Origin of the sequence: Stakelama marina (genome assembly GCF_018122655.1) — a bacterium.
Taxonomy (GTDB): domain Bacteria; phylum Pseudomonadota; class Alphaproteobacteria; order Sphingomonadales; family Sphingomonadaceae; genus Sphingomonas; species Sphingomonas marina.
This window is the reverse complement of record NZ_JAGRQC010000001.1, coordinates 112,843-228,185: the sequence shown is the minus strand read 5'-3', so window position 1 is coordinate 228,185 and position 115,343 is coordinate 112,843. Positions and strand designations below refer to the sequence as shown.

The following is a 115,343-nucleotide window of genomic DNA, read 5'->3' as shown; positions in this document are numbered from 1 at the left end:
ACCTCGATGCCGAGGACACGGTCACCACGCTGCGCACCGAGGATATCCTCGCTGTCGTCAAGACGCTGGTCGACCTGAAGGACGGCAAGGGCGAAGTCGACGATATCGACAATCTCGGCAACCGCCGCGTGCGTTCGGTCGGCGAACTGCTCGAGAACCAGTACCGTGTCGGCCTGCTGCGCATGGAGCGTGCGGTCAAGGAGCGCATGTCGTCGGTCGATGTCTCGACCGTCATGCCGAACGACCTGATCAACGCGAAGCCCGCGGTCGCCGCGGTGCGCGAGTTCTTCGGCTCGTCGCAGCTTTCGCAGTTCATGGATCAGACCAACCCGCTGTCGGAAGTCACGCACAAGCGCCGCGTTTCGGCGCTTGGGCCGGGCGGTCTGACGCGTGAGCGCGCGGGCTTCGAAGTCCGCGACGTTCATCCGACCCACTATGGCCGTATCTGCCCGATCGAAACGCCCGAAGGCCCGAACATCGGTCTGATCAACAGCCTCGCCTCGTTCAGCCGCGTCAACAAATACGGCTTTATCGAGACGCCGTACCGCAAGGTCGTCGACGGCAAGGTGACGAAGGAAGTCGTCTACCTCTCGGCGATGGAAGAGCAGAAGCACACCATCGCGCAGGCGAACGCGGAACTCGACGAGGAAGGGCATTTCGTCGAGGAAATCGTGTCCTCGCGTGAGGCTGGCGAATTCCTGATGGCGATGCGTGACCAGATCACGCTGATGGACGTCAGCCCCAAGCAGCTCGTATCGGTCGCCGCGTCGCTCATTCCGTTCCTGGAAAACGATGACGCCAACCGCGCGCTGATGGGATCGAACATGCAGCGCCAGGCGGTGCCGCTGGTTCGTGCCGAGGCGCCGTTCGTCGGCACCGGCATGGAAGAGACCGTTGCCCGCGATTCGGGTGCCGCGATCGCTGCCAAGCGCGCCGGCATCGTCGACCAGGTCGATGCGACGCGTATCGTCATCCGCGCCACGGGTGAGGTCGATGCGACCGAGAGCGGCGTCGATATCTACACGCTGCAGAAGTTTCAGCGTTCGAACCAGTCGACCTGCATCAACCAGCGTCCGCTGGTGAAGGTGGGTGACGTCGTGAACGTGGGCGACACCATCGCCGACGGCCCGTCGACCGAGTTCGGCGAGCTGGCGCTGGGCCGCAACGCGCTCGTCGCGTTCATGCCCTGGAACGGCTACAACTACGAGGACTCGATCCTCATCTCCGAACGGATCGTGAAGGACGACGTGTTCACGTCGATCCATATCGACGAGTTCGAGGTGATGGCCCGCGACACCAAGCTCGGACCGGAAGACATCACCCGCGATATCCCGAATGTCGGCGAGGAGGCGCTGCGCAACCTCGACGAGGCGGGCATCGTCTATATCGGTGCCGAGGTCGAGCCGGGCGACATCCTGTGCGGCAAGATCACACCGAAGGGCGAAAGCCCGATGACGCCGGAGGAAAAGCTGCTCCGCGCCATTTTCGGTGAAAAGGCGTCCGACGTGCGCGACACGTCGCTGCGCCTGCCGCCGGGCGTTGCCGGCACCGTTGTCGACGTTCGCGTCTTCAACCGCCACGGCATCGACAAGGACGAGCGCGCGCTGGCGATCGAGCGTGAGGAAATCGAGCGCCTGAAGAAGGACTCGGACGACGAACGCGCGATCCTCAACCGTGCGACCTGGTCGCGTCTCAAGGAAATGCTGCTCGGCCAGACGGCCACGGCGGCGCCGAAGGGCGTGAAGAAGGGTTCGGAGATCACCGAGGAACTGCTCGAAAGCGTCGACAACCATGATTGGTGGAAGTTCGCGGTTGCGGACGACGCCATGCAGTCGAATCTCGAGGCGGTGAAGGCCCAGTATGACGAGGCCGCCAAGAAGATCACCGACAAGTTCCACGATCGTCGTGAGAAGCTGGAACGCGGCGACGAGCTGCCGCCGGGCGTGCTCAAGATGGTCAAGGTCTTCGTCGCGGTGAAGCGCAAGCTGCAGCCGGGCGACAAGATGGCCGGCCGCCACGGCAACAAGGGCGTCATCTCGCGCATCCTGCCGCAGGAAGACATGCCATTCCTCGAGGACGGCACGCCGGTCGACCTCGTGCTCAACCCGCTGGGCGTGCCCAGCCGCATGAACGTCGGGCAGATCTTCGAAACGCATCTCGGCATGGCCGCGCGCGGCCTTGGCCGTCAGGTTGCCGATGCGCTCGAGGAATGGCGTGAGAAGAACCCCGATGCGACGGCCGATGCCATGCCCGACGCGGTCAAGGATCGTCTCAAGACGATCTACGGTGACCGCTACACGGCAGAGATCGACGCCCGCGACGGCGGTCAGATCGTCGAACTGGCGGGCAACCTGCGCTCTGGCGTGCCGATGGCGACGCCGGTGTTCGACGGTGCGCGTGAAAGCGACGTGGCCGACATGCTCGAACTCGCCGGTCTCGACCGATCGGGTCAGGTGACGCTGTATGACGGTCGCACCGGCAACGCCTTCGATCGCAAGGTGACCGTCGGCTACATCTACATGCTGAAGCTGCACCACCTGGTCGACGACAAGATCCACGCGCGTTCGATCGGACCGTACAGCCTCGTCACCCAGCAGCCGCTGGGCGGTAAGGCGCAGTTCGGCGGTCAGCGCTTCGGTGAGATGGAGGTCTGGGCGCTTCAGGCCTACGGCGCCGCCTATACGCTGCAGGAGATGCTGACGGTGAAGTCCGACGACGTGGTCGGCCGCACCAAGGTCTACGAAGCGATCGTCAAGGGCGACGACACGTTCGAGGCGGGCATTCCGGAGAGCTTCAACGTGCTCGTCAAGGAAATGCGCTCGCTGGGCCTCAACGTCGAACTGACCAATGTCGAGGATCAGGACGGCGACGAGCCCCCGGCCATCGCCGCGGAGTAAACAGCCTCCCGACCGTCGCCAGAATATCCCTCCCCTAGCCCCTCCCGAAACGGGAGGGGAATTGGAGCCAAGAAATGAACGAACTGACCAATTTCGCGAACCCGGTCCAGAAGCCGGAGACCTTCGACCAGATCCAGATCGGCATCGCGTCGCCCGAGCGCATCCGTTCCTGGTCGTTCGGCGAGATCAAGAAGCCCGAGACGATCAACTATCGCACGTTCAAGCCCGAGCGTGACGGTCTGTTCTGCGCGCGTATCTTCGGTCCGATCAAGGATTACGAATGCCTGTGCGGCAAGTACAAGCGCATGAAGTACAAGGGCATCGTCTGCGAAAAGTGCGGTGTCGAGGTTACCGTGTCGAAGGTCCGCCGTGAGCGGATGGGCCATATCGAACTTGCAGCCCCCGTCGCGCACATCTGGTTCCTGAAGTCGCTGCCGTCGCGCATCGGCCTGCTGCTCGACATGCAGCTCAAGCAGCTCGAGCGCGTGCTCTATTTCGAGAGCTACATCGTCACAGAGCCCGGCCTGACCCCGCTCGAAAAGTTCCAGCTGCTCACCGAGGACGAACTGCTCGAGGCGCAGGACGAATATGGCGAGGACGCCTTCTCCGCCGGCATCGGCGCCGAGGCGGTCAAGAACATGCTCATGGACCTCGACCTCGAGGGCGAGCGTGACGACCTTCTGAAGGAACTGGCCGAGACCAAGTCCGAGCTGAAGCCCAAGAAGATCATCAAGCGGCTGAAGGTCGTCGAAAGCTTCATCGAATCGGGCAACCGCCCCGAATGGATGATTCTCGACGTCGTTCCGGTCATTCCGCCCGAACTGCGCCCGCTCGTGCCGCTCGACGGCGGTCGTTTCGCGACGTCGGATCTCAACGACCTGTATCGCCGCGTCATCAACCGCAACAACCGCCTGAAGCGGCTGATGGAGCTGCGCGCGCCCGACATCATCGTGCGCAACGAAAAGCGCATGCTTCAGGAATCGGTCGACGCGCTGTTCGACAACGGCCGCCGCGGCCGCACGATCACGGGCGCCAACAAGCGTCCGCTGAAGTCGCTGTCCGACATGCTGAAGGGCAAGCAGGGCCGCTTCCGTCAGAACCTGCTCGGTAAGCGCGTCGACTATTCGGGCCGTTCGGTCATCGTGACGGGTCCGGAGCTCAAGCTGCACCAGTGCGGCCTGCCGAAGAAGATGGCGCTCGAACTGTTCAAGCCGTTCATCTACGCCCGTCTCGACGCCAAGGGTCTGTCGATGACCCTCAAGCAGGCGAAAAAGTGGGTCGAGAAGGAGCGCAAGGAAGTCTGGGACATCCTCGACGAAGTCATTCGCGAGCACCCCGTTCTTCTCAACCGCGCGCCGACGCTCCACCGTCTGGGCATCCAGGCATTCGAGCCGGTGCTGATCGAGGGCAAGGCGATCCAGCTGCACCCGCTCGTCTGCTCGGCGTTCAACGCCGACTTCGATGGTGACCAGATGGCCGTTCACGTTCCGCTGAGCCTCGAGGCGCAGCTGGAAGCGCGCGTGTTGATGATGAGCACCAACAACATCCTGTCGCCCGCCAACGGCAAGCCGATCATCGTGCCGTCGCAGGACATGGTGCTGGGTCTGTATTACATCACCATGGAGAAGGAAGGTGAGCCCGGCGAGGGCATGGTCCTTTCCGACATCCAGGAAGTCCATCAGGCGCTCGATTCCGGCGCGGTGACGCTGCACTCGAAGATCACGGCACGCGTGCCGCAGACCGACGAGGACGGCAACACGTACATGAAGCGTTACGAGACCACGCCGGGCCGTATGCTTCTCGGCGAAAAGCTGCCCAAGACGCACAAGGTCCCCTACGAGATCATCAACCGCCTCCTCACCAAGAAGGATGTCGGCGACGTGATCGACGAGGTCTATCGCCACACCGGCCAGAAAGAGACCGTGCTGTTCGCCGACGGCATCATGTCGCTCGGCTTCCGCCACGCGTTCCAGGCAGGCATCTCGTTCGGCATGGATGACATGATCATCCCCGGCGCGAAGGAGAAGCTGGTCGACGAAACGCGTGAGCAGGTGAAGGATTACGAGCAGCAGTATCAGGACGGTCTGATCACGCAGCAGGAAAAGTACAACAAGGTGATCGACGCCTGGAGCCGCTGCGGCGATCAGGTCGCGAACGCCATGATGGACGAGATCAAGGCGGTCAAGAAGTACGAGGACGGCCCGATGAAGGGCCGCGAGAAGCCGATCAACTCGATCTACATGATGGCGCACTCGGGTGCGCGTGGTTCGCAGGCGCAGATCAAGCAGCTTGCGGGTATGCGCGGCCTGATGGCCAAGCCGTCGGGCGAGATCATCGAGACGCCGATCATCTCGAACTTCAAGGAAGGCCTGACCGTCCTTGAATACTTCAACTCGACCCACGGCGCACGTAAGGGTCTTGCCGACACCGCGCTCAAGACGGCGAACTCGGGTTACCTGACCCGTCGTCTCGTCGACGTCAGCCAGGACTGCGTGATCGTCGAGAAGGATTGCGGCACCGACCGTTCGCTGGAGATGAAGGCGATCGTTCAGGGCGGCAGCACCATCGCGTCGCTTGCCGAGCGTATCCTCGGCCGCACCACCGCGGAGGACATCGTCGATTCGAAATCGGGCGAAGTCGTCATTGCCGAAGGCACGCTGCTCGACGAGCCGATGGTCGCCAAGATCGACGAGATCGGCGTCCAGTCGGTCAAGATCCGCTCGCCGCTGGTGTGCGAATCGAAGATCGGCGTATGCGGCAAGTGCTATGGTCGTGATCTCGCCCGCGGTACACCGGTCAATATCGGCGAAGCGGTCGGCGTCATCGCAGCGCAGTCGATCGGTGAGCCGGGCACGCAGCTGACGATGCGGACCTTCCACATCGGCGGTGCGGCGCAGCTCAACGAGCAGTCGAACCTCGAAGCGCCGGTCGACGGCAAGATCGAGTATCGCGAGATGCGGATCATCGAGGACAAGCGTGGCCGCAAGGTGGTGCTCAGCCGCTCGGGCGAGCTGGCGATCCTCGACGACGAGGGTCGCGAGCGTGCGGTCCACCGCATCCCCTATGGCGCCTATGTGATGTTCGACGATGGCCACATCGTCACGCAGGGCGACCGGATGGCCGAATGGGATCCGTTCACCGCGCCGGTGATCACCGAAACCGGCGGTACGGTGAAGTATCAGGACCTCATCGAGAACAAGACGCTGACCGAGCAGGTCGACGAAGCGACGGGGATCACCCAGCGCGTCGTCACCGAATACCGCGCCCCGTCGCGGTCCAAGGAAGACCTGCGGCCGCGCATCACGCTGCTGGATGGCGATTCGGGCGAAACCGCCCGCTACATGCTGCAGCCGGGCGCGGTGATCTCCGTCGATGACGGTGCCGAGGTGAAGGCCGGCGACGTTGTCGCGCGTGTCGCTCGCGAATCCGCGAAGACCCGCGACATCACCGGCGGTCTGCCGCGCGTCGCCGAACTGTTCGAAGCGCGCAAGCCGAAGGAAAATGCGATCATCGCAAAGGTCTCCGGCCGTGTCGTGTTCGGCAAGGACTACAAGGCCAAGCGCAAGATCGGCATTCAGCCCGAGGACGGCGATCTGGTCGAATATCTGGTGCCGAAGTCGAAGGTGATCGACGTCCAGGAAGGCGACTATATCAAGCGTGGCGACAACCTGATCGGCGGTTCGCCCGATCCGCACGACATTCTGGAAGTCCTCGGCATCGAGGCGCTGGCCGAATATCTGGTCAGCGAAATCCAGGAAGTCTACCGGTTGCAGGGCGTTAAGATCAACGACAAGCACATCGAGGTGATCGTTCGCCAGATGCTGCAGAAGGTCGAGATCACCGATGGCGGCGACACCACGCTGCTCGCCGGTGAACAGGTCGATCGCGAGGAAATGGACGCGATCAACGCCAAGCTCGAAAAGAAGCAGCAGCCGGCACAGGGCAAGCCCGTCCTGCTCGGCATCACCAAGGCCAGCCTCCAGACGCGCAGCTTCATTTCGGCGGCGTCGTTCCAGGAGACCACCCGCGTGCTCACCCAGGCTTCGGTCGAGGGCAAGCAGGACACGCTCGTTGGCCTGAAGGAGAATGTGATCGTTGGTCGCCTGATCCCGGCGGGTACGGGTGCGGGCATGAACCGCATGCGCATCGCCGCCTCGTCGCGTGACGCCGCGCTCCGCGCCCAGCAGCGCAAGCTGCAGGAAGCGCTGATCGCCGCCGAAAGCGCCCAGGAAGAGCATGAGGCCGAACTGGCGCAGGATCCGGTGGACGCGATGGTGACGTCGGATGCGCTGGAAAAGGTGGAGACGTCGGGTGACGGTTCCGACGAAGCCGCCGGCGACTATCTGAACAAGGAGGACTGATCGCCCTCCGGCGTCAGACCTGCCGATAAAAGAAACCGCCGCCCGGCCATCCGGGCGGCGGTTTTTCTTTGCGGGTCGATAGCGTCAACTTCTCGATACTCAATCGGGCGGCAGGTTGGTCAGCCCCCTTTCCACGGCACGCTCCTCTCCCTCGTCGAGCTTGCGCAACGCGTCGGCCTGCTCTTCGCTTGCCGGCTGCCCGGTATCGCGGTCATCGTCCTTGCGGGCTTTGGAATCTCGCTCGGTCATTGCATTCTCCTTCGCGATTCCAACGTTCGACCAACAACATGGATGCTCGTCGGAACCCCGGCCGGGCATTCGCGCGTTCGTCGGACATCTTCGTGAACAAGGAACAGTCATGCGCGCATCGACGGCAGGAATAATCGGCGGCATCGTCGGCGGGGTCGGATTGACGGCCGCCCTGATCGCACGACAAAGGTCACACGGACAGGACGGCATCGTCGCGAAGAACGCTCGCGAACTGCTCGACCGCAGCGTCGATCGCGAAGCCATCGCCGACGATCGCAGCAACCATGCTATCGATCAGGCGAACAAGCTGCTCGCATCGGCGACCTTCAGCGCAGGCTATTCTGCCGTGCGGTATTTCTCGCCGCGCCTTCCGGCGACCGGCGTAGGCGCGGCCTATGGTATCGGCCTGTACGCAACGAATATCGCGCTCCCCTCCCCAATCATCACGATTGGCGAAACGGAGGAAACGGTTCCGCTGCGCGTATCGCTCGAACGCGCCGGCCTGCACGCATTGTTCGGCCTCGCCACCGCACTGATTGCCAGCGCGCTGAGCAGCAGGGACGATTAACCGGCCAGCGTAAAGCGCGCGCTGGCCGCAGCGTTCGAATCTCCGCCGACATAGATGTCATAGTCGCCGGGTTCGGTGCCCCAGCTCATGTCGCGCCGTGTGAACGCCAGGTCTTCGGGCCGTATCTCGAACGTCACATCGCGACTATCGCCCGGCTGCAATTCGACGCGCTCAAAGCCCTTCAAGCGGCGCACCGGGCGGCTTACACTCGCCAGCCGGTCGTGAACGTAAAGCTGCGCGACGGTCGCACCGGCCCGCTTGCCCGTATTGGTGACGCGCGTCGTGACGGTGATCGCGCCGCCGGGCTGCAACGTGTCGCCCGAAAGCCGCGGATCGCCGAATGAAAAGCTCGTATAGCTCAGCCCGTGGCCGAACGGATAAAGCGGCGCGTTGACCAGATCGACGTAGCGGCTGGTATAGACCTTGTCGATCGAGCCCGGCCGTCCCGTCGGCAGATGATCATAGGTGATCGGAACCTGACCCAGTGCGCGCGGGAAGGTAACCGGCAGCTTGCCCGAAAAATCGGCGTCGCCGAACAACAGGTCGGCCAGCGCATTGCCGCCCTGCTCGCCCGGCACCCAGATGTCGACGATCGCGCCGACATGTGCGTCGAGCCAGGATAGATCGAGCGCGCGACCGCTGGTGAAGACCACGACGACGGGCTTGCCGGTTTCGACAATCGCCTTGGCGAGGTCGAGCTGACGACCCGGCAGGCCAATGAAGGCGCGGCTGTCGCCCTCCCCGATCATGTCGTCGGTCTCGCCCAGCACGAGCACCGCCACATCCGCGCGCTGCGCCGCCGCGACGGCAGCGGGAATGTCCGCCCCCTCGTCCCCGCGCACCGGAACGCCGAGCGCATGTTCGATCGTCACCCTACGGCCCGCATTGGCCTTCAGCCCGGCGAGCACGGAGACGACATTCTTCTTGTCGCCGAGCGCAGGCATCGTGCCGAGCATATTGGCGGTATCGTCCGCGAGCGGCCCGATGACCGCGACCCGCCCCTGTCGGGCGAGCGGCAACACGCCGTCATTCTTCAGCAACACCATCGACTGCCGCGCAACCTCGCGTGCAAGCTTGCGATGCGCTGCCTTCCAGGGCTGAGCGCTCGACAGCCGCCGGTTGCCATAGCGGAAGGCGTCGTCGAGCAGGCCAAGCTTCGCCTTGGCCGTCAGCACGCGGCGTACCGCTGCATCGACCTCCGCCTCGGGCACCCGGCCGCTTCGTACCAGACCGGGCAGTTCCTTGGCATAGGTTCCGCTGTGCAGATCGACATCGACACCGGCATGAAGCGCCTGGCGCGCGGCATCGGCGGGGTCGGACGCAACGCCATGCGTCACGAGTTCGAGGATCGCGTCATAGTCGGACGTGATGACGCCGTCCCAGCCCCATTCCTCGCGCAGCACACCCGTCAGCAGTTCGCGGCTGGAGGTGATGGGGACGCCGTCAAGCGTATTGAACGCCGCCATCACCGACCCGATGCCCGCATCGCACAGCGCCTTGAACGGCGGCAGGTAGACGTCGCGGAACTCGCGTTCGGGGATGTTGACGCTGTTATAGTCGCGGCCCGCCTGTACGCCGCCATAGCCCGCGAAATGCTTGGCCGTCGCTAGCATGGTGTTGGGCGCGGACAGATCGTCGCCCTGAAATCCACGCATCTGCGCAACCGCCATGGCACTGCCGAGATAGGGGTCCTCGCCCGCCCCCTCGGTCATCCGTCCCCAGCGCGGATCGCGCGCGATGTCGACCATCGGGCTGAACGTCCAGGTGACGCCGTGCGCGGTCGCCTCCACCGTTGCCGCGCGCAGCGTCTGCTCGACGAGATCGGGGTTCCAGGTCGCTGCAAGCGCGAGCGGCACCGGAAACTCGGTGGTGAAGCCGTGCGCGACATCGCCGCAATACCAGATCGGAACCTTGTTCGGCGACTGCATGGCAAGCTGCTGCGTCTTGCGCGTGAAGCTTTCCAGATTGACGCCGGGGAGCGCCCCCTTGGTGATGACGCCGTTCGTGCCGCCCAGACCTTTGCGCACCAGCGCTTCGAAATCGGGGTGGTCGTCGCCGATCACGCAAAGCTGGAGCGCCTTTTCCTCCAGCGACATGCGGCCGATGATCGCGTCGATCTTCGCCTTTCGCCGCGCATCCTCCGCCTGCGCCCGCGCAATCGGCGGCATCACGGTAAAACTGGCGAGCAGCGCAAGCGACTGCGCAAAACGGCGGCGGGTCAGGGCCACGGCATCCTCCCATTGGAACCGGTTACATTATCTGCCCGATGCTTATACGGAAATTGTCCGCGTGCCCAGCCTGTTCGCTTCCTCGCTATCGTGCGTCACCATCAGGATCGGCAGGCCGAGCTCGTCGCGCATGCGCTCGATCAACACCATGATCTCTTCTCGCCGTGGCCGGTCGAGCGACGAAAGCGGCTCGTCGAGGAGTAGAAATGCCGGATCGCTGAGCAGCGCACGGCCGATCGCGACACGGCGCGCCTCGCCTCCCGACAGGGTGCGCGGCCAGCGTTCCATCAGATGGCCGATCCCGAGAATGTCGATGATCCGGTCGAACTCGCTCGTGTCGGCATTGTCGCGCCTGCCATAAAGCAGGTTGGCGGCGACCGTTTTATGCGGGAACAGGCGCGGATCCTGAAAGACATAGCCGACGCGGCGCTTCTCCACCGCGACATCGATCCCGGATGCGGAATCGAACAGGATATGACCGTCCACGACGATCCGTCCCCGGTCCGGCCGCAGCAGACCGGCGATCATGTTGAGCGTGGAGGTCTTCCCCGCGCCTGACGGACCGAACAACACGGTCAGCCCGCCCTCCGCCGAAAACCGACACGCTATGTCGGCATTGCCGATGCGCCGCTCGACATCGACGTCAAAGGACATGGAAGCCCCTTCCCGCACGGCGCGCCAGCAGCTCCGACACGACCAACGCCCCAAGCGAAAGCGCGACCGATACCAGCGCCAATTGCACAACGGCATGTTCGCTTCCCGGCACCTGGAGCTTCGAATAGATGGCGAGCGGCAAGGTCTGCGTTTCGCCGGGCACGTTGGAAACGAATGTGATCGTCGCGCCGAACTCGCCCAGCCCGCGCGCAAAGCCGAGCACGGCCCCGGCAAGGATACCCGGCACGCTCAACGGCAGCGTGATCGTGCGAAACACCCTGCCCGGCCCGGCGCCGAGCGTTCGGGCCGCCTGTTCGAGCCGGCGATCGACCGATTCGATCGACAGCCGCATCGCACGGACCATCAGCGGCAACGCCATGACTCCCGCCGCGATCGCAGCGCCGGTCCAGCGGAACAGCACTGTCCCGCCCGTCACCGCCTCGATCACATGCCCGACCGGCCCATCAGGCGCGAAGGCCAGCAACAGCAGCCAGCCGGTAACCACCGGCGGCAGGACAAGCGGCAGGTGCACGATGCCGTCGACCAGCACCTTGCCCGGAAACCGCCCACGCGCGAGCAGATAGGCCAGCGCGAAGGCAATCGGGATCGTCACGCCAATCGCAACGCCCGCAATCTTCAGCGACAGGGCGACCACGCCCCATTGCTCGGCCGACAGCATCAGCGCGTCGTGAAGCCGAAGCGGCGAAAGATGGCTGCAGCCTCTTTCGACAGCAGGAAGCGGCGGAAACCCTCCGCATCCGGATTGGTCGATGCCTTCAGACGCGCCACCGGATAGCGGATCGGCGCGTGACTGCTCGGCGGAAATATACCCGCCACGCGCACCTGTTCCGAGGCGGCCGCGTCGGTCGCATAGACGATACCGAAAGGCGTCGCGCCGCGTTCGACGAGCGCAAGCGCCGCGCGGACATTGTCGGCCTGCGCGACCTTGGGCCGGACCCGATCCCAGATGCCCAGATTGATGAGCGCCGCCTTGCCATATTTGCCTGCGGGCACCGAATTATAGCTCGCCATCGCCAGCCGGTTGCGGCCCAGAATGCCGGCAAGATCGACGCCCTTGCGCAGCGCTATCGACCCGTGCGTGCCAGCGCGCGCGATCAGCACGAGCTGGTTGCCGAGAAAGGTCGCGCGCGTCCCCGGCGCAAGACGCCCTCGCTTCTGGAGATAGTCCATCCAGCCCTCGTCGGCCGAAACGAACAGATCGGCAGGCGCACCCGCCGCCGCCTGCCGCGCGAGCGAGGAGCTGCCGGCAAAGGACAGCACCGGCCGCGGATGGCCATGCCGCGCCCATGCATCCGCAGCCGCGTTCATCGATTCCTGCAAGCTGGCAGCGGCGAGCACCAATGGCCCGCGCGCATGTGCTTGCGCCGGAGCGACGATGAGAAACAGGCTTGCGAGCAGCGCGCCGATCCATTGCAGCATGAACAATCTCCGAGAAGTGCGCAGCACTATATACGGCTATATATAGTGCCAGTCGAAAAGAAACCGCTGCCCGGCTGGCGGGCAACGGTCGAAGCTGGTCGGTTATTTCTTGCCCGTCATCTGCCCCACGGCGTTGCGGCCGAAACTGGCGATCATTTCGCCGATTTCGCGCGCCTGGCTGACCGACCGGCTGCCTTGTTCGCGCAGATAATCGGACTGGATACGCATCACCTCCGATACATCGCCGGCCTGTGCGGCGTCGCGCATCGCCTTGAACGCCGCATGCGTGTTCGCCTCTGCCTGGTCGAGCATCTTCATGCCCAGTTGCGAACCCGATTCCATCATCGACGATCCTGCCGCCTGCATCCGCTCCGACGCCTCGGTCGCCGGGTCGTTCTTCTTCTGTGCCATCTTGCTATCCTCCTGTCGGCGCACGGCAAATGGACGCGCGAATGGGCGCTAGGTTCCGTGTCGCTTGCACTCGCCGTCGGCGCAGCATAGCGAACCGCTATGACGAACCGCCCGCATCCGATGCTGCGCAGCATCGCCACGCTTATCTGCTGCCTTGCCCTCGCCGCGTGCGGCGGAGGCGGAGACGCATGGCACGGCACCGATGTCAGCGGCAGCACGCCCGACCTTTCCTTCCGCATGACGCGCGCCAGCGACGAGAAGCCGGTGACGGCCGCCGATTATCGCGGCAAGATCGTCCTGCTGTATTTCGGCTACACCTACTGCCCCGACGTCTGCCCGCTGACGCTCTCCCATCTCGGCCAGATGATGAAATCGATCGACGGCGCGAAGGACAATATCCGTGTGCTGTTCGTCACCGTCGATCCGCAACGCGACACGCTCGATACGCTCAAGCAATACACCTCCAGTTTCGGCCCCGAATTCGTCGGCCTGCGCGGAACCGACAATCAGCTGGCAAGCCTCGCAAAGCGGTACCGCGTCGCCTATTCGGCCGATCCCGACAACGATCCGGCCAAATATGTCGTGACGCACAGTTCGGCGGTGTATGTCTTCGACCGTCAGGGCAATGCGCGATTGCTTTTTACCGACCTTTCAACCGCGGATGCCGATCTGAAAGGCCCGACGGCCGATCTGCGGCGGCTGCTCTCGCAACCACGCTAGCGCCCCGTCCAGCCTCCGCTAGCAGTGCCGCCGTGGCCCGGCGCATTTGCACCTTCGCGCTCCTCGACGATACGCATGGCATTGAGCACCAGAATGACCGAAAGGACGCTCATCATCGCCGGCGGTATCCATACGATCAGGCCGCCGATCCGCTGGTCGGACAGCGCGTCGATCGACGGATAGATACGCCCGCACCAGGCATAGAATCCGTACAGATCGCTATCCGCAAAGGCGATGAGCGCGCCGATAGCGATCTGCGGAAACATCACGCCGACACCCAGAACAGCACGCACCGCGAAGCTGTTGTGCGCCAGTGCTTTGGGCCGTGGATCGAGCACCACCGACCAGAACAATATACCGTCGACGACCATCGACCAGTTCATGACCGAATAGAGCGCGGGGTCGATCATCGCGACGAAGTGCACCGGCGGATATAGCCACAATGCAATCAATCCCACGAACAACCCTGCCGCGATCTCGGGCTGCTGGGCGAAACGCATGAATGCGCCGAACCAACGACCGTCGACCAGCGCGCGCAGCCGCGACGGCAAGCCGCGGTAGAGCGTCGGCCAGGGCCAGGCGACCGCGATCAGGAACGGTCCGAGATGATGCATCACGACGTGCTGGATGCGGTTCATGAAAAACATGTGCTGGGCGACATATTCGAAGCGCGTCTGCAGCACCGCCCAGATCAGCAGCATCCCCATGGCAAAAAAGCCGATGCGCCAGCCCGGCTGAGGCGTGATCCGCAGACCGCGCACATATACCCAGCCGGTCAGTGCGAATCCCAGATACCAGAGCACCGAAAAGTCCCACGGTGCCCAGACGGGCAGATCGGCGGCGAAGAAACGGCTTGCGACCCACAGCAACAGGCCAAGCGCGGCAATGGCGCCGGCCACCGCCGCATTGCTGCCGCGCGGCACAGGCGCCTGCGCGTTCGCCTTGGTGGCGTCAGCGTTGGAGATGGAAACCATTCGCGAACAAGCGAGCCTCGCCCTGCCGCGACAAGAAACGCGGCCTTCAGGCTGCTCTATGCGTCGTGCGGCTTGCCTGGGTCAAGGCGGTGTCGCGCAGCGTCTCCCAATCGTCGAAGCCCCAATCGGCGGGATCTTCGGCGCACAGGATACGCTCGAACACCGCATCGACACGGCGCGTCTGAACGATGGTCCTACGTCGGTCGCTGACGCGGAAGAAACTGCTGACGACCGGACAGGTAAAGTCGTCGTCACGTTCCTCAACCACGATCGCGAGCAGGCCCGAGTTCAAACGTACCAGCGTACCGACCGGATAGATTCCGATGCTCTGGATGAACACCGACAGGATATCCTCGTCGAACTGACCCTCGCAAAGCCGCATCTGCGCCAGCGCTTCGGGCGGCTTCCAAGCGTTCTTGTAGGGCCTGTCGGATGTGGTCGCATCGTACACGTCGCAGATGGCGGCCATTCTGGAATAGATGCTGATGTCGTTGCCCTTCAGGCCGAAGGGATATCCGCTGCCATCCACCCGCTCGTGATGATGACGGCTTACATCGAGCGCGATATCGGGCACGCCGTTGCTACGCTGCAGCACCCGATACCCGCGCTCTGTGTGGCGCTTGACCACTTCGAACTCCGAATCGGTAAGCGGCCCCGCCTTTCTGAGGATCGTGTCGGGGACCGTCGTCTTTCCGACATCGTGGAGCATACCGGCCATGCCGATGTCTCGGATCAGCTTTTCATCGAGCTTGAGGTGGCGCGCCAGATTGATCATCAGCGCGCACACCGCCACCGAGTGCATATAGGTATATTCGTCTTTGGACTTCAGACGCGCGAGATTGATGAGTGCAGAAGGGTTTCGGACCACCGAATGCGCAATGTCATCGACCAGCGCACCCACCCTTTCGGCATCCACCGCCCTGCCGAGCCGCACCTCGGCGAACATGCGCTTCACCTCGCGCTTGGATCTCAGCACGAGCTGCGACGCGTGCTCATAATCCTGTTCCTGACCCGAAGGACGCTGCACAGCAGATGCGGGCTCCGCGGTTCGCGCTTTTGCAGGCATCGGAGGTGACGCAGGCTTTGCAGGAGCTTGCGACGAGTGCCCGCGCGGTGCCGAGCCCGTCTCCGGGCCGACATCAGCCCCCTTTTCAACGTCGATGACGACTGCCGTGACGCTGCTGTCCCTGATCTTGGCAAGATCGCGGTCGGCGGTAAGCAGGAAACCGGTGCGCCAGAAGGGATGGTCGAACCAGGACCCATCGAACGAGTCGATGTACATCCCGAGCGTTACCTGATCCGTTCGAATGTGTTTCAGCATCCCCTGCAAACCCGATCGAAGCCCGTGCGGAACCGGGCGCATTACGGCGATTCGCTATTCGTACTCGGGATACCGTTAAATAAGCGTAGCTTTGTCGACGCTCGCTAGCTGTCGTCGCCCATGCGCAGCGCGGCGATGAAAGCCTCCTGCGGGATGCTGACATTGCCATATTCGCGCATCCGCTTCTTGCCTTCCTTCTGCTTTTCCAGAAGCTTGCGCTTGCGCGTGATGTCGCCGCCATAGCATTTCGCGGTAACGTCCTTTCTGAGCGCCGCGATCGTCTCGCGCGCGATCACCTTGCCGCCGATCGCCGCCTGGATCGGCACCTTGAACATGTGGCGCGGGATCAGATCCTTCAGCCGCTCGCACATGTGCCGCCCGCGCGCTTCGGCCTGGCTGCGGTGGACGATCATCGACAGGGCGTCGACCGGCTCGTTGTTGACGAGGATGTTCATCTTGACGAGGTCGCCCTCGCGATACCCGATCTGCTCGTAATCGAAGCTTGCATAGCCGCGCGTGATCGATTTCAGCCGGTCGTAGAAGTCGAACACGACCTCGTTGAGCGGCAGTTCATAGGTCACCTGCGCGCGCCCTGCGACATAGGTCAGGTTCTGCTGGATGCCGCGCCGGTCCTGGCAAAGCTTGAGGATCGGGCCGAGATATTCGTCGGGAACGTAGATCACCGCCTTGATCCACGGCTCGGCGATCGTCTCGACCTTGTTGGGCTCGGGCATGTCGGCGGGGTTGTGGAGCTCGACATGCCCGGCGCCGTGGGTCAGCTCGATATGATAGACCACGCTCGGCGCGGTCGTGATCAGATCGAGGTCGTATTCGCGGGTCAGCCGTTCCTGGATGATCTCGAGGTGGAGCAGCCCGAGGAAGCCGCAGCGGAAGCCGAAACCCAGCGCCGCGCTGGTTTCCATTTCAAAAGTGAACGAGGCGTCGTTCAGCCGCAGCTTGCCGATCGAATCGCGCAGCTTTTCGAAATCGTTGGCGTCGACCGGGAACAGGCCGCAGAACACCACCGACTGCACTTCCTTGAACCCCGGCAGCGCCTTGTCGGCGGGCTTCCGGGCGTCGGTGATCGTGTCGCCGACCGCGGTCTGCGCGACTTCCTTAATCTGCGCGGTGATGAAGCCGATCTCGCCTGCGCCGAGCTCTTCGAGCTGGGTCAGCTTGGGTCGGAAACAGCCAACGCGGTCGACGAGATGCGTCGTACCAGCCTGCATGAACTTGATCTGCTGGCCCTTTTTCAGCGTCCCTTCCATCACGCGGACGAGAATGACGACCCCCAGATACGGGTCGTACCAGCTATCGACGAGCATTGCCTTCAGCGGCGCGTCGCGGTCGCCGGTCGGCGGCGGGATGCGGTCGACAATGGCGTCGAGCACTTCCTCGATACCGATTCCCGACTTGGCCGAGGTCAGAACCGCGTTCGACGCATCGAGGCCGATAATGTCCTCAATCTCTGCCTTCACCTTGTCGGTGTCCGCGGCCGGCAGGTCGATCTTGTTGATGACGGGCACGATCTCGTGGTCGTGCTCGATCGACTGATAGACGTTCGCCAGCGTCTGCGCCTCGACACCCTGCGCGGCATCGACGACAAGCAGCGCGCCTTCGCACGCCGCGAGGCTGCGCGAGACTTCATAGGCGAAGTCGACATGGCCCGGCGTGTCCATCAGGTTGAGCGTACAGCCCTTCCATTCGAGCCGCACGGTCTGCGCCTTGATGGTGATGCCGCGTTCGCGCTCGATATCCATATTGTCGAGCACCTGCTGCTGCATCTCACGCTCGGTCAGGCCACCGGTGCGCTGGATCAGACGGTCGGCGAGCGTCGACTTGCCGTGGTCGATATGCGCGATGATCGAGAAATTGCGGATTTTTGAGAGTTCGGTCACGTCAGACTGGCCATTTTGGGAATCCCGACCGCTTAGCAACGCGTGCGCAAAATTCCAGACAAGATTGCGCAGGTCGTCGGCTTCGTCGCCTGCCCCGGCGTCGCGGATGGGTGGTGTCGGCTATGTACCCCACCGGACCCAGCCGGCAACCATTTGTTATCGTTAACCACCATTTTACCGCTGTTCGGCAGATGGCAGCCATGGATTTGCCCGCCAAAGATCGATCCGACAATCGCATATTCTGGTCGCAGACCTTGCTTGTGCTGGGCGTGCTGGCGCTGGTTTCGTTGATGCCGCCACCGCGCGGCCCGATGCTGATCATATCGCTGCGCGGCCAGAGCGCGGATCAGATGGCGGGCTGGGCCGTCCATCAACGCGCGCTTCCCATCGACACCGGGCCGATCCCGGGCTCTCTCGTCGTCGATGGCGAGCGAAACAAACTTCTCGGCATCGCCGCCGAACAGGGTGCGATCATCATAACAGCTGCGGCCGCAGGCTGTGGGAGGCCCACTGCATGGTAGAAGACCATCCTTTGCTGCCACTGCGGAAATCGGGCCTGAAAGCGATCACCGCCTTTATCTGGGCCAATGTCGCTGCGATCGGTCCGGTAGGCTGGTACCTCGGGCATGGCGACGTACTGATCGGCGTGCTGATCGGCGCGATCGTCGCATTGCTGCCGACCTACTGCTACCTCAAGCAGCGGATCGACGCAGGCGTCCGGGCGATGCTCGGGCTTTCCGTCATCGCCTATCCGATCCTGTTCGTCTGGCTGTTCCACGGCGATCCCTGGCAGATCGACATGCACATGTATTTCTTCGTGTGCTTCTCGCTGCTGGTGCTGTTGTGCGACATTCGCTCGCTGATGGTCGCTGCGACGGTCACGCTTCTCCATCATCTGATCTTCTTCCTCGTCATGCCGGAATGGGTATTTCCCGGCTCCGGAAGCATCGCGCGCGTGTTGCTGCACGGATTTCTGGTCGCGTGCGAGGTCGCTATCCTCGCATCTTCGGTCCGCCTGATTACCCAACTCTACTTCACCAATGAACGCGCGCGAAAGGAGGCCGACGCCGCGCGTGAGGCCGCAGAGCGCGCCCTTGCACGCAGTCGCGATGCCGAACAGCGCGCCGAACGCGAGCGCACCGAACGCGAAGCCGCAGAGGCAACGTTGCAGGCCGCGACCAACGACCGTCGCCGCGAAATCGCCGCCGCGATCGACGCTGGTGTCGGCGCACTCACCAAGGATCTGCGCCGCATGGCGGAAGAACTGGCGACCCACGGAACGACGCTGACCGGCATTTCGGAGTCGGTGGTCTCTCAGGCGCTCGATGTCCGGCGTTCCTCCGAACGGTCGGTATCAGCCATTGCCAGCGTGGCGGTGAATGCCGACCAGCTAAGCGATTCGATCCGCCTGGTCGGCGACAATGCACGCGACGCGCAGGATGTCGCCACCCACACCGCCGATGCGATCCGCAAGCTCGCGCCGAGCGTCAGCGCACTCTCCGACGAAGTGGCGAGCGCGCGCGACATCCTCGCGCTCGTCAGCGAGATCGCCGGTCAGAGCAACCTGCTGGCGCTGAATGCGACGATCGAAGCCGCACGCAGCGGCGAGGCCGGTCACGGCTTCGCCGTCGTCGCCGGCGAAATGAAGCAGATGGCGCAAGCGACGAGCCGGGCCGCGGAGCAGATTTCAGGAAAGCTCGCCGCAATTACCGGCGCAGCCGAAGCGTTTCGAAACGAAATAGCGACCACCACTGCGCAGGTCGGCAGGATCACCGAAAGCAGCACCGCGATTGCCAGCGCGGTGGAGCAGCAGCGCATCGCGACCGACGCCATTGCCGAAGGGGCCGACGATGTCCGGTCGAACGTCACCGGAACCGATCAGCGCAGCCTTGCGCTCAACGACGTCGCCACCGAAAACAGCACGATCGCCACGCGCACGACCGAACTGGCGAGGCAGCTCGACCGGCAGGCGCGCGACCTGAACGAAAGCATGGACGCGCTCCTCCAGAGCCTTCGCGCCGCCTGACCGCCGCTAGCCACTTCTGTCCGGTCGATTTCGCCGCTAGCCTCGCTTTCGGAGCGAGAGGAGCAAGCAATGCGGCAGATCGCCATTATCGGATCGGGGCCGGCCGGCTATTACACCGCCGAAGCGGCGCAGAAGCAGTTCGGCGAGGATGTGCATGTCGATGTGATCGACCGCCTTCCCGTGCCTTTCGGCCTGATTCGATCGGGCGTCGCGCCCGACCATCAGTCGATCAAGGGGGTGTCGCGTCGATATGAAAAGGTGGCGCTGACCGACAATGTCCGCTTCGTCGGAAATGTGACGGTCGGCACCGATATCTCGGTCGATGAACTTCTCGGCATGTATGACGCCATCGTTCTCGCCACCGGCGCACCGGACGACCGCTCGCTCGACATCCCCGGTGCAAACCTGCCCGGCGTGGTCGGGTCGGCGGCGTTCGTAGGCTGGTACAACGGCCATCCCGATTTCGCCGAGCTGGATCCACCGCTCCACGGTCCCGGTGCGGTCGTCATCGGCAATGGCAATGTCGCGCTCGACGTCGCGCGCGTCCTCGCCAAGGCGCAGGATGAATTTGTCGGCTCCGACATCGTCAACCACGCGCTCGAGGCGCTTCACGATGCACGGATCGACACGATCACCATCCTCGGGCGGCGAGGGCCGCACCAGATCGCGATGACCCCCAAGGAACTCGGCGAACTCGGTCAACTGGTCCGCGCCATGCCGGTCGTCGATCCGGCCGATCTGCCGCCAGAAACGGCGGACGAGTCGCTCGATCCGGGACAGCGCAAATCGGTGGCACACCTGCGCGACTTTGCGGGCGAGCATCGGGACAAACCCATCCGCATCGTCTTCGATTTCTTCGCTCGCCCCGTCGCGATAGAAGGCGATGGCCGGGCCGACCGCGTGGTCGTCGAACGCACCGAGCTGGACGAGAGCGGTCGTGCGGTCGGCACCGGCGAGACCTATTCGGTCCCGGCCGGACTGGTGGTCAGTTGCATCGGCTACCGCACCTCGCCGATTGCCGGTGTGCCATTCGACGAACGCGGTGGCCGTTTTGCGAATGAGGATGGGCGAATCGGCCCCGGCCTGTATGCGGTCGGCTGGGCACGGCGCGGGCCCACCGGCACGATCGGCACCAATCGCCCCGATGGTTTCGACATCGTGGAAAAAATCGCCGGGGACATCGGAGAAGGGGCAGACAAGCCCGGTCGCCCCGCGCTCGACCGGCTGATCGCCGATCGCAGTCTGGAAGCGGTGACCTTTCGCGACTGGCAGCGCATCGACACCGCCGAAATTTCCCGCGCACGCGAAGGATCGCCGCGCGAAAAATTCACGTCGGTTGAAGACCTGCTGCGCGCACGCGAATAAACCTTCGCCATCGGTCACGAGAGTGCTTGCACCCTCCCCCACTCCCCGGTATAGGCGCGCCTCCAAGCTCAAGCCGGTTCGCTTCCCGAAGCGCTTTTGTGAACCGGACTCCGTCGGGGAGTAGCTCAGCCTGGTAGAGCACTGTGTTCGGGACGCAGGGGCCGGAGGTTCGAATCCTCTCTCCCCGACCACTTTATCGCAAAAAGCAAATGATTTCCGCCTTTTAGCATGCGCCTCGCGGCGTGCTGGTCACACGACCAGTACACATACGCGTGGCACATGCGGGAAGGTAATGACCTATGTGCCGCATACCCTATACCCGCCGCGTCAACGGCCGGTATGTCTTCCGCCGCCGCGTACATTTCCGAAATCTTATCTCTCGGCCCCTACCGATTGCGCTGCGAACTGCCGATCCTGCGGTGGCTCGCCAGCGTTCGGCGATGCTGTCGGCGCGTTTCGTGGCGGTAAAGGCGAACGTAAAAGCGATGTTGGAAACCGGCCGGACACTCACCGGCATCGAAATCGAAACCTTGTTTCGGCGTGAGCTCGAAACCGAGCTTCAGCGCAACATCCATGACGCGTATGAAAACGCGCCCTGGTCGTCGTCGGTCGCCGAAGCTGCAGTGCCGCTCGCCGAAGCATATCGTATCGCCAGGCGTCCCGACCATCCTCGCCAGCTCAGCGAGGCTGATCGCGAGGCGCTTCGCGACCGCGGGCTCAGCGCCGATCTCGATCAGATCGAAGAATATTTACGCGAATTCTGCCACGAAATCGGCGACGAAGCCGTGCGTGCTCGGCTCGCGGCGATAAATGCCCCGACAACAGACCCGGTGGTGCATACGGCACGAATGCATTTGCTTCGCGCCCGAGCCGCGGCGTGGCTGCGGACCACGCGGGTGTTCGATGACGACGTCATGGAAGCGGCGAATCCGCTCGCGGCGCTGATGGGTGAAGACTATGAGCCACCGGCATCTGCGATATCTTCGCCGGTGCCAGCCAGTACCGCGCTCGAAAGGGACTGCCAGTTCGCGATCTATGACGATCGTCGCTTCGGCGACGTGATCGAGGAAATCCTGGCGCAACTGAAAAGCGAGGGCGTCTGGAAGGGCGACCTCACGCAGCAGCGCCGCATCATGCAGACGTTCAGCTGGATCACGGGCAACCGCGCATTGGGCTCCTACGACCACCGCGACGTTGCAGCATTCAAGCAGGGTTTGCTTCGCCTGCCGAAATCGTTTCGGTTCGGCACCCCGACAGCAGGCGCGATGGCGCGGCCGTTCGCCGATATCGTCGCCGAGCTTCCCGTGGTTGCGCCCGATCAGCGTCGCAACATGAAAACGGTCAATCGCGACCTATCGACGATGAGCACGGTGGCCAAGCATCTCGCCCAGACCGCGTGGCGGCCTCGCGTTTCCGGCGCGACGGTGATGGATTTCAGCAGCGCGACGGTCGCGATCAAGGAGAGCGACAGCACCGGCCTTCGCCCGCCATGGACCACCAAGCACTTGGAAGCGCTTTTCAGATCGCCACTTTATCTGGGCGGTGGTGGCGTGAAGCGACGCCTGAAAGCCGGCGAACCCGTTGCGCGCGTGTGGCATGACGCGGCCTATTTTGCACCACTGCTCTGGTATTACCATCACACCTGTCGTGAAGAGATGTGCGGTCTTGAGGTTGCCGATATCACGATCGACGCGCCCGTCCCGCACTTTGAAATTCGCGATAACGTCACCCGTGGTCGCGATGGCGACAAGGCTGGCGAGAAGCGCGCCGCCCGTCGCCGGAAGTTGCCTATCCATCCCGAGCTGATCAGGCTTGGTTTTCTCGACTATGTGAAGGCGGTCCAGGCCGAAGGGCACCAGGAGCTTTTTCCGGAACTTTACCTGTTCAAAGCCAAACGCGGCGGCGCACAATTTTATGACCGGGCGTGGCGCTACATGGTCGAATGGATCGGCGACCGCATGGCACTACCGCGCAACGATGCGGGAAAGATTGCTGATATCCACTCGATCCGGGCGCTCGGCAGCAGCTTCTACGAAGTCGACGGTGTCAACGAAATTCTCCGCGCGGACGTCATGGGGCACGCCCGCACGGGCACCAACGCAAAGCACTATTCGAAGCGCATCCAGACGGAAGGCCTCGACGTGGTTCTTGCCGAACGGCTGGCGTTCATCCAGCGCTATGTTCCGATTATAACTGCCGACATTCGGGCTGCTCCGATCCGCTTGCTTCCGCTCGACCAGCGATCTCGCGTCGGATCTGGACGTTATCGTCGTATCCGAAGCGATGCGGGGAAACTGCGCTCCTGACGAATAGGACAGGCTTGCCGGGCACGAAATTAATTTTGACAAACGCGCGTGCCGATAAGAATATTTTCCTGTTTGCTTGGCGAAAATAGCTGGCGCCAATATAATGTGGCGCATGGAACTGTCCGCCCAACTTCGCGATACGCAGTGCGCTGGCGAGGCACCGAATGATAATTCGGTGTGTATCGCCATCGGTACTTTGCTCGCGGCCGTGGCGCGGATGTTCAAAGCGCGCGAGGATAGAATGCGCGGCGGACCGGGCATTGATCGCGTTATCAAGTCGATCATCGCCTTCTTCTCGCTGATCGATCTCGTTGTACGCGCACAGCAGCGCACCTTGCGCGCTCATTCTGTTACCAAGAGCCGCGTCACGCGCCTGATACGACACTTCAGTCATCCGCCCTCCCGCTGGGCGGCCCCGTAACTCGCCCATCATCGGTTTAATTTTGCGCGACCTCGGAAACCCGACCGTGCTTCGATGATGATGCGAGGGTGGACCCGGCAACGGCTAATCAAGCTTTGGCTGCCGACTAGTAGAAATCATCTGCCTCGCAAATAGCGAGTAACTCACATGATGAGATTCGATACTGCTGGCCGTAGCGGCCCAGACCAAGTGTACGTACGCCTTGGTGTACGTACAGCGCTGTACACGTTCGTACAGGAGTACGCGCGATGAACAGCCCAAAGATAAAGTTCGTCGAATTCGACGAAGTCAACGATGCGGTGAGCGAATTGCTGGAAGCGGGATGCCCAGTGGAAGACATTTCCTTGCGAAAAATTCGGGAGGCGATGGGCGATCGCGGAAGTCTGCAGACTATCAGCAAGTATTTCGCCGCCATCAAATCAAGGTTGGAGCGTGGCGAAAAGTTGGACGCGTCGCATCTGACCGACACCGATATGGACGCGCTCAAGAACGTCGTCGGCGACATAGTCAACCGCCGCTCGTGGGCGGCGCGATCGGAGAAGGAGGCGGCTGACCGAGCGGCAGCGGAATTGACGCAACGCCACGAAGCCGAACTCGCGATCAAGAACGAGATCATCGAAGATTTCGAACATCAGGTGGCGGCGATGGAAGAGGGCATCGCAACCCAGACGTGTGAGATCGAAGAGCGCAGACAGCAAGTCATGCGGCTCGAGGGCATGATCCAAGCCCTACAGGCGACGATTGCGACGCTCTCTCATTTGAATATCCGATCGTCGGAGCAGAATACCAATGTCGGCGACGGTGCAACGTCCGGCAGCGAGCCGGGAGAGCACTCCCCGGGCGAAGCGGGTCGAGAAACGCGCGGCAGTGCTGCTGCCCGTCGGCTCGTTGAAGGCATCGACGAAGACAATGTCGATGCCGACGATGAGAGCTGAGCCAACTGTGCGCTGCCGTCTCGCGGCAGCGCACCTTTTCCCCACCCTCTTCTTCCGCATTTCGCACGGCGCGAAATGCACGGCCCGCAGCGTTGAGCGCAGGGCCGTTCGGGGGTCGAGGGGGCGGAGCCCCATCGCTCACTGCGGAATTAGGCACTAATTCCGCGAAGTGAGTCCACCCAATTACCGAATTGGGTCTTTTGCGCCGCCGGGCGCGATGAGGACTGACCGATGTCTCATAGCAATGAAACGCCTGCGGGCAAGAACTACGCAATCATGCGGGTCGAGCGGATTTACGACCTTGGCGAGATGCGCCGCGTCGAGCAGCACAACACGCGCGAGCGGCTTAGCGAAAATGTAGAGGTCGGCGGGCCGGAGCCGCGTGAACTGCTGGCAGACGGCCCGCCCGATGTGCTGGACCGTGCACACGAGCGGATGGCCGAATGTGGACTTGATCTTGGCGCGGTCAATGGAGCGGTCGGTGTCGAAGTCGTGCTCACTACCTCGCATGCTTGGTGGCTCACCGCGACCGAGCAGGTGAAAGAGGACTGGGTGGACGCCAACATGACGTGGCTGGCCACGAAATTTGGTCGGGCACTGTTGTCGGCGAAGCTACACGAAGACGAGAAGACCCCCCATATTCATGCCGTCGCGCTGGCGGCGGTGTGCAAGGTCGACGGCGTCCGTGGTCCCAAGCCCAAGACCGAGGAAGGTTGGGCGCGACGTCGCGAAGAGGAAGCAAGGCGCAGACCTCGCTGGCGCTGGAACTACCGCGACCTGTTCGGCAAAGACAACGACCAACTGTCACTCGAGCAGGATCGATATCACGAAGCTGTTGCACACCTCGGCCTTGAACGCGGCGAACGCGGTCAGGAGATTCCCGATCTCGAGATAGCCGATGGTGTGATTGTTCCCGCAGGAAGGTTGTCACGCGGAAAAAGGCGCGACGGAACGAACCGACCGCGCAAGCGCATTACGACGAAACAATATCAGGCGGGCGCACGGGAGGCCCGGGCTCTTGCTGCTGAACAGCTAAAGCTGGCGAATGAAGATCGCGAAGCTGCGGCCGCCGCGCGTATCGAAGCGGAGAAGAATGCTGCTTCCCATGCGAGGGAAATGGCCGAGCTGAAAGCGGCGACGGAAGCCGATCGCGCTGCGGCCGAGCGGCTTCGCGCGGAACTCCAGGCCGCGACAAAAGCGGCGAAAGACGACGAAGAAAATGCTGCCACCAACGCTCGCGCCCAGGCGCAGGCACGGCGGCGGGCCGAGGCCGAGCTCGCCGCCGCGGAAGAGGACCGCGCCGCTGCGGCCGCCGCGAACCGTAACTTCAACGAGCGTCGCGCGCTGCACGCGGCGCAATTGGCGCTGCTGGCCAAGGCGGCCGATGACGAAAATGGCCTCGACCTTCGCCCTGGTAGTGAGACCTTCGTAATGCGCACCGCTCGAATGACCGACGATGAACGCGCCGTAAATAGCAAACCGTGGTCGCCGGTGCTCATTGCTGCCGCACGCGCAATCGCAACCGCGCTCGAGCAACTACGGTTGCTAGCTCGCCGCCTGACGGCACGAGAAACGGAGGTCGGTCAAAGAGAGGAAGCGGTCAGAAATAAGGAGTTGAAGCTGGAGCAGGAGCGCTCCGATCACGAACGTCAGGTTGCTGGTCTCGAGCGCCGTCGCGTTACAATCGAAGCCGATGAGGCCCGTGCCGAAGCGACCGCAAAGGCTGCTGCGGAAACGCTAGCGTCCGCTCGGGCGACGGAGGCGAATGCCGACGCTGCGCTGTCTGCCCACCGCAAATGGCTGAAGGTAATAACAGCGCTCGAGCGTCATTCGGACTGGATCGAGGTCGAAGGCGACGACCGGATGCGCTTACTTTCGGATGTCAAACAGTCGGCGCAGCAGGAACTGGTCGCAACGTTTGATGAACCCGCACCGCGGTGGGCGGTGTCGCTCGTGCGCCAGAGAAAAGGGCTGGTCGAAGCGCTGAAACGCGCCGATGAACGAGAACGGCAGGCAGCTTACGCCACGGAGCGGCTAACCGATATGATCAAGGACGTTGATCAGGCTCTGACACCGAAGCAGCGGACCGAGATCATGAACGCAACTCGTGTTGCGCGACAGCTCGGCGTCCTGCCGGACGACTTCGACCGGTGAGGAAGCCGCGCTTATGAAGCGCGACACTGTAATCTTTCTGAAAAAAGAAAAAGGGAGCACCAGCCCTGTGCAGGTGCCCCTTTTCCGGTCACGCCGCGCCCTGCTCCAGCCACGGCGCAATCGCAGCGGCGTCGTTTGCCGCCTTTGCGCACTGTTCGGCGAACCGTCGATCACGGCGCATCTGGAGTTCAGCCACATAGGCGCGAGCCGGCATCAGCTCGATGATCTGTCGCAGCAGCCTATCCTCAACGACATCCACGCCGGCGCGACCGTCAAGCAGTTGCCGCCATCGCGCCAGCAGGAGCAATTCGCTCACACAGTCGACCTCGCAGATCTCGCGCACCATCTGCCACTCGCCGGCTTCGATCAGTTTTGCGGTGGCGGCCGGCTTGGCAACGATTTTGCCAGGCAAATCCATCGCCGCCAGAAGCTCGGTCTGATGGATCGGCTTCATCTTAAAACCGCCGGTAAAGACTCGCATCAGGTCAAGGTGGCGCGCTGTGTTGGCACCGCCGAAGGACATCCATTTCCAGCCGGCCGGAAGGGTCAGCCCGTGACGGGCGCAGCCGGCAATCAGGAGCGGAACGTCGTGCATGGCGCCTCCCCACGAAACCAGCTCGGCATCCGCGCCTGCATCGGCCAATTCCTTTAGAACACCGACCAACACCGCAGTTTCATCTTGCTCCGGTGCCGAGTATGTAACGAAGCGAGTGACGTCGAGACCGCCCTCAGCGTGCTCGCGCGCAACGAGGATCGAAGCGGTGACGATGGTTTGAAAAACCCACCTTGGCGTTTGCAAAGGGTCCTCGCCGCGCGTGTAATGTGGCCGACTGGGTCGACCGTTATCGCTGGGCACCCAGCGTTCCATCTGCTGGTATCGACGATGGCCGGCGTGATCGAGCACGGCCGACTCGAGATCGAGTACGACCCAGCAGCGCGGGCCGCGCTTTTCGGTTTCGGTGATCATGATGTTCTCCAGTAAGGATGAAGACGGCAGGCGCCGACGCGCCTGCCGTCGCGGTTCAGGCGAAGCGAACGAGGGTTTCGGTGGCTGCTTCCGGCTCGATGGAAACGTCACCCGGTAGGACGTGGCGGTTGTTGGCGAGAAGATCGTCATCCATTCCCGCAGCCGCATTCTTGATCCGCTGCAGCGCGAGCTTTCGTCCCTTCGCGATGTTCTTGGGCTTGCCCTGCGTCCGTACCATGGTACCGCGCTGGTCGATGCCGAACTTTTCGTCGCCGCGGGTGCTGACGAGTACGATCGGTTCATCGTCGTTTGCAGCCCACGGAACGAGGCTGTCGACGATGTCGATCGTCAGAAGTTCTCGAAAAGCGATGCTGAAGCCGCTGGTTGTGCGGGCCGTGGCGCTATTCCAGCCGGAATAGACGATGTCCTTGCCAAGCATCTGCGCGATCCGGGCCAGTTCCATACCAACCTCGGTGTCCATGGGTGCCCCGGACGACCAGCCGATGCAGTCGTTGGCAGGTTTGAAAGCGGGCCAGCCCATCTGTTGACGAAGGGCGAGCATGAAGTTTTGGTGATAGACAGTCATTTCCATTGGTTCGGTCCTTTGCTTGACGGCCGTATGGCCGGAGCTTTTCCCCACTGCGGGGTCGCTCGCTTTTTCATTTCAGGAGGACGGCGGCGTGCGGTCGCACGCCGCCCAGGATCAACGATGGCGTTCGCGCCAGGTCATCGGAAGCATCCGAGGCACCGGACCGCTCGCCGCGATGTGTTCGCGAAACCAGCGCTCTTCCTTGGCGCAATCGCATTCATCGATTTCGCACCACCAGACGCGGTGACGTGGGTCCCACCTGTAACCGCGCGCCTTGAGCAGCCCGCGGAGATGATAGGGCGCGTTGGTCGCTTCGAAGCGCGTCGACGACTTCGCGGCGTGTGCAAGCAGCTCGCCTAATACTGTGCCGCCATGCGTCAGTCGGTGGGAAAGCACGTGGATTAGGCTGATCACGTCCGCCATCGCCCTGTGCGCCGAGTTAAACCATCGACACTGCATCAGCAGGTGGCCGAGCTTCCGACCGTCGAAGCCTGTTCCGAGCCAGTCGAAGTCCTCCATGGAGCAGGCCCATGGCTCACCCGCGAGGCCCGGCATGAGATTTTCGATGAAGGCGATGTCGAAGGCAGCGGAGTGCGCCACCCTGACATCCGCGCTGGCCAGCAGCCGTTCGAGCCGATCCAGGTCTATGGTCCTGCCGCAAACATCTTCATCCGTGATGCCGGTGAGCATGGTGATGTGCGGCGGGATCGGCATGCCCGGGTCGCGTAGCGCCTGCCCTGCTTGCGCGACGCCGACGATCTCGCCGGCTTCATCAACTTCGAGGACGACGACGGCGATGTCGATAATCTCGTCCGTCAGCGGATCGGTGCCAGTCGTTTCCGTATCAACGACCGCGATCCGGCGGACCGGACCTTCGCCACGCGGTTGAAGGGGAAATTTGTCCAGCGTCGAAACCCGGCGCAGGATGCGGACGTCCGGGTTGTCTTCGTCGCCTCGGCTTAGCGTTCCGGTCATAAGGTGGTGGGATTCGTGCATGCTCGTTCTCCTTTGATCAGACCGAGCGCAGCGAGGCTTTTCCCCTCTGCTTCTTCGGTCAAGGAGCACGGCGTGCGACCGGGCCTTTTCCTATTGCGGCTTAACCGACGCCGTCGTCAGCGCTTGACAGACGTTACATTTTACGATCTCATATGAGAGTTGAAATTGTAACAGGTGCAGCCGATGGAATGCGCGATCTGGTTTGATTCGAACGATGTTCGTCGGCGGCTCTTGGCGCTCGGCCTGACTTTTGAGGAGTGCATGAGCGTCGTCAACGCGATGGTCGCCGCTTTCAACGGTTGCACGGATAATGATCCTCCGACCGCGGCTGGATGGGACGCATGGCGTTTCGGCACCCGGACATTTCGTGATGTGAAACGATCGCAAGGGTGGGAGAAAGACGATCAGGACAATCTATCGACAATTGTCCATCCGGACCGCGCTTTCCGCATCGCGGTGGTAAATACCAATGAGGCAACCGGCATGCGTGACGCGCAGCCGAAGAACAAGTCCGCGAAGGGGAATGGTGCCGAACGCGCGGTTCGCCTCAACCGCGAGCCGCCGCTGCCGATCCCCGAGTTTCTGAAGGAATACGAAGATGCGCTCGCGGCCGCGGCCCGGTCCGACGCCCCTATATGGTATTTGTGTGTTCATATCAGCAGCGACGCAGTCCGAGCCGAACTGTCATTTCCGACGACGGTCGAAGCGGGCTATCTGTGCAATTGGCGCGAGCGAATCATTCTCGTCGACCAGAACGGGCCGGTGTGCGACGTCCGCGGACGTGATGATGACGATTACGGCCCCGACTTCGACATTCCGGTCCGTCGCAAGAGGTAAGTCATGTTTAATCCCGCGAGGCTCAGTCTCGCGCGACATCGTGCCGGGCTGAGCAAAAGCCAGCTGGCCGAAGCCGCGCGGGTGAGTAGGCCTGCCCTTCACCGTTATGAAACCGGCGCTACGGAACCGGCCGAAGATATCACAGACCGCATCGCTAATGTGCTCGGTTATCCGGCCGCTTTCTTCTACGGCGAGACCGTCGATCACCCTCCGCGGGACGCCGCGAGCTTCCGTTCGATGTCTCACATGCTCGCAGCCGATCGCGACGCTGCACTTGCGGCGGGATCACTTGCGTTCATGCTGAGCGACTGGGTGGAAAATTTGTTCGATCTTCCGCCTGTTGACCTGCATGACCTGAGTGACGAACGAACGCCCGATCACGCAGCGCGAGCACTCCGAGAACTTTGGGGATTAGGTGAGAAGCCGATCCGGAACATGGTTCACTTGCTCGAAGCGAAGGGCGTCCGGGTGTTCTCGCTGGTAGAGGAAACTCGGTCAGTTGATGCATTCTCGGTCTGGCGGTCGAATAAGCCCTACATTTTCCTCAACACCGTCAAGACTGCGGAGCACAGCCGCTTCGACGCGGCACATGAGCTCGGGCACCTTGTCTTGCACAAGCATGGTGGCCCCGGCGGACGGGCTGCGGAAGACGAGGCCAACCGATTCGCGTCTTCATTTCTGATGCCGTCGGCGGATGTCAGAGCGCGCATGCCCATCGTGCGCGGACTGAATCATATTATTGCTGAGAAGGCTCGATGGAAAGTTTCGGTGGCGGCGCTCAATTACCGTCTCCGGCAGCTTGGCATCACGACCGAATGGGAAAATCGGCAACTGTGTATCCAGATTGCCCGTAACGGATATCGCACTACAGAACCCCAAGGGATCGAACGTGAGATGTCCGTTGTATGGGAAAAAGTGTTCGGCGGACTGCGAAATGAGCGAATAACGAAACACGACATTTCTGCAGCATTGCATATTCCTGCCACAGAAATTGATAAGATTGTCTTTGGTCTAACGCGAATGATGAGTATCGAGGGTGGACGCCAAGGTTTCGCCAGTAGCGCTCGAGGCAAGTTGTCGCTGGTGTCCGGCTAATTATATTTGGGGGCTAAGTGCCGATACTGGACTGGATGACGCGCGGTAAAGATGTGCGCGCGGCGGCGGATGTGCCGTGTCGGCTGCTCGAGGCGGTGCCATCGCTCGACGGGGGCGATGCGGATACTGGCAACATGCTTATTCAGGGCGACAACCTCGACGCGCTGAAGTCGCTGCTTCCCTATTACAAGGGCGCGGTGAAGTGCATCTATATCGACCCACCCTACAACACGCGTTCTGCCTTCGAACATTACGATGACAATCTGGAGCACAGCCAGTGGCTCGCGATGATCTATCCGCGCTTGGTGATGCTGCGCGACCTGCTCGCTGAGGATGGCAGTATATGGGTGTCGATCGACGACAATGAGGGGCACTACCTCAAAGTCATCATGGACGAGGTATTTGGTCGGCGAAACTTTATCTCAAATGTAATTTGGCAGAAAATATACACGGTTAAGAATTCTGCACGTCACCTATCTGAAATGCATGATCACATCCTCGTATATTCGAAGGATGTCGATAGTTGGTCAATCAATCTTTTACCTAGATCAAAAGAATTGAATGCTAGCTATACGAATCCGGATGCAGATCCGAGGGGGCCTTGGACAACTAATGCTGTTCAGGCGCGAAATTTCTATGGCGCTGGCACTTATGAAATCACGTCGCCGGAGGGGAGGTCGTTTATGCCGCCTTCTGGAACCTACTGGCGCGTTTCAAAAGAAACCTTCGATCGGCTAAATTCTGAGGGCCGCGTGTGGTGGGGTCGAGACGGCTCGTCCATTCCTCGTATCAAACGCTATCTATCCGAAGTTAAGCAGGGAGTGGTTCCAGCGTCGATGTGGTTCCACTCAGAAGCTGGACAGAACGCGCAGGCTAAAGCCGAGGTGCGGTCTTTACTTGATGATGCTCCAGTATTCGGCACACCCAAACCCGAGAAGTTGATGGAGCGTATTCTTGTGCTCGCTTCGAACCCCGGCGACCTCGTTCTCGACAGCTTCCTCGGTTCCGGCACAACGGCTGCCGTCGCCCACAAGATGGGTAGGCGCTGGATCGGCATCGAAATGGGCGATCATGCCGAAACGCACTGCAAGCCTCGCCTCGATAAGGTGATTGCGGGCGAACAGGGCGGCGTGTCCGAGGCGGTCGGCTGGACCGGCGGTGGCGGCTATCGTTTCTATCGCCTTGGCGCAGCCGTATTCGACGCCGATGGGCATATCGCCGATGGCATCGCCTTCGCGACGCTGGCCGCGCATGTATGGTTCAGCGAGACGGGTACGCCGTTTACCGGCGCGGGCGACACGCCGATGCTAGGGATGCATGACGGCATGGCTTATGCCCTGCTCTACAACGGCATTCTCGGTGACCGCTCGGTCAGCGGCGGCAACGTACTGACAGCTCCGCTGCTCTCGCGGCTGCGCGACGAGAGCGGCTGGGATGGGCCGATGACGGTCTATGGTGAATGGAGCAAGCTGGGCGCGGCGCGGCTGAAGGAAGGGGGCGTGACGTTCAAGCAGACGCCCTATGATGTGAGGGCGCGCTGATGGAACTGAAGGATTATCAACTGCGCGCGCTCGATGCGCTGCGCACCTTCCTCGATCAGGCTGCGATCCGCGATCATGCCCAGGCCTATGCTGCCGCTTGCGCGATCGGTGAACCGGGTGCCTATGGTGCGGCTTATCGCCCGCTCGCCGGGCTGCCGGACGTACCGTATTGCTGCCTGCGCCTGCCGACCGGCGGCGGCAAGACGCTGCTCGCCTCGCACGCGATCGGCGTGGGGCGCGATACCTATCTGAACCGGCGCTTCCCGGTTGTGTTATGGCTGGTCACCTCGACCACCATCGCCGAACAAACGCTGGGCGCGCTCGAAAAGGTCGGCCATCCCTATCGTCAGGCGCTCGAGGCGACTTTCGGCGGCGCGGTGCGCGTCTACGGCATCGACGAACGGCGCCAGCTGCGACCGCAAGACATGGCGGATGCGGCGACGGTGATCGTATCGACCGTGCAGGCGTTCCGCGTGCGCAATGCCGAAGATCGCAATGTGTATCTTGATGACGAGGAACTGGAGCCTCACTTCGCCGCACTTCCAGATGGTGCGGATGTCGCGCGGCACGAGGATGGTCCCCGCAGGGGCAAGCCGATTGCCAGCTTTGCCAACCTGATGAAGCTACATCGTCCGCTGGTAATCGTCGACGAGGCACACAACTTCACTTCGACACTGTCCGGCGAGACGATTGGCAGGATCGCACCCGCCGCCGTAGTGGAGTTCACGGCGACCCCTAAGCGCTCCAACGTCATTGTTTCGGCAACCGCTGCCGAGCTGAAGGCGGCGGACATGATCAAGCTGCCGATCCACCTTTCTCAGCATGGTAGCTGGCAGTCGGCGATCGCGCATGCGGTCGATAACCGAGCATGGCTCGAAGGCATCGCCGCCAGAGACGCCGGCGGCATCCGCCCGATCGCGCTTTACCAGGCACAGCCCGCCCGCGAGGGCGCCGAGGCGACGGTCGATGTGGTGAAGCGCCACCTGATCGAAGATTGCCGCATCCCGGAAGACCGCATTGCGGTGGCGACCGGCAACCAGCGCGAGCTGGACGGCATCGATCTGTTCAACCCGGCCTGCACGATCGAGCACGTCATCACCGTCGACGCGCTGAAGGAAGGCTGGGACTGTTCCTTCGCCTATGTGTTCTGTTCGCTCGCCAGCATCCGTAGCGGCGGCGCCGTGGAGCAGTTGCTGGGCCGCGTGCTGCGCATGCCGTTCGCAACTCGGCGTTCATCGGAAGAATTGAACCGCGCCTATGCGCACGTGTCGGAACGCAACTTCTTCGAGGCGGCGGAAGGACTGAAGGACCGACTGACCCATATGGGCTTCGACGAGCGTACGGCGCTGGAAGCCATCGTCGAGCAGCCCGAGACCTTCGAGTGGCGCGAGGACCAGTCGTTGTTCACCCGACCCGAACTGCCGGTGCTGCGTGTGCAGGAACGGCCCGACCAGAGTGGTTGGACGCCCGAAATGGTCGCCGCAACCCGGATTGCCGATGGCGGTGATGGTGGCGTCGCGATCACCTTCGACACCGATGCACCTGACCAGGTATTGCGCGACGTCGCGGCCGCGGTCACGACGCCCGAGACAACGCCGATAACAGCTGTGGAGGCGTTCATCGCGCGCCGCGCGGAGACGCTGTCGCCGGCTGAGCACGGCGCCGTGCTGACGCTGCCGCGCCTCGCGATCGAACGCGACGGCCAGCTTGAGATCGTATTTCCCGAAACACTTGTCGATGTCGGTGGATGGGACTTAAGCCAGGTCGACACGGGCCTTCCCGGCTTCGCGTTGACCGAGCGGCCAGACACTTTCGAGATGGATATCGAAGGCGATCAGGTTGTCTACAGCCGTATTGATGCCGCTACGGAGCTTGCGTTGGATGATGCGACGGACTGGGACGTGGCAGCGCTGTCTCGCTGGCTCGACCGAACCACACGTCAGCGCGACGTCGCCCAGCCGATCTTTCTCGAATATTGCCGCAGGGTCGTCGAAGACGTCGTCGAGCGTATCCCGCTACCGCAGCTGGTGCGCGGGAAGTTCGCTTTGCGGAGGGCGATCAAGGCGCGGATAGCGCAGCTACGCCGCGCGGCAGGTGCTCGCGGTGTGCAGCTGTTGATGACGGACATCGCCCCGGTGCTCGCGCTGGGCGAGAACGGGTTCAGCTTCTCGAAAGCGGGCTATGATCCGCGCACGCCGTACTCCGGCTCCTGGCGTCCGCGGAAGCACCTATTCTCGCAGGTTGGTGACCTGAAGCATGGCGGTGAGGAATTTCACGCAGCGATGGCGATCGATGACCACGACGCGATCAAGTTTTGGGTCCGGAATGTGGACCGCACCGCGTGGTCCTATTCGCTGCCGACCTCGACCGACCTTTTTTATCCGGATTTCGTCGCGGAGCTACGGGATGGTCGGAAACTGATCGTCGAATACAAAGGAGCGGACCGTACCGACAACGCCGATAGCCGCGAGAAGAGGAACATAGGTGCGCGACTGCAGGAGGTGAGCAAAGGATCACTCATCTTCCTGTGGGCGGAGAAAGAACGCGGCGGCGGTGTTGCCCAACAGATAGACACTGCAGTCGGCTAATTTCAACGTTAAGAGAACCGGCAAGCTGTAGGCGCTCCCGCTTCCCATGCGCCTCACGGAACCCAATATTCGGCTAATTCTTAAATCGGCGACAAAGGAAGTATATGTTTACTCGATTTTCAGAATCGAGTTTGCGATGCGCTTTTCTTTGCTAATAGGCGTCGTATAGAACCGTTCTTCTATACAAAATATAGCCATTTTGAGATCGTTATCATTTTTAATCAAAAATGAACCATCTTTGATTTCGACATCCTTAACGTAATCTGGAAATTCTTGAATCAGTTGCTCAACGTTTTGCTTTGTATATGCGCCTAGCTTTTCTTGGGCCAAGGCAATCCGTTGCCTGTTCGGCTTGCTAACTTTTTCAGATGTGAAGTCCGGATCAGTCTTCATTACTTCGTTTTTTAAGAACTTTCCAACTTCCTCTTCCGTAGCTTCGCGATAGAGTTCCTCTATTTTACTGAAAAAAGTCTTCAATGCTACAAAGTTTCTGAAGTATAAATCATCGGATGACGTATCGTGGATCGCGTCAGGAACGTCGTTTAGTAATATAATCTTTTCCCCCTCAATGAGATTGAACTGCCCCGACGCGTTCAACCATTTCCTTTTTCTCATGACTTGGGAAGGCAATATACGTTGATACAGTCGATATTTGCCTTGGATTATACACAGGAATTTTGCATCAAGAGCATTATCAACATCTAATTGCGGAAAGTCCGCTGTGTTGATGACAGCACCCAACGAGTCTATAGCATAGGGCAAATCGGAAAAGCTTCCGATCGTCATCCACTGCCCTTCCTCAGGTTTATAATGAGGGTCGAACTTTACCTTATCGTCAAGGTTAGGTAGAGCAATGATGTCTCCTTCTTCTGACATCACCTTGCATATTTCGACACTTTTTCGTTTTAGTCTAGCAACAACTTGGCTCACTTCCCCCCTCCAACTTCTATAAAGGTAAATTCGTTAATTCTTCTCAGGTCATTGAAACTAAGGTCCGCAACACCCTTCAAGGTTTTTTGGGTAATAATGTTTACCTTCACGCCCTTGCTTGATGTCGCAGCATATATTTTATATCCTCTGAGCACATACATTGGGTCAAAGTAAGTTCCTTCAGATCGATATACAAATATTAGGATAACTCCAAAAACCATTGCGAATGACAGATAACTTGTGGCACTCAGCGCTACAAAGAAGTAAGTCAGATATATTGGTAAAAATGTATCAGTAGTGAGTTCAATGGCTTTATAACTGCTTTCGTCTACACGTTCTTTTGATAGCCATCGCGTGGCGTAAAGAGCAAACTTGCTCAGCAAGAAGCATCCCAAGAAATAGCAAAGGTAAGACGCCGCTTCCAGCAATGCTTCCGGAGGACGCCGACATATCAACGGCATACCCGGAAGACTCTTAAGCGCCCAAGCGTTGCCCAGACTGAAAAGCGAAACGCCTTTGTTGACGAGGAAAATCGCGAATGTCAGAGAAATTGAACTAAATACCAGTAAGAGTCGGTAAAGATGCTCTAGCCCGAACTTTAACATAACGACCCTCCACATCGCCCAATCGCAGTGCTAATCAGAGAGCGCCGCCTGTTCACTAGAAGCATAGTTTCCATAATTGTAGGAAGAATGCAATTGCGCTACTTGAATGCCAGAGGTTTCGGATTCCTGACCTTCGCCTGGTTAGGCCAGCTGTGAGATCGAGCAGGTCACTCTGGGCAACCGAGCACGTCCACTTTCCACCCATGGTAGCTGTATAAGAACTCGCCGCCGCCTTCGCGATCGGTCAGCTTCACGCGCATCCGAAAGCGGGTGCCTACCGGATATTTCGTGGTGAGTGTTTTCGAGCACTCGATCGCGATGTCTGGTCCGAACACTTGGCCCGGCGCTGGGCGCATATGCACCTTGCCGTGACGCCCCGACATGCCAGCTGGAATGAAGCTTTCGGCAACGATGCTGATGTACGGATGGTCTTTCGCCATCATCCATCAACCCGCTCGAGTAGAAAAGTGCCCTCGCCCTCGTCTAGCTCGGCCACACGCATTTTCAGGTTCGGCGCAGGCGAACTCCGCTCGATAGATCTAGGCTTTGCATCCTTATCTTTTGCGATGAGCAGGATGACGCTCACGACGCCTTTGAGATGGTCCCGGGCATGCGCCAGGTTTCCGATCAACTCTACAAAGCCGGGACGCGACTTCCACTCGCCAGGCTTGTCGTCGCTCGAACTACGGTAAATTCGCCCCCCGTCCTCAAAGCGGTCCTGCCAGAGACGCACGGCAACGGTGTTGCCATCATCACTTCGGCCTGACCAGCTCCACCGGATATTGGTTGGTTTTACTCCGAAATGTTTGAACGCATCGCTATGATTGCCCACAGGCTCACCCCCCTCATTTTCTGACGCAGCCTAAAACCATAATCGTTGCGGCCAACCCCTACATTCTCGATCCCGCTTTCTGTAATTTTTCCCGTTTACCTCGTCCAAAGTCACAATCGACTAAGGCGTTCACGAGTATGCGCCGAAGAACGACGAAATAGGCGACGGCGCTACCGAGTCAGAAAAGAGCACTGGACAGTGACACTCAATCGATTCACAAGCGGTTGGCGATCCTGCAAACACCGCGGAAATCTGTGGATGCGGACGAGAGTTATTCCGGTCTAGAATCCTCTCTCCCCGACCACTTTATCGCAGCATCCACGTTCGACCGCCCGGGCAGCACCGCTGCACCATCGCCTGCGGGCGGGTAGAATCCCGTATGACGCGGCGGCCTCCAGCTTCTTACAGTAGCGCGGTGAGACGGTACCTGCAGGGAGCAGCTTCGACGTTCGTTCCCGTAGAGGAGTGAACAGATGCTCGACTGGAAATCCCGCGCCTTTGCAATCGCCACCGAGAATCCGCGCGACGCTGCGTCTTCGCTGCACCGGATCGCGATGATCGGGAATTTTCCGCCGCGCCGCTGTGGCATTGCGACCTTTACCGCGCATACGCACGAGGCGTTACGCGCCGAGCATCCAGAGATCGGTGTCGACATCTACGCCATGAACGAACCCGGACGCGATTATAATTACCCGGGCGCGGTGGCCGCGACGATCGCACAGGATGACCCTGCGAGCTACCGGGATGCGGCCGACCGCATCAACCGGCGCGGGACCGACCTGGTGTGGGTCCAGCACGAATTCGGCATTTTCGGCGGGCCTGCCGGCAGCCATCTGATCGAACTTCTCGATGCGGTCACCGCGCCGGTTGCGGTGACGCTGCACAGCGTGCTCGACCAGCCCGACGAAGCGCAACGTGCGGTGATGGACCAGCTGGCAGCGCGGGCATCGCTGTTCATCGTCATGGCGCGCAAGGCCGAAACGATACTCACGCGCGCGTATGGCGTGCACCCGGATCGCATCCGCGTGATCGAGCACGGCGTGCCCGATCGGGTCTATGTTCGTCCCGCCGACATGCGTCAGTGCATCGGTCAGGAGGAGCGCAGGACGATCCTGACCTTCGGATTGCTGTCCCCCGACAAGGGCATCGAAACGATGCTCCGCGCCATGCCCCATATTCTCGATCGTTGTCCCGATGCCGTGTACCGCGTCGTGGGAGCAACGCATCCGCATCTGCTCGCGCACGAAGGCGAAGCATATCGCGACAGGCTTCAGGCGCTTTCGCGCGAACTCGGCATCGAGCGATCGGTCCGCTGGGAAAATGATTTCCTTGAGGAGGACGCGCTGCTCGACCGGATCGCCGCGGCGGACATCTATGTCACCCCCTATCGCAATCCGCGGCAGATAACGTCCGGCACGCTCGCCTACGCATCGGCGCTTGGCAAACCGATCGTGTCCACGCCCTATGTCCATGCGTGCGAACTGCTGACGCGCGATCGCGGCGTGATCGTCGATTTCGACGACAGCAAGGCGATGGCGAATGTGGTGACGAGGCTGCTGATCGATCCGCAACGCCGCGAGGCGATGGCAGAGGCATCCTATCGCCATGGACGCGAGCTTACCTGGCGCTGCTCGGTCCGGCGCGCGGTCGCTGAAATGGACGCGTCGTCGAGCGGCACCGACCGGCCTGCGCGACTTTCGACCCCGCAAGACATCGAGCTCCATGCCTTCGGGAACTGAGCGCCCCGGCTCCGACGGTATGAAGTCGCTGCTCGTTCCGCTGTTCGACGATGGCGCGCTTAACCACCGCGTCGATGCGGCAGACGCGCTCGCTCGCGGACTCGACGCGCATATCATGTTCGCCGAACCTCCCGGATCGTCGCGATCGCCGCCTCAGACGGGCGCCGCTTCGGATGTCGCCCCCCTGTCGGATACCGACGCGGCGGCGCTCGCCCGGCTTACTACCCTCTCAGACCTCGTGATCGTCCCGAGCGTGTGGCGACCGAGCAGGCCGACCGGCCCGTCGACCGCCGACATCATCACGCATTGCTTCGCTCCCTTACTCGCAATGCCGTCGAGCGCACGGATCGACCGGCTGCCCGAAACCGCGATAATCGCCTGGAGCGACACGAGCCCGACAACGGCGCTCGCGTTAAAGGCGGCTATTCCGCTGCTTGCCCACGCCGCCGGGGTTAAGATCGTCAGTGTCGGCGGCGTTCGCGACGACGACGGTGCGATCAACCCGGTCGACTATCTCCGCTGGCACGGGATCGCCGCCGATTTCGCCGTGCTGCCGCGCAGCGGGCGCGTTTCGGATACGCTTCACGACGCCGCTCGCGAGATCGACGCCGAGCTGATCGTGATGGGCGCCTATGGCAGAGGCCGGTTTCTGGAGGACGGCTTCGGCGGGATCACGCGGCGGATGCTCGAAATAACCGAAACCCCGCTGCTCTTACATCCTTCCTGACGCCGGCGAGCGGCACCGCCTAGGATGCGGCGATACCGAACATCTGGTGAAGCAGCACCCCCGTCAGATAGGCGAGCGCAGCCGCCACGCCGCCGATCGCCAGCGTTTGCAATCCCGAACGGAGCGGCGGCAGCCCAAGTACCATGCCCTTGGCCACACCCAGTCCCAGAAATGTGGCGCCCGCAAACGCCGTGCTGGCAAGCGCCATCGACCCGAATGGCGCATTCACCACGAAAAACGGAAGCATTGGAATCAGCCCGCAGAGCAGGAACGCCGCGAATGTCGCAAAAGCTGCGCGCAGCGGCCGTGCCGAAAACTCGCTGAGCTTCAATTCCTCGGCCATCATCGTGTCGATCCAGATCTCGCGATCGCTGGTGATGACATCGACGACATGATCGAGCGCGCTTCCCTCCAGCCCCTTGGCGGCGAATATTTCCCGTATCTCCCGCCGTTCGCCATCAGGGTTCGCGTCAAGCTGCCAGACCTCGTCGGCCCGGGCGCGCGACACTTCCTGCTGGCGGCTGCGCGTGCCCAGATAGTTGCTGACACCCATGCTGAACCCGTCGGCGACAAGATTGGCGAAGCCGAGGATCAGGATGGCTCCGACCGAAAGCTGCCCGCCCGCGCTGCCGGCGATCACGGCAAAGGTCGTCACCACGCCGTCGACGCCGCCGAGCACGAAGTCCCCCAGCGCGCTCTGTCCCTTTGGCCGCGCGAGGCGGTCCCGAATATTTTCGGGGCGATGTTCAACGGCAAGGTCTCGCTGCGCTGCCCGCGCCATTCAGCGGCTCCCCCTGATGCCGGCACCGCGCGATGCGCGGCGACACGGTGCGGATGGACATGACGGCCAGACGATCCGGCTGTCCGTGCGCCGTTCCGGAAACATGAGGATGTCAGCCATATCGAACCGCTTCATGCGGCGGGGTTCGCGCGCACCGCTATCCGGTTGTTTGCGGATCGGACGATTGCGTCCGTAGAAATCCCGATTCCGGGCGCTTCGGCCGTGACCGATCATCTCCCGCACAGGAGGTGGACATGACCAACCCGCACGATGCACGCACCATCCTCATTACCGGCGCCGGTTCGGGTATCGGAAAAGCCACGGCCGAACGGTTTCACAACGAGGGCTGGTCGGTCGCGCTTGTCGACCGCGACGAAGAACATGGCCGACGTGCCGCCGAGGCGCTGTCGCGCGATGGCGCGACTTGCGCCTTTTTCCGCTGCGACGTTTCCGACGAAGCCGATGTCGCGGCATTGTTGGAGGATGTGACGGCGGAGCTGGGCGGGATCGATGCTGCGTTCAACAATGCCGGTATCGAGGGCGAACAAGGCGCTACGACCGAATGCACGGCTGATAATTTCGACCGGATAATCGCGGTGAATCTACGCGGTGTTTGGCTGTGTCTGCGCGCCGAACTGAAACATATGGCGCAGCAGGGCCACGGCGTGATCGTCAATTGCTCTTCGGTCGCGGGTTTGATCGGTATGCCGGGGATTCCCGCCTATGTGGCGTCGAAGCACGGTGTGATCGGCCTGACGCGCACCGCCGCGCTTGAACATGCGCGACAGAATATCCGCGTCAACGCCGTCTGCCCCGGCGCGATCGAGACGCCGATGCTGGAACGGTACATGTCCTCCACCGAGGGTGGCCGCGAAGCGATGGAAGCGACCGAGCCGGTCGGGCGCATCGGTCACCCCGAAGAAATTGCCGACGCGGTATTCTGGCTGTGCAGCGACCGCGCCAGCTTCGTCACCGGCCATGCGCTGCCCGTCGATGGCGGCTGGACCGCAGGCTGACGGGAGGAGACACGATGCCCAAGCCACCACTTACCCCCGGCCCGGACCGCATCGAGCCGCAGGCACCCCCCGAACGGCCGCCCGGTACATCGCCTGCAGAGCGCCCGCCCGGCGAACCGCCCGAAATCATACCCGATACGCCCGACAGCGATTGGCCCGACTCCAGCCCGGGCGAATGGCAACCGCCCGGCTGACCTGGGCAATATCCAAGCGTCGGGGGTGACCGGCGCATTTGATCGCACGATAGATTCCGGAGGTACGTGATGAACAAGGATTTGCTTCTCGCCGCATTGACGGGTTCGGCGATGCTTCTCGGCGCCGGCAGCGGCCTGGCCCAAACACACGGAAACGCAGGTGCCCGCCCTCCCGCCGCACCCCCTTCCCCGACGATCAGCGGCCAGGACCGGATGCAGACGCAGGACCGGATGCGAGACACCGTAAGAGCTCCGGATCAGGATCGAATGCGGGATCGGGACCGGGATCGCGACACTCTTGGCGACCAGGACAGGGATCGCGACAGGGACCGAGATCGTGACCGTCTGTTGGCTGCGGACTCGGCGCAGGAGCGGCTGAGCGACATCGCGCTGCTGACAAATGCGGAGCGCGCCCGGTTCCGCGAGGAAATGCGCGGCGCGACCAGCCAAGCGGAGCGTGACCGCGTCCGCGCGAAACACATGGCAACGATTCAGGAACGCGCCCGCGAACTCGGCGTGACCGGAGCGTTCGGGCCCTCTGGAAACCCGGCGGCGCGTAACCGGTACCTGATGATGCAATTGATGACCGAGCGCGAACGCACCGAGTTCCATAGCCAGATGCGCGCTGCACAGACCGCGCAGCAGCGCGAGCGCCTTCGCGAAGAGATGCATGCCCGGATGCGCGACCGCGCCCGCGAAATGGGGGTCGACACACCCGAATGACCGCACGGCGGCAGCGGCCGGCCAATCATCGTGCGCGGTTGATCACAGCAAAGGGACCAAGCGAAATGTCTTTCACATGGAAAATCGCGGCTGCGGGTTCGCTGATCCTTGTCGTCGCCGGCTGCGCGGACCGCCCATATCGGCATCGTGGCCCCGCTGTCGGCGCCATGGCTATCTATGTCCGCGAGGCCCCGCCTGCCCGCCCCGCGATGCGGCGACCACCGCGACCATCGACCATCGCGGTGTGGATCGACGGGCATTGGACATGGACCGGAACGCAGTTCGTCTGGACGCGTGGCTATTGGGACCGGAATCCACCGCGCGGCAAACGATGGCTGCCGGGTCGCTGGCGGCAATCGGATCGCGGCTGGTACTGGGTTCCCGGCGAGTGGCGCTGAACGCGGGTCGATACGCGCTGGGGCGCAACCGAGGCGAGCACCGCTAAGCGGGCATTAAGGCAGCGTGCGCAAGGGCGGAGGCATGACCGACATCCTCCATCTCGGCCCGTTCGCCTTTCCGGTCGATCGAATGCTCGCGATCCTCGCCATTTCGGCATTCGTCATGCTCAGCGTCCGACTGGCAGCGCGCAAGGGGCGCGATATCGGTGCGCCAGTGTCGGCAGCGACGGCGGCGGGACTGGTGGTTGCGCGGATCGCCTATATCGCGGCGCATTTCGACGCCTATCGTGGCGACTGGTTCGCGATGATCGCATTCTGGCAGGGCGGTTTCCTGCTATGGCCGGGCGTCGCTGCCGCAGCGCTGGTGCTCGTCGCGATGATCCGCCGTGGTGCGGGGCTGGGCTATGCGCTCGCAACGCTGGGCGCGGTCGCCCTGGCCTTCGATCTCGCCACCGCGATGCTGCAGCCCCGCGCCACGCCGCTGCCACGGATGCCCGTGGTGACGCAAACCGATGGCACGCCGATTGCGATCGAAACAATGCGGGGCAAGCCCTTCGTCGTGAACCTGTGGGCGACCTGGTGCCCGCCGTGCCGGCGCGAATTGCCGATGCTCGCTGCGACGGCAGCGAAATCGGACGTTCCCATCCTGCTGGTCAACTCGGGCGAGGATGCGCCCCGCGTCGACGCCTTCCTGAAGCGGCTCGACATTCCCGCCGATCATGTCGTGCTCGATCAGCGAAGCGCGGTCGCGCAGGCTGTTCATGCCGGCGGGTTTCCAATCACGCTGTTCATCGATGCCGACGGCAATATCGTCGCCAGTCATTTCGGCGAGATTTCGCGCGCCGCGCTCGAGGATCAAATCGCCCGGCTTCGCCGTTGACGTTTCTGCCCGATGGCGCCTTCCAGCTCAGCGCAGCGCCCGCATCCGGCCGATCATTTCGGATACGAACAGGTCGCCCGACTTCGCCGCACCATATTGGACGGTTGCGGGCCGGGTGGCCATTGCACGGTGCAGCGGCATCGACCCCGAACGCACCGCGGCGCGGCTGATCCGCCACCATAGTTGCGACACGTCCTCATCGACCGCGCGGCGCGCCGTGGCATCGAGGTCGTTGCGAGCGACAAACGCGTCTCGCAGCCGCTGAATATCCGCAAACAGCGCAAGCAGCACGCCGGGCTCGGTCACCGGTTCGCGCGCCATGACGTGCCGAATGATGCGCGTGATCGCATCGTCATCGGCCTGTCCCAGCAACAGCGCATGGCTTTCGCGCAGCAACGCCCCCGCCTGTTCCAGCATGATGTCGGTAAATCGTTTCGAAAGCCCACCGGCATGGACCCGGTAATAGGTCAGCGGCTCGTCGAGTTCGGCGAAGCGCCCGAATGCACGCAACCGGTGATACAGGTCGTAATCCTCGACATAGATTCGGTCGGGCCGTTCGAAGGGGTCGAGCTGTCGCGCGGCCTCCGCCCGGAACATCACCGACGACCAGACGAGCGGATTGCGTGTCAGCATCATCCAGTCGATCAGGTCGGGCGTCACGCCGCGCGGTCGCTGCGACGGGAGCAGCTTGCCGTCCTGCAGCAGCAGCGACCCCGTGGCGACGAGGACGGTATCGGGATGATCGTTCAGAAACGCCACCTGCCGCGCGAACCGATCCGGCCGGCACAGATCATCATGGTCGAGCCCCGCGACATAACGCCCCCTCGCCTCGACAAAGGCGCGATTGCGCGCGGCGACGGGACCGCCATTGCTTTCGGCACGGATCAGTCGCAGCCTGGGGTCGCCATAAGCGCGGACGAGCGCTCCGGTATCGTCGGACGAACAGTCATCGACGATCACCACTTCGAAATCGCTCATCGTCTGCGCGTGCAGGCTGTCGAGCGTTTCCGCGATCAGCGGCGCGCCATTATAGGCCGCCATAATGACGCTGACCGTGGGCGAAGTCGTCATGCCGCGGCCCGTCTCGCTTCTTCGAGGAGCTGGTCGACAATCATCAATCCGACGTCGTTCTGCCACAGCCAGAGCCCGTTCGCCTTGCCGCGGAAACTACGCTCCCCGCCCAGTTGCCCTTCGGGCACGAAGCCTGCCGCCAGTCCGATGCCGAACGCACCGGGCAGCGGCTTTCCACGCGCGTCGATCACCCGGCAGCGCTGGTCGACGAGTCGCGGCCGGCCGGCGGCATCGGCGGCAAGCGCGATCCGGTTGCCTTGCGTGTCGAACAGCGGGAGCGCGCGCGGACGGTATCCGAGCGCACCGATGACGATATCGGCATCGGCAACGATCCGCCGCGCATCGGGGTCGGCATCGCCCAGATGGTGGAGTGCAAGGCGCGGATCGGGCGCACGCCCGCCGATCCCCAGCATCCTGAGCACCAGCTCGCGCGCCTCGAGCCGGAAACCGCCCAGCCGATAGACGAACCCGCTGACCGGGCAGATATCGTCGGGCCCGAAATCATCGAATCCATCGGCATGCGCCGCCTCTGCCGAAGGGTAGAAGGGTCGCAATTTCTGGCGGTGAAGCAAGGTGATGGCCCCTTGCCCCAGAGCGAACGCAGGGTTCGCCTTCAAGAGCAGAGTGACCGCCGCGACCGCGCTGGTCGATGCTCCGATGACCGCGATTTTCGGTGCGCGCACATCGCTCAGCCGCTCACGAAGCCGCTCGATTCCACCCAGCCGCAGCGCTTCGTCGCCGGGCACCAGCCGGTCGCCCGCCAGATCGCGAAGCGTGACACCGTCGATCCGCTGGTCCGCGATGCTCTCCGTGCATTGATAGCCGCCGGTTGCGATCACCAGCCGGTCGGTCAGCAATTCGCGCTCGCTGCCGTCGCGGCGATCGCGAATGCGCGCGCGCCAGCCGCCGCCACGCACGCGTTGCGCACCAAGAACTTCGCTTTCCATCGCGATATTAGCGCCGTGTTCGACCGTGATCTCCGCGAGCCGATCGCCAAGCGCCCGCAGGAACGGCGGCGTCCGGGCCAGCGGGACACCCAGCGCGTCGCGATAGCGGGCGATATCGACGCCGCCGGGATGCTCGGCAAGCGCCGCCAGCGACGGATAAGGACTGTCCTTGACCGCCGAAAGAAAGGTCTCTGCCGTGCTGTCCGACCTGATGGCATATTCGCCCAGCATACCGCCACCGAGCGTCGATCCATGCTCGACCAGCGTCAGCCCCGCGCGCGCCAGATCTTCCAGCTTTCCATTCTTTGCCGCAGCCGTTAGCAGCGCGATACCCGCAGGCCCGCCGCCGACGACCAGCGTGCGATGCCGCCGGGCCGTGGTCGGGAAATGGCCCGACAGAATCCGTGACGGCGCGGCAGATTTCTCGCACGCCGCGACCAGCGCGTCGCATACCGTCGCCACATCTTCCCGCGACATCGCATCGTGGAGCGGCAGGCTGATGCACCGTGCGCCGATGTCATCGGCCACTGGCGTCGGCTCGGCGACTGCTTCGTCGCGGAAATAGGGCTGCTGTGCGAGATGCGGGCTGAAATAATGTGCCGCGCCCACCCCCGCTTCGCCGAGCAAAGCGACGATGTCGTCGCGTCGTTCGGCGAGGTCGCGCGGAAGCAACACCGTCTGGAATTGTGCCGTCGGTCGCTTTCCGCGGAGACGCTGCAGGGTGAACCCGCCCAGACGTTCACGATACGATGTTTCGAGTTCCGCGCGATGAGCCGCGACCCGGTCGAAATCCGCCAGCTTCTCAGCTGCGAGCAGACCCAGAACTTCGGGCATCTTGGCGTTCAGGCCCGGCATCGTCGCCAAACGGTGCTCGCCAAATCCGAAATTCGCCATATGACGCAGATCGGCCACCCGGTCGGCATCGCCGCAATAGATCAGCCCGCCCTCAGCCGTGGCGAACGTCTTGGTCGCGTGCATCGAGAATATGGTAGCGAAGGGCGCGCCCGCACCGAATCCCAGCCCATCGACATCGAGCGCACCGAGCGAAGCCGCCGCATCGACCACCACGCCAATCGCATGGCGCTCGGCCATCACCCGGTACCGGTCGAGGTCGATACAATTGCCGAACGTCGCATAGGGCACGACCACCGCGATCCGGTCGCCATAGCGGCGCAAGGCATCCTCTTCCGCAGCGGCGCTCGCCGCCCAGTCGTCGGGATCGGAATCGATCAGCAGTGGCGTCAGCCCCGCCCATTCGGCGGCGTGCGCGGTGGCGGCAAAGGTAAAGCTCGGCATCATCGCAAAGCGTTCGCCGCGCCAGTTGCGGCCCGCCGCCTGGCGTATCGCGATCATCAGTCCGACCGTCGCATTGGCCACAGCGAGCGCAGCACCGCGTCCGTCGTACAGACGCTCGACAATCTCGCGTTCGAAGGCTGAGACGACCGGACCGCCATTACTGTAGACGCCCGATTCCTCGATTGCCGCAAGCGCATCGGGCATCTCGCTCAATTTCGCCGGTCTGGGCGCGATCAAGGCTATTCTTTGCTGCGTCAACGTCCTCACCATTCCCCCGTTTGACGGGCAAGGCCCGTTCAATTCCCCGGCATCGTCTTGCCATGAGACTGATTACAAAGCGTGAACGCAGCGCAGATATTTGCCGCTGGCGGACAGGCGATGGCTGAGGCAGGGATGGTGCATGGATGCTGACAAGGTTCAGGAGAGCAATCGGCTCGGCTGGGGCCGGCTGACGCTATTCGCGTCGGGCGATTTCGCCTGCAATCTCTATTGGCAGAGCCTGATCTTCTACCTGTTCTTTTTCTATACCGAAACGCTTGGCCTGCCCGCCGCGACGGCCGGGCTCGTCTATATGATCGGCTCTTTCTGGGACGGGCTCGCCGATCTCGCCGTGGGCCTGCGTGCCGAAAGGTCGGGCGCGCAGGGGGGCTATCGCCGCTTCGTCGGGCGCGGCGCGGTGCCGCTCGGCCTCGCCTTCATCCTGCTCTATTTTGCGCCGCCCTTCGGTCTGGCCGCGTTGACCGTGTTCGCGCTCGCCGTCCATTTCCTGTTTCGGACGCTCTATGCCACGGTCAACGTGCCCTATTCGGCGCTCACCACGCGGATCAGCGACAACAGCCGCGACCGCGCGACGATATCGGGACTGCGGATGCTGTTCGGCACGGCGGCGGCCGGTGCGGTCGCGCTATTCACACCGCGTATCGGCCTGCTGTTCGGACAGGCGTCGGAAAGCACAGGGAGCTTTCTGACGGCAGCCATAATATTCGCACTGGCTGCGACGGCGATCCTGCTCATGGTGGCTGCGAAAACGCCCGAGCGGCTCCCCGTAGCGACAACGCAGACGCGCCACTCGCTCGCCGTCTGCGCCAGGGTGCTGCTGCGCAACCGCGCCTTCGTGACGCTGAATCTCGCGATGGTCGCAATCGTCATCGGGGTAACGATCCTGACCAAATCGGTGCTCTATTATTTCACCTATTCGATCGGCGACACCGCAGCGGGGTCGGCCGCTCTGGCACTGATGGCGGTCGCAGGAACCGCGTTCGTCCCGCTATGGATGGTCGTCGAGCGGCGCATCGGCACGCGTGCGATCTGGTTCGTGAGCACCGCCGTGGCGCTGTCGGCGATCGGTGCGTACACCGCGCTTCGCGGCGGCGGCGCGATCGCCACCCAGGCATTCCTCGTCGCGATGCAGGCCGGTGTGGTCGGCGTCAACTTCGCCTTCTGGGCGATCCTGCCCGATACGGTAGAATATGGCGAGCATCGCCAGGGCGTTCGTGTCGAGGCGATGGCGTTCGGCGTGGCCGCGCTGATCCAGAAACTGGCGCTGGGCCTCGCCGCCGGGCTGATGGGGCTGATCTATTCCGCCGTCGGCTATGTCGCGCATGCCGATCAGACGGCGGAAACGCTCGCCGGGATGCGCTGGTCGATGCTCCTCATCCCGGCGATCGGCTTTATTCTCTCCGCGCTGGTGATGATCGCCAACCCGCTGCGCCGCGGCACGCATGCGGCAATCGTCGCCGACCTCGCCCGCTCGCGCGAGGTCGGCTGAACGATCAGGCGGAGACGAGGTCGAACGAGCCGGAGACGCCGTCGGCCTGTGCCGAAGGCGCGACCCAGACATCGAATGCGCCGGGTTCGACGGTCGGCTTCATATCCTGCCCGATAAACTGCAGATCATGCCGTCTGAGCGTGAAGCTGACCTGTTTCGATTCGCCGGGCGCAAGCGCGATCTTCTGAAAGCCCTTCAGCTGCCGCACTGGCCGCGTGATGCTCGCCGCGCGGTCGTGGATATAGAGCTGAACGACCTCTTCTGCCGCGCGCTTGCCGCGATTGGTCACCGTTGCCTGCACCGTCAACGCGCCATTCCACGGCAGCTTCGCGTCACCCAGCGACAGGCCCGAATATGCGATATCGCCGTAAGTCAGCCCGTGACCGAATGCGAAACGCGCTTCGTTCGAGATACCGCGATAATGCGCCTTATACGGTTGCAGCGGCCCTTCCGGGTTCGGACGACCGGTCGATTTATGCGCGTAATAATAGGGTTCTTGCCCCGACGCCTGCGGAAAGCTGATCGGCAGTCGGCCCGACGGCCCTTCCTTGCCGAACAGGATATCGGCGATCGCAGGGCCGGTTTCTGAGCCGAGGAACCAAGTCACGAGGATCGCTGGCGCGTCGAGTACCGCGCCCTGGAGCGCCAGGCCGCGCCCGTTCTTGAGCAGCACGACGACCGGTTTGCCCGTCTTCGCCACCGCCTCTGCCAGCGCCTGTTGCGGCTCGGGTACCACGACTGCTGTCCGCGACTGCGCCTCACCCGACATATTCTGCGATTCACCGATCGCCAGCACGACGATATCGGCGGCATTGGCGGCGGCGATGGCGGCTTCGATCCCGCCATCAACCGGCTTTTCGACATTGGACCCTTGCGTCACGCTGACCATCGAGGGGTCAGCGACAGCGGCCCTCACGCCGGTGGCGAGATCGACCGCCTGGTCGTTCGATCCATAGACGCACCACGGCCCGATCAGATCGTGCTGGCCCGACGCGAACGGCCCGATCAACGCGATCTTTTTCCCCTTGGCGGGAAGCGGCAGCAGATCACCGTCATTTTTCAGCATGACGATCGACTTGCGTCCGGATTCGCGTGCCAGCGCGAGCTTTTCGGGCGTGCGAACCCATGTCTTTTCGCGGCGTGGTTCGATCCGGCGGAACGGTTCGTCGAACAGCCCGAGCCGCGCCTTCACCGCCAGCACGCGGCGCACCGCCTGGTCGAGCCGCGCCATCGGCACCTCGCCCGAATTCACGAGATCGGGCAGATGCTCGATATAGAAACCGCTCTGCATGCTCATATCGACGCCCGCCATGAAGGCGAGCTTCGTGGCCTGACGGGCATCGGCGGCGAAACCATGCGCGATCAGCTCCTCGTCGCCGGTATAATCGGAAACGACGAAGCCGGGAAAACCCCATTCGTCGCGCAACACGTCGGTCAGCAACCATTTATTGGCGGTCGCGGGAATCCCGGCAATTTCGTTGAAAGCTGCCATGGTCGACAGCGATCCGGCATCGAACGCGGCTTCAAACGGCGGGAAATAGACATCGCGCAGCGTGCGTTCCGAAATATCGACCGTGTTATAGTCGAGCCCGGCTTCTGCCGCGCCATAGCCAGCGAAATGCTTCGCGCAGGAAAGCACCGCATTGTTGTCGGTCAGCGCCTTGCCCTGGAACCCGCGCACGCGTGCCGCGGCCATACGCTCACCGAGGAGAACATCCTCGCCCGCGCCCTCGACACCGCGCCCCCAGCGCGCATCGCGCGCGATGTCCACCATCGGCGCGAAGGTCCAGTCGATGCCGGCCGCGGCGGCCTCTTCGCCGGCCGCGCGCGCAGTGCGTTCGGCGAGATCGGGATCGAAGCTCGCCGCCTCGCCGAGCGGCACCGGAAAGACGGTGCGAAAACCGTGGATCACGTCGGCGGCAAAGATCAGCGGCACCTTGATCCGCGCCTCGCGCATCGCGACGGTCTGCATGCGCCGCGCCATTTCGGCGCCGTTGCCATTGAAGACGCCGGTCAGGCGCCCCTTGCGAACCTGGTCGAGCTGATCGTCGAACGATCCTCCGGCACTCGGCGGGTTGAGCGCAGTCGCCGCACCGCCGGCCCATGCTGCCGCCATGATGGTCAACTGGCCCGCCTTTTCGGTGACGGTCATCCGGCCGATCAGTGATTCGATATCACCGGGCAGCGCGAGCTTTTCAGCGCCCATCGTCCGCATCAAAGCGCGCGCCGGACTGGCGCTCCACGCGGCGATCGCGCCTGCTCCCATCAGTGCTGCGCGGCGCGTAATACGCTGTTCGGCCATCGATTCCTCCCTAAAAAACTACCGGTCGTACCGACCGCCAAGAACGCGTCGCGCTGGTAGCAGAATGATTGTCTTGCGGGCGAATGTATAATCTTGTAACCGGTTACATCAAGGACGAAGACTCGCGGACACCGCGGGTCCGAACAGAGCACGTGAACGTGTCGAGCTGGGAGGAAGTCGAAAGGATGGCGCAAGCCACGATACGCGACGTGGCGAAGAAGGCGGAGGTATCCGTCGCTTCGGTGTCGCGTGCCCTGAACGGTCACACCAATGTCCGTTCCGAGCTTAAAGAGCGGGTCGAGACGGCTGCGCGCGAACTCGGATACTTCCCCCATGCCGGCGCGCGCAGCCTTTCGATGGCGCGTGCGCACGCGATCGGCGTGATGCTGCCCGATCTGCACGGCGAGTTCTTTTCCGAAGTCGTGCGCGGGATGGACCGCGAAGCGTCGGGACGCGGGCTGCAACTGCTGCTGTCGAACATGCACGCCAACCCCGATCAGGCTGCCGAGGCGCTGCGCACCATGCGCGGCCGCGTCGATGGGCTGATCGTCATGGCGCCCGACATCGACACCGACACGCTGCTCCAGCACATGCCGGCGACGCTTCCGGCCGTCTTCATCAACTGCCATGGCGATGCCCAAGGCCGCGCCGAACTGCGCGTCGACAATTTCGCCGCCGCCGCCGAGATGGTGGCGCATCTGGTCGAAACCGGACGGCGCAACATCGTCCATTTGTCGGGCTCTGCCGGCAACCGCGAGGCCGATGAGCGTGAGCGCGGCTATCGCGAGGCCATGCGCAAAGCAGGTCTCGAACCACGCGTGATCTGCGGCAACTTCACCGAGACGGGCGGCGCGGAAGCGGCCGCTGCGATCATCGAGGACCAGAAGCCGACTGACGCCGTTTTCGCGGCAAACGACATGATGGCGATCGGAGCGATGGTTGCCTTTCGCGATGCCGGAATAGGCGTGCCGCAACAGATCGCCGTGGCGGGGTTCGACGATGTTCCGCTCGCGCGGCTGATCTCGCCGGGGCTCACGACGATGCGGGTGAATATCGCGGATATCGGCGCACGCGCGCTCGCACGCCTCGCCGACATGATCGACGGCCGGGACGACAGCGAGGTGGAGTGTCTGCGCCCCGAACTGATCGTCCGGCAGACGACAAGCTGAGAGCCGGGTGAACCGGCCGGAAACGTACATGCGTAAGGAGGAAACCGATGCCCAGGGGCACCGCAAGCCGAGCATTGCTCGCAACCGCTGAAGCGCTTGGCCGCAAAGGAAAAACAACAACTGCGCGCGACCGGATTTCCGGCGAACGCCAGGGTCCAAAGGGAAGTATCATGCAAGTATCCAGGATTAAGACGATGAAGCCCGCCAAAGGGCGAATGGTTCAACTCGCCGCCGCGCTGATGGTCGGTACCGCCGTGTCCGCGATCGCGGTTGCGCCGGCACATGCGCAACAGGCGCAGGCGTCGCTTCGCGGCACCGTCACCGATGGCGGTCAGCCCGGTGGCGCCAGCCAGATCACCGCGATCGAGGTCAACACCGGCTATCGCCGCACCAGCCCGGTAATGGCGGATGGCACCTACATCTTTGCGTCGCTTCCTCCGGGTACCTATCGCCTTGAGGTCCAGACGCCGAACGGCGTGCGCAATACCGACCAGTTCAAACTTGCCGTCGCGCAGAATGCGCAGCTCGATTTCGATCTGCAGCCGACGGGATCGACAGCGGCATCCGGCGCTGCGACCGGCGAGACGACGGGCGGTGAACAGGCTGCCGCTACCGGTTCGGGTAACGAAATCATCGTAACCGGCAGCCGCATCCAGAATCTGGAAGGCGGCGAAGTCGGCGCGACGATTTCCACGCGCCTGATCCAGACGCTGCCGCAGAACAGCCGCAACTTCCTGTCGTTCGCCGACCTTGCTCCTGGCGTTCAGGTCAACACCGGCAGCAACGGCAATGTCAGCATCCAGGGCGGCGCGCAGGACAGCCGCACGGTGAACGTGTTCATCGATGGCGTCGGTCAGAAGGACTATGTCCTGAAAAACGGCATCACCGGCCAGGATTCTAGCCAGGGCAACCCGTTCCCGCAGTCGGCGATCGGCGAGTACCGCGTCATCAGCTCGAACTATAAGGCGGAATTCGATCAGGTGAGCTCGGTCGCAATCACCGCGGTTACCAAGTCGGGCACCAATAAATTCCATGGCGGGGCGTTCGTCGATTTCACCAATCAGGATCTTCGCGCCAAGACGCCGCTCGAAAAGGCGAATGGCGACGACAAGACGAAGACGCGCGATTTCCAGTTCGGCGCGAGCTTGGGCGGTCCGATCATCAAGGATGTGATGCACTTCTTCGTCACGTATGAAGGCAAGCGTCAGCAGATTCCGACCGATGTCATTCCCGGCTTCGGCCTGTCGCCCTCGGATCTTCCGACGCAGTATCAGGATAATTTCGGCAGCTTCAGCCGGACGTTCAACGAGGACCTGTATTTCGGCAAGATCGATTTCTCGCCGACCGATCGCGACCTGTTCGAGATCAGCGCCAAGGTGCGCCGCGAAGTCGGTGAGGACGGTTTCGGCGGCACCAACGCCCGCTCACGCCTGACCGACATCAACAACAACGAAACGCGCCTGCTATTCCACTATCAGCGGACCAACGACAACTGGACCAACGATTTCAAGGCGACGTATGAATATTCGGCGTGGAAGCCGACGCCGCATGTCTTCGAAAATGGTTATGTTTTCCAGTCGGCGGACAACCAGACCATCCTCGCGGTAGGCGGCAGCGGCAACTATCAGGACAAGGGCCAGAAAGGCTGGGGGGTGCAGGATGACTTCACCTATACCGGCCTTGCGCGTCACGCGATCAAGATGGGCGTGAAGGCGAAATGGGTAACGCTCAACGCGCTTCAGCAGAACAACCTGAACGCCCAATATTATTACGACACCCAATATCCGGCCGGTGGGTTCAATGACTCCGTTCCCTATCGGGTAACGTTCGGCGTTCCGGTTCAGGGAGTCGGAAACGGCGCAATCAAGTCGAAGAATTTCCAGCTCGGCATGTATATCCAGGACGACTGGCAGATGACCGACCGGTTGACGCTGAACCTAGGCGTTCGCTGGGATTATGAGGAAACGCCGTCCTATCTGAACTTCGTCACGCCGCAGGACGCGGTCGACGCTGTGTCGCAGGCCAATTATCCGAACCTGTATCAGGGCAACGCGACCTACAATATCAACGACTATATCTCGAACGGCCACAACCGTCATCCGTTCAAGGGCGCGTTCCAGCCGCGGCTTGGCTTCTCCTATGATTTCGGCGGCAAGTACGATCTGACGGCGTTCGGCGGGTATGGCCGCTCGTTCGACCGCAACCAGTTCGACTTCATCCAGCTCGAAGCGACGGCAGGTTCGTTCCGCACGCTTACCTTCAACTTCGACACGGGCGACCCGAACCACAGCTGCACCGGCGCCAACTGCATCCCCTGGGACCCTGCTTACCTGACCCAGGCCGGCCGCGACCAGCTTGCGACCAGCACCACCGGCGGTGGCCGAGAGCTGCGTTTCAACAACAACGATCTGAAGATGCCCTATTCGGACCAGTTCAGCATCGGGCTTCGCGGTCGCGTCGGACTGATCCGTCCGGAAATCGGCTTCACCCACATCGCCAGCCATGACGGCTTCGCGTTCCTGCTCGGCAATCGCCGGACGAACGGCGCCTTCTTCGCTCCGGGCGAAATCTGGGGTCCGCCATGGGGTTTCGCACCCAGCGGTTACGGCAGCATCATCCTTGGGACCAACGGCGTCGAAACCCGCTCGGATTCGGCGTATCTGAAGCTGACCAAGGACTATACGCGTTCGTCGCCGTGGAGCCTCAACTTCACCTACACCTATACCGACGCGACGGAAAACCGGCAGTTCGGGCAGGTCTATGCGCTCGACTACCCCAATCTCGACTATTATTCGTGGCTGCCTTCGGCAGGCGTGGTGAAGCATCGGATCGTGGCCGCCGCCAGCGCGGACATTCCGTGGGGCTTTACCCTGTCGACGAAGATCCAGCTCCGCTCGCCGCCGTATATTTCCTATGTCACCGGTACGGACAACACGAACCGTCACTTCAATACGGTCGAAGCCGACAACAAGCGGTCGTTCATCCTGGGTGACCTGTGGGCCTATCGCCAGGTCGATCTGGCGGTCAGCAAGTCGATCCCGCTCGGCTTCCTGTACAATGGCGCTGCGATCCAGTTCCGGGCCGACGTTCTCAACGTCTTCAATACCGCGAACTACACCAGCTACGGCACCAATACCAATAATGCGGACACGTTCCGCCAAATATCCAACCTTTCGATTGGTGGGAATCCTCCCCGGACCTTCAAGCTTTCTGCAAGCCTGAAGTTCTGACCCACCTCTGACGGCGGGGCGGCCATGTGGTCGCCCCGCCCTTTTTATATGCGGAGCCTTATGATGATCGATCGCCGTACACTGATGTCCGGAACGGCCACCCTGATGGGCACCGGGCTGCTTGCCGGGTGCGCGGGTATCGGCAGCGTGGCACCGCAAAGTCCGCCCGTCGCCACTACGGACGCCAGCCTGCTCGACGATGTCGAGGAGCGCACCTTCCGTTTCTTCTGGGATACGACGAACGCGAAGAACGGCCTCGCCCCGGACCGCTGGCCTTCACGTCCGTTCGCGAGCATCGCCGCGACCGGTTTTGCGCTTACCAGCTATCCGATCGGGGTCGATCGCGGCTGGATCACCCGCGATCAGGCGCGCGAACGCACGCTCGCTACGCTGCGTTTCTTCCACGACGCTCCGCAGGGGCCGGGCAAAACCGGGGTGAGCGGATATAAGGGCTTTTTCTACCATTTCCTCGATCTCGACACCGGATTGCGGCGCGGCCGTACCGAATTGTCGTCGGTGGATACGACGTTGCTGCTCGGCGGCATCCTGTTCGCTGCCCAGTGGTTCGACCGGGACACAGCCGAAGAACGCGAGATCCGCGATCTCGCGCATGCGATCTATGCCCGCGTCGAATGGCCGTTCTTCCAGAACCACGCGCCCGCCATATCGATGGGCTGGCATCCCGAGAGCGGTTTCACCCCCGCCGACTGGGTCGGTTATAACGAAGGTATGCTGGTCAACATCCTGGCGCTCGGCGCGCCCGACCACGCGGTCGGCCCCGAAATCTGGGACGCGTGGTGCGCGACCTATGGTAAGAACTGGCGCGGTTCGACGCCCGAGACCAAATTCCTCGCCTTCGCTCCGCATTTCGGCCACCAATACAGCCATAGCTGGGTCGATTTTCGCGGCATCCGCGACAAGGTGATGCGCGGCATCGGTTCGGACTATTTCGAAAACAGCCGCCGCGCGACCTATGCCCAGCGCGCCTATGCCATCGCCAATCCGATGGGCTGGAAGGAGTATTCGAAGGACATCTGGGGCCTGACCGCGTGCGACGGGCCGGCCAGCGTCAAACATGTCTATAACGGACAGGAACGCCAGTTCCGCTCCTATTCCGCGCGCGGCCCGGAAAGCATGCCCGACGGCTTCGACGACGGCACGATCGCACCCACTGCCGCGGTCGCCTCGATCGCGTTCGCGCCCGAAATCGTGAAACCGACGATTGCCGCCTTGCGCGAGTTTCAGGGTGGTCGCCTTTACGGCAAATACGGCTTTATCGATTCCTTCAACCCCAGCTTCACCTGGCCCGATGCGACCAGTGGCAGCGTCGATCCCAGGCTGGGCTGGATCGACGACGATCTGCTGGGCATCGATCAGGGGCCGATCGTCGCGATGCTCGCCAATTACCGCAGCGACTTCATCTGGAGCCGGATGCGCGATTGCGCCCCGATCCGTCGCGGGCTGCAGCGCGCCGGGTTCACCGGCGGCTGGCTCGACAGCTAGAACGCTCGCAGTACGCCGAGCAGCGCATCGACATCAGCTTCGTCCTGATACAGGCCGAAGCCGATGCGCAGCACGTCGCCGCGCACATCGGTCACCACATCCTCAGCCATCAGCCGCGCCTGCCAATCCTGCGCATTCGCACAGCGCAGCGCCAGGAATCGCGCCTGCGGCCCATCGCCCGGCGGGTTGAGGATTTGGGCGTCGGCGAGCGGCGTGCCCTTCAGCCCATCAAGAAACCGGTCTTTCAACATCGCGGCATGAGAGTTGATCGCGGCGGTCGTCAGCCCTTCGTCGCGCAGCATGTCGCGCACCGCGACGAAGCGATACAGCCCGGAAGGATCGAACGTCGCGCCGAGGAAGCGCCGGGCATCGGGCGCATAGCCGACCGACCCCGGCGGCAGCGACAGATCGTCGAACTCGGCATACCAGCCGGTCACCACCGGCCGCGCGCCATAACCGGGCGGCGCATGGAGGATGCCGACGCCCTCCCCCGCCATCGCATATTTGTACCCGCCGGCGAGGAAGAAGACCTTGTCGGCAATCGCTTCGAGCGACCGCTCGACTGCCATGAAGCTGTGATAGCCGTCGATGACGACCCACGGCCCCTCCGGTCGCGCCAATGCCGCAAGCTGCTCGATACCGGCGGTAACCATGCCCGATCCGAACATCACGTCGCTGACGAGGATCAGGTCATATTCCGCGGCGCCGGCCCTGGCGACCATCCCCGCGACGATATGCTCGTCGGCAGGCAGCGTATCGACCACCGCCTCTCCCGCCTCGACCCAGCGCGCGGCCTGACGGCGAAAGCTGTGAAACTCGCCCTCGCTCGTCAGGATACGCAGCGGTCGGCGCGAAATCGCCGACGCGATACGGATCAGGAAATCATGCGTGTTACCGGCGAAGACGACGGTTTCGGGATCGGGTAGCGCCAGTTCATCTGCGACATGGCGCTGCGCTGCCGGCCACAGCTCGCCCATCACCCGTTCCCATTTCCGGTCGGCCAGCCGCGCCGCGTCCTGCCACGCCGCAAGCTGGCCGACATAGCTGGCATCGGGCCACAGATGATGGCTGTGCGCGGCGAAATGCAACCGGTCGGGCGCAGCGCCGAGCGAGCGCTGGAAGAGGTGCTTGTAGCTGGTCACAGCATCGTCCTGAGCGACCAGAGTTCGGGAAAGGCGCGCTTGGCCAGCGTCGTCTGCAGATAGGGCACGCCGGCCGTTCCCCCGGTTCCGCGCTTGCCGCCGATGATGCGCGACACCGTCAGCACATGCTTGTGGCGCCAGGTCGCGAGCGCGTCGTCGATATCGACGAGCTTTTCGGCAAGCTGGTAGAGCCCCCACCAACGGTCGGTGTCGCGGTACACCTCTGCCCAGGCCGCCTCGACCCCGGCCATCGGCTCATAGGGCTGTGCCCAGTCGCGCGACAGCGCTACCGCCGGCAGGTCGAAGCCTGCTCGTGCCAGCGCCGCATTGGCCGCATCCCACAGGCTCGGCAACTGCTTCGCTGCCGCCGTCATCGGGCCGGAATCGGGTCCGTCTCGCAAACCCAGCATAACCTCCATGGTTCGAAATTGGTCAGACTGGAAACCAGAACTGCCACCCAGAACGTCCCGGAACTGGGTGTATTCGCTGGGCGTCATCGTCGCGAGCACGTCCCAGCTTAGCGTCATCACCGCCTGGATACGCGATACGCGCGCCAGCCCCTTATAGGCTTCGACCAGATGATCTTCACCGATCATCCGCATCGCCTCGCCAATCTCGGCGAGAATTTGCTTGAGCCAGAGTTCCTTGGTCTGATGGATGATGATGAACAGCAGTTCGTCGTGCCGGTCGGAAATCGGATGCTGAGCGTTCAGAATGTCGTCGAGCGCGAGATAGCGCCCATAGGTCATATCGTCTGTCATGCCCGTCCTATAGCGTCAGGACGGCGGCGCGAACAACGGCGCCTCCGGCGGAACCGACGCGTTGCGCCAGCGCTCGACCGCGGCGACGCGTATATCGCCATCCGGCGTCTTGGCACGCTGGATCAGGCTCGCTTCCTGCTGGGTCGTCTCGCCGATCGTCGCGCGGACGCGCACCCAGAAGGTCGACGACCGGAACCCCGTGCCGGGCGGGACCGCCTGATCGAGGTCGGCAATATCCTTCTTCGTCAGGAACCCGCGATTGGTACGCAGCGAAACCATGCGATCGACGACGATCGGATCATGGAACAACACCCCCAGCATTTCGGGCGTCGCGGCGTTCAGGTTGATCTCGCTATGGCCGGGCAGCGCGGTCACCAGCCGCTCCAGCTTGTCCGCAACCGCCGGGTCGATCCCCGCCATGCGCAGCGGTTGCAGATCGGTTACCGGGCCATATTGCTTGACCAGCGCCGCGGCGGCGAGGATCTGGTCGTCGGTCAGGCCCGCCGCCCGCGCGATATTGCGGAACATCACCTTGTCGGCGGTGCGCGGCGACATGACGTTGTTGATGTTGAAGCGCCCCTGCGCGTCGGCGATCACGAGGTCGAACGTGCCGCCTTCGATCGGTGCGCCATTTTCCGACAGCGCGGCCCAGGCTTCGCCGCGATGGTCGACATCGCCCGCCTGCCGCGCATCGCGCCGCAGCGCGACGATCGCGGAAGTTTCGCCGCCGCGCACCACCGACAGCGCGCGCGCCGCCTCCCGCGTGCGCAGCGCGCGATCGAGCGCCAGTTCCTCGCGATTTATCATCAGCATCACCATGCCGCTGGCAATGGCGACGAACAGAAGCACATTCACGAGGATCATCCCCCGCTCGTCATCGGGTACGCTCACACGGCTCATGGCCGCTCGTCCGGGCGCGCGGGAAGCGTCACGACGCGGCGAAGCGTCCCGCGTTCAACCTGCATGTCGAGCGACACCGCCTGCGGGCGATCGCCGCGCCGGTCCTCGCTCGGCGGCCAATGGTCGGTCCACGCGCCGCCATCGTAGAAGCGCCAGCGCGCGTTCGCCACGCCGGTCAGCACCGTTTGCGGGTTGGCGCCCGCCATCCGCATAAGGGCGCCCGCCTGTTCGTCATATTGCACGGGAACCGGCGTGCCGCCAAAGCCCGCGGCCGAGCGCGTAAAGCTGATCGTGCCGCCACCGCCCGCAATGGGTCCGCGTGCGATCTGATCGAGGTCGCTCGACACGATATACATCGCACGCTGATAGTCGGACAGGCGGTCGAGCCGCTCTTCGGTCTTTCCCTGCACGTTCAGCACACTGTCGACGAGCCCCAGCCCGGCCACCGCGATCAGCGCGAACAGGCCGAGCGAGATCATCACCTCGATCAGCGTGAAGCCCTGCTCGTGCTGCGGAGCGTTCATGCGCCCTGGCTCGACGCCACCTTCTTGTATCCCGCCGGACCCGCCAAAAGGATCGCGAAGTCGCGCGCCACGCTGCCATCGGTGCGAAAGCGGACCTGCCCGGCGACGCCCGGAAATCCACCTTCGCTGAGCACGCCGGCGCGGCTCAGTGCGTTGCTTGCCCGCAGCGCCTTCGCGATGCCCGCCGCATCATAGGCAAGTGCCGCGATCGCACCCGGATTGCCGCCGTTGCGCGCCTGATAGTCGCTCGCGAACTTGCCGAACGCCACCGGGTCGGGGCTGGCGATCCAGGCGCCGTCCAGCACCTCGAGCGCGGTGGGACGATGGTCGAGCGCCTCCAGCGTGCCGAGCATCTGGATACCCGTCCCTTTCAGATTGCGTGCGACCGACAGCGCGGTATCGCTGCCACCGGGCACCAGCACCGCATCGGGCGCGTCGCCAGCGATCGGCAGCGGTCCGTCGGGCCGTACCTCAAGCGTGCGCGCTTCCATGCCGAGCGTCCCCTGAAGGCCGGTCGCGGCAGCCCCCGACGCCTTGCCCCACGCGCTGCCGTCGCTGATGACCGCGACGGAGCGAACACCGCGCGAGCGCGCATAGCTGAGGATCGCGCTCGTTACCTGGCTGGCGGTGATGCCGAATATGAACGCGCCGGTCGAGCGCGCATCGGCGCTGTTGGTGAACGCGATAACCGGGGTGCCGCCCGCTGCTTGCGTGACGGACGCGACGTCGCCGGAAAGGAGCGGGCCAAGGATCAGCGCGCATTTGCGGTCGAGCGCCTGCTTGGCAGCTGCGGCCGCGCCCTCGGGCGTTCCGCCGGTGTCGAAGGTCACCAGCTTCCCGTCATTTTCGGCGAGCAACGCCGCGCGCTGCATGCTAAGGCCAAGGCTCGCTCGCGGACCCGTGAGCGGCACGAGCAATGCCACCGGCCGGTCGTCAGACTTGGCCGCCAGCAAGGGGGAAGCGGCCCATGCCGTCGATGACAGCACCAGGCCCGAACGCAGATATCGTAATAACTGACGGCGATCCATCGCCGACTCCCGTAATACAAAAGGCTAAGGCGCGACGGCGTATTATCGTGTTCGCCGGCATCGGCATAGCCTCTTACCTGATCGGCATGGTCGCCACGATGCCGGCAAGCCTGTTATTCGGCGATCAGGCATGGCGAACGGGCGTGTCGGGCACCGTCTGGCACGGCGAAGTGGGCGTCGCGGGCGGCAGCGTGCTGCGCTGGGACTGGGCACCGCTGCGCTCTATCACCAGCCTGGGCTTCGCCGCCGACTGGCACGCGACCGGCGCCAATACCGATCTCGGCGGGCGCGCGCTGATTCGCCCGGGCCGCATGGTGGTGGACAAGGTCAGCGGATCGGCCGACGCGACGCTGCTCCACCTCGCCGCGCCAAACCTGCCCTTTTCCTGCGCGATGACGATGCAGGTCGAACTGCCGCGCCTCGCGCTCGGCGGCGACGATCAGGAGATCGAGGGAGAGATCGCGACCGACGCCGGCAGTTGCATGCCGACGCGCGGAGCCGCGGCGGCAGCGCCCGTTCCGCCGCTCCACATCACCGCGCAGCCGATCGGCAACGAAACGCGCATCCGCATTACGCCGATGGCGCAGCAGCGACAGGAACTGGTCACGGCGACACTCGCCAGGGATGGCGGCTTTACGGTGACGATGACCCGCGACGGCGCGGCGATGCTGCCCTTTGCCGGGATACCGGGAGGATCGTCGATCACATTCTGAGCCAGTCCGCGCAGGCGGCACCTTTGTCCGCTCCGCGGCGTTGAGACGATATTCGGTGCTTGGGAAGAGGGAGAAGGCAGCATGTGCGACCGCGAAAATCTGGCCGAATGGGCACAGTCGGGCAATTCAGACTGGTCGGTAAATCGCCGTCAGTTCAGCGCGATGGCGGCGATGGGTGCGCTTTCCGCCTGCGCCACCACACGCGCCGCCGAACCGCCACTTGCCGAGGACATGGTCAGCGTCACCACCCCCGACGGGCAGATGGATGCATTCTATGTTCGCCCCGCATCGGGCAAGCATCCCGCGATCCTGACCTGGCCGGACATTGCCGGGCTCCGCGAAGCGTTCAAGGTGATGGCGCGCCGGCTTGCCGGTCAGGGTTATGCCGTGCTCGTCGCCAACCACTATTACCGCTCGGGCAAGGCGCCGCTGTTCAAGGACTTCCCCGACTTCCAGGCCAATGACGGCTTCGCCAAGGCAGGCGAGATGCGCAAGAAGATGGGGCCCGACGCGATCATGCGCGACGCCAGCGCCGCGATCGCCTGGCTCGACGCCCGCGACGAGGTCGATACATCGCGCGGCGTCGGCACCAACGGTTATTGCATGGGCGGCCCCTTCACCGTGTTCACCGCAGCCGCGGTGCCCGGCCGCGTGCGTGCCGCCGCTTCGCTCCATGGTGCGGGGCTGGTGAAGGACGACGATCCGCAAAGCCCGCACAAACTGCTCGACCGGACGAAAGCGGGCTATCTGTTCGCCATCGCGCAGAATGATGACGAGAAGGACCCGAAGGCCAAGACCGAGCTGCGCGCCGCGACGAAAGCAGCGGGGCGCCCGGCGGAAATAGAAGTCTATCCCGCCAATCACGGCTGGACGGTGATCGATTCGCCTTCCTACGATCAGGTTGCGGCCGAACGCGCCTGGACGCGGATGAGCGCGCTGTTCGAGACGCTGTCGTAGCGAGCGCTACATCGTCACCAGATTGTTGAGGTTGATGATCGGCAGCAGAATCGCGAGCACCATCATCAGCACCAGCCCGCCCATGATGAGCAGCACGAGCGGCTCGGCAAGCGCGACCAGCGTCGCGACCAGCGCATCGAGTTCGCGTTCCAGCTCGTCCGCCGCGCGGCCGAGTGCGGGCGCGAGCTTGCCGCTCGATTCGCCGCTGCCGACAATCGCGGTCAGCATCGTCGGAAATACATCGGCCTCGGTCATCGCCTGACGCAGGCTTGCGCCTTCGCGAACGCGTGCGGCGATGCCGAGCGCCTTTTCGCGAATATAAAGGTTGGGCGTCACCGCTGCGGCGGCATGCAGCGCCTCGACCAGCGGAACCGCGCTCTCGACAAGCGTCGCAAGGCTGCCGGCGAAGCGCGCGGCGTTGAATTGCTTGCTGAACCGCCGCGTCAGCCGTGAACGGGTAAAACCGCGGTGGATACGCAAGCGGTTGGCGGGCACGCGCGCCCAGCGGCCATAGACCAGCAGGCCGACCAGCGCCGCCAGCACGACATAGGCGCCGTAATCGCGGATGAAGGCGCTGAGCGCGATCAGTGCACGCGTCAGGAAAGGCAGATCGGCGCCGCGCGATACGAAAACGTTCACGATATCGGGCACGACATAGACCATCAGGAGCACCATCATGCCGAGCGACACGACCGCGAGCAGCGCCGGATAGAGCAGCGCGAGTTGCAGCTTCTGCGCATTGCCCTGCCGCGTCTCGACGAAATTGGCGAGGTGGTTGAGCACGTGCGTCAACCGCCCCGACTGTTCCCCCGCCGCCACCGAGGCGCGATAGAATTCGGGGAAGGCCTTGGGATGCTGGCCCAGCGAATGCGCAAAGCTGCGCCCGTCGAGGATCGCACCACGCACGTCGAGCAGGATAGAACTGACCGCCGGCACTTCCGATTGCACCGCGACGAGCCGGAGCGCTTCCTCGACCGAAATGTCAGAGCCGACCAGCGTCGCGATCTGGCGCGTGACCGTCGCAAGCTGGCGCGTCGTCATTTTCTTGCGGCGGAGGCTGGGCAACCGGATCGTGCCCGGTTTCAGATCGCGCTCGGTGGCGGTTTCGACCGAGAGCGGCAACAGCGACCGCTCGCGCAGCGCAGACCGCGCCGCGGCCGGGCTTGCCGCCTCGATCACGCCCTTTTTCTGCGCGCCGCTCTTGTCGGCCGCCCGATATGCGAATGCGGGCATCAGCCCTCGTCGCGCGTGACGCGCGCGACTTCCTCGACCGTCGTGATCCCGGCGCGAACCTTCGCCACGCCATCATCGAGCAGGCTCGGGTTGCTTTCGCGCGCATGACGTTCGAGCTGCGCCTCCGACGCGCCGTCATGGATCATCGACTGAAAGCGTTCGTCCACCGCGACGACCTCGTACAGGCCGGCACGGCCGCGATAGCCCTCGTCATGGCATTTCTCGCACCCCACCGGCCGCCAGATCGCATCCCCTGCCGCAATCGCGTTGTTCAGCAACAGCGCTTCGGCCTCGGTCGCTTGCCCTTCCTGACGGCAATCGGGGCACAGCTTGCGCACCAGCCGCTGCGCCGCGAGCCCGACGACCATCGGCGCGAGCAGATAGCGCTCGACCCCCATGTCGATCAGCCGCGTCACCGATCCGACCGCCGAATTGGTGTGCAGCGTCGACAGCACGAAATGTCCCGTCATCGCAGATCGCACCGCGACCTGCGCGGTTTCCTGATCGCGGATTTCGCCGACCATGATGACATCGGGGTCCTGACGCAGGATCGCGCGAAGACCGCGTGCGAAGGTCATGTCGGTGCGCGTGTTGACCTGCGTCTGGCCGATGCCCGGAAGTTCATATTCGATCGGGTCCTCGACCGTCATCACGTTGCGCTTGCGATCGTTGAGCCGGGTGAGCGCGGTGTAAAGCGTCGTCGTCTTGCCCGACCCCGTCGGGCCGGTCACCAGCAGGATTCCGTGCGGGCGGTCGAGCAACCGCTGAAACGTCGCGACATCGCGCTGCGACATGCCGAGGCTGGCAAGGTCGAGCGTCATCGACCCACGTTCGAGCAGGCGCAGCACCACGCGCTCGCCATGTTGCGTCGGCAGCGTCGAGACGCGGGCATCGACATCGTGCCCGCCGATACGCAGCGTCACGCGGCCATCCTGCGGCACGCGCTTTTCGGCGATGTCGAGCTTCGCCATCACCTTGATGCGACTGACGAGCAGCGGCGCGAGCGCACGCTGCGGTTCGAGCACGTCGCGCAGCACACCGTCGATCCGGAAGCGCACGACGAGGCGCTTTTCCTGCGTTTCGACATGAACGTCCGACGCGCCCTCCTTCACCGCCTCGAGCAGCAGCGCGTTGATGAGGCGGATGACGGGTGAATCATCGTTGCTTTCGAGCAGATCGTCGACCTGCGCCGCGCTGTCGGCGAGCGCGGCGAGATCGGTTTCGTCGATATCGAAATCGGCGGCCATACCGGCGCGGTCGGCAAAGGCTTCGCTAAGCGCCTGATCGAACGCGCCGTCTTCGACCAGATGGAAGCGTGCGGCAGGCGCGATGCGCTGGACCTCCAGCATGGCATCGAGCGAGGCGTCGGCGCGGTGGAGGCATTCGATACCGTCCGCACCTTCGCGAAGGACGACGCCGTTCCTGCGCGCAAAGCCATAGGGCAGCGTGGGCGTCTCCTCATATTCCGTGACGATCAGCGTGTCGGTCATGCCGCGAAGTCCACCGTCACATCGACCTGCCCCGCCGCGCTGCCGTGCGAAATATCGGCGCGGGTTACGCTCAGGCTGCTCGATTTCGATACATCCTCGATCCAGTGCAGCACCGAGTCATAGGATATGTCTGTCGCGGTCGCCCGGACCCCGTCATCGGTCGGCTGCGTCGATACCGCAAACCCCGCCGAAGAAGCCGCCGACGATATGATGCTTTCGGGCGCACCGGTGCGCTGCGGCACTTGCGCGGTGGTAAGCTTTCCCGCCGCAAGAATACGCGCATTGAGCGTTTCATAGGTGCGGATATCGGCGATCGCCTCAGCGCGCGCCGACTGAATCGGCTTGATGACCCCATATACCAGCACGACGCCCGCCAGCAGCGCCGCCAGCGTGCCGAGCAGGATGCGCTCGCGGCGCGTCAGCCCGGTCCACCACGCATCGAACCGCGCCAAGCCTGCTTCGAGCGCAGGTATTTCGGTAATACGGACCACCTTCATGCCGCACTCGCCGTGATGCGGACGGCCCCGTCGGGTCCCTGGGTAACCGTCGCCGGGATCGCCGCCGAGCGCAGCGCCGCGTCGATCCGCGACGGAACACCCGAATCGGTCGTGTCGAGATCGAGCACGAGCTGATTTCCTTCGAAATGCATCGTCCGCACATCGATCACCGACGCCATCGGCGCAAGCGCCCCCGATACACGCGTAACCAGCGGCAGGAATATGCGCTGCCCACTGGGCGGCGGGATGAGGTCGGCCACCGGCCCCGAAATGCCGCCCTCGGCCGGCAGCGACGCCCCCGGCGCCATCGCCTGAACGAGCGCGCGGGTGTCGTTTTCGCGTCGATCGGCGATCGAGCGCAGCATCAGCGTATCCGCGCTGGCGATTACCGTATGCGCCACCGCGCCGATCCCGATGATCCAGGCCAGCCGCCGTCCCCAGCCCGCCGAACTTGCCATCCGTTGCCGCGCATAGCCCGCTTGCCGCAGATCGAGCGCCGGGCGCGCCAGCCGCTCTGCACGCGACTGGCCGGGAGGCGCGATCTCGGGCGCGGCCATATCCTCGGGCAGCGGGTCGCCATAGGCGAGGCACGGCGGCTGCCCGGCGCGCTCCCACGCCGCGCGCAGCATCGGCGCGGCCAGCGCGAAGCCCGTTCCGTCGGCTGCGCGCACGGTAGCGCGCGTTTCACCAAGATCGACCGCCCAATGCCCCTCCGGCGGCACCGGCAGCGCCAGCGCGTCGGGCACCATCGCCGCGTGGCCGAGCCCGGCTTCCTCCGCCATTTCGGTCCAGCGTTCCATCTGCGCATGCGCCACGACGCCGACGAGATAGCGGTTCGAGGAAATCTCGCTTCCCAGCGCCAGATGCACGCTCTCCGGACGTTCGGCGATCTGGTCCTCGATCGCGAAAGGCAATGCCTGCAACCGCTTCGCCCGTGACCTGATCGGCAGATCGACCGCGAGCAGACGCACCGATTCGCTGGGCACGAGGATGGTTGCGGGCGCATCGCCATCGACTATGATCAGCCGGTCCCCGGCAACCGTCCATATGCCGGAGGGCCGCGCACCTGCGGCATCGGACGAATAATCTTCGTTCATGCCCGACTCGGGCGTGCCTGTAACATTGCTTTCATGGACCGATCGCATGGAGCCCGGATGCGCATAGTTTTACAACAATTCCGTGACACCGTGGCACCGCGCCGCACCCGCCGCAAGCGCCGTCATGTCTCGCAAGACGAAACCGGCCTGACGCTCATCGAGATGATCGTCGTGCTGGCGATCATCGCCATCGTCGCGACGATGATAACGATGAACGTCATCGATCGCCCGGATCAGGCCAAGGCGACGACGACCAAGACCAACATCCTGAGCGTCGAAGGCGCGCTGAAGATGTACCGGCTCGACAATGGCAGCTATCCGACGACACAGCAGGGGCTGAAGGCGCTGGTCGCAAAACCGTCTTCGCCGCCGGTGCCCAGCAGTTATCCGTCCGAGGGCTATCTCAGCCGCATGCCCGCCGATGGCTGGGACCATCCGTTCGAATATGAAAGCAACGGCAGCAGCTTCACGCTCAAATCGCTCGGCAAGGATGGCAAGCCGGGCGGTCAGGATCTCGACGCCGATATCGACAGCAAGTCGATCTAGCAGAGACCCGTGGGGGGCCGCCGATCCATCAAGCCTGCCGACCGCGGCATGACGCTGATCGAGATGCTGATCGTCCTTGCGATTGTCGGCATCGCGGCGGGTGCGGTGTCGCTCGGCATCGGCGCGGCGACGCGTGCGCCGAGCGCGGAGGCCGAGGCGCACCGCCTCGCCACCCGGCTCCAGGCGGCGGCGGACGATGCGATGCTGGGCGACAAGCTGATCGCCTTCACCGCGAAGGAGCACGGTTATGGCTTCGCGACCTATCAGGATGGCGGCTGGGTGGAACGCACCGACGACGCTTTCGGCTTTCACCGGCTGCCCGCGGGGATGCGGGTAACGCTCAGCGTCCGCCCGCCGGTGGTCCTGGGGGTCGATGGTTCCGGCGAGCCGCTGAGCGCGACGATCGAAAGCGGCGATCAGGCGTGGCGCGTCTTGTATGACGGGCTTACGGCGACGACATCGGCCATACCGGCCGGGCAGTTGCAGCAGCAGCCCCGGACATGATGCGCCGTCCGGACAGCATCCGCGCAGACGCATCCGACGACGCGGGCTTTTCGCTGATCGAGGCGCTGGTCGCGCTCGCGATCCTCGCGATCGCATCGGTCGGCCTGATCCGCACGGTCGAATCGCATATCGACTCCACGCGCGGAATGGAGCAGCGTGCGACCGCGATGTGGGTGGCGCAAAACCGGATGGCGGAACTGCAGATCGGCGATCCCGCCGCACGGGCGGATTCGGTCGAAATGCTGGGCCGGCAGTGGCGCGTGGAAACGCGGCAGGCCGCGACAAGCGATCCGTCGATCGCCCGGGTGCGCGTCGAGGTGTTCGCCAGCGGCGGCGACGCGCCGATGGCGACGCTCGACGGCTTTCTTGATACGGGCGCGGCGACATGATGTCCGACTATCGTCCCAGCCCGCGCCAGATAAAGACCGGCCTGGACATGCTGACCGCGCTGATGATCGTCTCGGTCGCCTTCGCGCTCGCCGGGCTGACCTGGCGGCTGGCGGGGCATGCCGGCGTCGGCGCGATCACCGTGCCCTCGGCCGGCCGGCCGGTCGCGGTCACCACCGATATCGGGCCGGCGGTCGCGCTTGCGCCGTTCGGCAAGTCGGCGATCGGCGACAATGGCGTTCCCACTTCGATCGAAGCCGAGTTGAAGGGCGTGATTTTCGCGATCCCCGCATCGCTTTCGACCGCCTTCATCGCCGTCGGCAACGATGCGCCGCAAAATTTCGGCGTCGGCGATTCGGTCGGCGGCGCGACCATCGCCGCCATTCGCCGCGACCGCGTCATCCTGAACAATGGCGGGCGGATCGAATATCTCGCGCTGCCTGATCCCACCAAGGCCGCGGGCGCGGATCAGAACGCCAGCGCCTCGCCCGTCTATCGCACTCCGCCGCCCGGCGCGACGCCGCCCGCGCCGACAGCGACGCAGCCCAGCGCCGACGACGTGATGGCGCGCTTCGGCGCGACGGCGACCGGCAACGGTATCCGCGTCGGCGACAACGCGCCGGCGGGCCTGCAACCCGGTGATGTCATCAGCTCGGTCAACGGCACCCCCGTTACCGACGCCGCTTCCGCGCGTGCCGCCTATACCGCCGCACAACAGAGCGGTTCCGCCCAGATCCAGATCCTGCGCGACGGAAAGACGATTACCGTCACCGTCCCGACCCGTTAGAGACGTGATAGTGCTGAAAGCGATTCGATCCCTGCTGCTCGCGCTGGCCCTGACCAGTTCCCTGATCGCCCCGGCATGGGCGCAGGACGCCGCCGCCAACGGCCCGCCCGCCGATATCGTCGTCAATATGCGCGGCGTCGACATCGCGCAGGTTGCCGAGCAGATTTCACGGCTGACCGGGCGCACGCTGATCCTCGATCCGCAGGTAAAGGGCAACGTCACCGTCACCTCCGCCGAACCGCTGTCGCCGTCCGGGGTATGGGAACTGTTCCAGTCGGTCCTGCGCGCCAATGGCTTTGCGGCGGTGCGATCGGGCCGGGCATGGCGCATCATTCCGCAGGCGACCGCCGTTCGCGACGGCGGCACGCCCAGCCGCAATGCCAGCGGACAGGAAATGGTGACGCGCATGATCCGCCTCGCCAATGTGCCGTCCGAAGACGCCGCCCGGATCGTTCGGCCGCTCGTTGCCAGCTTCGGCAGCGTCGAACCGCTCAAAAGCCCGAACGCGATCGTCGTCACCGACTATGCCGACAATGTCCGGCGCATAGAGATCCTGACCAACCAGCTCGACAGCGGCGGCGGATCGACCTTCGCCACGATCAAGCTGACGAACGGCAATGCGCGCGAAGTCGCCAACGCCATTCAGGGGGTGATGGGCGACGACAGCAGCGCGCGCGTCGCCGCCGACCTGCGCAGCAACACGGTGATCGTGCGCGGTGCCCCCGCCTCGGTGGCGCAGGCGCGCGCGATCGCTGCGCGGCTCGACGAACCGGGCGGCGCAACGCCGATCACGCGGATGTTCCGGCTCAACTATGCCGATGCGGAGTCGGTGACGGAAGTGCTTCGCGGCGTGCTTGGCGGCAAGGAAACGTCGAACAACCCGGTCGCGCGCAGCCTTTCGAACAGCGGCAATCCGTTCGCGAACGACAATGGTGCGGGTAATCTCGGCGGTGCACTGGGCGGCGCATCGGCACTGGGCCGCACGCCGACGATGACGACATCGGACCCGGCCGCCGCGGCGCAGGCGATCACCAGCAATTCGGCCACTGCAATGCCCGGCGGGTCGCGCGACAAGACGCCGCAGGGCTTCACGACGCCCGACCTGACCGTCCAGCCGGCGCCCGAACTGAACGCGGTCGTCGTGCGCGGCACGCCAAAGGCGATCGGTTCGATCGAGGGGCTGATCCACGACCTCGATGTCCGCCGCCCGCAAGTGCATATCGAGGCTGCGATTGCGGAGATCACGGGCGACGAGGCCGAACAGCTGGGCGTCCAGTTCGGGCTTACCGCCGGCGCGCTGACCAGCGTCAAGGGCGGCGGCACGTCCTTCGGAACCGCTGGCACTCCGCTCGGATCGATCCTGTCGGCACTCGGTTTTCCGGCTGGCAACCTGCTGGGTTCGGGCCTGACGACCAATATCGGCATCGGCAACGACTTTTCGGTGCTGGTGCAGGCGCTTGGCCGATCGAGCGACGCCAATCTGCTTTCGACGCCGCAGGTCACCGTCCTCGACAATGCGCCGGCCGAGATCGTCGTCGGACAGAATGTGCCCTTCCGCACCGGCAGCTTCACCACCGACGGCAATTCGCTCAACCCGTTCACGACGATCGAGCGCAAGGATGTCGGCATCACGCTGAAGGTCATTCCCCGTATCAATGCGGGAGAGGTGGTACGCCTCGATGTCAGCCAGGAGGTTTCCTCGCTGGTCAACGCCAATATCACCGGCGCTGCCGACCTCATCACCAATCGCCGGCAGATCACGACCACGGTGCTGGCCGACGATGGAGAGACGATCGTGCTGGGCGGCCTGATTTCGGACGACCGCATGCACACCGAACAGCGCGTCCCCGTGCTCGGCGACATTCCGATCCTCGGCAATCTGTTCAAGTCGCGCCAGGAGAGCCAGACCAAGCGCGTGCTGTTCATTTTCCTGAAGCCCACCATCCTGCGCGACACCGAGGCGGCGACCGAGCTCGCCAAGGCGAAATACGCCCGGCTGCGCGGTGAAGAGGCGACCTATGACCAGCATGGCAGCCTGCTCATCAACCCGCCCGCACCGCGGCTGACGGTCGAGATCAACGGGATTTACTGAGCGTCGCTGTCATCGCCGGAAGGAACGGGCACGCGTATCTGTTCGCCGCCGCGTTCGAAATAGGCCGCGTCGATCGCGAGCGAGACGAGCCGCCAGCCATCGACACTGTCACCGGGACCCAGCGAGCGCGTGTCTCCGCCGCTGGTGCGAACCAGCGCAACCGCGCCGCTGCCCAGCCGGCCGACAATGCCCAGCAATTGCGGCGCGTCTGCGGGCAATGCCGCCTGGTCGGTGCCGAGCGTAAGCGCAGGCGCGAAAAGCTCGCGCCGATATGCCGCATCAGGTCGCGGAGTATCGGGCACGGCCAGCGGCTTCGTCACCCTATGGCTCGCGGCGGCTTCCCTGACAGTCGCTCGCGGGATCAGGATCAGCGGACACGCGGTGGCGATCAGCGCACCAGCCGCAAGTCCGCCAAGCTCGAAGCGCGTCAAGCTCGCCATGGCGCCACCAACACCCCCTGCAACCGAACCGTACCATCGGCGATCGCGCGTATGCGCCACGATCCGAACCGCATGACCGGGTCGCCGCGTTCGATCGCGTCGGCAAGCGCGATCACCGCCTTTTCATTGCCCGACAGGCGCACGGAAACGGCAGCCAGTCCTTCGCCCGCGTCGCCCCCCGCCCCCATTGCCTCGACAAGCACGCCGCCGCGATTGGCAAGTCCCCTGACCCGATTGCCGATTGCCGCGCGCGCCGCACGGGCGGACGCGGCGCGCAAAACCTTGTTGCCGGCGATCAGGGGGCGGTCGGTTCCAGTGTCCTCGATGGCCGAACGCAGCGCGCTTAATCCTGCTCGAGCACGCGTCAACTCGCCGAGCGAATGCCGCATGGGAATGGCGAGGAAGAACGCCGCCAGCATACCTGCCACCGCCCCCGCGAAAAGGCCGCGCCACGTCACCGGGCACCTTCCCGCAATGTAACGATCATCACGCCGTCGCCGCGCCGCTGCCCGGTATCGCGCAGCCGTGCGAACAGCGGATCGCGACGCAGCGCTTCTCGCAACTGGTCGGGATCACTCGCCGCAATCTGCATTTCCAGCGCGCCATCGCGGCTGCGGCGCAGATCAGATAGCCGCACCTGTTCCAGCAGCACCTTCGCGATTCGGTCGAGGACATTAGCCGCCGGTGGAACGGCAAACGCATCGCTCAGCATATCCCTGCCCCGCTGCCGGGCAGCGCGTGCGGCTAGCGCGGGCGCTTCCTTTTCGCGCAAGGCCTCTATCTGCGCCCGGATGCGAGCGTGCAGGATCGACGCCGCTGCCCAGGTCAAGGCCGGCCCGCTTGCGATCAGGAGCGCGACCAGCGCCGGAACGACCCATGATCGCCGCGGCCCGATATCGGGAAATGCCCGACCTGCCGCCTGACCGGCGTTCCATGCGAACGACCGGCGCCGGAACCGTATCCGCATCATGCGGTCGAACAGGCTGTCGACGGGGCGGTTGCCCGGCGGATCGGACGGCGTCATACCACCGCCCTACCGCCAGCGGGTCGGTTGGAAAAGCCTAGTTGGTGCGGCTGATGACGTGCGCCGTGCCGTCGGGCGAAACCTGAATGAGGTGCGCCTCGCCGCTCTGGCAGGTCGCGCGCCAGGTCGGGATATCCTGATTGGGCAAGCGTTCGGACTTGGTGACGCCCTCGCACTTCATCCCGGCGTCGAGGATCGCGCGGATCAGCGTGGCATTGAGCGCGGCCTTGGGCAGCTTCTCCATCTGCGCCGCCACATCGTTGCCCGTGCCCGCCTCGGCCATGTTGGCCGCGCCGTTGTCCGGCGCGGTGGTCGGCTCGGTCGTCTGCTGCTGGCACGCCGCGAGTCCGGCGAAGAGAGCGATTGCTGCAAGTCTTTTCATCGGCTTCATCCTTTCTGGCCATCATACGCGCGCAGGAACGTTCGCGTTCCGTGATGGACGTGATTTCGGATTTCCTCGGGCGACATCGGCCGGCGAATACCGAATTTCAGCTCGACGTCGGAAAAGCCTTTCCACAGGGCAGTCAGGTCTTCGGCCGCGCGCAGCGTGTCTTCGCATGTCAGCACACCGTCCTCGCAGGCTTCCTCGATCAGCTGGGCGAGCCTTGCCCGCGTCTGCGCCGGGCCGGCTTCGAACACGCGGCGGCCGAGTTCGGGCATCTGGCTGAATTCCTGCGCCATGATACGGTCGAGGGCGACGTGCTTCGGTTCGTACATGAAGGTCAGCAGCGCTTCGCCGAATGCATTCAACCGCGCCTCAAGCCTGCCATCGCCGATATCGCCGGCCTCGAACGCGGCCGCCATCTTGCCGATCTCGGTACGGACGCAGGTTTCGAACAACGTCTCCTTGTCGCCGAACCTCTTATAGACGGTCACCTTCGACACGCCCGCGCGCTGCGCGATCTCCTCGATCGTGCTACCGTTGAATCCGCGTTCGAAAAACAGCTCGCGCCCCGCGGCCAGGATCGCGTCGTCCTTGGCAGGGTCGCGCGGCCGCCCCGCACCGGTGCGCTTGGTACGTTCACAACATTTATTATCAGTCACCATCATCTCCGCACCGACCATGGACCCGTTGCCGCACGCTGGCAACTTGCCGTTCCACCAGCATGTCAGGCAAACACGGCCTCGAGCTCCTCGACCCCGCCGCCTTCCTTGTTCGTGCGCAGCTCATGATAGCTGGCGGCAAGAAAAGCGGGGACGATCGCCACACCGACTGCGGTGGAGAAGGCCATTGCCACATAGGGTTTCAGATCCCCGCCGATCATCCCTGCGAGGAAACCCAGGATCACCTGAACAATGCCCAAGGCTAGGATACCGATGATGTACAGAAGCAGAATGCGCCAACGCGCACCGCGCGTCAGTTCCGACCCGCGCGAAAAGGCCTCGGTCACCGAACAATCCTCGGCAACGACGATCGCCGCCACGCAAAACCAGGCGCAGGTGACGATAATCCCTGGAACAATCAACAATGCATAGCCGAACCAGGTCGCAATCACGAGCAACGCGGAAACGCCGAATATCCGTGGAAACAGCCGCGCCGCGTCGCGCAGCAGGTCGGCCAGCGAAGCCCGTTCGCTACCGAACGCCGCATCGATCGCCGCGCGCAGACCGATTGTCCTGAAAAACACCCCGATCGTAAAGGCAATCAGCCAATAGACGAGGAACGCACCCCAAAGCGAAGAATTTTCAAGGATCGAAACCGTCCCGCGAAAATGTCCGACGATGGCAGCGAAGGCGCCGGTAAACAGAATGCCCGCCAACAGGCCGATGCCCCCGAGCACCAGCGGCAGGCGCGCCAACAGCTCGCCGGTCCTGCCGATCACATTGCCGATGCCGAATTCCCATTCGTGACGCCGTGCCTCGCGGATCGCCATGACGACCGTTACCACGACGCCGATAACGAAGACGCCGAGCAAGGACAGGCCCATCAGGCCGGCCAGCATTTCCCTATCCATATCGATTTCCCCCTTGCGTGAGAACCTAGGCGGAAAAGCATTGCGCGCAAATATCCGATTTGCTCCAATGGGATCGGCACCTGCGACGAGCATCCCGGCTCGTCGGCGGATCGCCTTAGGGGGCAAGCGATGACGGGCACCGCGCAGCAAGCGGCCATAGCCGGCGCAAGCGCGGGAAAGCCGGGCTTTCCCGACCCTGATGCCGCTGCCGAGGCGCATCGCCGGCTGCTCACCGACAGCTCGATCCAGTTCGACCTTCCCCACAAGGAAATCGAGCGCCATCCTCCGCCCGAATGGCTGCTCGCCGCGATCCGCGCGATCAAGCACGCCGCCGAATGGGTCGGGCCGGCCTGGCCCTGGATCCTTGGCGGACTGGCGCTGCTGCTGGTCGCGGTGCTCATCCTGACTTTCTTCCCGTCGGCACGCGACTGGCTGCGCGAGACATTCGGCCGCGGACGCCCTGCGGAGGAAACCGAACAATGGGTTCCGGAGGTCGCGGTCGCGCGCCAATTGCTCGAAGAGGCCGACGCGCTGGCGACACAGGGACGGTATGACGAAGCGGCGCATCTGCTCCTGTTTCGCAGCATCGAGGATATCGAGCGTTGGCGCGGCGACATTGTCCGCCCCTCGCTGACAAGCCGCGACATCGCGAGCGCCGAGGCGTTGCCCGACGAAGCACGCGGCGTATTTTCGGGCATCGTCGCGGCAGTCGAGCGCAGTCTGTTCGCAGGCCGTCCGCTGTCGCAATCGGACTGGCAGGACGCACGCGGCGACTATGCCAGCTTCGCGCTGGGCCGGGCATGAGCGAAACAAGCGAAAGTCCCTTCGGCGCGCGCGCGGTGGCGGTCCTGCTCGGCGCCGGCGTGCTTCTGGCGGTCGGGTTCCTGCTGCTCAGCGGTTTCGGACAGGATATGGAGCGTTCCTTCGGACGCGAACCACCCGCCCAGTCGCGCACCGGAGACGGTTTGTACGGACTGTTCAAGCTCGTCGATGACACTTCCGAGGGTATGGCATCGCTCGCTACCGAGGCGATGGATTACGGCACCGCCGACCTCCTCGTCCTGACACCAGAGGCGGGCACCGATAGAGAGGCGATCGACGCGATTCTGGCGCGGCGCGAAGCCGGGCATGCGACATTGATCGTACTGCCCAAATGGCAGGTCCAGAACATCCCCTTGCGGCGCAACCGGGTGCGGGCAACCGGACCGGTTCCGCTTGGTGACCTGTACAAGCTGGTTCCGCTCGAAAAATTCAACATTTCGCGCGAAGCTTCGTCAACGCTGAAGGCGACCGGCGATTATCCGGGTCAGCCCTTCCCGCCGGTTCGAAAAATGGTGCAGGGTATCAACGCCGATGCGCTGACGACGCTCATCACCGACAAGAACGGCGATGCGGTACTCGCGCGGATCGGTCGCAGCGACACCTTCATTCTCGCCGATCCCGACCTGATCGACAATCAGGCGCTGAATTCGAACAAGGGCGCGCTCGCCGCGCTGTCGATGATGGGCGCGCTCAATCCCACCGCGCCAGGCCTCGTCTCGTTCGACGTGACGCTCCATTATCACCCCGGCGAGCGGAACCTTATCAAGCTGATGTTCACGCCACCCTTCCTCGCGGTAACGACCGCGCTGTTCTTCGCTGCGCTGCTTGCCGGCTGGGCGAGCGCGATGCGTTTCGGTCCGGTACGCCGCGAAGGCCGCGCCATCGCCCTCGGCAAGACCGCGCTCGTCGACAATGCCGCCGCGCTGACGAGGCTGGCGGGCAAGGTTCGACTGAGCGGCGACCGCTATGCCGACGGCGTCCGCGACTGGGCGGCGCGGAAACTACGCGCACCGCGCAGGCTGAAGGGCGACGAACTGACCGCATTCATCGACTCCGCGACTGGGGGCATGACGCGCCGCTTCTCCGAACTGGAGGCGGAACTGCGCGCAGCCGACAGCGAACATGACATGCTGCACGCCGCGCAGCGACTGAACGACTGGCAAAAGGAACTGACTGCATGACGCTCGACGAAGTCCGCGTATTGGGAGAGGCGATCGACCGCGAGATCGCGAAAGCGGTGGTCGATCAGTCGGAGGTGGTGCGCTTCCTCGCGATCGCTCTGTTTTCCTCCGGCCATGTCCTTCTCGAAGGACCGCCGGGAACCGCCAAGACGCTGCTCGCGCAGAGTTTCGCGCGCACCCTCGGGCTCGATTTCGGCCGCATCCAGTTCACGCCCGACCTGATGCCCGGCGACATTATCGGATCGAACCTGTTCAATTTTCAAACGTCGAGCTTCGAACTGACGCGCGGTCCCGTTTTCTGCGAGTTGCTGCTCGCCGACGAAATCAACCGCACCCCGCCCAAGACGCAGGCCGCGCTACTCGAGGCCATGCAGGAGCGCAGCGTGACCATCGACGGCCGCACCGAAACGCTGTCGGACCGCTTCACCGTCGTCGCGACGCAAAATCCGATCGAGCAGCAAGGCGTCTATCCGCTGCCCGAAGCGCAGCTCGACCGCTTCCTGTTCAAGCTCGCCATCGATTATCCCACGCTTGAGGCGGAACGGGCGATCGTCACGCAATATGGCGCGCGTTCGGGCGCCCCGCACCCGGAGGACAGCGGCGTTTCGCAAGTCGCCGATGGCGGCCAGATCGCCGACGCCATTGCCGCTGTGCAAGGCGTAAAGCTGGTGGAGGAAGTGACCGGCTATATCGTCGATCTTATCCGCGCCACGCGCACCCATCCCGACCTTGCGACAGGCGCATCGCCGCGCGCCGCATCCGCACTCGCCAGCGCATCGCGCGCCGCCGCCGCGCTCGACGGGCGCGATTACGTAATCCCCGACGATGTGAAGCTGCTCGCGCCGTCGCTGTTGCGCCACCGCATCATCCTGTCGGCCTCGGCAGAGATCGACGGGCGTCGGGGCGACGAGGTCGTCGCGCAGCTGATCGATCAGGTAGAGGCGCCGCGTTGATCTATCCCACCGCCCGGGCCGTCTATCTGATCGCTGCGGCGGCGCCAGTGGCGTTGCTGATCGGCGTGCTGCTTCCCGGCGGCTGGGTGATCGCGCTCGCCTGGGTGGCGGTGGTGCTCGTGCTCATCATCGCCGATGCGTTGCTGACGCCGCCTCTGCGCCGCGGCGAGTTCGTGGTTGCGGCGGAAGGCGCCGTCGACGTCGGCGACATGGTCGATCTCTCCCCCGCCTATGAACGGTCGGGCCAGCGGATTGCGGCCGAGTTTGCCGCCGATGTCTCCGCCCCCCTCGAACCCGCGGAGCCTTCGGGCGTCGGGCTGCGCTATGTCGCCGTTCGGCGCGGGCGCGCGGTCATCCGCCGCCTGTGGGCGCGTCGCCGGGGGCCGCTGGGCTTTGCGTGGCGACAGGTGTCGCGCGAGGCCGACCTGCCGATCGTCGTTACGCCCGACCTGCGCCCGGTGCGCGAACAGGGGATGCGGCAATATCTGCGCAGCAACCAGCAGGGCCTGAGGATGCGGCTCGACAGCGGCGACGGCAGCGAGTTTCAGGCGCTGACCGACTTTCAGCCGGGGATGGAGCGCCGATCGATCGACTGGAAGGCATCGGCTCGCCATTTCGCGCTGCTCGCCCGCGAATATCGTACCGAACGCGACAATGCGATCGTCTTCGCCGTCGATAGCGGGCGGGCGATGTGCGATCCGGTCGGCGGCGTGCCGCGTGTCGACCGGGCGGTTTCGGCCGCGCTGCTCGCTGCATTCGTCGCGCTGAAATCGGGCGACCGCGTGCGGCTCTATTCCTTCGCCGCGCGACCGCAGGTCGATAGCGGGACGCAGGCCGGCACGCGGAGCTTTGCCGAACTGCACCGAAGCGCCGCCGAAATCGACTATCTGGCCGAGGAGAGCAATTATACGCTCTCGCTCGTCACGCTCGACCGTAAGCTCGAACGCCGGTCGCTGATCGTGCTGTTCACCGAGTTCACCGATCCGACCAGCGCCGAGCTGATGATGACCGCCGCTGCCCGCCTGCTAAAGCGGCACCGCGTGCTGTTCGTGCTGTTCGAGGATGTCGAGCTGGAAGCGATCCGCACCGCGCGGCCCGAACATGGCGACGACGTCGTGCGCGCCAATGTCGCGCACACGCTGCTGCGCGAACGCCGCATCGTCATCGAACGGCTGAAACGGCTGGGCATCGACGTGATCGAAGCGCGGCCGGACGATCTGCCGCTGGCCCTTGTCGAGCGCTATGTCGGCATGAAGGAGCGCGCATGACCGCCGTCGCCCCTCCGCAATTCGCGGCACGCCATTTCCGCGCCGAGCGCGAGGCCGACTGGCTGCTGCTCGAAGAACTGCTCGACCTGGTCGAGAAAAAGTCGCCGCGGCGCTTGTCCGAAGACGACCTGATCGATCTGCCACGCCTGTACCGCGCGACGCTGTCCGCATTGTCGGTCGCGCGCGAAACCTCGCTCGACGCGGCGATGATCGCCTATCTCGAAAGCCTGTGCACGCGCGCCTATTTCATCCTCTATGGCTGCCGCGAGCCGTGGTCGCGCCAGTTGAAAACCTATTTCGCCCATGGCTGGCCACAGGCGGTGCGCGCGATCGCCCCGGAAATTGTCGTCATCGCGCTGCTGTTCGTGGCGAGCATCTTCGCCGGCTATTATCTCGTCCATGCCGATCCCGCCTGGTTCGACGCGATCATCCCGCCCGGCCTTGCCCAGGGACGCGACATGCAGGCAACGACGGAGACGCTTAGATCCTCGCTCTACGACGCGCCGAGCGAAGGCGGGCTCGAGGTCTTCGCGACCTACCTCTTCACGCACAATTCGCAGATTTCGATCCTCGCCTTCGCCCTCGGTTTTGCCTTCGGTATCCCGACCTTCTTCCTGATCGCGCAGAACGGGGCGATGATGGGCGCGCTGTTTGCCGCATTCGTACCGCACGGCCTGGGTATCGGTCTTGCGGGGTGGCTGGCGATCCACGGCACGACCGAGATTTCGGCGATCATCCTCGCAGGCGCGGCAGGCTTGCATATCGGGCGCGCGATGGCGTTTCCCGGTGCCCGCTCGCGGCTGGCGGCGGCAGGCGATGCCGGCAAGCGTGCCGCGCTGGTGATGATCGGTGTCATCCTCATGCTGCTCGTGGCGGGGCTGCTCGAAGGGTTCGGGCGGCAGCTCATTACCGACGACAATGCGCGGTTCGCGGTCGGCGGCACGATGTTCATCCTGTGGCTCGGCTATTTCGGACTTGTCGGGAGGCGGCATCATGGCACGGCGTAACAGGCCGCCGCGCACGCTGAACCGCGCATTGGTGACGCCCGAAGGCGTGGCGCTGAACCTGAAGCTCGCCAGCGCGGGCACGCGGGCAAGCGCATTCCTGCTCGACTGGCTGATCCTGATCGCGGTGCTGATCGCCGCGACCTTGCTCGTCATGTTGCTGTTCTGGGCGATCGGGAAAAGCTATCCGACGGTCTTCGCCGTCATCTGGCTGTTGTTCTTCTTCGTCCTCAGAAACTTCTATTTCACGCTGATGGAAAGCGGTGCGCGTGCCGCGACCTTCGGCAAGCGGATGCTCAAGCTCCGCGTCGTCGCGCGCGATGGCGGCAGGCTGACCGGCGCGGCGGTGATCGCACGGAATCTGATGCGCGAGATTGAGATATTCCTTCCGCTTACCTTCCTCGCCTTCGGCGCGGCGGAAGGCTTCGTCGATCGCTGGACGACGGTTCTCGGCTTCGCCTGGGCGGCGATCTTCCTCTTCTTCCCGCTGTTCAACCGCCACCGGCTGCGCGCCGGTGACCTGATCGCGGGCACCTGGGTGGTCGAGAATGCCCGGCGCGCGATTGGCGAGGATCTGGTTCGCGCAGATGGAAAAGCGGCCGACCTGCTCAGATTCACGCCGGAGGAGCTGGCGGTATACGGCCAGTTCGAGTTGCAGCGGCTGGAGGACGTCCTGCGCCGCGACGATGCTGATTCCATCACGATGGTCGCCGCGGCAATCCGCCGCAAGTTGGGTCGGGACGACACTATCGCCGACCGCGTGTTTCTCGACAGCTATTACCGGGCGTTGCGCGGAGAGCTGGAACGCAAACTGCTGTTCGGCAGGCGCAAGCGCGACAAGTTCGACGACGCTTCCTGATCGGGAATCTGGGCCTGAGCGGGAAGCTGGCGATGCCGCGCGGCGGACGGTATGCAGTCTCCATGAATGGTTCGCCAACGCCCGAGCGAGGCTGATCCGCGATGCGAATCGGCCCGTTGAAGATCAAGGCGCAACTCTATTGCGGTGACGAGATCGCGATGGGGCCGGGCAAGGCCGACCTGCTCGACGCCATCGACCGCGAAGGCTCGATCTCGCGCGCGGCGGCGGCAATGGGGATGAGCTATCGCCGCGCCTGGCTGCTCGTCGACAGCATGAACCGCTGCTTCACCGCGCCGCTGGTCGAAACCCACGCCGGCGGCGGCAAGGCCAGCGGCGCACGGCTCAGCGACACCGGCCGAACGGTGCTGACGCTCTACCGCCGGCTCGAAAGCAATCTGGGCCTTGTCGGCGATACCGATCCACTCGCCATGCTGGAGGCTGCGCTGCGCGAAGAACCGCTCGCACATCGCGCGCCCTGAGTCCTCAGCTCTCGCGCCCCGCGAGCCACAAGGTCTGCGTGATCGGTTCAAGCAGATAGGAAAGCGCCGTCCGCTTGCGCAGCGGCACCATGACTTCGGCAGGCAGCCCCGCCTTCAGCACATTTCCACCCCGTATCTGGCGCAGGATCGATACCTGATCGGGCGGCACGATCACCTCGATCGCGAAATAGGGCGTTCCGGTCCGCTCATCCTCCATGCTGTCCGCGGACACCTTGCCGATCCGGCCCTTCAGCATTGGCAGGTTTCGCTCGTGCAGGCCTGAAAAGCGGATCTGGGTTTCCATGCCCTGCATCAGGTCGTCGGCGTCGGAGGGCGATGCCTTGGCCTCGATCACCAGGTTGCGGTCGCGCGGCACGATTTCCATCAGCTTTTCGCCAGCGCCGATCACGCCGCCGACCGTGAAGACCCGCAACCCCACAACGCGGCCGGTGGCGGGCGCACGCACGGTGGAGCGCGCCAGCTTTTCCCGCACCGCCTTCAACCGGGGCTGCACTTCGTCCAGCCGCACTTCGACCTCGCGCAGTTGCTCGGTGACTTCCTGCATCATCTGTTTGTCGAGCGCCGTGATCTGCAGGCGGGCCTCGCCGATCGCTTCGCGGACACGAGCGATCTCGGACTGGAAGGCACCATATTGGCCATCGAGCTGTGCCGCACCGCGTTCGAGCGCACGCACCCGGTTTACCGCGACAAATCCCTTCGGCAGCAAGGTCCGCAGGCCGTCGAGTTCCTCGCCCATCAGGCGTTGCTGTTCGCGGTTCGAGGTCATCTGATAGGAATAGCCGCCGATCTGCTGATCGTACTGATTGATCCGTTGCCCCAGCACCTCGCGCTGTGTGCGAAGCGCCTTGCGCCGCGCCTCGAACACGCGACGCTGACCTGTCAAAGCCTCTTCGGCAAGCGCTTTGTCAGGCCCCGTCAGCGCAGCGAATTCGGCAGGCTCCGATACGCGCATCCGGCGATCGCGCTCGGCGACAAGTCGCGCACGCTGGGTCAGGAGCGCAATCACCTCGCTGGTCATCGCGCGTTCGTCCGCCAGAACGTCGGACGCCGAAACCTCGAGCAGCGGATCGCCCTTTTCGACGAAATCGCCCTCGGCGACGTCGAGGCGGGTGATAATGCCTCCTTCGCGGTGCTGAACAGCCTGACGACTGCCCGAAACCGCGACCACGCCGGCAGCATGCGCGCCGGCGTCGAGCGGCGTTACAGCGGCCCAGCCGAGGATGCCGATGAAGAATGCACCGGCGATCGCGCCGCCGATCTTGATCTCGCGACGCAGACCGTCGCCATGCACGGGCGACGACGCGCTTTTTTCGATCTCGGGTTGCGCCCACTGCATGTCGTTCATCGTTTCGCTCCCACCGTTTGCGGCGCCTTGGCGGCGCGCGCCTTCATTGCCGTGGTAATCGCGGCAAGCACTTCTTCGCGCGGACCGATGCGCGCGATTTCCCCGTCGTTGAGCAGTGCCAGCCGTGCCGCGCTTCCTAGTATCGCCGGCCTGTGCGCGACGATCATGACCGCTGCGCCATTGGCCCTTGCGGCGGCGACCGCACGCGTCAGCGCCGCTTCGCCGTCGCCATCGAGCGCCGAATTGGGTTCATCGAGGATCAGCACGCGGGGACCGCCATAAAGCGCTCGCGCCAGCGCCACGCGCTGCGCCTGCCCCGCCGACAGGCGTTTGCCGCTGCCCTCCAGCATCGTGTCATAGCCGTTTGGCAGACGCAGGATCATCTCATGCACGCCGGCCAGCTTTGCCGCCTTCACGACCTCCAGGTCGATGATCGGCTGCGGAACACCGCGATAGGCTGCAAATCGCGAGATATTCTCGCTGATCGTACCGGCGAGGAGCGCGCAATCCTGGGGCAGATAGCCGATATGTTGCGAAAGCCGCTCCGGATCCCAGTCGTCGGCGCTGGCGTCGTCGATCCGCAACTCGCCCAGATCGGGTGCGAGCGCCCCCGCGGCCACGCGCGCAAGCGTCGTCTTGCCGGCGCCCGACGGGCCGATGATCCCCAGCACTTCGCCGGGCACCAGCTTGAGCGAAATCCGCTTGAGCAAAAGCGTCTGGTCATCGTCGGCGCGGACGACCACACCCGCCAGCTCCAGCCGTCCCTCGGGTTCGGGCAGCATTGTCCTGTCGGGTCGGCCGTCTGCCGGCTTCGCCAGGATTTCGCCGAGCGAATGGAGCGCTTGCCGCGCCTGGTTGAGCTGCGGCCAGACCCCGACAAGCTGTTCGATCGGCTGCAGCGCCCTGCTGAGCAGTACCGAGGCGGCAATGATCGAGCCGATGGAAATCTGTCCCTCGATCGCGAGCCAGGCCCCCATGCCGAGCGCAAAGGACTGCATGAACATCCGTATGAACTTGATTACGCCATTGTAGCGGCCGCCCGAAATCTGAAGCTGCAACGCCTTTCCCAGCCCCGCCCGGCGTTCGGCGATATGCCGCGTCACCAGCGCGCGCCGCATGCCCAGCGCACGGACAAGCTCGACATTCCGCAGCGTCTCTTCCTGCGCCATATACGCTTTCGCCTCCGACCGGCGCGTCGCCTCGAGCGCTTCCCTGTTGCGGCGTCCATTGGTGATCGCCAGCAGGATCAGGACCGTCCCGGCGCCGAGGATTAGAAAACCCAGAGCGGGATGGATCATGAAGGCGACGAGCAGGAAAATCGGCGTCCAGGGCACGTCGAAGACGACGGTGCCGGCAGGCCCCGCCAGCGACTGGCGCAGCGTGTCGAACTCGCGCAGGGCTTGCGAGGCGGCTGCGCCGGAATTGACGGCCTGCCGCGCAAGCAACCGGTCGAGTATCCTGCCCGAAAGCAACCGGTTCAACCGCAGCGAGGACTGCATCATCACGCGTGAGCGGATGGCATCGAGCGAGGTCAGCGTCCCGATCGCGAGCGCGATGACGACGGTAAGCCAGAAAAGCGTGAAGACGCCGCTGGTCGGCACGACGCGGTCGTAGATCTGCATCATGTAGATCGTCGGCGCGAGATACAGAATATTGATGAGCGCGCTGAACCCTGCGGCGAGGCGGAAATGGTTACGGCACGCCGATGCCGCTTCTTCAAGCCCCGCAGGGACCTCCATCCAGAACAAACGCATGACACACTCCCCCGGCTGAATTGCGATACGGGCGGAGCCGGATGACACCGGCTCCGCAGGGCACGTCACAGAAGGAAGTGATCCGAGGCCATCCACTTGTGCTGGAAGAACGCGAACGAGCCCAAGTGATCGAACTGATCGAAACTGTCGGTATCGAATATCGGTCGGTCGAAGTACGGAAGCCGCACCGCCTCGATCTGCTGCGGATGTTCGACCTGGCCAAAGTCGTCATGGTCGAAAACCGGGCGTTCGAAACGCGGCAGATGGATGGCGTCGATCAGGAAGCCGTCATTGCCGAGCATGTCGATTCCGCTGGCATTGATCGGCACCATATCCGCGCCGTTCCCGGCGGAACCGTTGCCGCTCGTCGGCAGGAAATCGACGACATCCTGCGGTCGCAGGTCACCGACCACCTGGTCGGCGCCACCGCCCGAATTGAACTTCAACCGGTGCGCCGATGTCAGGCCTGAGATATCGACGGTGTCGTTCGCTCCCGATCCGGTGACCGTTATCGTGTTATAGGCAAGCGACGTACCGGTGAAATCGCCGACGATGTTGATCGTATCGCCGGTTGCGCCCGTCTGGCTGCCACCCGCGGCGGAAAGCGCGGCATCGCTCGTCAGTATCTCTATTTCCTCGATCTCGCGCGCTTCCGCGATAATCGATTCGACGCCGCCAACGGTCACCGTGATATAGATTTCGGCTGACCCGTTCGTCGGCGTGAGACCGCCCGGCAGCGAAGCATTGTCGTAAACCGTGAAGGTCTCCGCGGCCGCCGTGCCGAGGATTTGCAACGTATCGGTTCCCGACCCGCCATACACCACGTCATGGCCGCCATCGGCGACATCCACGGTCACGAGGTCGTCGCCGTTGCCGGCGAGGATGGTGTTCATGCCCGCCCCGCCGTTGAGGATGTCGGCAAAGGCGCTGCCGTTGACCGTATCGTTGCCATTGCGGGCGAAGAATATCGTCGACTGGCCGAACGACGCTGTCAGTTGGCTTCCATTGGAGCCGAGCTGGATCGTGTAATCCGTTCCCGCGAACCGCAATATTTCCATTTGCCGAACGTCGTCGGCTCCGCCGCCCGCGGTCACGTCGGTCACCAGAACATTGTACCCGCCGTTCGAACGGATCGCATAATTGGCGGCCGGACCATCGAACACAGCGGTGTCCTGTCCTCCTCCGCCAAGCAGCAAGTCGTCGCCGTCACCACCGGCCAGCACGTCGTCGCCCGCATAACCGCGCAGGGTGTCGGCACCGCCAAGGCCCGTCAGGACGTTGTTCCCGTAATTGCCGCGAATGTCGTTGGCGGTGTCCGTGCCGCCAAGGTCTATCGCATCCGTACCCCGCGTGTCGGTAGTCAGGATGAATTCGATCTCGGAGGTCGGATCGGCCGCCCAACTGACCGAGGAATACACACGATCGGTGCCCTCGCCCGCCAGTTCGACCACCTGATCGCCGGCCTGTTCGACATAATAGAAGTCGTTGCCGGCGCCACCGATCATCAGGTCGTCGCCGCCCAGACCATGGATGCGGTCGTTGCCGTTCAACCCGCTGATCATGTCGGGCGCCGCCGTACCGTTCAGCAGGTTGTTGCCGTTCGTTCCGGTAATGACGTTGTAGCTGTCGTCATTCGTGATCGTAATGACGCTGGTCGCACTTGCCGGATCGATGGTGACGTTGCTTACGGCGGAGAGATTGACCGTAAAGCTCTCATCGTCCTCGAGTTCGATATCGCCAGCGACTTCGACGGTGATCGTCTTGGTCGTTTCCATCGGCGCAAAGGTGATCGTGCCGCTGGCGCCGACAAAGTCCGGGTTGCCGGTCAGCGTGGTCGCTGGTCCGGAGCTGGTCGAGCTGGGGCCACTCGACGTCGCGGTGCCGTCGGCGGTCGCCCAGCCGATTTCCACCGGCCTGCCCGAGGCATAGCCAAGGGTGACCGTCAGCGTGATCTGCTTGGTCCCGCTATCGCCCTCGCTCACGCTGATCGAAGAATCGATCGTGGGGGTCGGCGGTCCGAGGAGCAATTCCTGGGCGCTGAGCGTGAAATCGGCGAACTGGAAATATTCGACATCGACTACCGTGTCGGTGCCATCGCGGTCGCCGACATTGTCGTGGACGATGAACGCCGTTCGGGTCTGCCCGAATTCATCCACGAAATCAGAGGTCGTCACCGTGTAGTCGTCGTGATTGCCGGAAAAGACGACGATGTCCGCATCGCCCTCCGCCCCGTTGTCGCCGAGCACATGTCCCTTGGAACCGTCATTATAGACCGGGCGGAGCTCACCCCATTCGGTGACCCACTGGTCGGTCGATTTGACGCCGAGATGGTCACCCCGAACCTCATAGGTAACATTGTCAGGGTCGGTGTTGTTGACGCTGACATACTGATGATAATCGTCGCCCGACCAGTACAGGTCGCTGTCGACAACGACGCTGTCGCCGAAGATGAAGTCGTTTCCTCCGAGACCGCTGAGAACGTCGTTCCCGCCACCGCCGACCAGATAGTTGTCGGCGCCGTTGCTGGTCGTCGCATTGGCGTCTGCCCCCGTCAGCCGGTCATTCTGGGCAGAGCCCACCAGACCTTCGACAAAGGCATAGGTGTCGGCGAGGTTGCTTGACGTGCCGTTGGCATTCGCGTCCTGAAGGCTGGCGAAGATCGGGATCATCGCCTCTTCGTAGCTGGCGATGTCCATATAGCCTTCGCTGCCGTCGCCGTTGAATTCGACGACGAACTGGCCGGTAATCACGGTGTCGCCGTTCAGGCGATCGCCGTCATTGGCCGTCGGCCCCAGGCCACCCTCCATCAGGTCGTTGCCCGACCCGCCGTTGATATTGTCGTCGCCGACGCCGCCGCGCATCCAGTCATTGCCGTTGCCGCCGAACATCTCGTCGACGCTGTCGCCGCCGTCCATATAGTCGTTGCCGTCACCGCCCATGATGAGGTCGGTGTCGCCTTCGCCGAACAACGCATCGTCGCCGTCGTCGCCGAAGACTTCGTCAACGCCGTCGCCGCCATGGACCTCGTCATTGCCGCTGCCGCCATGCGAAGTGTCGAGCACGCCCGGCCCGGCGAAGATCACGTCGTCGCCGTCGCCGCCGTCGATGAAGTCGTCATTTTCGTCGTCGGTGATCCAGTCGTTCCCGGCGCCGCCATAGATATGGTCGTTGCCCTGGCTGCCGTTCAGCGTGTCGGCGCCGTCATCGCCGTACAGGTAATCGTCGCCCAGGCCACCGGCGATATAGTCGTCGCCGCCATTGCCCGCGACCACCAGGTGACCGTCCTGAACGGGCGTTCCGTCGGCAAGGCTTCCGGCGGTCGAGGCCTGCCAGACATCGTTACCGCTTCCCAGTTCGTAGAACGCGCTCTGCGAACCGAATGCGTCGCCCGTATGCTCGGTGCCCGTCGTGCGCTGGATCAGGTCGGCGAACTGCTCGCCGATGATCTGGTCGCCCAGATGCTGGCCGACCGGCATGCGGTACAGATAATAGAACCGGTCGCCGTCCTGCATGCGCTGGCCGAAATCGAGCATGATCATCGAAAAGGTCGTGCCCAGCGGGCCGTCGAACAGTGGGCGTTCGGCAAGCCCGCCGATCCACAGGTCGATGTCCCAGAAACCAAGATCGGCGCCAACCGAATCCACCGAATGCGTCTCCGGGTGATAGACCGGCTCACCGATCATGAACTTCACCGCCGCTGCATGCATCGAGTCGGACGCATCGGCATAGGCGTCGACAATCCTTTGCGCATTTGCGCGCAGATCGGCGAGCGTCACAGTGCCGTCGGCCGTCGGATCGTTCGCATCCGCCGTCCCTTCGAGATAGGACTGGCGCAGCGAGGCAAGGTGCCAGGTGTCGTCATCACGGCCATAGGACGCAATGAAGTTGACCAGCGATTCAGGCGTCGCGAGATGGTTCCCGAAATCCGCCCAGCTCGTGTACGGCGCGATCGCGCTCCCCGATCCCGACGATCCGTTGAGCTGAACGACCTGATTGTAAATCTGTTCGCGCAGCTCATTGAGCGTCGGCAGCCCCACGTCGCGACCGCGCGCGATGTTGATCGCGGCAAGGTCGAGCGGCACGCCCAGCAGCGTCTGCTGCATCGCCGGCGTCACGAACTCGTCGATGTCGTTCGACGTCTGCCGCATGAGGCCTATGGCAAGTCCGGCAGCACCATATTGCGAATAGCCGTCCGGATTCAGGAACGCATCGAACAACTGCTCGCCCGCGCCGAACTGCGGATTGGCGTTCCATTCGGGGGTGCCGGGGGCATATGACACGCCATCGACCACCAGCGGGACGGCGACGTTCATATATTCGGTAAGCTGGGAGTGGCCGAGCCGGAATATCGCCTGGCTGAACTCCAGCGAGACATCCACGTTGATGTCGGCCGAATAGGAAACGAATTCGGGCAACACCGCCAGGCTGTTCACATACTGGTCGATCGCGATGTGGTTATATTCGGTCTCCGTGATGATGCGCGACGCCTGATAGACCGAGTTGCCGTCCCATGCGACGGCGCCTTGATCGTCGATGTTCACGCCCTCGATCATGATCGTGTGATCGTTGCCGTCGAAGTCGAGATAATGGAGTTCCGACGTGGCGTCCGACGTGCCGGCATCGGTGCGCGTCCACGCATTCACATAGGCGGCGGCGTCAGCCATCGTGGCACCACCGGCGAGCATATTCGCGGCTTCCTGAAGGACGCCGTTCTCGATCGCGAGCACTTCGATATTGTGCTCCTCGTGGAAGACGTGATGCACCGAGGTGAGGCCGATATTCTCGTTCACCCGGCCATCCCCCGACACATAGTGCCGGTTCAGCAGGTCCACGTCATAGTCGTAGCTGTTGCCGTCCGCCGCGATATACACTCTTTCTGCGTTGGTGCCCGGATCGATATCGCTGTGAAAGCTGGGGTCGGCAGCGGTATTGATGTCGATCAGGATCGCCTGGTTGGTGTGGAGCACCATTCCCGAGGCGTCTCGCGCGAACGGATCGTGCGCCTCCAGCGTCGCCAGATCGACGCCGGTCCTCGCCGCCATATCGGCAAGCGTTTCAGCGGCGCGGTAATAGACGCGGTTGCCGCCCGCATCGAGCACGGCAGCCGGATCGAACATCAGATTGCCCGTCGGGTCGACGAGCATCGACGGCGTGTCGAACACATCGGTATCGACCAGTTCGATGCCGAGGCGCATCGCGTTGGTCTTCATGTCAGACCATGTCGCCATATCATGCTCGGCGCGCTGCAACGCGTCGGCATTGGCGGGGTCGTTCAAGTCGATTTCGTTGATGACGCCGGTACGCTTTCCGTTTTCATCAACCTCGGGCATGTACACCTTGCCGTCCTCGGCGCTGGTGATCAGCAGCCCGGTGGGACGGCCCTGGTCGTCATATTGGCGGACCAGCGCGTTGACCGACGCATCCGACCCATAGGTCTGGCTCTGGTCGATCAGCAGGCCGGTATTGTTGTTGAACTGCGGCGTCACCCCTGCCTTCAGCGCGCCGATGTCCGACGCGGTCAGGTTGTCCGGGTCGGCGGCCACGTCCTCTGCCGTGTAGAAATCGCCGTCGGGATTGGAAAGCGACGCACGGCTCAGCATCATGACGTTCGATGCGCCCGGAATATACTCCGGATTGCGGTCGCCATTCGCCAGCGTTGGCGGAACGTACAGCGGATCGTTCGGCGACAGCGTGATCATCGTATAGCCGCCGCCCTTCGTTATGAAGTCGAGGCCGTGATCGAAGAACTGACCGAATGCGACAAAGAATTCGTTGAACGGAACGCCGCCCAGAATGCCCTGATCGGGAAGCCCCGCCCCCTGCAATGCACCGACGACCGAGTTGTTGACTTCGACCGGGTAGCTATGGGGGGCCATGGCCTCCATCGCGGCTGCGGCCGCCGGGTTGTAGGCCGGGCTGGTCGAGTCGATTACCGAGCTGGAAATCAGGTTGGAAATAAGGCGCGGAGTCATGTCGACATTAACATTGCCGAACGGCCCCGCGCTCGGGTTCAAGGGATCATAGGTGGTGCCCCAGCTATTGCCGGTGCCTGGCGTGTCGGTTTGCGACAGGCGCAGGAAATCCGTGTCCGCCTGGCCCCAGTCGGCATGGATATTCGATGCCGGAACCCAGTTTCCATCCGCGTCATACCCGCCAACCAGATTGTTGTTGCGGCCATTGACTTCGCGAACGCCACCGGGGTCGAGCGCACCGGCAAGCTTTGAATAGTCCGCACCGATCTTTACCTGCGCCAGCAAATATTCGAGATCTGCTGCTCCGAGACGAATTGCCATGATCCTTCCCTTCCATCGACAAAGGTTCCCCGTCGCGAAAATCGAGATTTTCGCGGCGATCAATCAATTTGGCTCGCCTTCAATTGCGATCAGCGTCCCGTAAACATTCGCCACCGGCAAATGCTCGACCAGTTTTTATCCAATCAACCAGTCTTTTTCAGGCAATTTGGCTGAACCCCCGGTTATACTGCGAATTTCTCCGAGACTTTGTTTTCAAAAGTCTCACCTACTCATCGCATAATCGGAACAATCTGCCCCGTTTTCGATTCGCTCAATTCAGTATGAGCACCTAAGGGCAATACTCTCTTCCCCCAGCAGCTTATCAGAATGGCTCCCCGAACAACGCCGAAATGCTGAAGGACTCCGAACGGACTTCTGCCTCATCCAAAATTGGATAGTATAGAACAGACATACCCCAATAGTGTTAGATACCTATACTGCCCTCCCTCTTATGGGTAATTACAAGAGTTTCTACCCTTATGTAGAAAACCGTGATAGAAGCAGAGTCGGGTCGCGCGGGCTGAACACGGGGGGCAATGCGCGTGCAGAAGCTGTTGGAAATGATCGACCAGGCGACACCGGTCGCCCGACCGGTGCGGAAGGCGTATGTGATCGCGATCGCCAGCAGCGCGGTCGCGATGCTGGTGACGTTTACGACCCATCACTTTCTGGGCACGACCGTGCCTTTTCTCTTCGGGCTCGGCGCGGTGATGGTAAGCGCCGCGATGGGTGGCCTTGGCCCCGCGCTTCTCGCCACCACGCTGGAAATGTCGGGCGGGCTGATGCTGCTGCAAGCGCGCCAGGAAGGCGTGACGACTATCGACGCCGTCATGATCTCGGTTTTCTGCGCTTGCATTGCCGTTGCCGGCTATTTCGTCCGCCGCCTTTGCGACCGCGAAGCAGCGCAGCGGCTCCAGCTCGCGAACCGCGAGGCCTATCTCACCTCGATTTTCGCCGAACTTCCATCCGCGATACTGGTGCTCGACCGCGAAGGATCGGTAATGGCGTCGAACCGGGCGGCGCGCCGGATGTTCGGCGTTCTGCCCGAGCTGCCGATGAGCGCCAATATCCGCGACTTCCTGACCATAGCGACGGGCGACCTGCCCGATGCGATCGCCGAACGCATCGCTCGGCAGGACCGGAGCGGCAAGCTGACCGAAGGCCGCTCGCGCGACGGCAGGCGGCTGCTCCTTTCCCTGACCGTTGCGCGCATGGAGTCCCCGATCGGCGACCTGTTCGCGCTGCAGTTAAACGACGAGACCATGACGGTCGAAAATGCCCGCAAGGTTTCCGAACTACAGGCGGAGATGTCGCAACTCGGCCGGGCCGCCGCATTGGGAGCGATGGGTTCGGCAATCGCGCACGAACTCAATCAACCGCTCGCCTCTGCCGCCAACTATGCCGGCGCCGCGCGAAAATTCCTGTCGAAGGAAACGCATGACCGGAAATCGCAGGCAGCCGAGACGGCTTTGGGCGCCGCCCAGGAACAGATTTTCCGGGCCAGCGCGGTCATCAAGGGGTTGAGGAATTTCGTTCAGCCGTCCTCGTCCCATCAGCAGTGGCAGGATGTGCGGCCGCTGGTCGAGGAAGCCGCGAGACTGGCATCGTTCACGCTCAAGGAACGCGGCGCTCACCTCACCTTGTCATGCGACGATGCCATCGGCGAGATCGAGGTCGACCGCGTGCAGATTCAGCAGGTACTGGTAAATCTGTTGCAGAATGCGGCCGACGCTGTCGTCGGGCTCGAAGAGCGCGAGGTCCGGCTCATCGTTCAAGCCGGCCCGTCCGGGCGTATCCGGATCATGGTTCGCGATACCGGGCCGGGAATAGCGACCGACCGGCTCCCGTTTCTGTTTCAGCCCTTCTCCACGACCAAGCAGCAGGGGCTTGGCGTGGGGCTGGCAATCTCGCGCACGATCGTGGAGGCCCATGGCGGCCGTCTGGAATATGAGCCGGCCCCGGGCGGCGGATCCTGTTTCAGCTTTACCCTGCGGCATCGCTGGCTGGAGGAACATTATGACGCAGCATAATAGGCCGACGATATACGTCATCGACGACGAAGCGGAGATATGCCGCTCAACGTCATTGTTGCTCAGCGCCGAAGAATTGCCCGCCAAATGTTTTTCCAGCGCCGAACAGTTCCTCGCGGAAATCGACGAGCTGGCACGCGGGATCATCCTCAGCGACGTCCGCATGGGCGGCATGACCGGCATCGAGTTGATCGAGCGTTTGCGACAGGCCCGGCGCACCGATCCGGTCATCATCATCACCGCGCACGCCGATGTCGAACTTGCCGTACAGGCGCTGAAGGCCGGCGCTGTCGATCTCGTCGAAAAACCGTTCAGTTCGGAAGCGATATTGAAGGCGATCGACGAGGCGCTCGAAGCAATGCGAGACCCCACCGGAGAGGTGCACGAAAAAGTAGCGCAGCTCTCGCACCGCGAACGAGAGGTCCTCGACCTGATCGTTTATGGAAAGACCAACAAGGAAGTCGCCATCGCACTCGATATCAGCCCGCGAACCGTAGAGATTTACCGGGCAAAGCTGATGAACAAAATGCGCGCCGACACCCTGCCCGCCCTTGTCCGCATGACGATCGAAGCCGGCATCGCGGCGCATTGACGCCCCCCAAGGCCGCACGCAGCATTTATCGGGGGCACTACCTAAGGTGTCGTCCGAAATTGTCGGGCCGCGTCGCTCGGTTAGCCTGATCGTGCAGAGCTTGGCGTTTAACCCCCATCTGCGCAGAGCCTCTGCGCGGCATGGCCGATCTGCCAGTCGGCCATGCCGCTTGAGGACCGCCCATTCGACCGCCCCGCAGCGGCCGGGCGAAAACGCTTAGCGCTCTCCATATTTCGTGACGACCGATATGCCGATCGACCGCAGAAAGTCATCCGGCAGGATGCCACCGGCGCATATGATGACGGCGTCGTTGGCGGTCTCGCTGGCGCCCTGCGCGCACTGCATCGCGACCGACTGTTCGGCAATCGCTGTGACTTCGGTTTCGAACGCGATGGACAATTGTTCATCGGCTTCCGCCTGAAAGGCCAGTTCGCGGTTGCGGCGACGCGCGCGGTTGAAAGCGGCGCCGCGATAGGCGAGCGTCACCTTTGTATCGGGCTCCCTGGCAAGCGCGATGGCGGCTTCGAGGGCGCTGTCTCCACCGCCGACGACCACGACATCGCGGCCGCGATATTGTGCCGGATCGTCGAGCCGATAGACGACCTTGGGCAGATCCTCGCCCGGAACGTTCAGTTTGCGCGGCGTCCCTCGACGACCGATCGCAAGCAGCACCGTCCGCGTCCGATAACGCCCTTTGCTCGTCGTGACCTTGAAGCCGGCATTCAGCCGCTCGATACCCTCGACACGTTCCTGAAATCCGATCTCCAGACCGCTCGTCTCCACGATACCGGCCCACAGATCGATCAGTTCCTCCTTCGAAACCTCCCGAAAATTCATTCGACCATAGATCGGCAGATCGACAGGCTCGGTCATCGCGATCTTCCCGCGCGGATAATGTGCCACGGTTCCGCCAAGACTTTCCTGTTCGACCGTTCGGAACGACAAGCCGGCCTGCTTCGCCGCGAGGCTGGCTGAGATGCCCGCCGGACCTGCGCCTACGATCAGCACGTCGAGCATGTCCTCGCCGTCCGCCGCGTGCTGCCTGTCGGCAATCGAAGAAATCGCCTGTTTTCCCTGCTCGATAGCGTTGCGTATCAACCCCATCCCGCCGAGTTCACCGGCGATGTAAATACCCTCGGCATCGGTTTCGAAATCGGGATTGACGGTCGGAATATCGACGCCGCGTGTCGCGGTTCCGAAGACGAGATCGATCGCTTTCTCGGGACACGCGCTTTCACAGGCCCCGTGTCCGATACAGCGCGTCGGATCGATCAACTCCGCCTTGCTGCCGATCACGCCGAGAACGTCGCCTTCGGGGCACGCAAGCGCACAGGCTCCACATCCGATGCATTTGTCCAGATCGATCACCGGGTGCAGTGACGCGGGCTCGGTCAGGCCGGCATCTTTGGCTTCTCGTGCGATTTCCGCGTGCAATGCGGCGCGGCGGCCGCGATGCGCGGCATACGTCGCCCAGATCGGTATGGCCGGCGCCAGATAGGCAAGCGCCATAGTAGCACTGTGCATCGTGCGCTTCTTTCGGTTCCTGTGAGTTCGCCAGCCCCCGCGGCTGGTTCGTCGCCAACGGCATATGACCGCACGCGCAAGCATTACCAGACCCGCGGCCGCCAAAAACCGACAAGCCGTTCTGCCAAAGGGGTCAGAAGCGACTGTTAATTCGCTATAAATATTTGGATCGCGACGAAGTGAACTCTTCGCGCGACAGGTCGATTATTTGAATGACTCGGCCTGGACATTGAACCTGGTACGACGACTTGGTACTAAGCGAGATGACCGGATGTTGGCAGGCACCGGCGACTTGGAGTGTCGATCGTTGCCTGCCGAGCTGTCATCCGCAGATATTGCTCAAAATCCGCCTGTTGGTAGCGCCCGCAGCCCGGAAAGGAGCGTCTGGCCGTGGGTCATCGGCATCACCGTCACCGCGTTCATCGCTTTCGGATACGCCGTTCGGAAACGGCTTCCGTTCGATCCGGGTTACGGCTGGGGCTATTGGCTAGGCATCATCGGCTCGGTCATGATGCTGGTGCTGCTGATCTATCCGGCGAAAAAATGGTATAAACGGCGCGTCCCCGGGTCGGTCGGATTCTGGTTCCGGTTCCATATGATTCTGGGCCTGCTCGGGCCCGTTGCCGTCCTGTACCATTCGCGCTTTTCCGCTGACGCGTTCAACAGCACGCTGGCGCTCTATGCGATGCTGATCGTCGCGCTCAGCGGTGTCGTCGGGCGCTATCTCCACCGACATATCTACCGCGGTTTCTCACTTCGCCACATTCAGGCACGGGAACTGATCGACGACGTCTTTCGAGCGCGAGCCGCGCTGGATGCCGATGGCGACGCAGGACGCGAAATACGGCGTGAACTGACACAATTTTCCGAGCGGGTCCGCGAGGGACGCCGTGATCTTGCCGGCAGCTTCTGGCTGTCGCTGCGACTGATGGTCGATCTGCGTTTTCGGCGGCACGCATTGGCAGGCGAGATCGCGCGCCACTTCGCAGATACCGCCGGCGTCCAGGGCTGGGATGCGGAAGAACTGTCCGCCCACCAACGTAATGCCACAGCGCACCTTTACGCCTATTGCGATGCCGTCCGCACGGCGAGCACCCTCGCCGTGTTCGAACGGCTTTTTTCGTTGTGGCACCACCTTCATCTGCCGCTCTTCTATTTTCTGGTGGTCGCCGCGATCGTTCATGTGATCGCGGTGCATCTATACTGATGACCCGGCGCACCATCCTCCTTGTCCTCGTCGCGGTCATCATCTTCTGGGCCGCCGGACTGATTACCCGTTCCGTCCTTGAGCAGGCGGTCAGCCCGGGACCGCTCAGCGCCGCACATGCAAAGCTCGGCGCGGACTGTCTGGCCTGCCACGTTCCCTTCGCGCATTCGCTCCAGAACAAGACCTGCACGAGCTGTCACAAGCAGGTCGGTCGCGACATCAGGAACGGCACCGGCCACCATGGTCGCATCCCCGATATCAAGAACCGGACTTGTGCGAGTTGCCACGACGAACACAAGGGAAGAAAGGCCGACATACTCGGCCTAAGCCCGCAAAGCTTCGACCACAGCATGACCGATTTCGCGCTGCACGGCGCGCACCGACGCGTCAAATGCTCGGCGTGCCACAAACAGGGCGAGCATTTCTTCGCCGCACCGAACACCTGCATCGGCTGTCACAAGAAGGATGACGTCCACAAGGGCAAGTTCGGAACGAAATGTGCGGCCTGCCATACCGCGACCGACTGGAAGCTGGTTCATGATTTCGACCATTCGGTCACGGGGTATCCACTGGTTGGCAAGCACAAGGCCGTGCCCTGCGCGAGTTGCCATGTCGGCAACCGCTTCGCCGGGACGCCGCGCGACTGCGTTTCCTGTCATCGCAAGGACGATGTCCACAACGGCGCGCGCGGGACGCAATGCCAGACATGCCACAGTCCCGCCGGGTGGAAGCTGGCAACCTTCGACCATGATCGCGACACGCGCTTTGCGCTGACCGGCGCGCATGCCGCTGTCGGCTGTACGCAGTGCCACGGTCAGGCGATGAGCAGGCCGAAGCCGCCGATGACCTGTATCGGCTGCCACCGATCGGACGACGTCCATCGCGGGCGCAACGGCACCGACTGCGCCGGCTGCCACGTGACCAGGTCATGGAAAGTCATTCATTTCGACCACAGCAAGACGCGCTTTCCGCTGCGCGGCGCGCATCGGAAGGTTCGCTGCCAGGCGTGCCATGTCGGCCCGCTCCACAAGTTCAAGCCGCCTTTGACATGCGTCGGCTGCCACGGTGGCGACGATCCGCACGGGGGCAAGCTGGGACGCGATTGCGCGACGTGCCACACGGCGGCGTCGTGGAAAAAGGGGCTGCGTTTCGACCACAGCCTGACGCGCTTTCCGTTGCTGGGCGCGCATGCCCGACTGCAATGCAGTTCCTGCCATGTGGATCAACGCTTCACCGCAAAGGGCATCACCTGCGCTTCGTGCCATGAGGACACCTTCCACAGGGGGCGGCTAGGCAAGTCACCCGATTGTGCGACCTGCCATAATTCAGAAAACTGGAAGGATTGGCATTTCGACCATGGCGCGCAGACCGGCTTCGTTCTCGACGGTAGCCACAAGAACCTCGAATGCCATGCGTGCCACACCAAGCCAGCGGCGACGGCGCAGCTCGGATCGACCTGTTATTCGTGCCACCGCGCCGACGACGTTCACCATGGCGAGTTCGGCCAGCGCTGCGGTGATTGCCACACAACCAGGGCATTCAAGCCGGCACATCTGCCCGACCGCGTCGGAGCAGCCCCACGTCCTCGCAACCTGCTGGCAACGGCATGCCCCGCCGACCGCTTCCACGCGGCCCTCGCGATCTGTGGTCGGGCGCGAACATCGAAAGGAGTGACGCAATGAAGTCGTCCATCGCGTTCTTCATCGCCTGCACAGCCATATTGTTCGTCTCGATCGCGGCGCGCACCGGAACGCCGCAACAGGGAATCGTCGACGCCATCGACCATTACCGAACCGGGTTCCCGCTCGAGGGCGGACATGAACGCGTTCCGTGCGAAAGCTGCCACCGCAACGGTGTTTTCAAGGGCACGCCCCGCCGCTGCGAGGACTGCCACAACAATATCCGCGCCGAAGGCAAGGGATTTCGGCATATTCCCACTTCGCTCGGCTGCGAACAATGTCACAGCGTACAGGAATGGCGGCTGTCGCGTTTCGACCATACCGACATCACATCGGGCTGCTTTCGCTGTCACAACAATTTCACCGCGCCGGGAAAGACGCTGACGCATCCTCCGACGAGCAATGTCTGCGAGGATTGCCACGGCACGGTCCACTGGCCCCGACTGCTGCCGGGAGTCGGCGCCTCCACCAGCCCGAGGGTACCACGCGAACATTGGCGAAGGACGGGTTGATGAGCATCGACTATCCGCTCGACGGGGTGCGAAATCTGTCGATGCCGATCGCGGCCGAGGTGAGGCCCGGTCTGGCCCGGAACGCGCCGGCAGCGTCGACCGCTCAGGCCTGCGCCGAGATACGGATTGCGCTCGATCGCCCGGCGCTCGACGCCTTTCCCGGCACGAGCGGCAGCGGCGATGAAATTCGGGTCCCCTTGCAGGGCGGCACCGAAGGGCTTCCGGTCCCGCTCGCGGTGCCCGCAGACGGTCGCGCCGATGTTTCCGCCATGCGCATCGTTGCAGAGGAAGCAAGGCCGATATTGTTGGTCACGCTCTCGGCCTCTCGTGACTACAGTGTTCGCGTGGGTCCCGATCACAGGAACCTGTCGATCACGCTCGGACCAACGGGCTGCAACCCGGCCGCGGCGCCCGAGCAATCGTCGCAGAAGACAGGGGGCGCACCATCCACCACCCAGGGCAATCCGTCCCCGGATACCGAAGACCGAGACAGGCTGATCGCCGAAGCTGAAGCGGCGATCCGCAGCAAGGACGAACCGAAGGCGCTGCGACTTCTCGAACAGTTGCTTTCCTATATCCCCGACGAACATACGCCGCGGGCGCGCGAATTGCTGGGCCTGTTGCGCGAACGCGCCGGCCGGGTCGAAGAGGCGCGCGCGATCTACCGCGACTATCTGCGCCGTTATCCGGATACGGAGGGCGCCAGTCGGGTGAAGCAGCGGCTGGCTCAGCTTGGTGGTCGGCAGGAACCGACCGAACAGGCCGACCGGACACTCAAACCCGCGCAAGAGGTACGACGAGAAGTGGAGCGCGTCGAAATGCGCGGCGTCATCAGCCAGTTCTACTATCGCGACCGCAGCCGCAGCGTCTTTCTGGAAGCGCAACCGCAAACGCCTTCGACCGATCTCGACGTTCGCAACAATTACGACGAAATCTACAGCAGCATCGACGCCACGGCGAGCTATCGAAACAACGACTTTCGGGCAGAGGCGACGCTCTCGGTCGCACACGTGTCCGAATATACCCCTGTCCTCCTTGTGGGTGCGACGCGCAACGAGGGTTCGTACAATATTCTCGACGAAATCTATCTCGACTTTGCCGACGAACGGCTCGGCGCTTCGCTTCGCATCGGTCGCCAGATCGAATATGGCACAGGGATCTTCGGCAGGTTCGACGGCATCAAGGGTTCGGTCCGCATCGGAGCGGAATCGCAGGTCAATCTGATATTCGGTCATCCGGTCTGGTCGGCGCGTTCGACGGGCATCGACGCATCGCGGACCTTTTATGCGATAAGCGCCGATATCGGATCGTCCGCAAAAGGCGCAAGGGGACGCATCTACTGGTTCGATCAACGGCAGGAAGGCGGCATCGTCGATCGTCAGGCAATTGGCGGTCAGGTACGGCTGACCGGCGAACGCTTCAGCCTGACCGCGCTGGCCGATTACGACCTGTCGTTCGGGACGCTGAACGCCGCTTCCATCAACGCCGCCTATTCGTTCAAAGACCAGTCGACGCTGACGATTGCGGCGCAATATCTCCACTATCCCACGCTATCGCTCACCAATGCGATCCTTGCGCAGCCGGTCCCGACCTATCAGACGGTGCGCGAAGCGCTGACATCGGATCAGATTCGCCAGGCAGCGCGCGACCGAACGATGCTCACACGGCAATTGACCGTTACCTATGCTCTACCGATTGCCGACAACTGGAATGCAGTGCTCGACGCTACGCTATCGGATACCGGGGGATCGCCGGGCTCTTTCGGTGTTCCGGCATATCCCGCACCCGGCACCGAATGGTATGCCGGCGGCCAGTTGATCGGCAAGGCTGTATTGCGGCCGAGAGACACTGTCCTGATCGGCCTGCGCCTTGCAGACACCGACCTGGCAACGATCACAGCTGCCGATGCTACCTACCGTTTCGATCTTTCAACATTCAGTGTCGCGCCGCGCATCCGCATGGCGCTGCGCCAGAACAAGCACGATACCGGATCATCGCGCGTCATAGCGCCTTCACTTCGCATGGTCTGGCACGTGTCGAAAGACGCAGATATCGAGGCGGAAGCAGGCGGCAACTTCGTTCACCAGCGCTATACGACGCCCAGCCTGACCGGACGCCGCGAAGAATCGGCATTCATCGCGCATATCGGGTATCGGCTACGCTTCTGAGCAAGACAGCTCACGCAACCGCCGCCCTCCCGGTATCGCGAGGGGCTTGTCGCGCACCACGAATATCTGCACCACGGCGCAACATCATGGGCAAAATTCGGGAAGATGCGTTCGACAATGACCGACAATCGCTGGCAATTCTGGGTCGATCGCGGCGGGACATTCACCGACATCGTCGCGCGCAAGCCAGACGGGGAAACCGTCACCGCGAAATATCTGTCGGAAAATCCCGAACGCTATGACGATGCCGCGGTTGCGGCGATCCGCGACCTCACCGGCGCAGGCGACGGGCGGCTGCCGCCCGCCGATATCCGCATCGGCACGACGATCGCCACCAACGCGCTGCTGGAACGCAAGGGCGAGCCGGTGTTGCTCGCCATCACGCGCGGCTTCGGCGACGCGCTGCTGATCGGAACACAGGACCGTCCCGACATCTTCGCGCGCAAGATCGAACGGCCCACGCCGCTCTACGCCGACACGATCGAGATCGACGAGCGCGTAACGTTCGAAGGAGAGGTCGAACGCCCGCTCGATATGGCCGCCGCGCGTTCGGGGTTGGAAGCCGCATATGCCAAAGGGCTGCGCGCCGTCGCGATCGTGCTGATGCACGGCTATCGCCATCCGGCCCACGAACAGCAGCTTGCCGAACTGGCGCGAGATGTCGGATTCACCCAGATTTCGGTCAGCCACGAGGTCGGTGCGCTCATCAAGCTGGTCGGGCGGGGCGATACCAGCGTGGTCGATGCCTATCTGTCGCCGGTACTGCGCCGCTATGTCGAGGGGCTGGAGCGCGCGCTGGGCGGCGACACGCATCCGCTGTTCATGCAATCGAATGGCGGGCTGACCGCCGGTCACGCCTTTCGTGGCAAGGACGCGATCCTGTCCGGCCCGGCGGGCGGCATCGTCGGCATGGCGGAAACCGCCAGGCTCGCCGGGTTCGACAAGGTCATCGGTTTCGACATGGGGGGCACCTCCACCGACGTGTCGCTGTTCGCCGGCGAATATGAGCGCGACAACGAAACCGTCGTCGCCGGCGCCCGCATCCGCGCGCCGATGCTGCGCATCCATACCGTCGCGGCGGGTGGCGGGTCGGTCTGTTCTTTTGACGGCGGACGGATGCTGGTCGGCCCGGATTCGGCAGGCGCTGTCCCCGGCCCCGCCGCCTATCGCCGGGGCGGGCCGCTGACGGTGACCGATTGCAACGTCGCGCTCGGCAAGGTCCAGCCCGACTTCTTTCCTGCCGTGTTCGGCGAAGATGGCGACGAACCCCTAGACCACGAAGCCGCGATGACGCGACTGACGGAACTGGCCGCCGAGGCCGAAGCAGCGACCGGAAAAGACCGCTCGCCCGAACAGGTCGCCGAAGGGCTGGTCGCGATTGCCGTCGCCAACATGGCGAACGCGATCAAATCGATCTCGATCGCACGCGGACACGATATCACGCGCTTCGTCCTCGCCTGTTTCGGCGGCGCGGGTGGGCAGCATGCGTGCCTGGTTGCCGATGCGCTGGGCATCGAGCGGGTGATGATCCACCCGCTGGCGGGCGTTCTCTCGGCCTATGGCATGGGTCTCGCCGACCGGCGCGAGATGCGCGAACGCACGCTTGCCCTGCCGCTCGAGGATGATCGCATGGCGGAGATCAGGGCCGCGGCCGACGAACTGGGCGAGGAAGCGAGCGCCGCGCTGGTCGCGCAGGGTGTCGATGACGATACGATCAACACCCGGGTCCGCGCGCATGTCCGCACGCGCGGCACCGAAAGCACTTTCGAGATCGCGCTGGGCCCGCCCGAGGCAATGCGCGAAGCCTTCTCCAAAGCCTTTGAACAACGTTTCGGCTATGGCGAAAAGGGCGCGCTGATCGTCGACATGCTGCGTGCAGAGGCGATTGCCGAAACCGCGAACAAGGGCGGCGCACTCCCCTCTCAACCAGCGACAAGCAGCCCGCCGGTGGCCACGGTCGAAACCTTCATGGCCGGCGAATGGTGCGACACCCCGGTGCATCAGCGCAACGACCTGGCGGAAGGCGCGGTGGTCGAAGCACCCGCGCTCGTCATCGACCCCGTTTCGACCACCGTCGTCGAACCCGGCTGGAGCGCCACGATCGGAAGCGACGGATCGCTACACATGACGCGATCGGTCGCGGCCTCGGATGCCGATATCGGCACCGAGGTCGATCCGGTCCGGCTCGAGATTTTCTCAGGCCTTTTCATGTCGATCGCGGAAGAAATGGGCGCCGCGCTTCAGCATTCGGCATCGTCGGTCAACATTCGCGAACGGCTCGATTTCTCCTGCGCGGTGTTCGATGCGCGCGGCAACCTGATCGCCAATGCACCGCATATTCCGGTGCATCTGGGTTCGATGGGCGAAAGCATCCGCACGGTCATCGATCGGCGCACGAAGGATGGCCGCGGCATTCGGCGCGGCGACGTCTATGCGCTCAACGCCCCCTATGACGGCGGAACCCACCTGCCCGACATCACCGTCATCCAGCCGGTCTTCGCCAGCGAGGAGAGCGATGTGCCGGACTTCTTCGTCGCGGCGCGCGGCCATCATGCCGATGTCGGCGGCACCAGCCCCGGATCGATGCCGTCCGACAGCCGCTCGATCGAGGAAGAGGGCATTATCTTCGACAATGTCCTGATCGTCGAGGAGGGCCGCTTTCGCGAGGCGGAGATACGTGACCTGCTCGGCTCGGGCGACTGGCCGGCGCGCAATATCGATCAGAATATCGCCGACCTCGCCGCGCAGATCGCCGCCTGTGCGCGGGGCAGCGCCGGGCTTCGCGCAACGTCCGACCAATACGGCGTCGATGTCGTGCGCGCCTATATGGACCATGTGCAGGATTACGCCGCCGACGCCGTGCGGCGCCTGGTCCCCCAGCTTTCAAGCGGTAGTTTCTCCTACGAAACCGATAGCGGCGCGCACGTGACAGTGGCGGTTTCGGTCGATGCCGATGCGCGCACGCTCGCCTTCGACTTCACCGGCACGAGCGAGCAGCAGCCGACTAATTTCAACGCCCCGCTCGCCATTGTCCGCGCCGCGATCCTCTATGTCATCCGCACACTGATCGACGAGCCGGTACCGCTCAACGACGGCTTCCTGCGCGCGGTGACGATCAAGGTGCCCGAAGGGTCGATGCTCAACCCGCGCTATCCCGCAGCGGTCGTCGCCGGCAATGTCGAGACGAGCCAGGTCGTCACCGACACGCTGTTCGGGGCGCTGGGCGCAATGGCAGCGTCGCAGGGCACGATGAACAACTTCACCTTCGGCAACGACCGCCACCAATATTATGAAACGATCGCCGGCGGATCGGGCGCCGGGCCGGGCTTCGACGGCACTTCGGCGGTGCAGACGCACATGACCAACAGCCGGCTGACCGACCCCGAAGTGCTCGAGGCGCGCTTTCCGGTCCTGCTCGAACAATTCGCCATACGCGCGGGTTCTGGCGGCGCGGGGCGCTGGCACGGCGGCGACGGAACGGTGCGGCGAATGCGCTTTCGAGAGGCGATGCGCGCCAACATCCTGTCCAACCACCGCCGCGTCCCGCCCTTCGGCCTCGACGGTGGCGAGGACGGTGCGGTCGGCATCAACCGCGTCGAGCGCGCCGACGGCCGCAACGAAGCGCTTTCCGGCACCGCATCGGCAGACATGGAGCCGGGCGATGTGTTCGTCATCGAAACGCCCGGCGGCGGCGGATATGGCAAGGGCGACAAGGCATGAGCGACTATCTGCCGCTGCTCGGCATTCTGGTGGTGGTCGTCGGCTTCGCGGTGAAACTCAACCCGATGCTGGTGGTGACCGCCGCCGCGATCGTGACCGGGCTGCTTGCGGGAATGGGACCGGTCGAGGTGATCTTGACGTTCGGCAAGGCGTTCAACGACAACCGCATCATCGCCATCGTCTGGATCGTGCTGCCTGCGATCGGGCTGCTCGAACGCTATGGCCTGCAGGAACGTGCCCGCACGCTGATTTCGGGGTTCCGCCGGGCGACTGCGGGGCGGCTGCTGTTGCTCTATCTCGGCTACCGCCAGATCACCGCCGCGATCGGCCTGCAATCGACCGCCGGCCATCCACAAACGGTACGCCCGCTCGTCGCGCCGATGGCGCTGGCTGCTGCCGAGCAGCAGCACGGCGAACTCGATGAAGAAACGCAGGAAAAGGTAAAGGCCTATTCGGCGGCGACCGACAATGTCGGGCTCTTCTTCGGAGAAGACATTTTCTTCGCCATCGGGTCGATCGTGCTGATCCAGCAGACGCTGGCGACCTATGACATCAACCTGACGCCTTTCCAGCTCGCGCTCCACGCCATTCCGTCCGCAATCGCCGCAGCGATCATCCACGGCATCCGGCTGGTGCTGTTCGACCGCTCGCTCAAAAAGGCTGCGCAGTGATCACGCTCAACTGGCTCTATGTCCTGGCCGGGCTGATGTTCGCCGCCTTTGCGGTGCTGAGCGCGCTCGACCGGCGAAACGCCAAACGCTTCGGCAATGCCGCCTTTTGGGGATTGATGGCGCTCAGCCTGCTCGGCGGGTCCTATATCGGCGATCTCGCCAACGGCCTGCTCGTGCTCGGCCTTGCCGGGCTGGCGGGGTTCGGCGCGATCGGGCGCGGCGATCCCGACACGACGAGCGGCGCCGAGCGGGAGGCCTATAGCAAACGCCTCGGCAACCGCCTGTTCCTCCCCGCGCTCATCATTCCGGCGACTGCGCTGATCGGCACGCTCGCCTACACCTATACGCCACTCGGCCAGTATGGTCTGATCGAGCCTCGCCGCGAAACCTATGTCCTGCTCGGCCTCGGCGTGCTGGTCGCGGTGCTCGTGATTTTCCTGTGGTTGCGTCCGCCTGCCCTCGCCCCGTTGCAAGAGGGGCGCAGGATGATCGATTCGATCGGCTGGGCGGCGGTATTGCCACAGATGCTGGCAGCGCTCGGCGTCGTGTTCGCGGCAGCCGGCGTCGGAACCGTGATCGGCGATGCCACGCGCGCGATCATTCCCGATGGCAGCATCTTCCTGACCGTGCTCGTCTATGCGCTCGGCATGGTGTTGTTCACGATGATCATGGGCAACGCCTTCGCCGCCTTCCCGGTGATGGCGGCCGCGATCGGCGTTCCGCTCCTCATCAACAGCTATGGCGGCAGCCCGGCGGTGATCGGCGCGATCGGAATGCTTGCGGGCTTTTGCGGCACGCTGATGACGCCGATGGCCGCCAACTTCAATCTGGTGCCGGCGGCGCTTCTTGAAATGAAGGACGAGAACGGCGTCATCAAGGCGCAGGTCTGGACCGCGATCCCGCTGCTCGCCGCCAATATCGCGCTCATCTATTTTCTGGGATTTATATGGACCTATTGACTCCCGCCATCGCCTCGCGCTTCGCGACGATCACGCTCGGCCATCTCGAGCAGCAATGGCCGTATAAGCTCGACCATGTGATGAACGGGCCAGAGGATGTGGTAGCGCCCATCGACCTGCATCCCGTTTTCCACGGCAGTTTCGACTGGCATAGCTGCGTGCATGGCTGGTGGCAGATCATGCGGCTGTTGCGGCGCTTTCCCGACCTGCCCGAAGCGCCCGATATCCGCGAGCGTGCCGATCGTTTGATGGTACCGGACAAGGTCGCCGCCGAACTCGACTATCTCTCGCGACCGATGAGTGCGGGATTCGAGCGGCCCTATGGCTGGGCCTGGCTGCTCGCGCTGCATGACGAGCTGACGCATCACGACGCGCCGTGGGGCGAGACGCTGGAGCCGCTGGCGCGCGCCTTTGCCGAACGCTTCGCCGATCACCTGCCGAAGCTGACCTATCCGATCCGCGTCGGCACGCACTACAATAGCAGCTTCGCGCTCACACTGGCGCATGGTTGGGCCGAACGGCACGACGCCGGCCTCGCGCAGCTGATCGCCGAACGCGCGCAGGGCTGGTTCGCAAACGACCGCGCATGTCAGGCGTGGGAACCCGGCGGCGATGAGTTCCTGTCCTCTGCACTGTGCGAGGCGATGCTGATGCGCACCGTTCTGCCGCGCGAAGCCTTTCGGGCATGGTGGGACGCGTTTCTGCCCGACGCGGCGCAGGGCAAGCCCGCAACGCTGTTCACCCCCGCCACCGTATCCGATCGCAGCGATGGCAAGATCGTCCATCTCGACGGGCTCAACCTGTCGCGATCATGGTGCTGGTTCGCGGTCGCCGATGCGCTCGGCAGCGACCATCCGGCGAGCACGCTCGCCCGCGAAACGGGGCATGCGCATCTGGAGGCGAGCCTTCCGCATCTCGACGACAGCTATATGGGCGGGCACTGGCTAGCCACCTTCGCGCTGCTCGCGCTCGAGGTCGCGCCTAGGACGTGAGGCCGAGCGCCTCCTTCAGATCACCCAGCCACGGTTCATAGGGCTTCCACGCGCCCACACCGCGCTTGTTGATCGGGCGGCGGACCTGTTCGGAACTGGCGGTGCGCACCGCGCGGTCGGTCTTGTGAAAGTCGAGGCACGCCTGCTCGAAGGGCAGCTCCAGAAAATCGAGCATCCGCCGCACCTGCCCTTCCAGGTCGTCGAGCACATCCTCGTGCTGGACGCGCAGGATACGCCCTTCGGGCATCACCGCGTCCCAATGATCCATCAGATCGACATAGTCGCGGTAATAGCGACCGACCTCGGTCAGGCCGTAGGTGAATTCCTGCCCCTCGGCGAACAGCTGCTTGAAGCAGGAGAAACAGCAGTCCATCGGGTCGCGGCGCGCATCGATGATCTTGGCATTGGGCAGGATCAGATGGATCAGTCCGATATGCCGGAAATTGTTCGGCATCTTGTCGATGAAATAGGGCGCGCCCTGCCGGTGGATGCGCGTATTCTCGATGAAGCTCTCGCCCATCTCGCGAAGCTGATCGGCGTTCAGATTGGCAAGGATCGCAGGGTAGCGGCTGCCCTCCGGCGACTTGTCGCGACCGCGCAGCCGGTGCGCAAGCGCCAGGATATTGGGCAGCTCCAGCGTACCGTCGACCTGGCTGTGCGAAGCGAGAATCTGCTCCAGCAGCGTCGATCCCGCGCGCGGCAGACCAAGGATGAAGATCGGATCGGGCGCCGGGCAGCCCTGCCCCGCCTTGTCCGCGAACAGTTCGGCGGTGCAGACCGATTTCTGCGCGGCGAGCTCTGCCTGCATCTGATCGGCGTCGTAACGCGTCTGCTTGCGCTTCAGCGTGTTGCCGGCTTCGTAAAAACCGAAGGAGCGGCCATATTCCTGCCGATCCTCGAACGCCTTGCCGAGCGCGAAGTCGAGGTGCACGCGGTCCATCAGCCCGATGTCATCGCGCGAAAGCTGCTGCTCCATCGCCGCGATCTCGTCATCGGAGAAGCGGTAGGTTTTCAGATTGGCGAGCGCGTAATAGGCGTCGCCCTGTTCGGGCCGCGCGCCGATAGCCGCGCGGTACGAGGCGATTGCCTCGTCCTGCTGGCCATAGGTCTTGAGCGCATGCCCGCGCGAGGTAAGCGTCGCGGGATCGCTGGGCAGCTTGGTCAGGATCGTCTCGAAAAGCTCGAGCGCGCCCTCATAATCGCCGGTCTGCATCCGTTCGATCGCGAGGTGCGACTGGAACAGCGGATTGCCCGGATCGCGCTCGTGAAGGATTCGCGCCTGTTCGAGCGCCTCGGCAAATTTCTGACGTTTGCGCAACACCTGGATATAGTCGAGGCGTAGCTGGATATTGTCGGGTTCGAATTCGACCGCGCTTTCGAGCAGAAACTCGGCATCGTCGAGCACGCCCAGCCGGCTGCCGATATCGGCGAGCAGGCGCATCGCCTCGACATGATGGGGCCGCTGCTGGAGGAACTGGCGGCACAGCGCCTCGGCCTTCAGGATGCGGCCTTCATGGATCATATTGGTGACGGCGACGAGCTCGCGCGGCAACTGTGCGAGCCGTTCGGCCTGCGCTCGCGCCGCCTGCGCCTCGGCGCTCCGCCCCATGCGCGCCAGCAGATCGGCCTGCGCCGTCCAGCTTGCGGCAAGCGCGGGGTTGAGCTGGCACGCGCGCGCATAGGCGGCAACCGCGTCCTGCGCACGCCCTTCGTCCCGGGCGAGATGCCCGGCTTCCTGCCAGGCGCGCCCAAATTCGGGCGCCGCCTCGCGAAGCTGCGCGACGAACCGGTGCGCGGCGGGAAAATCGCGGGCATAGCGCGCCGCGACCGCGGCGATGTAGAGCGCGTCGACATGGCCCGGCTCGTCGGCCAGCACCGACCGCGCCTGCGCCAGTGCCCCGGCATGGTCGGTGGCCGCCAGTGCCCGCTTGGCCGCGTCCAGCGCTTCGGTCGCTCGATTGTCGCCCTTCGTATCGCTCATCGCCAATCCCATACAGAAAGGGGGACGGCCTTGCGACCGTCCCCCATCTTTTCGTGTCGCTGTCCTTCGATCAGAAGTCGTAGGACACGCGCGCGCCCAGGGTCAGCGGGCGGCTGACGGTAACGCGCGGACGATCATAATAGAAATCGCCGCTGATCTGCGCACGCTCGTCGGTCAGGTTGTTGCCGAACACCTCGAACGTCCAGTCGTCCTTGGCGATGCCGGCGGTCAGACCGAACATCGTATAGCTGTCGAGCTTCAGACGATTGATCGTGATGATGTCGGTATATTTCGACGCCGAGTGCGTGACCGACGGCATGATGTGCGCCGTCAGATCGTTCGACAGATCCCATTCGTACCGCACGCGCAGATTGCCCTGGAACGGCGGCGCATAGGCAAGGTTGCTGCCCACCTGCACGTCGTTCGTCGGCGTCAGGACGCGCGTGACCTTGGTATCGAGGAACGAGAACGCACCCGAGACCGTAAGACCCGGCATCGTGTAGGGAGCATAGGTGAACTCACCCTCGACGCCCTTGGTCCATGCATCGGCCGCATTGTCCGAGAAGAACAGGTTGGTGATGCTGGGATCGAAGATCGTGGTCTGAAGCTTTGAAATATCGACATAGAATGCGCTCGCGTTGAACACGAGCTGGTTGTCGAGCAGCTTCAGCTTTGCGCCGATCTCGTAATTGTCGACATTGTCGGTATCGAGCGCGAACGGCACGGTATAACCGTTCGGACCCTGCGCGCCGCCGGGGCGGTTCAGCAGACCGGGGCGGAAGCCCTGAGAATAGGTGGCATAGAACAACAGCCCATCGCTCGGCTTGAACGTCAGCGTCCCCTTGAAGATCACGCCTTCGGCACGCGCCTTGTCGGGCGCGTTGAGCGCGGCGACGATCTGCGGCGGCGTCGAGGAATCGACATTGGCCTGCGTATAGGTGGTCTGCGCCGCCGGGTTGCAGGTGCCGCGGAAGGTATACTGGCCGTCGCCGTTATACAGGTCGCTGATATCGGTGCCGTATGAATTGGTATCGGTGCCGTTCGGACCCGACAGGTTGCAGAACGAGCTGTTCGCGCTACCCGCCAGATCGACCGCCACGTTGTAGTAACGCGCGCCGAACGTCGCGATCAGCGTGTCGGGGATGATGTCGAAATCGGCCTGACCGAAGATACCGATCTGACGATCGGTACGCTTCACGTCGTTGCGGAAGATCACACCCGGCGGGAACGGACCCGGGTCCGAGGTATAGCCCGTCATGAACGGATAGTTGGGCGCGAACCCGACGACGCCGGGGCTGAACCCCTTCACATATTGCGACCCCGGATAGTGGAAGTCGTTGCGTTCCTTCAGCACCAGCTTCGAATAGAAGCCGCCGGCCTGCATGCGGAAACGCCAGTCGTCGGGCGTGCTGAAGCGCAGCTCGTCGGTGAACTTGGTCGTGTCCGAAGCCGAGGTCACGAACAGGTTCGGCGCCTGGCAGGTGCCGCTGGGATCGTTGCCCGCCCCCGGATAGCTGACCGATGCGTCGCAGATATAATAGGGCAGATACTGACCGACGAACAGATAGTCGGTGTAATCGACGCGCTGGTCGGTCTTACGGTCGGTATACGCACCCGTATAGACCATGTTGAGCGCACCCAGACGACCTTCGACGGTCCATGCGGTGTTGCTGAAATCGTCGTTCAGACGATCGTTCGAAAAGCGCTGAATCTCCAGATCGCCAAGCGTCGGATCTTCAAAGAAGACGCCGTCGGTGTCGAGATTCTGGCGCATATGCTGCACCTTCAGCGACCAGTCGGGATTGATTTCCCACAGCGCCGAAACACGGAAGCCGGTATATTGGCTGTCGTTGAAGTTCTTCTGCGTCAGCCCGGAATTGTTGGCCGAAATGAAGTTGACGTTCGACAGGTCGGCGCCCGCCTGGAATCCGGCACGCGCGGGGCTGACCGGAACACCGTTGTAGCGGACGGTGCCCGCGGGGCGGAAACGTGCGCTTTCGGACGCGTTGCGGGTGCCCGCGACATTGTCGATATAGCCGCCCTGATGGTCGAGATAGGCGACGCCGCGCACCGCGATGCTGTCGGTGACCGGCACGTTCAGGACGACGGTCGCGTTTTCGCTCATGTCGCCGCTCTTGGTGAAGGAGACACCAGCCTTCGCCTTGCCTTCGAACACGCCGAGCTTGGGATCGTTGGTGATGAGGCGGATGACGCCCGCCTGCGAGCTGGCGCCGAACAGCGTGCCCTGCGGACCCGACAGAACTTCGATGCGCGAAAGGTCGGCAGCATAGACGTCGAGGTTACGGCCCGGCTGCGACAGCGGCTGATCGTCGAGATACATCGACACGTTGGGCGCAAGGCCCGCGACACCCGCGGTCGTCAGGTTCGGCGTGGTCGAGGCGAGACCGCGAATATAAATCGTCTTCTGCCCCGGTCCGCCGCCGCCGGCGGTCACGTTGGGAAGCTGCGTAAGATAGTCGGAGAAATTGGCGACGCCGGTCTGGTCCAACTCATCGCCGCCAAGCGCCTGTACCGCGATCGGAACGTCCTGCAGGTTTTCGGTGCGCCGGTTCGCGGTGACGACGATTTCCTTCACGCCGCCGGTCGGCTTCTGCCGTGTCTGCTGACCATTTTGCGCCGATTGGGCGGGCTGCGCCGTCTGCGCGAACGCCGGCGCGGCGGAAAGCGATGCGACAAGAGCCGCGACGGACGCGGTGCTACGTAATGTGAACATGGTTTCCCCTGGTCTGTTCTTCGGAAGCTGCGGCCCGACCAGCCTGATGGCGATAGCCGCATGGAGGCGACCCCGGCCCTGAAAGCACCGACAACGGTCGCATAAATCCTGAATTGGGAGCGCTGCCTAATGCAGGCCGGTCAATCCCGCCAGTCCCGATGTTGCATAGCAACGTCATTAGCGCGGCAGGCGTTGCAAGTATGCAACAGCATGTCTATCGATCGCCAGCGAATCGCGATTATATGCCCGCGCCAGCATATTTCGGTGCACGGGTCGATATTGTAGTCGCGCACGGCGGCGATATTTTTGCCGCGGGAAAGACTCCGAACTCATTATTCTCAAGGTGTACTTGCATTGAATTCGAGCGCAGCGGGCGAGCACGGAACGGCAGCCAATTTCAAACCGAGCATCTTCTATGGAGCGATCGTCCTGATCGGCGCGCTGATGCTCTTCGCGATCCTCAACGCATCCGAAGCGGCAACGGTGTTCGGCGCGATTCAGAAGACCGCGACCGATGATTTCGGATGGCTGCTGATCCTGACCGTCAACATCCTTCTTATCCTGTGCGGCGTACTCGCCTTCAGCAGGTTCGGGCATATCCGGCTGGGAGGTAAGAAGGCGAAGCCCGAATTCGGGACGGCGACGTGGTTCGCCATGCTGTTTTCAGCGGGCATGGGCATCGGCCTGCTGTTCTACGGCGTTGCCGAGCCGGTGCTCCATTACGCCAATCCGCCGATCAGCGCCTTTTCCGATCCCAATGCGCATCTGCCTCGCGGCCTCGCCACGAATGCGCAGCACGCCATGGGTGTGACGTTCCTGCACTGGGGGCTGCACGCCTGGGGCATCTACGCGCTGATCGCGCTCGCGCTCGCCTATGTCTCGTTCAACAAGGGGCTGCCGCTCAGCATCGGCGCCGTGCTGCGCGCCGCGTTCCCGCGCATTCCCATGCGGCTGGTCGATGCGATCGACGTGCTGGCGATCACCGCAACCGTGTGCGGCGTCGCGGCCTCGCTGGGCTTCGGCGCATCGCAGATCAATGCCGGGCTTACGATGCTGACCGGCATGCCCGACAACGCCGTCGTCAAATTCGTGCTGATCGCGATCATCACGGCAATGGCCACGGTCTCGGTCGCGCTCGGCCTCGACACGGGTATCAAGCGGCTTTCCGAAATCAACATGGCGCTGGCGGTGCTGCTCGCGATCTTCGTGTTCGTGTTCGGGCCGACGGTCTTCCTGCTCAACGGCTTCATCCAGAATGTCGGCTATTATGTGCAGCGCTTCATCTACCTCTCGACCTGGACCGAAACCTACAGCCCCGGCCATTGGCAGGGCAGCTGGACGATCTTCTATTATGCCTGGTGGATCAGCTGGTCGCCGTTCGTCGGCATCTTCATCGCGCGCATTTCCTATGGCCGCACGATCCGGGAGTTCATCGCCGGCGTGCTGCTGGTGCCCAGCCTGTTCACCTTCATCTGGATGACGATCTTCGGTGACAGCGCATTGCATATCGAAATGTTCGGTGCGGGCGGCCTTGCCGATGCCGTGTCGGCGAGCATGCCCGACGCGCTGTTCGCCTTTCTGGCGCACTATCCGATCAGCCAGATCGCATCCGGCCTCGCCATCATCATCGTCGCGACATTCTTCGTCACCTCGGCGGATTCGGGCGCGCTCGTCACTGCGATGATCGCCTCGGGCGGCAATCACGAGGCGAGCTTCCTGTCGCGCGTCACCTGGGCGGTTGCGATGGGACTGTTGTCGGCGGCGTTGCTCTGGTCGGGCGGCCTCGCCGCGCTGCAGACCGCGGCGATCATCACCGGCCTGCCCTTCTCCATCGCGCTCCTTTTGATGAGCGCGGGACTTATCAAGCTGCTGCGAAAGGACGAGACGATCCTCGCAGCCGACGACAGCGCAGCGCAAGAGCTGGAGAACGCCTGAGCCTCAGTGCCCGGTCGGCTGGCCGGGTACATCTTCTCCACTGCTCCAACCGCCGGGGATCTGCCGAGATACCGGCGAGAGCATATGGATCGGCCGACAACTCGTCAGAGCTGCCCCTGAGCAAGCCCGAATGCGGGCAAAGAAAAAGGCCCCGGCAGCGCCGGGGCCTTTCCAAATCAAGCTCGTTTTCGTCGGCTATCAGTTCTTGCCGACCAGTTCCTTGTTGATCGCAAGCGCCGCCAGCGTCAGCACCGCGCCCGACAGCAGATAGCCGCCAGCCGCGAGCAAACCGAACTCGCTGGCGAGCAGCAGCGCGGCAAGCGGCGCGAAGCCGGCGCCGAACAGCCAGGCAAGGTCGGAGGTGAGCGCCGAACTGGTATAGCGTGCCGAACCGGAGAAGTTCGACGCCACCGCGCCGGAGCTCTGCCCGAATGACAGGCCGAGCAGGATGAAGCCGACGACCATATAGGCGATCTCGCCGACATTGCCCGCATCGAGCAACTGCGGCGCGAACCCGCTGAATACCGCGATCGCCGCCGCCGAAATGCCAAGCAGATATCGCCGCCCGATCCTGTCGGCGAGATAGCCCGACACGATGATCGCCCCCAGCCCGAATGCGCCTGCCACGGCCTCGATCAGCAGGAAGCGCGACGGCACTTCACGCGTGAACAGGAAAATCCACGACAGCGGGAACACGGTGACCATGTGGAACAGCGCGAAGCTCGCCAGTGGCGCGAAGGCGCCGATGATGATGCTGCGGCCTTCCTTCTTCACCGTCGGAATGACGCGCGTCGGTTGCAGCGCGCGGCTTTCGAACAGCTTGGCGTAATCGGGCGTGGTAACGAGGCGCAGCCGCGCGAACAGCGCAACGACGTTGATCGCGAACGCGACGAAGAACGGATAGCGCCAGCCCCAATCGAGGAAGTCGCCC

93 protein-coding genes and 1 tRNA gene (2 of these 94 only partly in view) are annotated in these 115,343 nt (G+C 63.5%); 52 read left to right on the top strand and 42 right to left on the bottom strand.

Going from position 1 to position 115,343, the window contains the following annotated elements; translation table 11 throughout:
- Together rpoB and rpoC are read left to right on the top strand one after the other, a co-directional pair.
- Nucleotides 1-2,897, top strand: the 3' portion of a protein-coding gene (gene rpoB / locus J7S20_RS01010; RefSeq protein ID WP_284052373.1) for a DNA-directed RNA polymerase subunit beta. 1,258 nt of this gene lie to the left of the window's left edge; 2,897 of the gene's 4,155 nt are visible here — the last part of the coding sequence; its start codon lies beyond the left edge, outside the window; the stop codon is at nt 2,895-2,897.
- 74 nt (nt 2,898-2,971) lie between these two features.
- On the top strand, nt 2,972-7,258 hold the full coding sequence (rpoC, locus tag J7S20_RS01005) for a DNA-directed RNA polymerase subunit beta' (RefSeq protein WP_284052372.1): 4,287 nt from the start codon (nt 2,972-2,974) through the stop codon (nt 7,256-7,258).
- Nucleotides 7,259-7,357: 99 nt separating this feature from the next.
- Here rpoC and J7S20_RS01000 read toward each other — a convergent pair whose 3' ends face one another.
- Nucleotides 7,358-7,507: a hypothetical protein gene (locus J7S20_RS01000; protein ID WP_284052371.1), complete on the bottom strand. Its 150-nt coding sequence runs from the start codon at nt 7,505-7,507 to the stop codon at nt 7,358-7,360.
- A 109-nt stretch (nt 7,508-7,616) separates the two neighbouring features.
- On the opposite strand from J7S20_RS01000, the gene J7S20_RS00995 reads away from it, so the two are divergent.
- Nucleotides 7,617-8,075 (top strand): hypothetical protein, encoded by a 459-nt coding sequence (locus J7S20_RS00995; protein WP_284052370.1) that lies wholly within the window; start codon nt 7,617-7,619, stop codon nt 8,073-8,075.
- Here J7S20_RS00995 and J7S20_RS00990 read toward each other — a convergent pair.
- The 5 genes from J7S20_RS00990 to J7S20_RS00970 form a co-directional block, all read right to left on the bottom strand.
- Entirely contained in the window at nt 8,072-10,303 is a 2,232-nt protein-coding gene (locus J7S20_RS00990; protein WP_284052369.1) for a glycoside hydrolase family 3 N-terminal domain-containing protein, read from the bottom strand. The two genes, J7S20_RS00995 and J7S20_RS00990, sit on opposite strands and share 4 nt — an antisense overlap.
- Before the next feature lie 42 nt (nt 10,304-10,345).
- Entirely contained in the window at nt 10,346-10,957 is a 612-nt protein-coding gene (locus J7S20_RS00985) for an ATP-binding cassette domain-containing protein (RefSeq protein ID WP_284052368.1), read from the bottom strand.
- Nucleotides 10,947-11,636, bottom strand: coding sequence for a molybdate ABC transporter permease subunit (gene modB / locus J7S20_RS00980; protein WP_284052367.1), 690 nt, complete (start codon nt 11,634-11,636; stop codon nt 10,947-10,949). The genes J7S20_RS00985 and modB overlap by 11 nt, the downstream gene beginning before the upstream one ends.
- Entirely contained in the window at nt 11,636-12,397 is a 762-nt protein-coding gene (gene modA, locus J7S20_RS00975; protein ID WP_284052366.1) for a molybdate ABC transporter substrate-binding protein, read from the bottom strand. The genes modB and modA overlap by 1 nt, the downstream gene beginning before the upstream one ends.
- Before the next feature lie 102 nt (nt 12,398-12,499).
- Entirely contained in the window at nt 12,500-12,808 is a 309-nt protein-coding gene (locus J7S20_RS00970; RefSeq protein ID WP_284052365.1) for a phasin family protein, read from the bottom strand.
- Between the two features lie 99 nt (nt 12,809-12,907).
- Here J7S20_RS00970 and J7S20_RS00965 point away from each other — a divergent pair, with 99 nt between their 5' ends.
- Nucleotides 12,908-13,528 (top strand): SCO family protein, encoded by a 621-nt coding sequence (locus J7S20_RS00965; RefSeq protein ID WP_284052364.1) that lies wholly within the window; start codon nt 12,908-12,910, stop codon nt 13,526-13,528.
- Here the strand turns inward: J7S20_RS00965 and J7S20_RS00960 are convergent.
- The 3 genes from J7S20_RS00960 to lepA form a co-directional block, all read right to left on the bottom strand.
- Entirely contained in the window at nt 13,525-14,502 is a 978-nt protein-coding gene (locus tag J7S20_RS00960; RefSeq protein ID WP_284052363.1) for a cytochrome c oxidase assembly protein, read from the bottom strand. The two genes, J7S20_RS00965 and J7S20_RS00960, sit on opposite strands and share 4 nt — an antisense overlap.
- A 46-nt stretch (nt 14,503-14,548) precedes the next feature.
- Nucleotides 14,549-15,823 carry a cyclic di-GMP phosphodiesterase gene (locus J7S20_RS00955; protein WP_284052362.1) on the bottom strand — a complete coding sequence of 425 codons (1,275 nt, stop codon included), beginning with the start codon at nt 15,821-15,823 and terminating at the stop codon, nt 14,549-14,551.
- 104 nt (nt 15,824-15,927) lie between these two features.
- Nucleotides 15,928-17,721 (bottom strand): translation elongation factor 4, encoded by a 1,794-nt coding sequence (gene lepA, locus J7S20_RS00950; protein ID WP_284052361.1) that lies wholly within the window; start codon nt 17,719-17,721, stop codon nt 15,928-15,930.
- A gap of 122 nt (nt 17,722-17,843) precedes the next feature.
- Here lepA and J7S20_RS00945 point away from each other — a divergent pair, with 122 nt between their 5' ends.
- The 8 genes from J7S20_RS00945 to J7S20_RS00910 all read left to right on the top strand — a co-directional run bounded on the left by J7S20_RS00945 (nt 17,844) and on the right by J7S20_RS00910 (nt 26,928).
- Entirely contained in the window at nt 17,844-18,242 is a 399-nt protein-coding gene (locus J7S20_RS00945) for a hypothetical protein (RefSeq protein WP_284052360.1), read from the top strand.
- Nucleotides 18,236-19,747, top strand: a complete 1,512-nt coding sequence (locus tag J7S20_RS00940; RefSeq protein WP_284052359.1) for a methyl-accepting chemotaxis protein — start codon at nt 18,236-18,238, stop codon at nt 19,745-19,747. Before J7S20_RS00945 ends, J7S20_RS00940 begins: the two co-directional genes overlap by 7 nt.
- Before the next feature lie 69 nt (nt 19,748-19,816).
- On the top strand, nt 19,817-21,112 hold the full coding sequence (locus tag J7S20_RS00935) for an FAD-dependent oxidoreductase (protein WP_284052358.1): 1,296 nt from the start codon (nt 19,817-19,819) through the stop codon (nt 21,110-21,112).
- A 114-nt stretch (nt 21,113-21,226) separates the two neighbouring features.
- A tRNA-Pro gene (locus J7S20_RS00930) sits at nt 21,227-21,303 on the top strand.
- A 249-nt stretch (nt 21,304-21,552) separates the two neighbouring features.
- A complete protein-coding gene (locus J7S20_RS00925) occupies nt 21,553-23,418 on the top strand; it encodes a site-specific integrase (RefSeq protein ID WP_284052357.1) in 1,866 nt (621 codons plus the stop codon).
- 112 nt (nt 23,419-23,530) lie between these two features.
- Nucleotides 23,531-23,839, top strand: coding sequence for a hypothetical protein (locus tag J7S20_RS00920; RefSeq protein WP_284052356.1), 309 nt, complete (start codon nt 23,531-23,533; stop codon nt 23,837-23,839).
- A 248-nt stretch (nt 23,840-24,087) separates the two neighbouring features.
- Nucleotides 24,088-24,774 (top strand): DNA-binding protein, encoded by a 687-nt coding sequence (locus J7S20_RS00915; RefSeq protein ID WP_284052355.1) that lies wholly within the window; start codon nt 24,088-24,090, stop codon nt 24,772-24,774.
- Between the two features lie 231 nt (nt 24,775-25,005).
- Nucleotides 25,006-26,928 carry a plasmid recombination protein gene (locus J7S20_RS00910; protein ID WP_284052354.1) on the top strand — a complete coding sequence of 641 codons (1,923 nt, stop codon included), beginning with the start codon at nt 25,006-25,008 and terminating at the stop codon, nt 26,926-26,928.
- Nucleotides 26,929-27,016: 88 nt separating this feature from the next.
- Here J7S20_RS00910 and J7S20_RS00905 read toward each other — a convergent pair whose 3' ends face one another.
- The 3 genes from J7S20_RS00905 to J7S20_RS00895 form a co-directional block, all read right to left on the bottom strand.
- Nucleotides 27,017-27,895 carry a hypothetical protein gene (locus tag J7S20_RS00905; RefSeq protein ID WP_284052353.1) on the bottom strand — a complete coding sequence of 293 codons (879 nt, stop codon included), beginning with the start codon at nt 27,893-27,895 and terminating at the stop codon, nt 27,017-27,019.
- A gap of 55 nt (nt 27,896-27,950) precedes the next feature.
- Complete coding sequence (locus tag J7S20_RS00900) at nt 27,951-28,487, bottom strand: hypothetical protein (RefSeq protein ID WP_284052352.1); 537 nt, start codon at nt 28,485-28,487, stop codon at nt 27,951-27,953.
- A gap of 111 nt (nt 28,488-28,598) precedes the next feature.
- Nucleotides 28,599-29,480 (bottom strand): 3'-5' exonuclease, encoded by an 882-nt coding sequence (locus J7S20_RS00895; protein ID WP_284052351.1) that lies wholly within the window; start codon nt 29,478-29,480, stop codon nt 28,599-28,601.
- 231 nt (nt 29,481-29,711) lie between these two features.
- Here J7S20_RS00895 and J7S20_RS00890 point away from each other — a divergent pair, with 231 nt between their 5' ends.
- From J7S20_RS00890 to J7S20_RS00875, 4 genes are read left to right on the top strand one after another with little or no spacing between them, the layout of a single operon-like run.
- Nucleotides 29,712-30,317 carry a hypothetical protein gene (locus J7S20_RS00890; protein ID WP_284052350.1) on the top strand — a complete coding sequence of 202 codons (606 nt, stop codon included), beginning with the start codon at nt 29,712-29,714 and terminating at the stop codon, nt 30,315-30,317.
- A gap of 3 nt (nt 30,318-30,320) precedes the next feature.
- Complete coding sequence (locus tag J7S20_RS00885) at nt 30,321-31,412, top strand: helix-turn-helix domain-containing protein (protein WP_284052349.1); 1,092 nt, start codon at nt 30,321-30,323, stop codon at nt 31,410-31,412.
- A gap of 17 nt (nt 31,413-31,429) precedes the next feature.
- Nucleotides 31,430-32,953, top strand: a complete 1,524-nt coding sequence (locus J7S20_RS00880) for a site-specific DNA-methyltransferase (RefSeq protein WP_284052348.1) — start codon at nt 31,430-31,432, stop codon at nt 32,951-32,953.
- Nucleotides 32,953-35,541 carry a DEAD/DEAH box helicase gene (locus tag J7S20_RS00875; protein ID WP_284052347.1) on the top strand — a complete coding sequence of 863 codons (2,589 nt, stop codon included), beginning with the start codon at nt 32,953-32,955 and terminating at the stop codon, nt 35,539-35,541. Before J7S20_RS00880 ends, J7S20_RS00875 begins: the two co-directional genes overlap by 1 nt.
- 108 nt (nt 35,542-35,649) lie before the next feature.
- On the opposite strand, the gene J7S20_RS00870 is transcribed toward J7S20_RS00875, so the two are convergent.
- The 4 genes from J7S20_RS00870 to J7S20_RS00855 form a co-directional block, all read right to left on the bottom strand.
- Nucleotides 35,650-36,471, bottom strand: a complete 822-nt coding sequence (locus J7S20_RS00870; RefSeq protein ID WP_284052346.1) for a hypothetical protein — start codon at nt 36,469-36,471, stop codon at nt 35,650-35,652.
- On the bottom strand, nt 36,468-37,076 hold the full coding sequence (locus J7S20_RS00865) for a hypothetical protein (protein WP_284052345.1): 609 nt from the start codon (nt 37,074-37,076) through the stop codon (nt 36,468-36,470). The genes J7S20_RS00870 and J7S20_RS00865 overlap by 4 nt, the downstream gene beginning before the upstream one ends.
- Before the next feature lie 167 nt (nt 37,077-37,243).
- Nucleotides 37,244-37,519, bottom strand: a complete 276-nt coding sequence (locus J7S20_RS00860; RefSeq protein WP_284052344.1) for a hypothetical protein — start codon at nt 37,517-37,519, stop codon at nt 37,244-37,246.
- A complete protein-coding gene (locus J7S20_RS00855) occupies nt 37,516-37,908 on the bottom strand; it encodes a hypothetical protein (RefSeq protein ID WP_284052343.1) in 393 nt (130 codons plus the stop codon). The genes J7S20_RS00860 and J7S20_RS00855 overlap by 4 nt, the downstream gene beginning before the upstream one ends.
- A 473-nt stretch (nt 37,909-38,381) precedes the next feature.
- Here J7S20_RS00855 and J7S20_RS00850 point away from each other — a divergent pair, with 473 nt between their 5' ends.
- On the top strand, nt 38,382-39,647 hold the full coding sequence (locus J7S20_RS00850) for a glycosyltransferase family 4 protein (protein ID WP_284052342.1): 1,266 nt from the start codon (nt 38,382-38,384) through the stop codon (nt 39,645-39,647).
- Nucleotides 39,648-39,666: 19 nt separating this feature from the next.
- Nucleotides 39,667-40,374 (top strand): universal stress protein, encoded by a 708-nt coding sequence (locus tag J7S20_RS00845; RefSeq protein ID WP_284052341.1) that lies wholly within the window; start codon nt 39,667-39,669, stop codon nt 40,372-40,374.
- A gap of 19 nt (nt 40,375-40,393) precedes the next feature.
- On the opposite strand, the gene J7S20_RS00840 is transcribed toward J7S20_RS00845, so the two are convergent.
- Nucleotides 40,394-41,155 (bottom strand): VIT1/CCC1 transporter family protein, encoded by a 762-nt coding sequence (locus J7S20_RS00840; protein ID WP_284052340.1) that lies wholly within the window; start codon nt 41,153-41,155, stop codon nt 40,394-40,396.
- A 254-nt stretch (nt 41,156-41,409) separates the two neighbouring features.
- On the opposite strand from J7S20_RS00840, the gene J7S20_RS00835 reads away from it, so the two are divergent.
- The 5 genes from J7S20_RS00835 (at nt 41,410) to J7S20_RS00815 (ending at nt 44,366) form a co-directional block, all read left to right on the top strand.
- On the top strand, nt 41,410-42,171 hold the full coding sequence (locus J7S20_RS00835; RefSeq protein ID WP_284052339.1) for an SDR family NAD(P)-dependent oxidoreductase: 762 nt from the start codon (nt 41,410-41,412) through the stop codon (nt 42,169-42,171).
- A gap of 14 nt (nt 42,172-42,185) precedes the next feature.
- Complete coding sequence (locus J7S20_RS00830) at nt 42,186-42,365, top strand: hypothetical protein (protein WP_284052338.1); 180 nt, start codon at nt 42,186-42,188, stop codon at nt 42,363-42,365.
- A gap of 66 nt (nt 42,366-42,431) precedes the next feature.
- A complete protein-coding gene (locus tag J7S20_RS00825) occupies nt 42,432-43,088 on the top strand; it encodes a hypothetical protein (RefSeq protein WP_284052337.1) in 657 nt (218 codons plus the stop codon).
- Between the two features lie 167 nt (nt 43,089-43,255).
- Nucleotides 43,256-43,486, top strand: a complete 231-nt coding sequence (locus tag J7S20_RS00820; protein WP_284052336.1) for a hypothetical protein — start codon at nt 43,256-43,258, stop codon at nt 43,484-43,486.
- Between the two features lie 82 nt (nt 43,487-43,568).
- The gene (locus tag J7S20_RS00815) at nt 43,569-44,366 is read left to right on the top strand and encodes a TlpA disulfide reductase family protein (protein WP_284052335.1); all 798 of its coding nucleotides are present in this window, start codon (nt 43,569-43,571) and stop codon (nt 44,364-44,366) included.
- Nucleotides 44,367-44,393: 27 nt separating this feature from the next.
- On the opposite strand, the gene J7S20_RS00810 is transcribed toward J7S20_RS00815, so the two are convergent.
- Nucleotides 44,394-45,437 (bottom strand): glycosyltransferase family 2 protein, encoded by a 1,044-nt coding sequence (locus J7S20_RS00810; protein WP_284052334.1) that lies wholly within the window; start codon nt 45,435-45,437, stop codon nt 44,394-44,396.
- Nucleotides 45,434-47,884: a DegT/DnrJ/EryC1/StrS family aminotransferase gene (locus tag J7S20_RS00805; protein ID WP_284053367.1), complete on the bottom strand. Its 2,451-nt coding sequence runs from the start codon at nt 47,882-47,884 to the stop codon at nt 45,434-45,436. Before J7S20_RS00805 ends, J7S20_RS00810 begins: the two co-directional genes overlap by 4 nt.
- Before the next feature lie 196 nt (nt 47,885-48,080).
- Between J7S20_RS00805 and J7S20_RS00800 the strand changes: the two genes are divergently transcribed.
- The gene (locus J7S20_RS00800) at nt 48,081-49,448 is read left to right on the top strand and encodes an MFS transporter (RefSeq protein WP_284052333.1); all 1,368 of its coding nucleotides are present in this window, start codon (nt 48,081-48,083) and stop codon (nt 49,446-49,448) included.
- 4 nt (nt 49,449-49,452) lie between these two features.
- Here the strand turns inward: J7S20_RS00800 and J7S20_RS00795 are convergent, their stop codons facing one another.
- A complete protein-coding gene (locus tag J7S20_RS00795) occupies nt 49,453-51,750 on the bottom strand; it encodes a glycoside hydrolase family 3 N-terminal domain-containing protein (RefSeq protein ID WP_284052332.1) in 2,298 nt (765 codons plus the stop codon).
- Nucleotides 51,751-51,935: 185 nt separating this feature from the next.
- Here J7S20_RS00795 and J7S20_RS00790 point away from each other — a divergent pair, with 185 nt between their 5' ends.
- The 3 genes from J7S20_RS00790 to J7S20_RS00780 all read left to right on the top strand — a co-directional run bounded on the left by J7S20_RS00790 (nt 51,936) and on the right by J7S20_RS00780 (nt 57,652).
- Nucleotides 51,936-52,919: a LacI family DNA-binding transcriptional regulator gene (locus J7S20_RS00790; RefSeq protein ID WP_284052331.1), complete on the top strand. Its 984-nt coding sequence runs from the start codon at nt 51,936-51,938 to the stop codon at nt 52,917-52,919.
- A 194-nt stretch (nt 52,920-53,113) separates the two neighbouring features.
- Nucleotides 53,114-56,149 (top strand): TonB-dependent receptor, encoded by a 3,036-nt coding sequence (locus J7S20_RS00785; protein ID WP_284052330.1) that lies wholly within the window; start codon nt 53,114-53,116, stop codon nt 56,147-56,149.
- A 63-nt stretch (nt 56,150-56,212) separates the two neighbouring features.
- Complete coding sequence (locus J7S20_RS00780; protein WP_430980887.1) at nt 56,213-57,652, top strand: glucoamylase family protein; 1,440 nt, start codon at nt 56,213-56,215, stop codon at nt 57,650-57,652.
- Here J7S20_RS00780 and J7S20_RS00775 read toward each other — a convergent pair.
- From J7S20_RS00775 to J7S20_RS00755, 5 genes are read right to left on the bottom strand one after another with little or no spacing between them, the layout of a single operon-like run.
- The gene (locus J7S20_RS00775; protein ID WP_284052328.1) at nt 57,649-58,794 is read right to left on the bottom strand and encodes an aminotransferase class V-fold PLP-dependent enzyme; all 1,146 of its coding nucleotides are present in this window, start codon (nt 58,792-58,794) and stop codon (nt 57,649-57,651) included. The genes J7S20_RS00780 and J7S20_RS00775 overlap by 4 nt on opposite strands.
- The gene (locus J7S20_RS00770) at nt 58,791-59,555 is read right to left on the bottom strand and encodes a tryptophan 2,3-dioxygenase (protein ID WP_284052327.1); all 765 of its coding nucleotides are present in this window, start codon (nt 59,553-59,555) and stop codon (nt 58,791-58,793) included. Before J7S20_RS00770 ends, J7S20_RS00775 begins: the two co-directional genes overlap by 4 nt.
- A 15-nt stretch (nt 59,556-59,570) precedes the next feature.
- Nucleotides 59,571-60,455, bottom strand: coding sequence for a type II secretion system minor pseudopilin (locus tag J7S20_RS00765; RefSeq protein WP_284052326.1), 885 nt, complete (start codon nt 60,453-60,455; stop codon nt 59,571-59,573).
- Nucleotides 60,452-60,979 (bottom strand): type II secretion system protein GspJ, encoded by a 528-nt coding sequence (locus J7S20_RS00760; RefSeq protein WP_284052325.1) that lies wholly within the window; start codon nt 60,977-60,979, stop codon nt 60,452-60,454. Before J7S20_RS00760 ends, J7S20_RS00765 begins: the two co-directional genes overlap by 4 nt.
- On the bottom strand, nt 60,976-62,007 hold the full coding sequence (locus J7S20_RS00755; protein WP_284052324.1) for an ABC transporter substrate-binding protein: 1,032 nt from the start codon (nt 62,005-62,007) through the stop codon (nt 60,976-60,978). Before J7S20_RS00755 ends, J7S20_RS00760 begins: the two co-directional genes overlap by 4 nt.
- A gap of 47 nt (nt 62,008-62,054) precedes the next feature.
- Here J7S20_RS00755 and J7S20_RS00750 point away from each other — a divergent pair, with 47 nt between their 5' ends.
- Both J7S20_RS00750 and J7S20_RS00745 read left to right on the top strand, forming a co-directional pair.
- The gene (locus tag J7S20_RS00750; RefSeq protein WP_284052323.1) at nt 62,055-62,720 is read left to right on the top strand and encodes a type II secretion system protein N; all 666 of its coding nucleotides are present in this window, start codon (nt 62,055-62,057) and stop codon (nt 62,718-62,720) included.
- Between the two features lie 81 nt (nt 62,721-62,801).
- Entirely contained in the window at nt 62,802-63,677 is an 876-nt protein-coding gene (locus tag J7S20_RS00745; RefSeq protein WP_284052322.1) for a dienelactone hydrolase family protein, read from the top strand.
- Nucleotides 63,678-63,683: 6 nt separating this feature from the next.
- On the opposite strand, the gene J7S20_RS00740 is transcribed toward J7S20_RS00745, so the two are convergent.
- The 4 genes from J7S20_RS00740 to gspL are packed head-to-tail and all read right to left on the bottom strand — an operon-like array spanning nt 63,684 to nt 67,994.
- Nucleotides 63,684-64,910 (bottom strand): type II secretion system F family protein, encoded by a 1,227-nt coding sequence (locus tag J7S20_RS00740; protein ID WP_284052321.1) that lies wholly within the window; start codon nt 64,908-64,910, stop codon nt 63,684-63,686.
- Entirely contained in the window at nt 64,910-66,400 is a 1,491-nt protein-coding gene (gspE, locus tag J7S20_RS00735; protein WP_284052320.1) for a type II secretion system ATPase GspE, read from the bottom strand. Before gspE ends, J7S20_RS00740 begins: the two co-directional genes overlap by 1 nt.
- Nucleotides 66,397-66,897, bottom strand: a complete 501-nt coding sequence (gene gspM / locus J7S20_RS00730; protein ID WP_284052319.1) for a type II secretion system protein GspM — start codon at nt 66,895-66,897, stop codon at nt 66,397-66,399. Before gspM ends, gspE begins: the two co-directional genes overlap by 4 nt.
- Entirely contained in the window at nt 66,894-67,994 is a 1,101-nt protein-coding gene (gene gspL / locus J7S20_RS00725) for a type II secretion system protein GspL (protein WP_284052318.1), read from the bottom strand. Before gspL ends, gspM begins: the two co-directional genes overlap by 4 nt.
- A gap of 90 nt (nt 67,995-68,084) precedes the next feature.
- Between gspL and gspG the strand changes: the two genes are divergently transcribed.
- The 5 genes from gspG to gspD are packed head-to-tail and all read left to right on the top strand — an operon-like array spanning nt 68,085 to nt 72,310.
- Nucleotides 68,085-68,540: a type II secretion system major pseudopilin GspG gene (gene gspG, locus J7S20_RS00720; RefSeq protein ID WP_284052317.1), complete on the top strand. Its 456-nt coding sequence runs from the start codon at nt 68,085-68,087 to the stop codon at nt 68,538-68,540.
- Nucleotides 68,541-68,549: 9 nt separating this feature from the next.
- A complete protein-coding gene (locus J7S20_RS00715; protein ID WP_284052316.1) occupies nt 68,550-69,044 on the top strand; it encodes a prepilin-type N-terminal cleavage/methylation domain-containing protein in 495 nt (164 codons plus the stop codon).
- On the top strand, nt 69,041-69,433 hold the full coding sequence (gene gspI, locus J7S20_RS00710) for a type II secretion system minor pseudopilin GspI (RefSeq protein ID WP_284052315.1): 393 nt from the start codon (nt 69,041-69,043) through the stop codon (nt 69,431-69,433). The genes J7S20_RS00715 and gspI overlap by 4 nt, the downstream gene beginning before the upstream one ends.
- Nucleotides 69,430-70,218 carry a type II secretion system protein N gene (locus tag J7S20_RS00705; protein WP_284052314.1) on the top strand — a complete coding sequence of 263 codons (789 nt, stop codon included), beginning with the start codon at nt 69,430-69,432 and terminating at the stop codon, nt 70,216-70,218. The genes gspI and J7S20_RS00705 overlap by 4 nt, the downstream gene beginning before the upstream one ends.
- 10 nt (nt 70,219-70,228) lie before the next feature.
- Nucleotides 70,229-72,310 carry a type II secretion system secretin GspD gene (gene gspD, locus J7S20_RS00700; RefSeq protein WP_284052313.1) on the top strand — a complete coding sequence of 694 codons (2,082 nt, stop codon included), beginning with the start codon at nt 70,229-70,231 and terminating at the stop codon, nt 72,308-72,310.
- On the opposite strand, the gene J7S20_RS00695 is transcribed toward gspD, so the two are convergent.
- From J7S20_RS00695 to J7S20_RS00670, 6 genes are all read right to left on the bottom strand, one after another.
- Nucleotides 72,304-72,750 carry a hypothetical protein gene (locus J7S20_RS00695; RefSeq protein WP_284052312.1) on the bottom strand — a complete coding sequence of 149 codons (447 nt, stop codon included), beginning with the start codon at nt 72,748-72,750 and terminating at the stop codon, nt 72,304-72,306. The genes gspD and J7S20_RS00695 overlap by 7 nt on opposite strands.
- The gene (locus J7S20_RS00690) at nt 72,738-73,208 is read right to left on the bottom strand and encodes a hypothetical protein (RefSeq protein WP_284052311.1); all 471 of its coding nucleotides are present in this window, start codon (nt 73,206-73,208) and stop codon (nt 72,738-72,740) included. Before J7S20_RS00690 ends, J7S20_RS00695 begins: the two co-directional genes overlap by 13 nt.
- On the bottom strand, nt 73,205-73,774 hold the full coding sequence (locus J7S20_RS00685) for a hypothetical protein (protein ID WP_284052310.1): 570 nt from the start codon (nt 73,772-73,774) through the stop codon (nt 73,205-73,207). Before J7S20_RS00685 ends, J7S20_RS00690 begins: the two co-directional genes overlap by 4 nt.
- A gap of 37 nt (nt 73,775-73,811) precedes the next feature.
- Nucleotides 73,812-74,156 carry a hypothetical protein gene (locus tag J7S20_RS00680; RefSeq protein WP_284052309.1) on the bottom strand — a complete coding sequence of 115 codons (345 nt, stop codon included), beginning with the start codon at nt 74,154-74,156 and terminating at the stop codon, nt 73,812-73,814.
- Nucleotides 74,157-74,161: 5 nt separating this feature from the next.
- On the bottom strand, nt 74,162-74,818 hold the full coding sequence (locus J7S20_RS00675) for a TetR/AcrR family transcriptional regulator (RefSeq protein ID WP_284052308.1): 657 nt from the start codon (nt 74,816-74,818) through the stop codon (nt 74,162-74,164).
- A gap of 65 nt (nt 74,819-74,883) precedes the next feature.
- Nucleotides 74,884-75,879 (bottom strand): hypothetical protein, encoded by a 996-nt coding sequence (locus J7S20_RS00670; protein WP_284052307.1) that lies wholly within the window; start codon nt 75,877-75,879, stop codon nt 74,884-74,886.
- On the opposite strand from J7S20_RS00670, the gene J7S20_RS00665 reads away from it, so the two are divergent.
- The 7 genes from J7S20_RS00665 (at nt 75,859) to J7S20_RS00635 (ending at nt 82,295) form a co-directional block, all read left to right on the top strand.
- Nucleotides 75,859-76,533, top strand: coding sequence for a hypothetical protein (locus tag J7S20_RS00665; RefSeq protein WP_284052306.1), 675 nt, complete (start codon nt 75,859-75,861; stop codon nt 76,531-76,533). The genes J7S20_RS00670 and J7S20_RS00665 overlap by 21 nt on opposite strands.
- A complete protein-coding gene (locus tag J7S20_RS00660) occupies nt 76,530-77,732 on the top strand; it encodes a hypothetical protein (RefSeq protein WP_284052305.1) in 1,203 nt (400 codons plus the stop codon). The genes J7S20_RS00665 and J7S20_RS00660 overlap by 4 nt, the downstream gene beginning before the upstream one ends.
- Nucleotides 77,729-78,685 carry an AAA family ATPase gene (locus J7S20_RS00655; protein ID WP_284052304.1) on the top strand — a complete coding sequence of 319 codons (957 nt, stop codon included), beginning with the start codon at nt 77,729-77,731 and terminating at the stop codon, nt 78,683-78,685. Before J7S20_RS00660 ends, J7S20_RS00655 begins: the two co-directional genes overlap by 4 nt.
- Nucleotides 78,682-79,953, top strand: a complete 1,272-nt coding sequence (locus J7S20_RS00650) for a DUF58 domain-containing protein (RefSeq protein WP_284052303.1) — start codon at nt 78,682-78,684, stop codon at nt 79,951-79,953. The genes J7S20_RS00655 and J7S20_RS00650 overlap by 4 nt, the downstream gene beginning before the upstream one ends.
- On the top strand, nt 79,950-80,960 hold the full coding sequence (locus J7S20_RS00645; protein WP_284052302.1) for a stage II sporulation protein M: 1,011 nt from the start codon (nt 79,950-79,952) through the stop codon (nt 80,958-80,960). The genes J7S20_RS00650 and J7S20_RS00645 overlap by 4 nt, the downstream gene beginning before the upstream one ends.
- Nucleotides 80,947-81,816 (top strand): RDD family protein, encoded by an 870-nt coding sequence (locus tag J7S20_RS00640; protein WP_284052301.1) that lies wholly within the window; start codon nt 80,947-80,949, stop codon nt 81,814-81,816. The genes J7S20_RS00645 and J7S20_RS00640 overlap by 14 nt, the downstream gene beginning before the upstream one ends.
- Before the next feature lie 101 nt (nt 81,817-81,917).
- Nucleotides 81,918-82,295 (top strand): winged helix-turn-helix domain-containing protein, encoded by a 378-nt coding sequence (locus tag J7S20_RS00635; protein ID WP_284052300.1) that lies wholly within the window; start codon nt 81,918-81,920, stop codon nt 82,293-82,295.
- Nucleotides 82,296-82,299: 4 nt separating this feature from the next.
- Here J7S20_RS00635 and J7S20_RS00630 read toward each other — a convergent pair whose 3' ends face one another.
- The 3 genes from J7S20_RS00630 to J7S20_RS00620 all read right to left on the bottom strand — a co-directional run bounded on the left by J7S20_RS00630 (nt 82,300) and on the right by J7S20_RS00620 (nt 91,708).
- Nucleotides 82,300-83,661 carry an HlyD family type I secretion periplasmic adaptor subunit gene (locus J7S20_RS00630; RefSeq protein ID WP_284052299.1) on the bottom strand — a complete coding sequence of 454 codons (1,362 nt, stop codon included), beginning with the start codon at nt 83,659-83,661 and terminating at the stop codon, nt 82,300-82,302.
- Nucleotides 83,658-85,415 carry a type I secretion system permease/ATPase gene (locus J7S20_RS00625; protein ID WP_284052298.1) on the bottom strand — a complete coding sequence of 586 codons (1,758 nt, stop codon included), beginning with the start codon at nt 85,413-85,415 and terminating at the stop codon, nt 83,658-83,660. Before J7S20_RS00625 ends, J7S20_RS00630 begins: the two co-directional genes overlap by 4 nt.
- A gap of 65 nt (nt 85,416-85,480) precedes the next feature.
- Nucleotides 85,481-91,708: a peroxidase family protein gene (locus J7S20_RS00620; protein WP_284052297.1), complete on the bottom strand. Its 6,228-nt coding sequence runs from the start codon at nt 91,706-91,708 to the stop codon at nt 85,481-85,483.
- A 542-nt stretch (nt 91,709-92,250) separates the two neighbouring features.
- On the opposite strand from J7S20_RS00620, the gene J7S20_RS00615 reads away from it, so the two are divergent.
- Together J7S20_RS00615 and J7S20_RS00610 are read left to right on the top strand one after the other, a co-directional pair.
- Nucleotides 92,251-93,738, top strand: a complete 1,488-nt coding sequence (locus J7S20_RS00615; protein WP_284052296.1) for an ATP-binding protein — start codon at nt 92,251-92,253, stop codon at nt 93,736-93,738.
- Complete coding sequence (locus J7S20_RS00610; protein WP_284052295.1) at nt 93,725-94,330, top strand: response regulator transcription factor; 606 nt, start codon at nt 93,725-93,727, stop codon at nt 94,328-94,330. Before J7S20_RS00615 ends, J7S20_RS00610 begins: the two co-directional genes overlap by 14 nt.
- 216 nt (nt 94,331-94,546) lie before the next feature.
- Here the strand turns inward: J7S20_RS00610 and J7S20_RS00605 are convergent, their stop codons facing one another.
- Nucleotides 94,547-95,854 (bottom strand): NAD(P)-binding domain-containing protein, encoded by a 1,308-nt coding sequence (locus J7S20_RS00605; protein ID WP_284052294.1) that lies wholly within the window; start codon nt 95,852-95,854, stop codon nt 94,547-94,549.
- 208 nt (nt 95,855-96,062) lie between these two features.
- Between J7S20_RS00605 and J7S20_RS00600 the strand changes: the two genes are divergently transcribed.
- The 8 genes from J7S20_RS00600 to J7S20_RS00565 all read left to right on the top strand — a co-directional run bounded on the left by J7S20_RS00600 (nt 96,063) and on the right by J7S20_RS00565 (nt 107,762).
- Entirely contained in the window at nt 96,063-97,061 is a 999-nt protein-coding gene (locus tag J7S20_RS00600; protein ID WP_284052293.1) for a hypothetical protein, read from the top strand.
- Entirely contained in the window at nt 97,061-98,743 is a 1,683-nt protein-coding gene (locus J7S20_RS00595; RefSeq protein ID WP_284052292.1) for a cytochrome C, read from the top strand. The genes J7S20_RS00600 and J7S20_RS00595 overlap by 1 nt, the downstream gene beginning before the upstream one ends.
- Entirely contained in the window at nt 98,740-99,252 is a 513-nt protein-coding gene (locus tag J7S20_RS00590; protein WP_284052291.1) for a hypothetical protein, read from the top strand. Before J7S20_RS00595 ends, J7S20_RS00590 begins: the two co-directional genes overlap by 4 nt.
- A complete protein-coding gene (locus J7S20_RS00585) occupies nt 99,252-101,420 on the top strand; it encodes a tetratricopeptide repeat protein (RefSeq protein WP_284052290.1) in 2,169 nt (722 codons plus the stop codon). Before J7S20_RS00590 ends, J7S20_RS00585 begins: the two co-directional genes overlap by 1 nt.
- Before the next feature lie 105 nt (nt 101,421-101,525).
- Nucleotides 101,526-105,140 carry a hydantoinase B/oxoprolinase family protein gene (locus tag J7S20_RS00580; RefSeq protein ID WP_284052289.1) on the top strand — a complete coding sequence of 1,205 codons (3,615 nt, stop codon included), beginning with the start codon at nt 101,526-101,528 and terminating at the stop codon, nt 105,138-105,140.
- Nucleotides 105,137-105,811: a DUF969 domain-containing protein gene (locus tag J7S20_RS00575; RefSeq protein ID WP_284052288.1), complete on the top strand. Its 675-nt coding sequence runs from the start codon at nt 105,137-105,139 to the stop codon at nt 105,809-105,811. The genes J7S20_RS00580 and J7S20_RS00575 overlap by 4 nt, the downstream gene beginning before the upstream one ends.
- Nucleotides 105,808-106,770: a DUF979 domain-containing protein gene (locus J7S20_RS00570; protein WP_284052287.1), complete on the top strand. Its 963-nt coding sequence runs from the start codon at nt 105,808-105,810 to the stop codon at nt 106,768-106,770. Before J7S20_RS00575 ends, J7S20_RS00570 begins: the two co-directional genes overlap by 4 nt.
- Nucleotides 106,758-107,762, top strand: a complete 1,005-nt coding sequence (locus J7S20_RS00565) for a DUF2891 domain-containing protein (RefSeq protein WP_284052286.1) — start codon at nt 106,758-106,760, stop codon at nt 107,760-107,762. Before J7S20_RS00570 ends, J7S20_RS00565 begins: the two co-directional genes overlap by 13 nt.
- Here the strand turns inward: J7S20_RS00565 and J7S20_RS00560 are convergent.
- Together J7S20_RS00560 and J7S20_RS00555 are read right to left on the bottom strand one after the other, a co-directional pair.
- Nucleotides 107,752-109,743 carry a tetratricopeptide repeat-containing sulfotransferase family protein gene (locus J7S20_RS00560; protein WP_284052285.1) on the bottom strand — a complete coding sequence of 664 codons (1,992 nt, stop codon included), beginning with the start codon at nt 109,741-109,743 and terminating at the stop codon, nt 107,752-107,754. The genes J7S20_RS00565 and J7S20_RS00560 overlap by 11 nt on opposite strands.
- A 70-nt stretch (nt 109,744-109,813) precedes the next feature.
- The gene (locus J7S20_RS00555; RefSeq protein WP_284052284.1) at nt 109,814-112,477 is read right to left on the bottom strand and encodes a TonB-dependent receptor; all 2,664 of its coding nucleotides are present in this window, start codon (nt 112,475-112,477) and stop codon (nt 109,814-109,816) included.
- A gap of 354 nt (nt 112,478-112,831) precedes the next feature.
- Between J7S20_RS00555 and J7S20_RS00550 the strand changes: the two genes are divergently transcribed.
- Entirely contained in the window at nt 112,832-114,412 is a 1,581-nt protein-coding gene (locus J7S20_RS00550; RefSeq protein ID WP_284052283.1) for a BCCT family transporter, read from the top strand.
- 198 nt (nt 114,413-114,610) lie between these two features.
- On the opposite strand, the gene J7S20_RS00545 is transcribed toward J7S20_RS00550, so the two are convergent.
- Nucleotides 114,611-115,343, bottom strand: the 3' portion of a protein-coding gene (locus tag J7S20_RS00545) for an MFS transporter (protein ID WP_284052282.1). 593 nt of this gene lie beyond the right edge of the window; 733 of the gene's 1,326 nt are visible here — the last part of the coding sequence; its start codon lies beyond the right edge, outside the window — the gene reads right to left on this strand; it ends in the stop codon at nt 114,611-114,613.

Excerpts from the sequence above, each read along its gene's own strand:
- J7S20_RS00580 (WP_284052289.1), top strand. The coding sequence starts at position 101,526 with ATGCGTTCGACAATGACCGACAATCGCTGGCAATTCTGGGTCGATCGC.
- J7S20_RS00605 (WP_284052294.1), bottom strand. The coding sequence starts at position 95,854 with ATGCACAGTGCTACTATGGCGCTTGCCTATCTGGCGCCGGCCATACCG.
- J7S20_RS00595 (WP_284052292.1), top strand. The coding sequence starts at position 97,061 with ATGACCCGGCGCACCATCCTCCTTGTCCTCGTCGCGGTCATCATCTTC.
- J7S20_RS00840 (WP_284052340.1), bottom strand. The coding sequence starts at position 41,155 with ATGGCGCGGGCAGCGCAGCGAGACCTTGCCGTTGAACATCGCCCCGAA.
- J7S20_RS00900 (WP_284052352.1), bottom strand. The coding sequence starts at position 28,487 with ATGGAAATGACTGTCTATCACCAAAACTTCATGCTCGCCCTTCGTCAA.
- J7S20_RS00625 (WP_284052298.1), bottom strand. The coding sequence starts at position 85,415 with ATGCGTTTGTTCTGGATGGAGGTCCCTGCGGGGCTTGAAGAAGCGGCA.
- J7S20_RS00645 (WP_284052302.1), top strand. The coding sequence starts at position 79,950 with ATGACCGCCGTCGCCCCTCCGCAATTCGCGGCACGCCATTTCCGCGCC.
- J7S20_RS00835 (WP_284052339.1), top strand. The coding sequence starts at position 41,410 with ATGACCAACCCGCACGATGCACGCACCATCCTCATTACCGGCGCCGGT.
- J7S20_RS00585 (WP_284052290.1), top strand. The coding sequence starts at position 99,252 with ATGAGCATCGACTATCCGCTCGACGGGGTGCGAAATCTGTCGATGCCG.
- J7S20_RS00925 (WP_284052357.1), top strand. The coding sequence starts at position 21,553 with ATGCTGTCGGCGCGTTTCGTGGCGGTAAAGGCGAACGTAAAAGCGATG.
- J7S20_RS00875 (WP_284052347.1), top strand. The coding sequence starts at position 32,953 with ATGGAACTGAAGGATTATCAACTGCGCGCGCTCGATGCGCTGCGCACC.
- gspL (WP_284052318.1), bottom strand. The coding sequence starts at position 67,994 with ATGAACGAAGATTATTCGTCCGATGCCGCAGGTGCGCGGCCCTCCGGC.
- J7S20_RS00685 (WP_284052310.1), bottom strand. The coding sequence starts at position 73,774 with ATGACGCCGTCCGATCCGCCGGGCAACCGCCCCGTCGACAGCCTGTTC.
- modB (WP_284052367.1), bottom strand. The coding sequence starts at position 11,636 with ATGCTGTCGGCCGAGCAATGGGGCGTGGTCGCCCTGTCGCTGAAGATT.
- J7S20_RS00860 (WP_284052344.1), bottom strand. The coding sequence starts at position 37,519 with ATGATGGCGAAAGACCATCCGTACATCAGCATCGTTGCCGAAAGCTTC.
- J7S20_RS00790 (WP_284052331.1), top strand. The coding sequence starts at position 51,936 with ATGGCGCAAGCCACGATACGCGACGTGGCGAAGAAGGCGGAGGTATCC.
- J7S20_RS00885 (WP_284052349.1), top strand. The coding sequence starts at position 30,321 with ATGTTTAATCCCGCGAGGCTCAGTCTCGCGCGACATCGTGCCGGGCTG.
- J7S20_RS00665 (WP_284052306.1), top strand. The coding sequence starts at position 75,859 with ATGACGGGCACCGCGCAGCAAGCGGCCATAGCCGGCGCAAGCGCGGGA.
- J7S20_RS01000 (WP_284052371.1), bottom strand. The coding sequence starts at position 7,507 with ATGACCGAGCGAGATTCCAAAGCCCGCAAGGACGATGACCGCGATACC.
- J7S20_RS00565 (WP_284052286.1), top strand. The coding sequence starts at position 106,758 with ATGGACCTATTGACTCCCGCCATCGCCTCGCGCTTCGCGACGATCACG.
- J7S20_RS00850 (WP_284052342.1), top strand. The coding sequence starts at position 38,382 with ATGCTCGACTGGAAATCCCGCGCCTTTGCAATCGCCACCGAGAATCCG.
- gspI (WP_284052315.1), top strand. The coding sequence starts at position 69,041 with ATGATGCGCCGTCCGGACAGCATCCGCGCAGACGCATCCGACGACGCG.
- J7S20_RS00915 (WP_284052355.1), top strand. The coding sequence starts at position 24,088 with ATGAACAGCCCAAAGATAAAGTTCGTCGAATTCGACGAAGTCAACGAT.
- J7S20_RS00590 (WP_284052291.1), top strand. The coding sequence starts at position 98,740 with ATGAAGTCGTCCATCGCGTTCTTCATCGCCTGCACAGCCATATTGTTC.
- J7S20_RS00795 (WP_284052332.1), bottom strand. The coding sequence starts at position 51,750 with ATGGCCGAACAGCGTATTACGCGCCGCGCAGCACTGATGGGAGCAGGC.
- J7S20_RS00830 (WP_284052338.1), top strand. The coding sequence starts at position 42,186 with ATGCCCAAGCCACCACTTACCCCCGGCCCGGACCGCATCGAGCCGCAG.
- J7S20_RS00740 (WP_284052321.1), bottom strand. The coding sequence starts at position 64,910 with ATGCCCGCATTCGCATATCGGGCGGCCGACAAGAGCGGCGCGCAGAAA.
- J7S20_RS00560 (WP_284052285.1), bottom strand. The coding sequence starts at position 109,743 with ATGAGCGATACGAAGGGCGACAATCGAGCGACCGAAGCGCTGGACGCG.
- J7S20_RS00760 (WP_284052325.1), bottom strand. The coding sequence starts at position 60,979 with ATGAACGCTCCGCAGCACGAGCAGGGCTTCACGCTGATCGAGGTGATG.
- gspM (WP_284052319.1), bottom strand. The coding sequence starts at position 66,897 with ATGAAGGTGGTCCGTATTACCGAAATACCTGCGCTCGAAGCAGGCTTG.
- J7S20_RS00940 (WP_284052359.1), top strand. The coding sequence starts at position 18,236 with ATGGTAGAAGACCATCCTTTGCTGCCACTGCGGAAATCGGGCCTGAAA.
- J7S20_RS00770 (WP_284052327.1), bottom strand. The coding sequence starts at position 59,555 with ATGACAGACGATATGACCTATGGGCGCTATCTCGCGCTCGACGACATT.
- J7S20_RS00815 (WP_284052335.1), top strand. The coding sequence starts at position 43,569 with ATGACCGACATCCTCCATCTCGGCCCGTTCGCCTTTCCGGTCGATCGA.
- J7S20_RS00965 (WP_284052364.1), top strand. The coding sequence starts at position 12,908 with ATGACGAACCGCCCGCATCCGATGCTGCGCAGCATCGCCACGCTTATC.
- J7S20_RS00955 (WP_284052362.1), bottom strand. The coding sequence starts at position 15,823 with ATGCTGAAACACATTCGAACGGATCAGGTAACGCTCGGGATGTACATC.
- J7S20_RS00960 (WP_284052363.1), bottom strand. The coding sequence starts at position 14,502 with ATGGTTTCCATCTCCAACGCTGACGCCACCAAGGCGAACGCGCAGGCG.
- J7S20_RS00780 (WP_430980887.1), top strand. The coding sequence starts at position 56,213 with ATGATCGATCGCCGTACACTGATGTCCGGAACGGCCACCCTGATGGGC.
- J7S20_RS00705 (WP_284052314.1), top strand. The coding sequence starts at position 69,430 with ATGATGTCCGACTATCGTCCCAGCCCGCGCCAGATAAAGACCGGCCTG.
- gspE (WP_284052320.1), bottom strand. The coding sequence starts at position 66,400 with ATGACCGACACGCTGATCGTCACGGAATATGAGGAGACGCCCACGCTG.
- J7S20_RS00800 (WP_284052333.1), top strand. The coding sequence starts at position 48,081 with ATGGATGCTGACAAGGTTCAGGAGAGCAATCGGCTCGGCTGGGGCCGG.
- J7S20_RS00820 (WP_284052336.1), top strand. The coding sequence starts at position 43,256 with ATGGCTATCTATGTCCGCGAGGCCCCGCCTGCCCGCCCCGCGATGCGG.
- J7S20_RS00985 (WP_284052368.1), bottom strand. The coding sequence starts at position 10,957 with ATGTCCTTTGACGTCGATGTCGAGCGGCGCATCGGCAATGCCGACATA.
- J7S20_RS00655 (WP_284052304.1), top strand. The coding sequence starts at position 77,729 with ATGACGCTCGACGAAGTCCGCGTATTGGGAGAGGCGATCGACCGCGAG.
- J7S20_RS00745 (WP_284052322.1), top strand. The coding sequence starts at position 62,802 with ATGTGCGACCGCGAAAATCTGGCCGAATGGGCACAGTCGGGCAATTCA.
- J7S20_RS00620 (WP_284052297.1), bottom strand. The coding sequence starts at position 91,708 with ATGGCAATTCGTCTCGGAGCAGCAGATCTCGAATATTTGCTGGCGCAG.
- J7S20_RS00680 (WP_284052309.1), bottom strand. The coding sequence starts at position 74,156 with ATGAAAAGACTTGCAGCAATCGCTCTCTTCGCCGGACTCGCGGCGTGC.
- J7S20_RS00785 (WP_284052330.1), top strand. The coding sequence starts at position 53,114 with ATGAAGCCCGCCAAAGGGCGAATGGTTCAACTCGCCGCCGCGCTGATG.
- J7S20_RS00610 (WP_284052295.1), top strand. The coding sequence starts at position 93,725 with ATGACGCAGCATAATAGGCCGACGATATACGTCATCGACGACGAAGCG.
- J7S20_RS00970 (WP_284052365.1), bottom strand. The coding sequence starts at position 12,808 with ATGGCACAGAAGAAGAACGACCCGGCGACCGAGGCGTCGGAGCGGATG.
- J7S20_RS00810 (WP_284052334.1), bottom strand. The coding sequence starts at position 45,437 with ATGACGACTTCGCCCACGGTCAGCGTCATTATGGCGGCCTATAATGGC.
- J7S20_RS00765 (WP_284052326.1), bottom strand. The coding sequence starts at position 60,455 with ATGAGCCGTGTGAGCGTACCCGATGACGAGCGGGGGATGATCCTCGTG.
- J7S20_RS00555 (WP_284052284.1), bottom strand. The coding sequence starts at position 112,477 with ATGTTCACATTACGTAGCACCGCGTCCGTCGCGGCTCTTGTCGCATCG.
- J7S20_RS00755 (WP_284052324.1), bottom strand. The coding sequence starts at position 62,007 with ATGGATCGCCGTCAGTTATTACGATATCTGCGTTCGGGCCTGGTGCTG.
- J7S20_RS00945 (WP_284052360.1), top strand. The coding sequence starts at position 17,844 with ATGTACCCCACCGGACCCAGCCGGCAACCATTTGTTATCGTTAACCAC.
- J7S20_RS00695 (WP_284052312.1), bottom strand. The coding sequence starts at position 72,750 with ATGGCGAGCTTGACGCGCTTCGAGCTTGGCGGACTTGCGGCTGGTGCG.
- J7S20_RS00630 (WP_284052299.1), bottom strand. The coding sequence starts at position 83,661 with ATGAACGACATGCAGTGGGCGCAACCCGAGATCGAAAAAAGCGCGTCG.
- J7S20_RS00575 (WP_284052288.1), top strand. The coding sequence starts at position 105,137 with ATGAGCGACTATCTGCCGCTGCTCGGCATTCTGGTGGTGGTCGTCGGC.
- J7S20_RS00910 (WP_284052354.1), top strand. The coding sequence starts at position 25,006 with ATGTCTCATAGCAATGAAACGCCTGCGGGCAAGAACTACGCAATCATG.
- J7S20_RS00845 (WP_284052341.1), top strand. The coding sequence starts at position 39,667 with ATGAAGTCGCTGCTCGTTCCGCTGTTCGACGATGGCGCGCTTAACCAC.
- J7S20_RS00895 (WP_284052351.1), bottom strand. The coding sequence starts at position 29,480 with ATGCACGAATCCCACCACCTTATGACCGGAACGCTAAGCCGAGGCGAC.
- modA (WP_284052366.1), bottom strand. The coding sequence starts at position 12,397 with ATGCTGCAATGGATCGGCGCGCTGCTCGCAAGCCTGTTTCTCATCGTC.
- J7S20_RS00995 (WP_284052370.1), top strand. The coding sequence starts at position 7,617 with ATGCGCGCATCGACGGCAGGAATAATCGGCGGCATCGTCGGCGGGGTC.
- J7S20_RS00905 (WP_284052353.1), bottom strand. The coding sequence starts at position 27,895 with ATGATCACCGAAACCGAAAAGCGCGGCCCGCGCTGCTGGGTCGTACTC.
- J7S20_RS00805 (WP_284053367.1), bottom strand. The coding sequence starts at position 47,884 with ATGCCCGATGCGCTTGCGGCAATCGAGGAATCGGGCGTCTACAGTAAT.
- J7S20_RS00865 (WP_284052345.1), bottom strand. The coding sequence starts at position 37,076 with ATGTTAAAGTTCGGGCTAGAGCATCTTTACCGACTCTTACTGGTATTT.
- J7S20_RS00635 (WP_284052300.1), top strand. The coding sequence starts at position 81,918 with ATGCGAATCGGCCCGTTGAAGATCAAGGCGCAACTCTATTGCGGTGAC.
- J7S20_RS00660 (WP_284052305.1), top strand. The coding sequence starts at position 76,530 with ATGAGCGAAACAAGCGAAAGTCCCTTCGGCGCGCGCGCGGTGGCGGTC.
- J7S20_RS00935 (WP_284052358.1), top strand. The coding sequence starts at position 19,817 with ATGCGGCAGATCGCCATTATCGGATCGGGGCCGGCCGGCTATTACACC.
- rpoC (WP_284052372.1), top strand. The coding sequence starts at position 2,972 with ATGAACGAACTGACCAATTTCGCGAACCCGGTCCAGAAGCCGGAGACC.
- J7S20_RS00640 (WP_284052301.1), top strand. The coding sequence starts at position 80,947 with ATGGCACGGCGTAACAGGCCGCCGCGCACGCTGAACCGCGCATTGGTG.
- J7S20_RS00920 (WP_284052356.1), top strand. The coding sequence starts at position 23,531 with ATGGAACTGTCCGCCCAACTTCGCGATACGCAGTGCGCTGGCGAGGCA.